A 115,343-nucleotide genomic window follows, 5' to 3' on the forward strand; every position below is an offset into this window, starting at 1 on the left:
TCATCAAACGTACTGCCTGGACCTGTGTCATGTAGCGGTGCAATGCGCCGCGCAGCGATGAGTTCGAAACGGCCGCAATCCATCCGTTCCTGAAGATTTCACAGGCTCGAAAGAATCGTTCCTGGTCGCCTGCGGCCATTGCCGCCCCCGCATTGCCCAGGGATTGCTCAAGAGTTTCGAGGTCCTCATCTGACAGGTTTTGCGCCGCCAGGGCTGCGGCCCGCGGTTCAAGCAGTTGTCGAAGTTCGAAGATTTCGAGAATTTCGACATGATCAAGCCGTGGCAGCACAAAACCGCGTGTTGTCGGCTCCAGATAACCCTCATGGGCCAACCGCATGAGGGCATCTCGCGCAGGCATGCGCGATACTCCAAATTCCATAGCAATGGCGGTGTCGACCAGACGGTCCTGAGGGCTTATCTCGCCTCTTTGAATGCGTCCGACCAGGACGTCGTGAATATGAACACTGGTGCTTTGCCCGGCAGAATGAACTGAAGAGGATTTTACAACAGTCATTTCACCTGTCCCCTGACACTGTGGCAATCCGGCGCAAAACTGTATACGAAACTTTGGCAGCAGTTCTCTTAAACAATATGCCAAAGCGCAAATACCGGCGGAAACGCATTCCTTTAAGCTTGAACTATTTCAAAAGCTGTATACGAATTGGGGCCAATGGGTCAATACCGGTGACCATCCTGAAGGCAGTTGACTGTGATCAGGCCCCGGGTTGCCGTGCCAGGGAGAAGAGCATGACTGAAAGAAGGGAAGGCTATTTTCTCTATCATTCCATTGGCCAGTATCCCGACAAAGAAAGGCAACTCGGCGTGGCCATGGAGGAGCTTGCCAGCGTCTGGAGTGCGTCCGATGATCAGCAATGGTCCTATCTGCTCGGCAAGCGCGGCGAGTTCATCGACCTTTGGCGTGAGTTGATTGGCGCACCTGCAGGTTCGACCACGACCTGCGAGAATGTGACGCAAGGTGTGCACATGCTCATGGCAGCGCTTCCGGCCGATACCTTGCGGGGCCGGAAGGTTTTGGTCGCGGCGGACTGTTTTCCGTCCAATCATTTCCTTTTGACAAGGTTGCAGGAGCGTCTTGGGTTCAAACTGCAGACAGTGCGAGCGAGGCAGGGTGCGCATTGGGTTTCAGATGAGGACATGATTGCCGAGTGGGACCGGGATGTCGCTCTTACCCTTATCACATGGGTGAGCTCAACGTCTTCGCACCGCGTTGACCTTGCGAACCTTGTTGCCCATGGACGTGAAATGGGGAGCCTCATTGGTGTAGATATCACTCAGGCTTCCGGCCTCCTGCCATTTTCGGTCGATTCGCCGCAGATTGATTTTGCCGTTTCAACAAGCCTGAAATGGATGTGCGGGACGCCCGGCGCGGGGATGCTCTATGTGAACCCGCAGCTGATTTCGGATTGCCGGCCCGAACTTTGTGGATGGTTCAGTCAGGATAATCCGTTCAACTGGGATATCGACACATTCGAATATGCGCCGGATATTCGCCGTTTCGACAACGGGACGCCTGCCATCCTGCCCGCCGCTGCAACGGTTCCGGCCTTGAGATGGCATGCGGGCATCGATCGGGATGCTCTCGTCAGACACAACCGTTTGCTAGGTGGCATACTCATAGAGGCTGCAGACAATCTGGGCCTCACCTTGCTGACACCGCGTAAGGAGAAGGCAAGGGGCGGTAGCCTCATGTTCGAAACGGGTTCGACGGAAAGGGCGAAAGCTATTCTTGCGAGTCTGAACCATGCAGGGTTTTCAGCTGATAGCCGAGGTTCGACACTGCGGTTATCGCCGGGGGTTCAAACCTCGGAAGATGCGACGCGTGAACTTGTCGAGGTCCTTGAAAAGTCATTTCATGCAGTCAACAAAGGCTCAGGCAGGCATTAATTGTGCCTTGGCCGCCGCGCCGGACTATCCGTACCCCATTGTAACACGGCACGCGGAATTCGGGATCGGATTGTCGTTCAATTGTTTTTTGGAAGCCCCATGCTTCAATTTGGCCTCATCTCGCTCTAGATTTGAGAAAGCGAGAGCACGTGGCATCGCCGCGGCTATCAATTCCAGGGAGTAGACGATGTCGGGGCGCGACATAACGAGCGGCAAGGGGTCGAAATCGGTTGTGCCCGATAAGCAGGCGCAATCGTCCCAGGGCGATATTGCGCATTTTCTGGATGCGGCGCGTTCGATTGCACGGCCCGCCGGCGGCGAAAGCGGCAGGCTGATCTTTGCGCTGGACGCGACGATGAGCCGCCAGCCAACCTGGGATGCGGCGTGTATGCTGCAAAGCGAGATGTTCAATGCCGTTGGCCGCGCGGGGGGGCTGAATGTGCAACTTGTCTATTTTCGCGGCTTCGGAGAATGCCGGGCATCGAAATGGGTCGCAGATACAACGCAATTGCGCGACCTCATGGTGCGTATCGATTGTCGGGGCGGACATACGCAGATTGCCAAGATCCTCAAGCATGCCCGTGATGAAACTGTGCGAAAACCGGTGAGCGCGCTGGTCTTCATCGGCGACGCGATGGAAGAGAACATCGACCGGCTTTGCCAACTCGCCGGTGAACTGGGGATGCGGAAAGTGCCATGCTTTATGTTTCAAGAGGGCGGTGATGTCGCCGCCAACACGGCGTTTCGGGAAATCGCCAGGCTTTCGGGCGGCGCGTATTTGAGGTTTGACGGGGGTGCGGCCAACGCTCTTCTCAATCTTCTCAAAGCTGTTGCTGTTTATGCGTCGGGCGGGGTCACCGCATTGGAAAAGGACAAGAGCCGGGAATCCCGGTTGCTGCTCGAACAGCTTTCCGGAGGGAAGGGCGGCAGTTAGGTGACATTCTTCTTCTATATCGCACTGGCCACCCTGTTTCTGGGGGGATTGGCCGCATTGTTCCTGCGCATGGATCCGCATCGCCTCGCAACGGTGTTGCGCTATTTCGTGCCCGTGCTGCTCACCGTATTCGGTGTCGTGTTTACGCTGCTTGGCCGTACCGGCATTTCGCTGGGTCTGTTCGGCCTTGCCGCTGCTCTCTTTGGCCGGGCGCGGGCAAAGTCACGCAGCACGCCGAGCGCCAAACAGACATCGCGGGTGCGCACGGCCGCCCTGGAGATGGAACTTGATCTCGATAGCGGCAATATGAACGGATTGGTGCTGGCGGGACAGTTTGAAGGCCGCGAGCTCGACGCACTCAGCGAAGAGGAACTGTTTTCGCTGCATCTGGAGCTTCGCGGCGACCCTGAAAGCGTTCAGGTTCTAGAAGCTTATCTTGACCGACGGGCTCCCGCCTGGAGAGACAGCTTTGATGCGGACCCGAACGACGGGCTGGGTGCTGCGCCAGCTTCTGGCTCCATGACTGAGGAGGAAGCGTACGAGATCCTTGGTCTTGCCGCTGGTGCGACCGAGGCGGAGATCCGCGAGGCGCATCGCCGCCTGATGAAACGCATGCATCCCGATGCTGGCGGATCTGTTTTTCTGGCGGCCCGGATCAATGAGGCCAAGGAAGTGCTCCTGCGTCGACATTAGATTTCCCCAATACACAATACAAACTCGAGGATGCGGCAGTGTCAGAGCCGCGACTGATTAACGACTGGCTACTGTTCGGTTGCCCAGCAGCCATAACCTTTTCTTTTTAGTGCCTTACACGCTTTCCATGCGTGTGACTTGCCATCAAAGCCGGCAAAACGGGCCCTATGCAGCTGTTCGCCATCACGGTGAGTGATCACCGTGAAGGGTTGGGCCTTGGCGACCATTCCGCCGGTCTTCGACTGGGCTTCGGCCAGAAGCTGCTCTGCGTCCTGACGGGTCGCGGCCGCGCCAATTTGAACCACCCAGCCAGACGGCTGGCCGGTGCTTGCCGTGGTGACGCCGTCAACCGAACCGCTTTGCTTGCTGCCCTGCTCAACGACCGCTACCGTGTTCGCAGGACGCGGCATCGGTGCGACGACTGCCTTTTGCTTTTTCAGCGTGTCGATAAGCGCCTCGCGTCCCACGACAGGTCGGTCAAGCGGAATCGGAAAGGTCTTTGCCTTTTCCGGCTTCGCATAGGCCATCGCGACCCGGACTTCGGTGACGTCGCGGAATTTCGGCACAGGACCGGTCTTTGGAAGCGCGATCTGAGTGTCGGGGCTAACCCGAGCGACAAGATTGCCGCCGCCCCGCTTGGAGGCTTTCGGCAGGGTGCGCGCGATCAGCTTTTTCATGTGGGCATTTCGGCTGGCGCCGCTTTTGCCGCCCATGACAACCGCAACGATGCTGCGTCCGTCCTTGCGAACGGAGCTGACCAGGTTGAAACCGGAAGCGCGTGTGTATCCGGTCTTGATGCCGTCAACACCGGTGACGGTTCCCAGAAGACGGTTATGATTGCCAAACCGGGTCTTGCCGTATTTGAAAGAGCGCGTTGAGAAGTAGTGGTAGTGGTGCGGAAAGTGTTCTCTCAAAGCGAGGCCGAGACGGGCCATATCGCGCGCCGTTGTTTTCTGACGTGAATTCGGCAGGCCATGGGCATTTCTGAAGGTGGTCTTCTTCATGCCGAGCGCGCGTGCTTTGGCGGTCATTCTTCTGGCGAATTCACTTTCAGAGCCGCTAAGATGTTCCGCAACGGCGGTGGATGCGTCATTTGCCGATTTGGTGACAAGCGCGTAGATCGCCTGCTCGACCGAAATGGTCTGTCCGGCGCGCAAGCCAAGCTTTGATGGCGGCTCGGAGGCCGCATGTTTCGAAACACGGATGCGCGTCTTCTTGCTGATACGCCCGCTGTCAATGGCTTCGAACACCATGTAGAGCGTCATCATCTTGGTCAGAGACGCCGGGTAGCGCAGCGAATTCCCACTGGAGGAATAAAGCGTCTTTCCGGTTTTCGCGTCGATGACAAAGCCGGCATATTTCGAATTCGCTGCCGCAAACCCGGTCGCCAGGGTAAGGCACATAACCGTTGCCGCAACCAGCTTCAGAAGCTTCAAAACCGTATTCTTGAAATGAGCGGAACCTATGCCGCCGGGGAGAGCCATGTACACTTTACAAGTCCAATCACAACCACGCGCAACTACTGTGCAGGGATCACTGACCCCCAATTTTGCAAAAGTGTAGGCAAACTGCGTTACCAATCCGTTTATGGTTTCCAGGTTCTTTCAGGAATCTTTCCGCATGGTTGATATCAATGATGGTGCGGCGCACAAGATTGATTGACTTTCTGCTGCGCTGCACATAAAATTTGTAGGCAGAGCGGGATATAGCCCGGTCAAGCGAATGCGTTTAGTCCTCCATACCCAACGACAGGATATCCAGATGTTTTCTTTTGAAGACGCCAACAAATATGGCAAGGATGCCATGGAAAACATGCTCAAGAGCTATTCCGCCATGGCGCAGGGCATGCAGACCCTCACAACCGAAGCAACCGACTACTCGAAAAAGTCCTATGAGGACAATGCGGCAGTCGTCGAGCAACTCTTCGGTGCCAAGACCTTGGAAAAGGCTTTCGAAATTCAGAGCGACCATGCAAAGTCGAGCTATGAAGGCTTTGTCGCTCAAGCAACCAAGATGAGTGAAATCTACGCCGACCTGGCACGCAAGGCCTATGAGCCTTACGAAGCCGCAGTTGCCACTCCGGCACCGGCAGCCAAGAAGGCTTCCAACGCCGACTGAGCGGATTTAAAGCCTTGATTTGAAACCCGGCAGCCAGCGGCGGCCGGGTTTTTTGTTGTTTGAGGCCGGTTCCAATCCCTGTTTGTTTTGATTACCCCCTGTGCTGTGGCGAAAGAATGCCTATTTAAGGATAAAGACGCCTTCCGCAGCATGGCCCCGTCCGGGGCCGGACTTAGCAAAAAAGGAATAGAGCAAGCCTGGGTCGAATGCTTCAATCTGTGCCGTACTTGTTCTAGATTAGAGTAGACTGGAAAACAGACCGGGACTGTATCAAAATCGGTATGAAATACGGTGAATCAGGAAAAGGGTGAAATGGCATTGAAGCCTTTGTGGGCAACGATGAGCGGCGAGGACGACGACGATGATGATGGCAAGGGATCCGGCAACGGCATCTCGGTCATCACGCGTACGCAAAAGAAGCTGAAGAAGCCGAGCCTTTACCGGGTGCTGCTTCTGAACGACGATTACACTCCGATGGAGTTTGTCGTGCATGTTCTGGAGCGGTTCTTTCAAAAGGATCGGGAGGCGGCAACGCGCATAATGCTGCATGTTCACAATCACGGTGTGGGCGAGTGTGGGGTCTTTACTTATGAGGTTGCGGAAACCAAAGTCACACAAGTGATGGATTTTTCGCGCCAAAACCAGCACCCGCTTCAATGCGTGATGGAAAAGAAATGAGGATATAGTCGTGCCGACATTCTCCAATAGTCTTGAAAAGGCGCTGCATCAGGCTCTGACCTTTGCCAATGATCGCCATCATGAATATGCAACGCTTGAGCATTTGCTTCTGGCGCTGATGGACGATTCCGATGCCGCTGCCGTGATGCGGGCCTGCGGTGTCGATCTCGACGCTTTGCGCTCCACCGTCACGGAATATATCGACAACGAGCTGCACAATCTGGTGACCGGATACGACGAGGATTCAAAACCCACCTCCGGTTTCCAGCGGGTCATTCAGCGGGCCGTGATTCATGTCCAGTCTTCGGGCCGCGACGAGGTTACGGGCGCCAATGTGCTGGTCGCGATCTTTGCAGAGCGCGAAAGCCATGCAGCCTATTTCCTGCAGGAGCAGGAGATGACCCGTTACGATGCGGTCAACTTCATCTCGCACGGTATCGCCAAGCGGCCGGGCGTTTCGGAAAGCCGTCCGGTTCGTGGTGCGGAGGAGTCCGACACGGACGGACCACCGTCGTCAACCGAAAACGATGAGGGCGGAAAGGCAAAGAATCAGGACGCGCTCAGTTCCTATTGCGTGAATCTCAATCAGAAAGCGGCGGACGGAAAGGTCGACCCGCTGATTGGGCGCGAACAGGAAGTCAACCGCACAATTCAGGTGCTTTGCCGCCGCTCCAAGAACAACCCGCTCTATGTCGGCGACCCGGGTGTCGGCAAGACGGCGATTGCGGAAGGGCTTGCCCGGCGTATCATCAACGGAGAAGTGCCGGAGGTTCTTCTCGATTCAACGATCTTTGCCCTGGATATGGGCGCGCTGCTTGCCGGAACGCGTTATCGCGGTGACTTCGAGGAACGGCTCAAACAGGTCGTCAAGGAACTGGAGGAAACGGAAGGCGCAGTCCTCTTTATCGACGAGATCCATACGGTCATCGGCGCTGGCGCAACCTCCGGCGGCGCCATGGATGCGTCCAACCTTTTGAAGCCGGCTCTTTCGTCAGGAAGCATCCGCTGCATCGGCTCGACCACCTACAAGGAGTTCAGGCAGTTCTTCGAAAAGGATCGCGCCCTGGTGCGCCGCTTCCAGAAGATCGATGTCAATGAGCCGAGCATTGACGATGCGGTCGAGATCCTCAAAGGCCTGAAGCCGTATTACGAGGATTATCACAAGGTCAAATACAGCAATGAGGCGATTACCTCAGCGGTCGAGCTGTCGGCCCGTTACATCAATGACCGCAAGCTGCCGGACAAGGCGATCGACGTGATTGACGAAACCGGTGCCTCGCAGATGCTGGTAGAGGAAAGCAAGCGGCGCAAGACGATCACCGAAAAGGAGATCGAGGAAACCGTTGCGACGATGGCGCGTATCCCTCCGAAGTCCGTTTCCAAGGACGACAAGATGGTGCTCGCCAATCTGGACAAGGAACTGCGCCGCGTTGTTTATGGTCAAGACGAGGCTATCGAAGCGCTCGCATCCGCCATCAAGCTGGCGCGGGCCGGTCTTCGCGAGCCGGACAAGCCGATCGGCAGCTATCTGTTTTCAGGCCCGACGGGCGTCGGCAAGACGGAGGTTGCCCGGCAACTGGCAAGCTCTCTCGGTGTTGAACTCCTGCGTTTCGACATGTCGGAATATATGGAACGTCATACGGTCTCGCGGCTTTTGGGCGCGCCTCCCGGTTATGTCGGGTTCGATCAGGGCGGCCTGTTGACCGATGGTGTGGACCAACATCCGCATTGCGTGCTTCTGCTCGATGAGATCGAGAAAGCCCATCCGGATCTCTTCAACATCCTGCTGCAGGTGATGGACCACGGCAAGCTGACGGATCACAACGGCAAGCAGATCGATTTCCGCAACGTCATCCTGATCATGACGACCAATGCGGGCGCAGCCGATCTTGCCAAGCCGGCCATCGGTTTTGGTTCTTCCAAACGCGACGGCGATGACATGGAGGCTATCAACCGCATGTTCTCGCCGGAGTTCAGAAACCGGCTGGACGCGATTATTCCGTTTGGTTCGCTGCCGACGCCTGTCATTCACCAGGTGGTTCAGAAGTTCGTCATGCAGCTTGAGGCACAGCTTGCCGAAAGAGGCGTAACGTTCGATCTGAGCAAGGACGCCATCGCCTGGCTGGCGGACAAGGGCTATGATGAACGCATGGGCGCGCGTCCATTGGCGCGGGTGATTCAGGAACATGTGAAAAAGCAACTCGCGGATGAGGTTTTATTCGGCAAGCTGAAGAAGGGCGGCACGGTCAAGGTGACCGTCGCGCCCGACAAGGACGGCAAACCCGGCCTTAAGCTTGAAGCCATTCCCGACAAGGCACCTGCTAAACCGCGCAAGGAACCTGCGGCAAAACGCAAGGCGCCGGCGGCAAAGGCTAAGAGCGGAACCGCGGCGGCTTCAAAACGGGCACAGCCCGATGCAGGGACAACCGCTGTTGAGGAAAAGCCGGGTACAAGGAAACCGCGCGGCGGCGCGGTGCCGAAGGTTCCGCGGAAAAAGTAGCGGTGTCCGAGACAATACGCGATCGCCTTAAAGAGGGCGATCGCCGATCGGTCGGCGCGGCTGCGTCGGTAGCTGAGACCGTGCGTGGTGACACGCAGCTTCTCCCCAAACTTCTGGACTTGATGGATGATCCCGACACTGGCGTCGTTGCGCGCGCCGCGCATGCGGCCATGCAAATCAGTCTCAGTGCGCCGGAGCTTTTCGATACGCATATAGACCGGCTTTTGAACGGCCTTGAACGTCTCAGCCAGTGGGAAATAGGTGAGCAATTTCCGAAGATACTGACACGAACCAATTTGAGCGCCGATCAGACCGAACGGCTGTTTTTGATCCTTGCCGATAATCTGCGGGATAAATCCAACATCGTCGCGGCCTGTTCGCTCCAGGGTATGGTGGATCTGGCGCACGACAATAGAATCCCTGTCGGCCGGGTACGGGAACAAATTGAGTTTGCGCTCCGGTCGGACCGTAAAGCTTTGTCTGCACGCGCGCGCCGGCTCGCTGCTCTGCTTTGATCTTCAAGGCGCAGAGCCTGTCCGGTTTGATATGATTGCCTGATCGGATCTCGGAAAAATTCAATCAGGTCTTTGCAAGCCCATGGATGCGGTCTAACAAGGCTGCGTGGATAACCAAACGACCGTTCGACAAATGCCGTGGTTCCTTGCCGGGATGCGCGGCCTTTTTTCGGGGCCTGCACTCGTCCTGATGTCCGCCTTTGTGGGCTTCTGCGGGTTTGCCTTTGAAGCCGGAATCCCACTTTGGCAAACGGTCTTCATGACCGGGATCGTCTGGGCGTTGCCGGCACAGTTCGTGCTCATCGGAGCCATCATCGCCGGTGCATCTCTTCCGGCCGCTGCCCTTGCGGTCACGCTGTCTTCCATGCGGCTTATGCCAATGGTCGCGGCACTGGTTCCATTGATCCGGACGCGGTCGACGCCGACATGGGTTCTGCTTGCTGTATCGCACTTCGTTGCTGTAACCTTGTGGGTCTTCACAATGGAACGCATCCACAAGGTCCCCCCGGAAGGGCGCGTTGCTTTTGTCGCCGGATTCGGCCTTACAATTTCGTCAGTCAATATTCTGATCGTCGGCATCCTGTATGGGGTTATCAGTCATCTGCCGGCGATGGTGGGCGGCGCATTGTTCTTCCTGACACCGGTCTATTTCATCACCTCAATCTGGGCCTCAGCCCGCAGCATCGAGGTTTATTTCGCAATGATTATCGGCCTTGTGATGGGGCCACTGTTCCACATGCTCGATCCGGAACTAGGACTGCTCTATGCCGGCTTCTTCGGCGGAACCCTGGCGTTCATTCTCGAGCGCCTGGTCAATCGCAGAAAGGCACGGCGCAATGAGTAAGGAAGAGACCGGTCTTTATTTGTGGCCATATATCTATATCGCAATTGCCGGTTGGCTTGCCACGGATATCTGGCGTTGGCTTGGAGTGCTTGCCGGCAACAAGATTGTCGACGGTTCGCCGACGCTGGTGTGGGTGAGGGCGGTCGCGACTGCTCTCGTCGCGGCGGTTGTGGCGCGGCTCATCCTGTTTCCGACCGGATATCTTGAGACGACGCCCATCTGGCTTCGTCTGAGCGCCGTTGCCGCAGGTTTCGCGGTCTTTGCGATGACACGCCAGAAAGTCATTGCCGGGATTGTCACGGCTGAAGTGGTGTTGCTGGGCGGGCTTTTTCTTCTTGGTCCGCAGATCAACTAGACCAGAACTTCGCTTGCCCTTTTTATGTCATCGAGTTTCGCGCGTGTTTCTTCATAACCGCGGTCAATGGCCTCGGCGGCACGGTGAAATTCGGAAAGGCCGATATCGGACAGACGCGGCATCAGCAGGATGTCCGGCGGATCGCCGGCAAGCCGGGCACGCGAAATCCGATCCTGAATGATATTGTAGGCTTCAACCATGACATTGGTCATGCCGATCCGCCGGGACTTCTTCCTTTCCTCCGGTGTTGCATCCGGCATCAGGTCAAGCGGGTTTTGTGAGGCGGCGTGTTTGACAACGGCTGATCTGCCATAGAGATCGTAGTGGAGGTTTACTGCAACGACGAGGGGAGCCTCGTGGGCGCGGCAGACCGAGACCGGCACTGGATTGACGAGCGCACCGTCAACCAGTGTGCGCCCATTGCACTGCACCGGTTCAAAAATGCCTGGCAAAGCGTAGGACGCATGGATGGCGGTCGTCAGCGAGCCGCTATGAATCCAGATTTCATGCCCGGTGGCGATTTCTGTCGCGACCGAGGTAAAGGGACGGTCGAGATCTTCAATGTCGATATCGGCAAGATGTTCGCGCATGCGTTTGCTCAGGCGCATGCCGCCGAACAGGCCGCTGCCGCCGATGGCAAAATCCAGCAGCGCAACAATCCTGCGCATGGTCAGGCTACGGGCGAACTCTTCAAGCTCATCCAGTTTTCCCGCAAGGTAACATCCACCGACTAACGCACCGATAGACGTTCCTGCAACCATGCTGACACGGACGCCGGCTTCATCCAGTGCGCGTAAAACGCCGATATGTGCCCATCCGCGTGCGGCTCCACCGCCAAGCGCAAGTGCTATATCCGATCGTTGTGTCTGGTCGAGCAAGGTCCTTACTCCGGGCACTGTTCCGGCTCAAAGATGGCGACCTGCATCCGGTGTGGTTTACCCGGCCGGCCGGTCATGCCGCCTGTTCGTGCCGATACTAACACCTACTTTATTTAAGAACGATGAAGTTGGCACGCCACAATACTCACCGACAAGATACATTTCTTTACTGCAAGTTGATATGCGGTGAAGGTCATGGGACCGGACAGGCGGCAGTCAGCTGTAGACTTCACCCGGATCAAAACGCGGCAGATCGCCGTCCGCTCGTAAATGTGTTTTGCCGTCCGATCGCTCGACTGTACGATAGAAACAGCTATTGCGGCCCGTGTGGCAGCTGGCGCCGTGGCCGGATACATTCACCTTCAACCAGATGGCGTCCTGGTCGCAGTCCGTTCGCATTTCCTGCACCTTTTGCACATTGCCCGAGCTCTCTCCCTTCTTCCAAAGGGATTGCCTTGAACGGCTGTAATAGTGGGCGATGCCGGTCGAGATCGTCAAAGACAGTGCTTCGGCGTTCATATGCGCGAGCATCAGAACCGTGCCGTCAGCTGCGTCTGTGACAACGGCGGTTACCAGGCCATCAGCGTCAAATCTTGGCGTCAGCGCAGTGCCTTCTTCAAGCTCGGCTTTATCTGCCGGTGCCGGCGGGAACAACGGCGCCGCGGCGCGCTCATCCGTCATACGATCTCAGTCCTTGCCGCGAAGCATCGACATGAAACGTGCCTGTTCCTGCGGCTCCGTCTTGAACACGCCTGTGAAGGTGGATGTCAGCGTTGTCGAGCCGATTTTCTGTACACCGCGCATGACCATGCACATGTGTTCTGCTTCGATCATGACGGCCACGCCGCGTGGCTTTAGCGTCTTGTCAATGGAATCGGCTATCTGGGCTGTCAGCGATTCCTGTGTCTGGAGACGGCGTCCGAACGCGTCGACGACACGCGCGATCTTTGAAAGTCCAAGAACACGGCCGTCCGGCAGATAGCCGACATGGGCCTTGCCGATGATTGGCACCATATGATGCTCGCAGTGCGAAAAGAAAGGGATATCCTTCACAAGCACAAGTTCGTCATAACCGGAGACTTCCTCGAAGGTCCGGCCGAGAATTTCCTCCAGGGAATCGCCGTATCCGGAGAAAAGCTCCTGATAGGCGCGGGCAACGCGTTTCGGCGTATCAAGCAGGCCTTCGCGTGCCGGATCTTCGCCGATCCAGCGCAGCAACAACTCTACCGCTGCCTTGGCCTCTTCTTCACTCGGCCGAGCAACGCTCCGGCTTTCGCCGTCCTGGTCTTCACCGACATCATTGGGAAAGTTCTTGATTACGGCGTCCATCGCTACATTCTTCTCCGTGGCCGGTGTTTCGGCCAAACACTTCGATCCTATCCGCCGGCGGTCAATTTTCGGTCGTATGCGGATGCGGTTTCCTTATCGCAAGCGACCCCCATCTTGCAATGGTGACGCCACGCCCCAAAATAGGGTATAGATGTGTGAAAAGCCAACAAATAGGCGACGTTATCGCGTCGGTATTGATTGTTTCGGTAAATGAAGACGATAAGCAGTCGGGATCGCCCAGAATGATCGATGATGTCTACAATACGAAGATCCTGGAGTTCGCGGGCAATATCCCGCGCATCGGCACTTTGGAAGATGCGGATGCGACGGCTCGGGCGCACTCGAAGCTCTGTGGTTCAACTGTCAAGGTATGGCTGAAACTCGATGGCGATATTGTCAGCGATTTTGCCCATGAAGTGAAAGCCTGCGCCCTCGGGCAGGCGTCATCCTCCATCATGGCCCGCAATATTGTCGGCGCTTCAACCGCTGAGCTACGGGCCGTGCGCGACCAGATGATCGCGATGTTGAAGGAAAACGGCCCACCGCCGACCGGCCGCTTTACAGACCTGCAGTTTCTCGAGCCGGTTCGCGATTACAAGGCAAGACACGCGTCCACATTGCTGACATTCGATGCCGTCGTCGATGCTATTGAGCAGATCGAGGAAAGCCGTGGCGCAGGGGCGGCCGCCTGAGATCGTCCAGGCCATGTGTCCGCAAAACTCATCTCCGAACCGGCCAAGAGGCCGCAATTATGACGGTCCTTTCAGAAAAACGCCCGGACGTTTGTTCGGCATGGGGCTGATCCGCCTTTACCAACTGACCCTTTCAGGGTTCATCGGCAACAGTTGCCGGCACCTTCCGACCTGCTCGGAATTTGCCTATGAAGCTGTGGCCCTGCACGGGCTTTGGGGCGGTGGTTGGATGGCGTTCTACCGCGTCATTCGTTGCGGACCAGGCGGCAGTCACGGGTTCGACCCGGTTCCGGACATTTTGCCTGACAACTGCCGCTGGTTTTTGCCATGGCGCTACTTTCGTTACGCAAAAAATAGGCCCGGCGTGGAGTAACTGCGTTCGGTTGCAAACGCTGAAGACTCGAGCTAAAAGGCGCGCGCCCGGCAAAGACCGGATGATTTCAAACCACCCGCATTCGTTGGCGGGACTGGACAGGAGAAAACATGATGGCTGAATCCGCCTCTCAATCCGATTCCGTTTCCCTCAAATTTCCCGATGGCTCCACACGCGAATATGCGAGCGGGTCCACCGGCCGTGATGTTGCGGAAAGCATTTCCAAATCGCTTGCCAAGAAGGCCGTTGCGCTCGAACTTGATGGTGAACTGCGCGACCTGAGCGATCCGGTGACCGATGGCGCGCTGCAGATCGTGACGCGCGATGACCCGCGCGCACTGGAACTCATTCGTCACGATGCGGCGCATGTCATGGCCGAGGCTGTGCAGGAACTCTATCCCGGTACTCAGGTGACAATCGGTCCCGTCATTGAAAACGGGTTCTACTATGATTTTGCCCGCAACGAGCCCTTCACCCCGGAAGATCTTCCCAAAATCGAGAAGAAGATGCGGGAAATCATCGCCCGCAACAAGCCGTTCACCAAGGAGGTCTGGACGCGCGACGAGGCCAAGGAAACCTTCTCCCGGATGGGTGAGGCCTATAAGGTCGAACTTGTCGACGCAATACCCGAAGGCGAGGACCTCAAGATCTACAAACAGGGTGACTGGTTCGATCTGTGTCGTGGTCCGCATATGGCCTCAACCGGGCAGATCGGCAACGCATTCAAACTGATGAAGGTTGCGGGCGCCTATTGGCGCGGCGATGCCAACAATCCGATGCTGACCCGAATCTACGGCACCGCCTGGGCCGATCAGAAGCAGCTCGATGCCTATCTGCATATGCTTGAGGAGGCCGAGAAGCGCGATCACAGGCGTTTGGGCCGGGAAATGGACCTGTTTCATTTCCAGGAGGAAGGGCCGGGCGTTGTCTTCTGGCATGCCAAGGGCTGGAAGATGTTCCAGAACCTGGTGAACTATATGCGCCGGCGTATTGGCGAGCACGGATATGACGAGGTCAATGCGCCGCAGGTTCTCGACAAAGCGCTTTGGGAAACCTCGGGCCACTGGGACTGGTACCGTGAGAACATGTTTGTCACCCAGACGGAGGACGAGCGTGTTTTTGCGCTCAAGCCGATGAACTGCCCGGGCCACGTGCAGATATTCAAACACGGCCTTAAGAGCTACCGGGAACTGCCTATAAAGCTTGCGGAATTTGGTGCTGTTCATCGTTATGAGCCGTCCGGCGCGCTGCATGGGCTGATGCGCGTGCGGGCCTTCACTCAGGATGATGCGCATGTCTTCTGCACCGAGGAGCAGCTTCGGGCGGAGTGCCTGCGGATCAACGATCTTATTTTGACGACTTATGCGGATTTCGGATTTGAAGAGATTACCGTCAAACTGGCGACCCGGCCGGAAAAACGCGTCGGCACCGATGAGATGTGGGATCACGCTGAAGAGGTGCTCCGCGACATTCTCAAACAGATCGAGAAGGAATCCGGCGGACGTATCAAGACCGGCGTCAATGAAGGCGAGGGCACGTTCTACGGGCCCAAATTCGAATATGTGCTGCGCGATGCGATCGGCCGGGAATGGCAATGCGGCACGACGCAGGTCGACTTCAACCTGCCGGAACGGTTTGGCGCCTTCTATATCGACAAGGATTCGGAAAAGAAGCAGCCGGCGATGGTGCATCGCGCCATATGCGGCTCCATGGAGCGCTTCCTTGGCATCCTGATCGAGAACTATGCCGGCAATCTGCCCTTGTGGTTTGCGCCGGTTCAGGTGGTGGTCGCGACCATCACGTCGGACGCCGATGAGTACGGTCTTGAAGTCGCGGCCGCATTGAAAAAAGCCGGACTGAGTGTCGAAACCGATCTGCGCAACGAGAAGATCAACTACAAGGTCCGCGAGCATTCGGTTGCGAAGGTTCCGGTCATTCTTGTCTGCGGCATGCGCGAGGCCGAGGAGCGCAGCGTGAATATGCGCCGCCTTGGAAGCCGCGATCAGACGTCGATGTCGCTTGACGATGCAATCGTCATGCTGACCGATGAGGCGGTGCCGCCTGATCAACGGCGGGATTGAGTTTCATAAGACATATCTACCAACAGGGCGGCCGTCGGCCCGCCCTGTTGGCCGAGCCGTTTGATGCTCACTGCTTCACGAGTCTGCGATTGAACTCGTCATTGAAGTAGGACACGATCTGACTGTAGACGCCATTTGTGATGATCCTGTCGAGTCCGACGTTGAAGTCGTCGAGATACCGGTTGGAATCCGAGTTGGTCGCATAGGCAAGCAAATGGAGCCGTCCCGGGATTGAGAAATCGGACATTTCAACATTGTCGGTGATCCCCATGTCGTGGGCGACGGCCAGACCGACGAAACGGTTGAGAGCAACGTAGTCGGCGCTGCCTTCCAGAAGGCGTTGGAAACAGTCCTGGGGCGAGTCGCCGACGACCAGATGTTCGATTGAGAAGCCGGCCTCAACCATGTCGAATGTGGAAAATCCTTTCGGCCTGCAGATTCGCCGCGTCTTGACGGTCTCCAGGGATGTGTCGCCGAGATCGGCGCGGCCAGCCTCCTGGAAGAAGACCTGCGTTGTATTGACGATTGGCTTGGATTTGCTGTACTCGCAGCGGATCTGCATGGGCTCCGGAAGCCTGTCGCAGGTTTGCCAGAAGTCCATATCCGGCATCGCCCACGGAAACGTCATCTGATAGCGGTCTTTCTTGACCAGACTTGTGACCTGCGCGTTCCAGTCGTCGATAATGTCTATCTCGACATTTGCATTGATGTCAGAAGCTTCGAAGGCGGCTCGAATGATCTCGGTTGCCATACCGTCATTCGGCCAGTCCGTATCGGTAAATGGCGGCCAGTTGTCACCGGTGACGACATAGACTGTCACGGTCTCGGCGCCAGCGGCCGCGGGTTTGTCTTCAATCGTTGCCGCCGCGGTTTCCGGGAGGCTTTCGACTGAGCCGGGGCAGGGCGGAATGCTCAGCCGCATGCCGATAATCAGTAAATCCGGGTTGTTGCCGATCACATCCGCATTTCCGGGATATTCATAGATTCGCGGCCACATAAGCCAATCGCCGAGAGACGCCTTGGCGATCCTCGACAGTGTGTCGCCGGAGGCAACATAATACTCCTGAACGTTCTGCGTGCAGGCGGCAGGCGCCGCCGATGCGGGTGTACCGGTGCTGGCGACAAAGTGGACCGTGGCAAATAATGCGGCCGTGAGGGTGGACAAATGAGGGAGGCGGATTTTCACGGAATACTCCTGATCATGAGGTTGACGGGTTTGTGTTGGAACTCGGGTTTTTGTGTTTGTGAACCTTGTCGAGCCGCTGTGTCGGGTTGCCGTTGAGGGACCGCGGGCAGCTTCAGCCGCAATCCCGTAGTGCGAGGGACGCACTTGACCACCACGCCGTCACCATGACGGCGTGCCAGGTATTTCAATACTCAGGCAGGCATCACTTCACGGGCGATGATGCCTGCCTTTTCCCGATCGGGGGTGGCGCTGAGTTGGTTCGGTTGACCCTGTTACTGCTTTGCGAGGCGCCGGCTGAACTCGTCATTGAAGTACGAGATGATCTGACCGTAGACGCCATTGTTGATGATCGTCTGCAGGCCCTTGTTGAACTCATCGAGATACTGGACCGTGTCCATCGGATTGTTCCGATAGGCAAGGATATGGATCGGGCTTGCAATGGTGATGTCAGCCATTTCCACGTTGTTGCTGATCCCCATATCCGCGGCGACCGCCAGGCCGGTGAAGCGGTTCAGCAGGACATAGTCCACTTTTCCTTCAAGAAGGCGCAGGAAACAATCCGTTGGCGAGAGCTCGATGTGGAGGTTGTCGACCGACAAACCGTTTTCGACGAGTTCGAAGGTTGAATATCCCTTTGGCCGGCACAGTCGCTTGGCCTTGATCCCCTCCAAGGTATCCTGCGCAAGGTCGGCGCGGCCGGCCTCCTTGAAGAAAGCCAGCGTAACGTTGGCAATTGGATTGGAGTGATCATATTCGCAGCGAATCTGCATCGATTCGGGAAGTTTGTCGCAGGACTGCCAAAACTCCATTTTTGGATAAAACCATGGGAATGTCAGCTGATAACGGTTTGTCTTGGTCAGCGTTTCAAGCTGCGCGCTCCAATCGTTGACGTAGTGAATTTCGACATTGTCGCTCATCCCGGCCGCTTCGAATGCGGCCTCCACGATGACCACGGCCATGCCGCCCTGTGGCCAGTCCGTCGAGACGTAAGGTGGCCAGTCATCACCGGTCACAACATATAGCTTTATCGGAAGACTGGTCGTCGTGCTGCCGGTGTTCCTTGCTGCCCTTTGTGTTTGTGCTTGCGTTTGTGTCTCGGTGGCGACGACCTCCTGGGGAATGCTCTGAATCGCACCAGGGCAGGGAGGGATCTGAAGCCGCACGCCGATAGTCAGAAGATTGGGATTACGCCCGATAGATTCGGCATTTCCGGGATATTCAAAAATTCTCGGCCATTGCCGGGGATCGCCAAAGGCGGCGCCCGCGATTTTTGAAAGTGTGTCGCCGGAGCTGACGGCGTATTCCTGCACGGTATTGCCGCAAGCAGCCGGTGCGGCTTGTGCAGACGCCGACATGCCCATCGCAAGTGGAACAGACATGGCAAGCGCAGTGGCGGGGCCGAGCAATCGGCTGGAAAAACAGTTCACGGAGGACTCCTGAATCTTGGTTATTGAGCGAGGCGAAAACTGATGTTCTCGTATGGAATGTTCTTTGCCCGGCTGGTGCGATGGGTCAGCTTGGCACTGTCTCCATCGATGCGGCCCGATGTTGCGCCGCGAACGATTCCGAGATTGCGGAAGCATGTTCCGTTGGGCATTTTCATGATCCAGCAACCGGATACGCGTTCGGCTGCGTTGTCGGACATTCCATAAAGGCCGTTGACGGGGCTGTTTTGTTCAACCGGAATCAGGGTCCCGGATGTGCGAACCTTCTCGGGATCAAAATTCGGTCCCCAAGGATAGTCGCTGTGTGTCGCAAGGCCCCCGCGCGCAGCGACGATCCATTCCGCTTCGTCCGGTATTCTGTAGGGCGGCTCCCCGGCTTCGCGTTTCCCGTTGATCCATTCGACAAAACCCATCATCTGATCTGTTGTGACCGATGTGATGGGAAGAAAGAGCTTGTCACTGTCGAAATAACCGGACGGAAAACCGTCCATTGAACACGAACCTTCGTCTGCGCAGGCTTTCCATTGCCTCCTGGTCACTTCCGTCGTTGCAATCCGGAAGTCATCAAGGGTAATCATTTGCGTTCGTGAAGCCGTGTCGCCAGCTGCGTGATTGGGTATGGTGAATGTTCCACCGGTAATCGACACCATGACAGGTGTCAGCGGATTGTCCGGGATTGCCCCGACGGAACTCTGTTCCGGTATGGGAACGACACCGGCGGCTGAGGCGACTTCCAGACTGTGTTCAACGGGAGGCGTGGTGACCGGCGGTTGAGGGGTGGTGTCTTGTACCGTCTGTGTCGTGTTCGAGGGCAGATAGCGCGATAAAAAGAGCGCACCGCCAAACGAAGCCATGAACGCGACGACAAACAGTGCCAGGAGACCAGTCTGCCGGTTGATCGCGATATTGCGGGGTCTAGCCGGCGGCTTCTTGAGCAGGAAGTCGGGGATGCCGATATCTTCGTCGTCTTCCTGATCCCATTTCAGTTTGGGTGCATTTGGTTGATTGAGCCTGCGTTCATTTCGAACAACGGCTGCTGCAAACCCGCCCGGTCGTGCTCTTCTTGATGATTTTCTGTTGATATTACGCGTGAAATTAATGTCTTGACCAGATACTCTATTCATTAACTTTCTTACCCCGGAAAGTTAAGGTTAAAAACTGGCGAAAAAGACGATCGGACAGGTATACGCCTTGCATGGATTCTGTCCCAACAGAGCGGCTTCATCCGAGAACTGGACTCTCGCGCGCTCGGCAATTCAGTTGGGCATGGCCTCCAAATCAAAACATCGTTCTGCAAAATCCTCCCGACCGTTGCCGGCGTAAAAATAGTGGAGAACGAATGTCGGCCCAAACTATGGCGAACACACCGCGATGCTGCCGCATTCTTGACAATTTGCCATCAAGAATTGTGTCGCCGTGAAGCAAAATTATAGGATGTGTTGCCGTAATTCGGACTTAATTCGGCTCAGTCAGCAGATTGTATGCGGTTCATATTCCACTCGATTGACTGAGCGAACGGCGTCCAATAGCCGACTTCGACACCGGCCTGACGCAGGGCCTGTCCTGTCCACGCATTGCATCCGTAAAACGGGTTGAAGCGACCGGTTGCCCGGTAAAACACATCGCCAAAGCCTTGCGTCACGCCATCAAGCAGTTCGACATCGCCATTCATGTCCGTGTCAAATGAGGCGGCGATGAAGCGGACAAGCCTCTCGTATTGATCATTGTCGAGGTCGACACGAAAGACGCCGAGACCATGGGGTGCGACCGGCAATGGCAACACATGTATAACCGAGCGGTCGAAGGCAAGCGATCGCACGATGATACTTGCAGTCAGATCCGACAAGGCAAGCAGGCTTGTATAGGCGGTTTGAGATCCCCATCCGAAAACCAGGTAACGGGCGCCTTCCAGGCCGTGTGGAAGATCATCCGACTGTACCGGCACATTGGCGGGCGCGCGACCGCCGATGACGGGCAGCGCAATGTCGCTGTGAAATCCATTTGAGAGCACATAGACGGTGTGTACAGGTGTTGACGCCGGCGACTTGCCTGGCACCGTCCAGACTGTTCCGGCAATGGCGGCTGCAAGATACAGTGTGATTATTGCAAGGACTGTTGCTGTCGTGATCGCAACCGCCTTGAAAAATCGCCGGGTGAATGATCGGCTGCTCATTTTCCAGTCTGACATTTATGCCCCTGGCGGGCCTTCGTACTGCGGCGATCTATTGAAGAAGCACCTCGACATCGTAGTTGAAGCCGGCAGCGACCTTGAAGTCCCGCCGGTAGAGCTGCTGCTGGTGCCGGGCGATGGCAGTGTAGTCGCCTTCGGCCAGGACGAGTGACGGAAAGGCTCCGACACTCTCACTGATCAGATCACCGGCGGCATTGGTTATCGACCAGGCGGTGTCGGCAATGGCTTCGCCACCCTCTTCCGAAACCAGCTTCAATGTAATCTGGGCGGCTCTGTGCTGAATCGTCGCCTCCGTCATCTTGCCGGCTGCGACGGCAATATCCGAACGGATGACAGCGTTGACATCACCATATTCCGAAACAACGTGATAGATCCCGTCGTTGAGGCGGATGATCTGATTTGGCTTGACGTCAGCAATAATCAATTGTCGTTGCCCGTTCGCGTCGCGCTCTTCAGAGTAGATGTCAAATCGCAGTTTGACCGGTGCGATACGCACGTCATTTCCGGAGACTGCGTTGAGAACCAGTCCCCCGGCGTTGAGGATAAAGTCCTGCGCGTTAACCGGGCCATTATCGGGTATAACAAGTTTGCGGGTCACCCCGGCAAGGCCGAATGAGACGTGAACGAAATATTCGCCGGGCTCCATGGAAATCAACGCGGAGCCGCCTTCCGAAGTGGCGAGAATTGGAAGTTTGCCTTCCTGATCCGGGATAGGGTGATAAACGCGCCATATCAGTCCGTGTTCCAGCGGGGCTGCGCCCTCAACAAGCCGGGCATCCAGATCGACATTGCGTAGTTGATCCGGTGGCAGTGCAATTTGCGGCAGGTCGCCTGTCGGGGCAAACTCGGTCACGCCCGGAAGATTGAGAGGAAATACAGTGTCCACCGGCTGCGCATCCTGCGCGGCGGCTTGCCCTATCATTGCCCCCAGCAATACCAGAATCGGCAAAACGCCGATTTTCAGTCTGGAATGAATCATCTAGTTCCCAATATAGCTCTTATGTCGTTTCAAGCCCAGGCAAATGGCAAATTCAAGGCGACCAGCAACGTAGCAAAGGACCGGCGATGAACGAAGCTCTGAAATCCTACCTCGAGACGCGGCGAACCATACCCGCCAACATGATGACGGAACCGGGGCCGGACCACGACACAATACAAAAGATGCTGGCGCTTGCCACGCGTGTTCCCGATCATGGTAAACTGGCGCCTTGGCGCTTTATCGTGATTTCAGGGGAAGCCAGACAGCGGATCGGATCGCTTTTGAGCGAGCTGGCGCTTCGTAACAATCCGGATATGCCGGCTGAGCGCAGGGAGCAGGAGGAGACACGGCTTGCGCGCGCTCCAGTGGTCATAGTGGTCGTCAGCAAGGCGGCGGAGCATCCGAAAATCCCGCAATGGGAACAGGTCCTGTCCGCCGGTGCGATCTGCCTCAACCTTTACATGGCCGCCAATGCCTTCGGTTTTGCAGCTAACTGGCTCAGCGAGTGGATCAGTACCGACAGGGATGCGCTTGATATTCTTGGCGTTACACCCGAAGAACAGGTGGCCGGCATGATCCATATCGGAACGCCGACCGTCCCACCGAACGAACGCCCCCGTCCGGATGTCGAAACCCTGACGACGTGGCTGGAAGACTGAGGCCGGACATGTTCTACGAAACCGGCACAAATGATCACGGCTTGCCGCACGATCCGTTCAAGGCGCTCGTCTCGCCACGGCCGATTGGCTGGATAGGGACGCTGGCTGGCGATGGCACACCCAACCTTGCACCCTACAGCTATTTCAATGCGATCGGCGACAGGCCGAAAATGGTGATGTTCGCGTCGGATGGCCGTAAGGACAGTGTCGCCAATATCGAGGAGACGGGTGAGTTCTCGGCCAGTCTTGCCAGCCGGGTGCTTGCGGAAAAGGTTATCGCCACTTCAGTGGATGCGCCGGCCCATATTGATGAGTTCCAATATTCCGGTTTGACTGCGACCGCCGGCAAACTGATTTCCGCGCCACATGTGGCCGAGGCCTTTGCGGCGCTCGAATGCAAGGCGGTGAGCATATTCCAGCCGGATACGCTTGAGGGCGGAAAGTCAAAATCCATCGTCGTGATCGGTCAGGTTGTCGGCATTCACATCGACGAGGGCATCATTGCCGATGGCAGGATCGACATGGCTAAGGCTGCACCACTGGCCCGTCTCGGCTACCGCGACCACAGTCACGGGGCCGATACGTTCGAGTTGATACGGCCGGTCTGGACTGAGAAGGATTAGGGCAATCCGGCCGCGCGGGCGCGCTCAAGTATCTTCTGTGCCTGCCGCAGATGTGGGCGATCGATCATCTGGCCGTCGAGGCTGAGAACACCGACATCGTCACCGGCTTCGTCGAAGAGTGAAACGATCTTGCGGGCGCGGGCCAGTGATTCCTGCGAAGGCGTGAAGACCCGGTTTATGATTTTCACCTGGGCCGGGTGAATGGCCATCTTGCCTGAGAAGCCGTCGCGCACCGCCGCGCGGCACTCCTGTTCGAGCCCCTCGGTGTCCCTGAAATCAGTAAAGACGGTGTCGATCGCATCAACACCAGCCGAAGCGGCGCCAAGGAGAGTAACCGTTCGGGCATAACGGAAGAGGTCCGTATACTGTCCGTTCTTGTCGCGGTTTGTTTGAACGCCGACATCCGCGGATAAATCCTCGCCGCCCCAGGAGAGCGAACGCAATCGCCGTGAAACCGATGTGTAGGTCCCGGCGTTCAGCGTTCCCCGGGCGGTTTCCGTAACAAGCGCGTGGATGCCCGTAACCCCCTCGTCGATTCCGGCTTCGGCCTCGTGAACGGCGATCATTGACGACAGTTTCTGTACGTCCGAGCCGTGTTCCGCCTTTGGCAGGAGAACCGCGTCCGGGCCAACGCTGACGATTTCCGCCAGGTCGTCCTCGGTCAGCCCGCTGCCAAGAGGATTGATGCGCACGACGAGCGATGGCTGAGGCGCTGCTCCGGATTCGCGTGCCTCGCTGATAAAAGCGCGTGTCATCTTGCGTGCCGTGGATTTTTGCGAAAGGGAGACAGAGTCCTCCAGATCGATCAAAAGGCAATCGGCACCGCTGGAAAGAGACTTGTGGAGCTTGCGCTCCGAATCACCCGGTACAAAGAGATAGGACCGCACGTTCAAGCCGCCTTTTTTCGCATCATTGCCTGCCGCTTGCAGCGCGCAACAAGGTCGCCATTTTGATTGTAGCCGCGATGCTCGAATTCAACGATGCCGCGATCTGCCTTGGATTTCGATTCGCGAACGGAAAGCACTTCCGTTTCCACTCTCAAAGTGTCGCCGTGGAACATGGGATGGGGAAAGGTGACGTCCGTCATGCCCAGATTAGCTATGGTTGTCCCGACGGTGGTGTCGTTGACAGAAATTCCTATCAATAAACCAAGTGTAAACAACGAGTTGACCAGGGGTTTGCCCCATTCGGTCCGGGATGCAAAATCAAAATCAATATGTAAAGGCTGAGGGTTGAGCGTCATGTTGGAGAACAACATATTATCGCTTTCCGTAATGGTCCGGCGCAGCTCATGCTGAAACACCTGACCTTGCGAAAATTCCTCGAGATAAAGTCCTGTCATTCGGTCCTCCGTTTGCGCGGCAAAATAGGCGAGGGCAGGTGCAGCCGCAAGCGGTTAACAGTTATGGTGAACCGATCGTAAACCTTTTGTTCCTAGTGTCGGATCGACGAGAAGCGAATCCGGATAATTTTTATGATCGTTCAGAAGTTTTTGCAGTGGTCCGAATCGGCAGGCGCCCGTGAAAGGGCACGCGCGGCAAATGCCTTGTCGCGTGCCTTTGTCCTGAGCGAGTTGTCGCTTGAGGAAACACGCGCGGCCGAGGCAGCGATGGCGCTTCTCCTTGACGACCCGTCGCCCATGGTCCGCCAGGCGATGGCAGAGGTTCTTGCCGCATCGGAAAAAGCGCCGCGCTCGGTCATTCACAGTTTGGCAAAGGACCAGATCGATATTGCCGGCATTGTAGTTTGTTGCTCACCCTTGCTTGGCGACCAGGAACTTGTTGATCTGGCGGCGGATGGAAGACCGGGTATCCAGAGCGCCATAGCCATTCGCCATGATCTGAGACAGGCGGTCTGTGCTGCGCTTGCCGAGGTTGCCGAACGTCCCGCCGTCGCCGATATGCTGGACAATCCGACGGCACGCATTGCAAAGGTTACGTTGCGTCGCATTACGGAACGATTTGGCGGTCATCCGGAAATACGCGCAAGGCTGCTTGATCGCTCCGATCTGCCGGGCGATGTGCGGCACTCGCTTATCCTCAAGGTTGGCAATGCGCTGGCCGAGTCCAGTTTCGTGGCGGGCATTGTCGGGCGAGGCCGGGTGGGGCGCATAACCGACGAAGCCTGTCAGGCGGCAACACTGCAATTGGCGGGAGCGGTTGACGGCAGGGAAATTCCGGCTCTGGTCGAACATCTGCGGCTTGACGGCAAGCTGACACCGGCATTCTTGATGCATGCACTGTGCATCGGCAATATCGAGTTCTTCGCATCGGCCGTCGGTTCAATCGCCGGTGTTGATGACCAAAGGGTCAGGGCTATTCTCGTCGACGGTCGGCGCAATGCCATTCAGGCGCTTTATGCGTCGAGCGGATTGGACGCCATGACCTGTGAGGTCTTTGCAACCGCGACACTGCTTTGGCGTGATGCGACAAAGCAGGATGTCGCTCCGAACGCCTTGCGCATAACCGAGCAGTTGATCGACCACTATATGGAAAATGGTGAAAGCGGTCCGGTTGAAGAATTGCTTTTGCTTGTTGAACGGATGAACCTGGAGTTCCGCCGCAAAGCTGCAAAAGACTATGCAATGGCCATAGCGTGCGAGGCGGCCTGAGCGGCCAGCCGTCAGATATCGAGATCGTCGACGAATTCCGCGCGTTCCTGAATGAACTGGAAACGCGCTTCGGCCTTTGTACCCATCAGGTCATCGACGGCTTTGCGGGTATCATCGGCGCTGATTTCGTCGATCTCCACCCTTAGGAGTGTGCGCTTGTCGGGGTGCATGGTCGTTTCCTTGAGCTGAGCCGGGAGCATTTCTCCAAGCCCTTTGAAACGGCCGATGTCTATTTTCCCCTTACCCTTGAATTCGCTTTCGAGGAGCTCTGCACGGTGCGCGTCGTCGCGGGCATAGAGTGTCTTGCCGCCTTGTGTAATCCTGTAAAGCGGCGGCACAGCGAGGTAGAGATGTCCCTCGCGAATGAGGTCGGGCATTTCCTGGTAGAAGAATGTGATCAGCAGTGACGCAATGTGCGCGCCGTCTACATCGGCATCCGTCATGATGATAATACGGTCGTAGCGCAGATCCTGTTCGCGGTATTTCGCCCGCGTTCCGCAGCCCAGTGCCTGGACGATATCGGCAATCTGCTGGTTGGCGCCCAATTTGTCGCGGCCGGCGCTTGCGACATTCAGGATCTTGCCGCGCAGGGGCAGAATGGCCTGGTTTGCGCGGTTCCTTGCCTGTTTCGCCGAACCGCCGGCGGAATCGCCCTCAACAATGAACAGTTCGGCCCCTGCGGCGGTCCCTTGCGAACAGTCAGCCAGCTTGCCGGGCAGGCGAAGCTTTCTCACAGCGCTCTTGCGGTTGACTTCCTTTTCCTTGCGTCGGCGAACACGCTCGTCGGCCCGTTCCATGACCCAATCCAGCAGCTTTGCCGCTTCCTGGGGCGAGTCGGCCAGGAAATGGTCGAACGGGTCGCGCACTGCGTTTTCGACAATGCGCTGGGCCTCGACGGTGGCGAGTTTGTCCTTGGTCTGACCAACGAATTCGGGCTCGCGTACAAAGACGGAGAGCATGCCGGCCATTGAAATCATCACATCGTCCGTGGTGATGATGGAGGCGCGTTTGTTGCCGGTGAGTTCGGCATAGGCCTTGAGACCGCGCGTAAGCGCGAGCCTGAAGCCGGCTTCATGGGTTCCACCTTCAGGTGTCGGAACCGTATTGCAGTAGGAATTGACGAAAGCGTCGCCCGTATACCATGTCACCGCCCATTCGACGGTGCCGTGGCCGCCGGCTTTTTCCGAGCGGCCGAAAAAGATATCGCGGGTAACCTTGTGTTCCGGGCCGATGGATTCGTCTAGATAGTCCTTCAGGCCGCCGGGAAAATGAAAGACCGCCTTTGCCGGCGTTTCATCCTTTTCTCCGAGCAATGAGGGATCGCAGGACCAGCGGATTTCGACGCCGCCGAACAGATAGGCCTTTGACCTTGCCATCTTGAAGAGACGGGCCGGCTCAAACGCTGCGGACTTGCCGAAGATGTCCGCGTCGGGATGGAAGCGGACCTTGGTGCCGCGCCGGTTATGAACCTCTCCCAGATCCTCAAGCTTGCCCTTTGGGACACCGCGCGAGAAGGTCTGCCTGTACAGCCGGCGATTGCGCGCCACCTCAACCTCGAGATGGTCTGACAGTGCATTGACCACCGAAACACCGACGCCGTGCAGGCCGCCGGACGTTTCATAGACCTTCGAGTCGAATTTGCCGCCGGCGTGAAGCGTGGTCATGATGACTTCCAGTGCCGACTTGTTCTTGAACTTCGGATGCGGGTCGATCGGTATGCCGCGGCCATTGTCGGATACGCTCAAGAACCCGTCGGCATCGAGTTCGACCTCAATGACTTTCGCATGGCCTGCAACAGCCTCGTCCATCGAATTGTCGATGACTTCGGCAAACAGGTGATGGAGCGCGCCGATATCCGTTCCGCCGATATACATACCCGGTCTGCGGCGAACGGGCTCCAGCCCTTCCAGGACTTCGATATCGGAGGCGGAATAACCTGCCTCAGCGTCATCTCTCACGGCTGCTTTGCGTTTTCCGGCAGGCGGCGTCTTTGGCGGGGCTGACGTGCTGCTGTCATCCTGCTCCGGTGACGGTGTGGCGCGGTCGGCCTTCAGGTCGGAAAATAGGTCTGTCTTGTCTTCCATCAAACGGGTATTTCCCAGTTGATTCGCATCGTGCCGAGTCTGCCAGAGTGCGGCGCGCTTTGCGAGGCTTTGAAGGCCCGTGACGCCTATTAAACATCCTGAAAGCGGCTATTTACGGCCATTTGTTAAAAGAAAAGCGCCCCGCGCGGTGTTTCCGGCCGGGGCGCTTGTCGTTTATGCACTTGTCCTGTTTCCGCGAGGCTTACGACCGGCTCGAGATCGGCACATAATCCCTGCTGGTTTCTCCGGTATAGAGCTGGCGGGGGCGGCCGATTTTCTGGTGCGGATCCTCGATCATTTCCTTCCACTGGGCGATCCAGCCAACCGTGCGGGCGAGGGCAAAAAGCACGGTGAACATGGTGGTTGGGAAGCCCAGCGCCTTAAGGGTGATTCCCGAGTAGAAATCGATATTCGGATAAAGCTTCTTTTCGATGAAGTAGTCGTCGGTGAGCGCAATGCGCTCCAGCTCGATGGCGACATCGAGAAGCGGATCGTCCTTGATGCCGAGTTCGGCCAGCACTTCATGCGTGGTCTTCTGCATGATCTTGGCGCGCGGATCGTAGTTTTTATAGACGCGGTGTCCAAAGCCCATCAGGCGGAACGGATCGTCGCGGTCCTTGGCGCGAGCGATATATTCCGGAATGTGGTCCACTGATCCGATTTCGGCGAGCATGTTGAGCGCAGCCTCATTGGCGCCGCCATGGGCCGGTCCCCACAGGCAGGCGATGCCCGCGGCTATGCAGGCGAACGGGTTGGCGCCGGACGAGCCGGCGAGGCGAACGGTCGACGTCGAGGCGTTCTGCTCGTGATCGGCGTGCAGGATGAAGATGCGATCCATCGCGCGGGCAAGGACAGGATTGACCTTGTACTCCTCACAGGGCACCGCAAAGCACATGTGCAGGAAGTTGGACGCGTAATCGAGATCGTTCTTGGGATAAATAAAGGGCTGTCCGATGTGGTATTTATAGGCCATTGCCGCGATGGTCGGCATCTTAGCGATCATGCGCAGGCTGGCGACCATGCGCTGATGCGGGTCCGTGATATCGGTCGAATCGTGATAAAATGCGGACAAGGCGCCAACAACACCGCACATGATGGCCATGGGATGCGCGTCACGGCGGAAGCCGGTGAAAAACCGCGACATCTGTTCATGGATCATTGTGTGGCGCGTAACCCTGTAGTCGAAGTCCGCCTTTTGCGCCTTGTTGGGAAGCTCGCCGTACAAAAGCAGGTAACAGACCTCAAGGAAGTCGCCGTGCTCGGCCAGCTGGTCGATAGGGTAGCCGCGATGAAGAAGGATGCCTTCGTCACCATCGATATAAGTGATCTTGGATTCGCATGAGGCAGTCGAGGTAAAGCCCGGGTCATAGGTGAAAGCGCCGGTTTCCTTGTAAAGGCTGGCGATATCGACAACGTGTGGACCAACCGATCCGCCGCGTACCTGCAGTTCGATGTCATTGCCATCGACAGAGAGCTTTGCCTTCGATTCTGTCATGTTGGTCCCCTTTTTCTTCATTCAGACTGCGACCCGGGAGGTCCCCATACGCCAAACCGGAGTGGGCGTGCGCAGTTGCTAGCCGATTTCACGCGCGCTGCCAAGCTCTGGCCCGGTGTTATTGTGCGATGCAACGTTGCCGAAAAAGCAAACGATACCAACGGGCAGGCAGTATTGGCTGCTGCACCACAATAGATGAACCCGGCTTATGCGCCGGGCATTGTAGGATAAGTTCCGTTGTTTCTTCCGCATGAGCTGATGGGCCGAAAGAACCAATCCAAACCGCCTGTGGATGGGTAGATACCGCACTGCACAGTCAATTTCCAGAGGCTTGCCGGCGGTCAGGCCAGTTGATCCTTTATTCGCCCCAATGCCTCATCCCGCCCAAGTACGGCTATGACATCGAATACGCCAGGAGACGTTGTGCGCCCGGTCAGAGCTGCGCGAAGCGGCTGGGCGACCTTTCCGAGCTTCAGTTCCTCGGCATCGGCAAAGTCACGAATGACCGTTTCCAGTGTCTCCAACCGCCAATCGCCGGCCGTCTCCAGCAGCGGCAAAAGCTTGCTTAACGTATCGCGGCCGCCCTCGGACAGTATCTTTTCCGCCTTGTCTTCATTGTTCAAGGGCCTTTCGGCGAAGAGAAAGCGAGCACCGTCGGCAAGATCCGACAGGGTGCGGGCGCGTTCCTTCAAGCCCGGCATCGCTTCCCTTAGCTGCCTGACCTTTTCATCGGATTTACGAGCTTCGAAATAGTCTCCGCCTTCCATGTGGGGGAAGAACGCACACAATGCTTCCGTCAAGGTGTCGTCGTCGCCATTTCGTATGTAGTGGCCGTTTATCGCTTCGAGTTTCTTGACGTCGAACCGGGCGGCGCCCTTGTTGACATCGGCGATGTCGAACCATTCGATCATCTGTTCCATTGAAATGATCTCGTCGTCGCCATGGCTCCATCCAAGGCGTACCAGATAGTTGCACAGTGCTTCTGGCAGATAGCCCATGGCGCGGTAGGCCTCGGCGCCCAAGGCTCCGTGGCGCTTAGAGAGTTTGCCTCCGTCCGGGCCGTGGATCAGCGGAATATGTGCCATTGTCGGAACCGGCCATTTCATCGCATGATAGATAACCGTCTGGCGGGCGGCGTTGGTCAGGTGGTCGTCGCCGCGAATGATATCAGTCACACCCATGTCATGATCGTCGACAACGACAGCAAGCATGTATGTGGGGTTGCCGTCAGAGCGCAGGATGATGAAATCGTCCAGATCGCCATTCGGGAACGACACATCGCCTTGCACGCGATCAGCAACGACCGTCACGCCGTCGCGCGACGCCTTGATGCGGATTGCCGGTTTCACGCCGGATGGTGCCTCGGAGGGGTCGCGGTCGCGCCAGCGACCATCATAGCGCGGAGGGCGGCCTTCGGCACGAGCCTTTTCACGCATCGCCTCGAGCTCTTTCGGCGTCGCATAGCAATAATAGGCATTGCCCGATTTCACGAGTTCCTCGGCGATCGCACGGTGTCTGTCGACGCGTGCATATTGTGAGATAGGTTCTCCATCCCAGGAAAGTCCCAGCCATTGGAGACCGTCCAGTATTGCTTCGACGGCCTCATCGGAGTGGCGGCTACGGTCAGTATCTTCAATGCGCAGCAGCATCTTGCCGCCACGGTTCTTAGCATAAAGCCAATTGAACAATGCGGTCCGCGCGCCGCCGATGTGGAGAAAGCCGGTCGGGGAGGGGGCAAAACGGGTTATGACGTCTCCGGACATGGAGTTTCCTTGGGTTTTCGATTTGTCTGGAACTTGGCGGGTCATGTAACACACAACCTGAAGAGTGCAAGGTGCGCAGGGTGCTTTGCGGTCAGGCAAGCAAAATGTAGGATCAAAGGCCGGTACGGGACTGACGAAAGCTCCATGAACAGCTCAGATCGGGTCAAAGACGGGCGGTCCGCCGAAAGGCTCGCTGCTCCTGATGCGCATGACAGGGCGCCGACTTCACGGGAGGGAGCCAGGCCCGGATCTTTCACGTCCATATGGCGCACCTTGATTGACGCTTTGCGTAAGGAAGCCGGTCCGGGCCAGGCGATGCTTTGGCTTCCGGTTTCCATGGCCCTTGGTGCCGCGACCTGGTTTGTCTTGCCGGAAAGACCAGCCATTCTTCCTGTTGCGGTTGCCCTCGGGTGCTGCATGATCGTTCTCGCAGTCTCGGATCGTGAGTGGCTTCGCAAGTCTGGTTTGCTGGTCGCGGGTTTTGTTTTAGCGATGCTTGCCGCCGATTTTGAGACAAGGCAGCTGAACACGACCCTCTTGGATGGAGAGGTGACGACAAATATCGTCGGGACGGTCGTCGCCCGTGACGTCGACCATGCAGGTCGTTTACGCTATACGATCAAGGTCGATCGCAGTTTTGATCCACAACTGCGACGGCCGCCCGAGACCGTCCGTCTTGTCGCCAGGGCCAACCATGAACCGGTGGAAATCGGCGGCGGCGTTTCGGGGTTGGTGCGCCTGCGACCGCCTTCGGGACCAGCCCTGCCGGGCAGTTTCGACTTTACCTACAACTCCTTTTTCAACGGTATCGGCGCCAACGGGTTTTTCCTTGGCAAACCCGATACGACGTATGTGCCGGATGCAAGCGGTCGCGGTTGGTTCGAAGAAGGTGGGCTGACACTTCAACGCCTGCGTCAAAAGATCAGCGAACGGGTCAAAGAGGTGCTGCCCGGAGAGGCGGGCGGCTTTGCGGCCGCGTTGACGGTTGCGGACCGTCGTTCGATGAGCCCGGATACGGTGGATGCCCTGCGGCAGAGCGGGCTTGCCCATGTGCTGGCGATTTCCGGCCTGCACATGGCGCTTGTGGCAGGCACATTCTTCTTGCTTGTGCGCGCCTGTTTCAGCGTTTTTCCCACGATCGTGCAGGCAGTTCCAACGAAGAAGTATGCGGCGGTCGGAGCCTTGGCCATCGCCACGCTCTATCTTTCCATCTCCGGAGCAAGCGTTTCGACGCAACGGGCCTGGATCATGCTGGTCATCATGCTGATCGCCGTGCTCGCGGACAGACAGGCGCTGACGATGCGCAATGTCGCCATTGCCGCAATGATTATCATCGTCATAACGCCCTCCGCCGTTCTCGGGCCGGGCTTTCAAATGTCGTTTGCCGCAACTGCGGCACTAATTGCGACTTATGCGCTGTGGAATAAACCCCGGCCCGGAACAGGGCGTGCTGAGGCCGGGTGGCTGGGCACCCCGGCACGCGTTCTGTTTGTCTTTTTCCTTGGGCTGGCGGTTACGTCACTCGTTGCAGGTCTCGCCACGGCGCCGTTTGCCATCCATCACTTCCATCGGATTGCGGCATACGGGCTTCTGGCCAATCTGGCCGCCATGCCGATTGTCACCTTTATTGTGATGCCGGCGGGGATGTTTGCCGTCCTGCTCATGCCATTGGGTCTCGAAAAATGGCCGTTGATCGTGATGGGAGGGGGGCTTGATGCAGTGATAGCCATCGCCCGTTATGTTCGTGACATCGGCGGTGCGGTTGTCGTTGGTCAGATAAGCCCGTGGATAACACTTGTTGCGGTCGCCGGCCTGCTGATCTTTGTGTTGAGCAGGACCCGGTTGAGGATCGTAGGGCTGGCGCTGCTCCTGCTCGCTGGAGCCGCCATGACGATACCACGCACGTGGCCTGACATTCTGATTGCCGAGGACGGCAGGTTGGTTGCACTTGTCAATAAAGGCGGCTTGGCCACAAACCGCAAAAGACCACCCCGATTCATCTTTGAGCAATGGCAGACGGGGCTCAAACGAACCCGACATGATACGCCCCTCGATATCGCTGGCGGGATAAATGACCTTGGATCCGCATTGGAAGCCTCAGCTGCGAGGACTGATCACATGCAGTGTGCGGCAAAAACTTTCTGTGTCGGCGTGTCGGGCAGTGGGACGAAACTGGCTCTGGTTGAGGATTTATCCTATCTCGGCGCTGCCTGTGACGAGGCAGATATCGTCGTGACCGCGGCATCGATTGCGATGGAGCGGTGTTATTCCGGAGCCCTGCTGATTACAGGCCGCATGCTGCGCCAAAGCGGCGCTTTGGCCATCTGGACGAAAACGAACGGCAATCAGCCGAAAATACGTTCGGCAGTTGCCAGTGTTGACCGAGCCTGGACGCGCCATCGCGCCTATAACTGGCGCAATGACAGCTTCTACAAGATCACACCGTCATGGCGTCAGTGATAGCGCCTGATCAGCCCCACCAGCTTGCCTTGGATCTTCACCTGATCCGGGCCGAAAATCCGAGTCTCATAGGATGGGTTTGCTGCTTCCAGGGCAATTGAGGCGCCCTTTCTGCGGAACCGCTTCAAGGTTGCTTCCTCGTCATCGACAAGCGCGACAACGATTTCACCCGGATTGGCTGTGGAGGCGTTTTTGATGACCACAGTATCGCCGTCAAAAATGCCGGCTTCGATCATTGAATCGCCCTTTACCTCAAGCGCGTAATGTTCACCGCCGGACAGCATCTCCGGGGGGACGCTGATATTGTGCGTATTGTTCTGGATGGCCGATATGGGCACACCGGCGGCGATCCGGCCCATAACGGGTACGCTCACCGCAGCCTGCGTATCATCATTGTCCTGAACCGGAAGCGGTGTGGGTTCAGGCGCGGGTTTACCCAGGCTGCCTTCGATAACGCTTGGCGAGAACCCCTTGCGTTGCTGGCCGGCCGGAATCATCGTCTCGGGAAGGCGCAAGACTTCAAGAGCGCGGGCCCGGTTTGGCAGCCTTCGGATGAACCCACGTTCCTCCAAGGCGGTAATCAGGCGATGAATGCCTGATTTTGAGGCAAGATCAAGCGCTTCCTTCATCTCGTCGAAGGACGGCGGGATGCCCGTCTCCTTCATACGCTCATGAATATAAAGCAGCAGCTCATGTTGTTTTCGCGTCAGCATCGCCGGCTCCCGAATCGGAGAAACAAATACAGAACATACACTATATGTTCCATTTGTGTTCTTCAAGTGTTTATATTTGGTTAACAGACTGCCCGGCGTCGCTAACAGGGTAGTCAATCGGGTTTTGCCGACAGGGCATTGCGGCCGGCGCCCGTCAATCGCTGTCCGGTAATAGGGAGCGCCGGTTAAAACAAGCACCGCTGTGTTCGCTTTCGCCCGTCCCGTTAAAATTGTATAAACCTGCGCGTTGTACCTTCAGCCTCAAACACGGCAGGGGGTTTAGCCAATGAAAAAGATGCGATCGTCATATCCAGGCTGCGGGCCCATCACAGCGTGCATCACCGGAGAATTTCTGCCGGATGATCGTGCGGGTCTGTCCGGGCTGGAAGACATTGCGGTCACGATCCCGCGTACGATCTATCTCGGGCGCGGACCGCACTGTGGCCAATTTCGGTCCGCCGCTGCCGGTAAATGAGATGCAGCTTGTACGCCACTTTTGGGCGATGTTCCTCTACAGAGTTCATTACTGGATGTGGGACCGGTGGTTCGAAACGCGGGAGGCAGTTGCCACGCGCGGGACGTTGCATCAGGACGATCTTTCCCCGGTGAATTCGGCTCATGCCAAATTGTCTTATGAATATGGCGCGTCTCCACGCCTTGTGCTGGGCTGGATCCTCAAAGGTTTGAATGAGGATCTGAGCCGTTTCTCTTTTGTCGATTACGGATCGGGCAGGGGGCGCATGTTGCTGACTGCCGCCCAGTGGCCGTTTCGTCTCGTGCACGGGATCGAGTTCAGCAGCATTTTACATGAGCAGGCCGAGCGCAATATTTCCGGTTATCCGAAAAATCATCTCAAATGCAGGGACATAAAATCGGTCTGCTGCGACGTCATGGATTACGATACGCCGAAAACCGACTGCATCCTTTATTTCTATAATCCGTTCGAAGGCGAACTGCTGGATAAGGTCATCCGCAAATATTCGCACTGCGACGATAGCGGCGCGAAGCGCAAGGTGATTATCGTCTATTACAACTCCATGCACCGCCATGCGCTCAATGCAAATGAACGGATCAGGCCGAGGCCGATGTCACGCTTTGTCAAACTGATCATCAAACTCTTCAGCCCGCATCCGGTCCATATTTACGAGCTGGCTCCCGCCTGACGCGGCCCGGGAAGCCTTGACGGCTGATGTGGATTGATCTCTCGCGCACTAGAGCGGAAAATCGAACTTCATGATCGTTGACCAGGTGCGCCGGTTGATCGTCTCGATCGTCCTGATCGATTCCCGGATTTTTCCGATCTCGGAAGCGTCGAGGGCTTGTGTCTTGCCTATCTTGATGGCGTTCTTGGTCTCCGCGATGCGCATGAGGATCGTTTTTGCATTCCTGCCTTCATCGTCGAAGGAGTAGAGGCAGTGGTTGTAGCGGTTCTTGTGTTTCAGGACCTTGACCATGTCGCCGGTCAGTCCAAGAATATCCTTTCTGGCCTGTGGCTCGGTCCGCTCCATTTTGGCCAGCCGGTCGACAAGATCGAGCCTGGCGCGAGTGGTGTTCAAGGTCAGGAATATGACGATCGCCGTTTCTTTATCGATCCCGGCCAGCCCCGCAATCAGATGAATGAGAAGGGTCTCAGTGTTGGTCCAGGAGTAATTCATCTGCCCGACCAGCAGAAGTATCTTCTGAAACTGCTCGGGCAGATGCGGCTGTGGTCTGGTCTCTGATGTGACCATGCTGAGTTAACCTCCGCGTTCTGGAAGCAAAGGCTTCGGCTAACCGGGTCCGTTCGCCCGGCCTGCCTTGATCTCACCGAAATAGACCGCGGCAGCTTCCGTCCTGTTGCCGACACCGAGTTTCTCGATGATGTGATGCATGTGCAGCTTGATGGTGTTTTCCGAAAGTTCCAATTCGGCTGCGACGACCTTGTTTTGATAACCTCGGGCAACCAGTTTCAGCACGTCAATTTCCCTTGAAGTCAACCTGCCGCTTCGGGCGTTTTTTGCCCCGGTAACCTGTGTCCGCGTTGTGCCGTCTTTTGTTGCGCGCGCAATCTCTATTTGGCTGTCGCCGCTCGTATGAAGTGGTGCCGGGGCTTGCCTGGGTATGTAGTCACCGCCGTTCATCATCAGCCGGACAGCTGAAAGCCAGATATCGAGCCGCAGGTTCATCGGCAGAAAACTTTCGACCAATCCGGTTAAAGCGGGATCATTCATGAGGTCAGGAAGGGGCCGTGTCTCGTTGCAGGCGAGACACAAGATCTGGGTCGGGAAGAGCTCGCGCAGCCGGTCGTAGTTTGAGCGAACTTCGTCCGACAAGGTCTCATCTATGACGATGAGGCACACACGCACCTCAAGGTCTTCGGTTTTGTGGAAGAGTTGTTTGAAATCGAGACGCCGTTCGAGGACCAGATCCTCAATTTCATTTATCAGCGCTGTCTCGATGCATTCGGCAAAGTTGTGGTTTGGGCCCACAAACACAATGGCTCGTTCTGTGGAGCCGGGACCCTTGGTCGCCCTACTCATCACTACCTCCGTTAAGAGGCCCCAGAACTAAACTGAACTGCTAATTATTTTTATGGAGGCTGCCCACCCCTCTGATATTCATCCATACTACCAATTCTTGCATAAGAGGTAAATACATCGATAGGTTTATATATCCCGATTTACCTAGCCAATAGTGGCGAAACATCAACAAAGATAGACTTTTCAGACTAGTAAACCGGTCATTCCATTCTTGTTAATGATGGAAACAAGCCGTGATCAGCTCGCCATCTTGTTGAGCCGTCAGGAGACATGCTTATCCGGCCAAACACTGACATCATTTAGTTTCCTGGTGCTTTTGCTCAATTCAAGACGCTGATAAAAAAGCGAAATTGCCACACCAAAAATTTATACTCCGTTTTATCTAGTATTAATTTCCGGGTTTTCAGACCTCTCAAAACTTAACAAACTATTACCGACCGCCGTAAGAGCGGATTTCAAGGCATGGGGTATCTGACACAACCAAATGGCGAGGCGTTCGCCGTTTGATTGCGCGTGATCCTTTGCCTTTTCGCTTGGATAGCGGTCGGGAACACAGGAAGGGAGGTCAAGCTGGCCACGGGCTCGATGTACGGCGTTTGAAGCCGGCGTGGTTGTTCCAAATCCGTTCGGACATTCGTCCACAATTCAAACCAAGACAGCTGAGTACCGCTTTGAAGAAGAGTGGCGGTGAGGCTGTCCCGCACAAGTGAGGACACTCCAATGAGTTCCAGAAAGTATTGGTGGTGGGATAACCAGCATCAGGGTCAACACCAGGATCAGGATCAAGACCAGCATCAGGGTCAGCATCAGGGTCAGAAAAGCTATCAGGGTCAGTACCAGGGCCAGCACAGTGATAACGAAAACGACAATCACAATGGCAATGGCAACCTGAACGGCAACGGCAACCTGAATGCCAACCTGAACAAGAACTACAACAAGAGTTCTTCGGACAGTGACGCATATGCCGGCAGCCACTCCAAGAGCGGTTCGCACAGCTATTCCAAATCGGCCACTTACAACAAGTCCGATGTGGATGTTGATGTCGACGTCAAGCTGGACATGAAGGGCTATATGCCGACCGACAATGACCACAACGACATCGATATCCAGAATTCGACCGTCGAAGGTCTTCTGGTCAACCGCGATGGCGACATCGACTACAACCCCGGTGACGATGTGTCGTTCGACGACATCCTCAACGGTGCGTTGGGCGGTGCCGGCAATGACAGCGCAAACGTCTTCTCGCAGACCAACACGCTCGTCGACAATGACAAACTGATCGATCCGGATGTCACCAACAACAGCAACTTCAGTCAGAATGGCAGTGCTTACGGTGGTAATGCAACGGCTGACGAAGGCATTGATGCCGGCGGCGGTGGCGGCGACGGCGGCTCCAAGGCCATGGCCAATGCGAATGGCGCTGATGGCGGCCATGCGATTGGCGGTCTGGCCCTGGCCGGTGGCGGCCACGGCGGTAACGCCAAGGGCGGCAATGCCAAGGGTGGCGACGGCTATGGTGCCGGTCTCGGTCTCGGCGCCGTAGGCGTCGGTGTCGGTGTCGGCGGTGATGCTGACAAAGCCGGTGACGGCGGCAATGCCAAAGGCGCCAAGGCGAAGGCTGAAGGCGGTGATGGCGGCGATGTCGATGCCAGTGGTGGAGACGCCGGCGCAATTGCCCTGTCCAAGGCCTATGCCGACTCCGATGGCGGCGGACATTGGCACTGGCACAAGAAGCCGGGTGGCGATGACGCCGAAGCCAAGTCGCTTGCCGCAGCAGGTGCCAAGGGCGGCAATGGCGGCAAGGGCAAGAGCGATGCCGATGGCGGTGACGCAAAAGCCTATGCGACCGGAGGTAAAGGCGGTGACGGAGGCGACTCCATAGGTGGCGGCGGCTACGGCGCCGGACTGGCCAAGGGTGACGGCTTCGGTGCCGGCAAAGGCGTTGGCGGCGACGCAACCGGCGGTGCTGCTACCGGTGGTAAAGGCATTGGCGGAGAAGCCATTGCCAAAGGCATCGGCGGTGACGGCGGAGCCGGCGGAGTTGCCAAAGCCATCAACGGTGACGGCGGAGCCGGTGGAGCCGGCGGCATGTGGGGTTCCTATAATGGTGACGACAGCACCATAAACGGAATCTCAGAAGCTATTGCCGGTGCTGCGATTGACACCACCGCGTTCAATCAGAGCATCGTTATGGGTGCCAATATCCTCGGCAACACGGTCGACATGACCGTGGTCGGCGGAAACTACACCGAAACGTTGACCGGTGACGACAGCGTCTGACCTGATTTGAACCGGAAGCCGGGCAGCAATTGCCCGGCTTCATTTTTGCACCAAGGCCGGCGTCGAATGACCAGCCTGGATGCGAGCAGAAAATGATGGGGCACTACGGATCAACCGGGAGGCGTTAAAGTGCCCATGGATCCCGTCACAGAAATCATCGCTCATTTTATTGGTGTCTTTAATATCGTTGTCGAAGAGCAACGTGCGCGCATGGACTACGACGAGTTCAAAGCACTTGAAAAGATAACCGACGAGGACAATGAGCTTCCGAACATCAATGTTACTGTCAAAGCGCCTCACGAGTTCGTCGACTATATCCCCCACGTCAACTACACGCCGCCGCCCGTCGACCTTGTGCCTGAGATCATTCCCGGGTTGTTTGACGAGCCCGGAACGCTGCCTGACATTCTCATTGAGAGCGTGAAAGATTACGCCTTTGCGCCGGAAGTTTACTCTTTCGGCTTTGCCTCGAAGTTCTCCTTAAGTTTCACAATCACGCCTCCAGGCTCCATCGTCGTTATCGCCAAACAGACGAACCGGCTGACCGATAATGACTATGTGATCTGGGACGATTGGGACGTAGACGTCCTAGACAGCGCGTATTTCGACGCCGGTCTTGACGCTCTCCTATCCTCGGCGGCGGGCCTTGATCCGATCGGAAGTCTGAACTTGCCGGCCTCAGAGGAGGCAATTGGTGCGATTGTCGTCGGGATCATCAGCGAACTCGAAGATTTGTCTGATGCTGCTTCTGCCTTCCAAATCGCCTCCGGTCAGCAGGTCTTTGGCATCCACGTCAACGGTGAGAAGACGGACGCCGCCCCGAAGATCGACGCATACCTGCCTGCGAAAGAGGATGAAGCGGACGAAAACGCTGGTGTGTCGTTTGTGGAAGGTGAGGGCAGTTTTGAGCCGGTGCCGTTGATGGAGGTGGCAACCGGTGGGAACTTCGTCGTCAACGAAGCCTATATCGCGTCCTACTGGCTCGATGCGGCTGTCTTTGCCACGATGGGCGATTATGTCTCCATTGATCTCATCAGCCAGATCAATGTCTGGAGCGATGTAGACAGTTTCCTGGGTTCTTTCATCAGCCCGGCGGCAGCGAGCGAGACGCTGGCCTTCAATATTGCATCCTTCTCATTGGAAAGCAGCAGCTCCGACGATGAGGAAAAGGATGTTTCGGGGTCGTTCCCGGCGACCTGGGCCGTGACGCGCATCGAAGGAAATCTCGTTTTTCTCAACTGGCTTGAACAGGTCAATCTGATATCGGATCACGACGTCACCATCCTGTCGTCGTCGGGGACGTCCACCACGTTGACGACGGGCGACAATGCGGCAATCAACTCACTTTCGCTCTTTGAACTCGGGACCTATTACGATCTTATTGTCGTTGGCGGCGATCTCTACCACGCCAATGTCATCAACCAGATCAACGTGCTGCTTGATGGCGACTATCTTTCCTCCATCAATGAGTTCGGAACGTCCTGGGACGGCGCCGTGTCGACCGGGAACAATCTCCTGTGGAACCAGGCAAGCATCCACAAGATCGGCGAGACCAGTATCGGCTCCATGCCAGACGCCTACATGCAGACCGCTGAAAATCTCAAAAACGGCGTCGATACGATTGCCGCCGGTGTGCTGGGCGACGAAGCCTTTGCAGGCCTGACGGGGCTGCGCGTCCTCTATGTCGAAGGAAGTATCTACGATCTGCAAACGATCCTGCAGACAAATGTGGTGGGAGATGCGGACCAGGTTTCCGTCATCGCATCGGAACTGGCCGGTGGAGCCCAAAGCAAGTGGGATGTGGAAACGGGCGATAATGATGTCATCAATCTCGCATCGATTGTCGATGCCGGCACGGATTCGGCGGTCTATGTCGCCGGGGAAGCCTATTCCGACGCGTTTCTCCATCAGGCCGAGCTCGTCTCGGATGACCCGACGGCAGGCACTGAGGCGGCCACCAGCCTGGCGAACGAGGCCGTCCTGTTCCTTGCGGACGGTATGCTCGAGCCGGAAGGCGAGAACTCTGAATCAGTAAAACCCGTTGATCCGGTCGATCCGGTTCAGCCGGACGTCATGCAGACAATGCTGGCTTAACCGGGGGAAAAAACGTGAATTACTCCGACCGCACCGCGCAATCGCGGACCGACGAGACGTCTTTGCATGATGAAGACACAAGTTTTGATGATGACGGACAACGGGACCCGCTGGAAAAAATCGATGAGGCCGTTGAAGAGCTCAAGGCTCTGCCGGATGAAGATGACGGTTCTTCGCTATCTGACAGCGGACTGTCTCAATCCGATGTACCACCGAGTAGCCCGGGCGCGCAGACCATTACCGCAAAGTCAGATGAACCAACGTTTCGGGTTGATCGGCCAAATTCCGTGCCCGGCACTAAAACCATAGAGGGCGATAGCGGGCCCGTGCGGGCGCGTGGCGCGCAGACGGATGACAATGGCGGTTCCGGAAGCGGCGGCAATAAAGGCCACGGCGGCGGTGGCGGTGGTGGAGGCGGTATGTTCCACAAGCGCCTTGGCCCGGTGGATTTTTCCAAAAGCCTGAAGGCGGGACTTGCCGCGGTACGCAACAATATGGCGATCGTCATGGTCTTCAGTTGCGCTGCAAATATTCTTGTTCTGGCGATCCCGATCTATCTTTTTCAGATATCGGACCGGGTTCTGACAAGCCGCTCAACGGACACGCTGATCATGCTGACGGCCGTAATCGTGGCGGCAGTGATCCTGCAGGTCGTCTTCGATGCAATCCGCCGGTTTATCCTGATGCGGACCGCCGTCGAGTTGGCCGCTCAACTGGGGACACCGATCCTCAGCGCCGCGGCGCGCGCTTCCTTGCACGGAAACGGGCGTGAGTATCAGATATTGGGTGACCTGCAGCAGCTTCGCTCATTTCTCGTCTCGGGAACGTTGCTATCATTTCTCGACGCGCCGTTCACGCCCCTGTTTGTCCTTGCAATCTTCCTCATTCATCCCGACCTTGGCATGATCGTGGTCGCCACGGCCCTTGCCTTGCTGGTCGTTGCGCTGATCAATCAGAAGCTCACATCGGCGCCGTTCGGCGAAGCAAACAGCCATATGAGCAAAGCGAATCTGCATCTGGATTCCATGGCGCGGAATTCGCAGATTATCAATGCGCTGGCGATGATCCCGGAAGCGGTTAACATTTGGGGAAAGGACACGGCATCGTCGCTTCGTGCGCAGGTCACCGCGCAGGATCGTAACATCATGTCGGCGACCTTTTCCCGCGGCATAAGACTGCTCACACAGGTCGGCATGCTCGGTTGGGGCGCCTTTCTGGCAATCGACGGCCAGATCACCGGCGGCATGGTGATTGCCGCATCCATTATTGCAGGCCGCGCGCTGGCGCCGATCGAGGGTGCAATTGAAGGCTGGAACCAGTTCTTGCTGTCGCGATCGTCCTATGGGCGTATTGCGGCGCTTCTGAAGAGTTCTCCGCTGAATTTCGAGCGATTGAAACTGCCGAAGCCGCAGGGACGCCTCGATGTCGAACGCCTGCTTTACGTGCCGCAAGGCACCAAGCGTGTTGTACTCAATGCGGTCCATTTTTCGCTCGCACCGGGGGACTCACTGGCGGTCATCGGCGACTCGGGCGCAGGGAAGACGACACTCGGCAAGATGCTTGTCGGTTCGATCCTGCCCACATCTGGATGCGTGCGTCTTGATCTTATGGACCTTCGAAACTGGGATCAGAGGCAGTTCGGAGAGAGCATCGGCTATCTGCCGCAGGACGTTCAGCTCTTTCCGGGCACGATCAAGGACAATATCGGCCGGATGCGCGGGGATGCAACGGACGAGCAGATATTCGAAGCTGCCTCGCTGGCTGACGTCCATGAGATGATTGCCTCACTGCCGCAGGGATATGAGACGACTGTTGCGGCCGATGGGTCTCCGCTTTCTGGCGGTCAGAAGCAACGCATCGCCCTGGCGCGTGCATTCTTCGGCGATCCGCGCCTTGTTGTCCTGGACGAACCCAACTCGAATCTCGATGCGCTGGGCGACAGGGCTTTGGCCAATGCTCTGGCGCATGCCAAGAAAAACGACATCACGGTGGTGGTGATTACACAGAAGCCGGCGCTTCTTCAGCACGTCGACAAGATACTTCTTCTCGCCGGAGGTGCGGTTTCCATGTTCGGCCATCGCAATCAGGTTCTGCAGGCGCTGGCCGAAAGCCAGAACAAGGGCCGCCTCGGCGGCGCCGAACAGCAATAAGGGGAGCACGGTATCATGACCCAGTTGCAGCAGGTAGCGGACCATATCGAGTGGTATTCCGAAGTGCCGAGAGGCATCAGGAAACATACTTATTACGGTCTGCTGTTGATATTGGCGGCGTTTGGCGGGTTCGGCGCCTGGGCTTTCACCGCACCGCTTGCCGCGGCGGTCATTTCGCAGGGCAGTTTCGTGGCCACCGGGCAGAACAAGATCATCCAGCACCTGGAAGGTGGCGTCATTCAGGAGATCCTGGTGACCGAGGGCGATATGGTCGAAGAGGGCCAGCCGATTGTGCGCCTTGATGATACGTCAGCGTTGGCCGATGAAAGGCAGCTGTTTTTAAGGCGGGCGCGGTTGGAAGCGATTAATGCGCGGCTTGTTTCACACTTTCAGGGCCTGACACAGGTTGCGTTCCCGGACTTTTTGACCCGGCAGGCCGACAAAGCGGAAATCGCCTCAATGCTTGAGAGCCAGAAAATCAACTTTCAGGCGTCCCGCGGCAAGCTGGAGAATGATCTCAAGGTCTATGAAAGCAATGTCGCGTCGCTTGAGTTTCGTGCCGACGGATTTGAACTGCAGCGCAAATCGATGGAGCGGCAGCTTGAGTTGCTTGAAGGTGAACTGGTGGGCAAGCAGGCGCTGCTTGAAAAGGGTTTCATACGCAAGGTGGAGGTCAATGCGATCCAACGGGCCATCGCGGACGCCGAAGGCCAGATCGGCCGTCTCGATTCACAGGTATCCGAGACCCTGGCGCAGATAGCGAAACTGAGACGGCAGATGGCGCAGACGCAGACCAATCATCAGCAGGCCGTGGTCGATGAGCTGCAGTCGATCGAAGCGGAGCTCGACACCGTCCGGGAACAGTTCCGCAATGCAGAAAACGTGTTGCGACGGGCTCTTATCCGTGCGCCGGTTTCCGGAACAGTCGTGAAGATGAATTACCACACATCCGGCGGCGTGATTGAAAGCGGAAAAAGCATTGCCGAGATCCTGCCGTCAAATGTGCCTCTCATCATCGAGGCGCATGTATCACGCACGGACATTGACAGTGTACGTGTCGGGCAGCCGGCTGTTGTCAGGTTGAGCGCGCTCAACCAGAGGATCACGCCGGTGCTGAACGGTAGGGTTCACTATGTGTCCGCTGACTCGCTTCCGGACAAAAGCCAGCCGGCCATGCAGCGAGAGGTTTACGTTGCGCGTGTGACGTTGGACGCTCGTGAAATGCAGCGGGCGCGCGGCTTCTCCCCGACACCCGGCATGCCGGTAGAGGTCATGATCCAGACGAAAGAGCGAACCTTCTTCGACTATCTGAGCCAGCCGGTCATCGACAGCATGGCGCGCGCGTTTCGTGAACAGTGAAGCGCAGGGCAGGCCTTACGCTTCCTCGATCATCCTGTCTTCAAGCAAAAAAAAGGTGAGCTGGCTTGCACAGCTCACCTCGCATTCGACATGTCCAGCGGTCTGGGGCTTTCCGCTGCTTTGCGAACACTTAGTTTGGTTTGCGCTAACGCGCTCACCGGAAAGGCAAAAATCATGCGATTCCAAATAAACCCTAATCTCTTCCGCTCGTTTCGTTTGTGATCAATGCCACAAAGAAGAAGATTAATATTATTTCCAGTAAGATATACGAAATATTGTAAAATACCTATTTTCTGTAAAAATGAACATTTATTTGCATTCAAAGTTTGAGAAATAAGCTTATAATACTTATCTTGTTAAATATTAACATGTTCATCTTTGAGGGCAGGCCCGTGATCAGTTCGGCAGGACGCTCATGTTGTGGCTCGTCATAGGCACCGGCCGGTATCCGATGGCCGGCAATTTCGGCTCCATTTCACACGGCCTTTGTTTCATATGTTTCTGCAGCAGGATAGGTGATGTTGAATAATCCGGTAACGCTCTAAAACAATTGCGCTTTTTCCAATTGTGCCTCTGAAGGCGCGCTACAATTGAAACATTCTATGGCCCAACGTGAAAACGGACTGAAACGGGGTGCTCCTAAATTGGCATCATCGACAAATGAGCCGGAGGCAGTTCTCCGCAGTCGACCTGATGTTTTAAGGAGCGAAAGATGACGATTGTAATCGACCACGCCATCGCAAAGCCGGCTTCCCGTTCCCATGTGGTCGCGCAAGCCGTTTTGAAATGGATGAACCCGTTTTCGGAAGAGGCGTGCAAGCGCCGCCGCATCCGTCGTGAACACGAAGATTTGATATCAATGTCCAACCATGATCTGCGTGATCTTGGACTGGTTCGCAGCGATGTTGCATTCGGGATTTCCAGCGGACGCGGTGTCTTCCGCGAGAAAGACCGGTAAGTCTTCACAAGACTGCCTGACCTCCCATGGCCGGCGCCCGTTTCGGGCGCCGGCTTTTTTTAAGGCGCGAACCTCCATGAAGAGTGTGAAACTTGTTACGCAGCCATGTGCCGCCGGGTTGCTGCAATCCTGAAACGGTTGGCGACAAAGGCTGCATCCGTCAAAGACGCATTGCCTGCTGGATTGGCGCCGGTGACATGATAGTCGCTGAAGGCAGCGCTCTGATTGACAAAAATGCCTCCCGTCAGATTGCAGGACAGGCTGACACCGGCAGACGCGAATGCGTCGGCAGCCGCATCCAGGGTCTCATCATCGGTTGCGTAAACGGAAGCGGTAATTGCTCCCTTTGTGGAAGCCAGATCGGCGGCCCGTTCGATCGCTTCCTTTGCGTCGGACACGGCAATGACAAAACTGATGGGCCCGAATTGCTCCTCGTGATGCGCCTCGGTTTCACCCTCGCGTACTTTGAGTATGAGCGGGGTTGCGGTGCGGGCGCTTTCCATCCCCTCGATTTGAGCAGAAGGCCTCAAGACCGCGCCAAGCGAGGCGCTCGACTGCACACGATCTGCCGTTACGTCGCCGGCAATCGCCCCACAGACGCCACCGGCGCGGGCAGGGTCGGAGAGCAGCTTGTCGACGGCTTTGCCAATGCCGTCGGCAACCTCATCGAAACTCTTGTGACCTTCATCCGTCTCGATGCCACCGTCCGGAACATAGATGTTTTGCGGCGCGGTGCACATCTGCCCGCTGTAGAGCGAGAGTGAGAAGGCAATGTTGGAGCACATTCCCCGAAAATTATCTGTCGAGGCGACGACGATTGAGTTCACGCCGGCTTCTTCCGTGTAGACTTGGGTGTCCGGTCCGGCATTGTCCCGCACCCAGCGGCCAAAGCTGTTGGATCCGGTGAAGTCGATGATATGAACCTGCGGTGCTTCTACCAGTTCCTTGGTGATCTCGGATCCGGGTTCGTCGGCTGCCAGCAACAGAACATTCGGATCGAAGCCGGCTTCTTTCAGCACATCGCGGCCGATCTGCACGGTTATTGCGAGGGGCAGGATCGCGCCCGGGTGAGGCTTGACGATGACCGTGTTGCCCGTTGCAAGGCTGGCAAAGAGGCCTGGATAAGAATTCCAGGTCGGAAAGGTGGCGCAGCCAATAACCAAAGCGGTGCCGCGCGGCACGACGCGGTAGCGTTTCTCGAGAACCAGCGGGTCATGTTTTCCCTGCGGCTTTGTCCACACGGCGGTTTGCGGTGTGCGTGTCATTTCCGCGTAGGCATAGGTGACAGCTTCAAGGCCGCGATCCTGCGCGTGCGGTCCGCCGGCCTGAAAAGCCATCATAAAGGCCTGGCCGGTTGTCTGCGATACGGCATTTGCCATCTCAAAACTGCGTTTGTTCAGGCGGTCGAGGATTTCAAGACAAACGCCTGTTCTTTCCTCAATCGAGGCTTTCGCCCAGCCTGTTGCCGCGTCTGAGGACGCCTTAAGCAGGCCGGCAGGTGAGGCCTTGGGGTAGGCAATGTCCAGATCAATGCCGTAAGGCGATTGTTCAGCGCCGACGGTGCTTTCGCCGGGATGTCCTTCGAGCTTGAACGGACCTCCCAACACGCTCTTGAACGCAGCGGCACCATCGTCCTTGGCGGTTTCGCCGTAGATCTTGCCACTGGCAACTTCGGGATAGGGTGACCAGTAATCCCGTGTTTTGGAGACCTCCAGTGCCTTTTCAAGCGTTGACTTGTGTGCCTCAAAAAAAGCGCTCATTCTTTCCTCCTGACGGACAAATAGATAATTGACCCAATCATTGACCAACCGGTCGGTTTATGCAAGATGAAAAGAGGAGGCAGATCATGATGCCGGATTTCAGTGGAGGAAGGGTATGAGTGACGGCAAGGTACTCGTAGATCAACGCGACGGCTATGTCGTGATCACACTCAACCGTCCCGACAAGCTGAATGCGTTCACGCCGTCTCAAAGCACGTCCTTGATGGAAGCGCTGGATGAGGCAGATGATGATCCCGACTGCAGGGCGGTGGTTCTGACCGGAGCAGGGCGCGGGTTTTGCGCCGGTCAGGATCTGGGCGAGCGCGAGCCAGGCGGAGAAGCGATCGACCTCGGGAACACGATAGAAACGTTTTACAATCCGTTGATTAGAAGGATCCGCAGTCTGCAACTTCCGGTGATCTGCGCGGTCAATGGCGTTGCCGCAGGCGCAGGGGCCAATGTGGCGCTTGCGTGCGACATCGTTTTAGCAGCACGGTCCGCACGTTTCATTCAGGCCTTTGCGAAAATCGGACTTGTACCTGACAGCGGTGGCACCTGGACCGTGACGCATCTGATCGGCGAGGCGAGGGCGAAGGCGATCATGCTGACCGGTGCACCCGTCGATGCTGAGACCGCCGAGCAATGGGGCATGATCTGGAAAGCGGTAGACGATGACGGACTGATGAGTGAGGCGCACGAGATGGCGTCAAAATTCGCCAAAGCGGCGACTGTCGGTCTGGGGCTCACCAAGACGCTCATTCAAGCAGCCGGTGCGAATGATCTCGACAAGCAGCTGGATATGGAGCGCGACGCCCAACGCGATGCCGGCTACACGCCGGACTATGCTGAGGGCGTGTCGGCATTCCTTGAAAAACGGCCACCGGCATTCACCGGGCGGAGGTAGTGTCGTGACGGAACGCAGCCTTGATCCCCAATCGATGGGTGCTGATGAACTGGCGCGCGCCTGTGCCGAGGCCATGTGGGAAAATGACAAGGCCTCCAAGCATATGGGCATGCAAATCGAGGACATATCGGCGGGCTCGGCGACGCTTTCCATGACGGTGCTCGATCATATGACGAACGGCCATGATATCTGTCATGGCGGCTTCATCTTCACGCTTGCGGACAGCGCCTTTGCCTTCGCCTGCAACGGTTACAATCAGAATGCCGTCGCACAGCAATGCGCGATAACGTTTCTAGCGCCTGTCAAATCGGGCGAGAAGCTGACCGCAACGGCATCCGAGGTTCAAAGGGCCGGCCGTGGCGGAATTTACGATATTCGTGTGACGCGCAATGACGGCGAGGTGATCGCCGAGTTTCGTGGTCATTCACGTACGGTCAAGGGAACACATCTGCCGGTCGAAAGCTGAAACCGGTAGTCCCCACACGGGAGGATGGATCTATGCAGGCACAATCAACAAACGAACCAGGCGCCCCGGTGACGATTGCTGGGGACAAACAGGGTGGTCTCGATGCGATCGAAACGGCCTCCAGGGATGAGATCGCGGCTCTTCAACTCACGCGCCTGAAGGAAACCCTGAACCGCGCCTATGACAATTCAACCTTTTACAAGGCGCATTTCGACGACAGTGGCGTGCATCCGGATGACCTTGGCAGTCTGGAGGATCTCGCCCGTTTCCCGTTTACGGTCAAGCAGGATCTGAGGGACAATTACCCGTTCTCCATGTTCTCGGTTCCTCGTGAACAGCTTGCCCGCGTTCACGCCTCGTCCGGTACGACCGGCAAGCCTACGGTTGTGGGGTACACGGCACGCGATGTTGAGACCTGGTCTCATCTGGTTGCCCGTTCGATCTATGCAAGCGGAGGCCGGCCGGGTGACATGGTTCATGTTGCCTATGGATACGGACTTTTCACCGGTGGTCTTGGCGCGCATTACGGCGCTGAAAAACTCGGCTGCACGGTGGTGCCCGTCTCCGGCGGCATGACCGAGCGGCAAGTGACGCTCATTCATGATTTCAAGCCGCAAATCATCATGATCACGCCGTCCTACATGCTGTCGGTGCTGGACGAATTCCGCCGTGCGGGCATCGATCCGAGGGAGGCATCTCTCAAGGTCGGGATATTCGGCGCCGAACCCTGGACAAACTCCATGCGTAGCGAAATCGAGGACGCTTTCGATATGGACGCGGTGGATATCTACGGTTTGTCGGAAGTCATGGGGCCGGGCGTTGCCAATGAATGCGTGGAAACAAAAGACGGGCTTCACATCTGGGAAGATCATTTCTATCCCGAGATCATCGATCCGGATACGGGTGAGGTGCTGCCGGACGGCGAGAAGGGCGAGTTGGTGTTCACGTCGCTGACCAAAGAAGCCTTTCCGATCATCCGCTACCGCACGCGTGATCTGACCCGGTTGCTGCCGGGCACAGCCCGGACGATGCGGCGTATGGAAAAGGTCACCGGCCGTTCCGACGACATGATGATTGTGCGCGGGGTCAATATCTTTCCGACGCAGATCGAAGAGCAACTCCTCAAATGCACCGGCCTGACACCGCACTACCAGATCGAACTTACCCGCGAAGGCCGCATGGACACCATGACCATCAATGTCGAGGCGACTGAGGGCGCAGCCGGCGATGATGCACGGCAGGCAAGCGGCAAGGAGCTTTCCGGACATATCAAAAGTACCCTTGGCGTCACAGCCCGCGTAACGGTCCGGCCGCCAGGTGGCGTTGAGCGGTCCGCCGGTAAAGCGCGTCGTGTTGTCGACCTGCGCAAAACCGACTAAACCTGCTTTGACGGGGGAAAGCCATTGGCCAGAACAAAAGCCCTGGATTACGATGAGAAACGCGGCGCGATCCTGCAATCGGCGGCCAAGCTGTTTGCCGATGTCGGCTATGACCGCTCCTCAATGTCGCAGCTTGCCGAGGCTTGTGGTGTCTCCAAGGCACTGCTTTACCATTACTATTCCGGCAAGGACGCGCTTTTATACGATGTCATCGGCTCGCACCTGAAGGAACTTTGCCTGACAGTGGAAGCTGCCGACAGGCCGGATGCCGAGCCGGAAGAACGCATCTATCTTCTGATTACCGCATTGCTCAACGCCTATCGTGAAGCCGATCATGAGCACAAGGTTCAGATCAACGAGATGAAGCACCTGCCGCATGATCAGCAGGAGGCGCTAAAAGATCTCGAACGCCGTCTTGTTACCTTTTTTGCGCAGGCAGTGCGCGGCATCAATCCGGATCTTGAAGCAAGGCTCGTTAAACCCGTAACGATGTCTCTCTTCGGCATGTTGAACTGGCACTATATGTGGTTCCGCCCTCAAGGCGGTGTTGGCCGCGAGGAATATGCTGAAATGGCAAGCCGTCTCATTGTCAGCGGTACACGCGGCCTGACCTGAGCTGAATACCGCGGACAGCTGCGAGGCTGCAGGCTGAGTTGCCCTGTCAGCCGCGACGGTTCATATAAGCATCATGTCTGATTCCGCCGCCGGAGAAATTGAAGCGCTTGTTGACGGCTTCCATGCACAGGAGCGCATTCGTGTCTGGTCTCTGGTTATCACTGTCTTTGGAGATGCCGTCATTCCCCGGGGTGGCGAGCTTTGGCTCGGATCCCTGCAGGACCTGATGGGTCGGCTTCGGATTGAACCGACGGCCTTACGCACCGCGATGTCGCGGCTGACTGCTGACGGATGGCTGACGCGAAGCAAAATCGGGCGAAAGAGTTTCTACCGGCTTGCTCCTGCCGGAGAAGAAGAGTTTGCTCAGGCGGCTCTCAGGATCTACGGTCCTTCTGCTGGGCTCTGGTCTGGCCAGTGGCTGGTGCTGGTGTTGTCCAGCGAAGCAGGTGAGGGAAGGGATGCGCGGCGCAGGCAATTGCGGGCCGGCGGTTTCGGTGCCTTGACGCCGAATGTCTTTATCCGTCCCGACGTTGATAACGGCGCTCCGGCACCTGTGATCCAAAACGGAGAGTTTCTTTTCAAGTCCTCGCTGGACCGCGAGACGGACGCACGTTCCATGGTTGCGCAGGCATGGCGGCTTGACGAGATTGAACAATCCTATGTGGATTTTATCAACCGGTTTGCACGGCTGAAACGCGCTCTTGATTCCAACGGTCAGCTCGATCCGCTCTCGGCGATGGCGGCGCGAAGTCTTTTGATCCATCATTTCCGGCGTCTGGCACTGCGTGATCCTGCGTTTCCATCGCAATTGTCGCCGCAGAACTGGCCAGGCGACAAGGCAAGGGCATTGGCTGCCTCCATTTACGGGCACCTTGCGGACCCCAGCGAGGCGTGGCTCGACACCTGTGTGAATGCCCGGGATCAAGCCATTGCACAGCCGCAGATCGATATCGCCCGGCGTTTCGCCGTGTGATCCGGCATGCACAAAATATGTTACGAAGATATCGTTGACGATGCAAATTTCGTAACGTATAATCCTTCTAAATTCAAAGAAGGATCAGGGATATGTACTCACAGGGGCTTATTGGCGCCGACGGCAAGACTGATGAGGACGAGGCGTTTCTGGCCGCATTTCAAGAGCGTATCGACGCCGAGCAGAAGATCGAACCGAACGATCCGATGCCTGAAGGATACCGCAAGACACTAATCCGCCAGATATCTCAGCACGCCCATTCCGAAATTATTGGTATGCAGCCGGAGGGCAACTGGATTACCCGCGCGCCATCTCTGCGCAGGAAGGCCGCGCTGCTGGCAAAGATCCAGGACGAGGGCGGTCACGGCCTTTATCTTTATTCGGCTGCCGAAACACTTGGCGTAAGCCGGGAAGAGATGACCGAACAGCTTCTTTCCGGTGCCGCCAAATATTCGTCGATCTTCAACTATCCGGCACTGACCTGGGCCGATATCGGCGCGATCGGATGGCTGGTTGACGGTGCTGCGATCATGAACCAGATCGCGCTTTGCCGTTGTTCATACGGCCCTTATGCGCGGGCGATGATCCGCATCTGCAAGGAAGAGAGTTTCCACCAGCGTCAGGGATATGAAATCCTTATCACCCTGTGCAACGGCTCCGATGAGCAAAAGGAAATGGCGCAGGATGCGCTCAACCGTTTCTGGTGGCCTTCGCTGATGATGTTCGGACCGTCTGAAGGCGAGTCGGTCCATTCGCAGCAATCCATGCTCTGGAAGATCAAGCGCTTCTCGAATGATGATCTGCGCGACAAATTTATCAATGCGACCGTTCCACAGGCGGAGTTTCTCGGTCTGAAGGTTCCGGATCCGGAACTGAAGTGGGACGAGAAAAAACAGGGCTACGACCACGGCGATATCGACTGGGACGAGTTTTGGCGCGTGGTCAAAGGTGACGGCCCCTGCAACCGTGAACGCATGCGCACCCGCCGCAAGGTGGAAAGGGAAGGCGCATGGGTCCGGGAGGCGGCGCTGGCCTATGCAGAAAAGCGCGCGGCGCGTGAAGCTGCCGCCCGGGTTGCTGCCGAATAGCACCTGTCTGCTTTCAATATCCATATTTTGTGAGAAGGGTTTTTCATGACCGAAGCTGCAACCCCTTTGTGGGAAGTCTTTATCAGAGCCCGTAACGGCCTGAGCCACAAACACGCCGGATCGATCCATGCGGCCGATGCCGAACTGGCCTTACAGGCTGCCCGTGACGTCTATACGCGGCGGGGCGAGGGCCAGAGCGTATGGGTCGTGCGGTCCAGCGACATTGTCGCTTCAGACCCGGTTGACAAGGACATGATGTTCGAGCCGGCAGAATCGAAAATCTACCGTCATCCGACGTTTTACGAAATTCCCGAAGATGTCGGAAATATGTGAGGCTGCCATGGCGGAAGATCAAACACTGTTTACCTATCTGTTGCGCCTGGCGGATGATCACCTGATCCTCAGCCAGCGGCTCGGCGAGCTCTGCGGTTATGGTCCGACCCTGGAAGAGGACCTGGCGCTGACCAACATATCGCTCGACCTGATGGGACAGGCAAGGGCGCTTTATGCCTATGCCGGCGAGGTCGAGGGGAAAGGTCGTAACGAAGATCAGCTCGCGTTTCTGCGCTATGAGCGCGACTATCTGAACGCCCTGATCACCGAGCTGCCCAATGGTGATTTTGCTCAGACAATCGTTCGGCAGTTCTTTGTTGCCGCCTTCATGGTGCCGTTCTGGCGGGAAATGGAGCGCTCTTCGGATGAAACACTGCGCGCCATTGCCGCCAAGGCCAGCAAGGAGGTGGCTTACCACCTTCGCCACACATCCGAATGGGTGATACGGCTCGGCGACGGCACCGATGAAAGCCATGCCCGGATGGAAGAGGCGCTTGATGCCTTGGTCATGTATACGGGCGAGCTGTTCGAGACCGACGAAGTGACCGAGGCTGCGCTCCGCGCCGGTTATGCCGTCGACCCGAAATCACTTGCCCATGAATGGCAGCAGACGGTCGACAGTGTCTTGAGAGAAGCCACACTGACGCTTCCCGAGTCCGGTCACATGCAGACAGGCGGGCGAAACGGTCTTCATACGGAGCATCTCGGCCATGTTCTCAGCGAGTTGCAATACATGCAGCGCACCTATCCTGGACTGAACTGGTAGCTGCGATGGGCGATGTTGCTGATATAAAACAGCAATCGGGCGAGGGCATCCGCAAGGCTGCCTGGCAGGCGGCGGCTGCCGTGCCGGATCCGGAAATACCTGTCGTCACGGTCGAAGACCTTGGAATCCTGCGGTTGGTTGACCTTGATGCCGAAGGCAGGGTTGTCGCGCATGTCACCCCAACCTACTCAGGTTGCCCGGCGACGCAGCTTATCCAGGAGATGGTGCTTGAAGCACTTCAGACTGCGGGTTTTGAGGACGCACGCGTCGAGACGGTTCTCAGTCCGGCCTGGACGACCGACTGGATCAGCGAAGCAGGGCGGCAGAAGCTCAAGGAATACGGGATCGCACCGCCGGAAAAGACGTCGAATTCAAAGCGTGCCCTTTTCGGCGAAACATTGGTTCAATGCCCCCATTGCGGCGCCGCGGAAACCGAGCGCGTCAGCGAGTTTGGATCGACACCCTGCAAGGCGCTTTATCGCTGCCTGACCTGCAGGGAACCTTTTGACTATTTCAAGTGCCTTTGAGGAACGAGAATGCCCCAATTCCATTCGCTTAAGATTGCCGATGTCAGACAGGAAACGGACGATGCGGTCTCTATCGCTTTCAACGTTCCGGATGAGAACAGGGCGGCTTTCGACTTTGTTCCGGGACAATACCTGACCCTGCGTGCGGATGTTGACGGGGAAGCCGTGCAACGCACCTATTCCATTTGCAGCGGCCTTGACGAGGATGAACTGCGCGTTGCGATCAAGCGTGTCGATGGCGGTGTCTTCTCGAACTTCGCCAATGATAATCTTCAGCCAGGCATGGAACTTGATGTCATGGCGCCGCAGGGCCGCTTTACCGCCAAGCCTGGCGAGGAGACCGGCAATCACTATGTCGCCTTCACCGCCGGGTCCGGTATCACGCCGGTCTTTTCCATCGTCAAGACCATCCTCATGCGGGAGCCGGACAGCACCTTTACGATGTTCTACGGCAATCGGGACCGCGCGTCGGTGATTTTCCGGGAGCAGTTGGAAGATTTGAAGGACCGTTTTCTTGAGCGGTTCACACTTATTCATGTGCTCAGCCGCGAAGGTCAGGATGTCGACCTGTTGCACGGACGGCTGGATGCCGAGCGTATCGGGCGCTTTACAAAGTCCGGCCTGTTTGATCCCGCCTCCGTCGCCAATGTGTTCCTGTGCGGACCCGGCGATATGATTGAAGCCGGACGCGCCAAGCTTGAAGAGTTGGGCGTGCCTGCCGAGCGCATCCGCTTTGAACTGTTTACGCCGGCAGAAGGCAGCGCACCGCGCGCCGAACGCTCGCAGCAGGCAAAGGATGTCGCCGAACAGGGCGTTGCGGTCGAGGCCGTTCTGGACGGGGCGTCGCGTTCGTTCGTCATGGCGGCACAGGACGATAATGTCGTCGACGCGGCCCATCGCAACGGGGTCGAGCTGCCTTTCTCGTGCAAGGGTGGTATGTGTTGCACTTGCCGCTGCAAGGTGCGGGACGGCGAGGTGGAGATGGCCGTCAACTACTCCCTTGAGCCATGGGAGCTTGAGGCGGGGTTTGTCCTTGCCTGCCAATCACGGCCGTTGACCGAAAAGGTCGTCCTGGACTTTGACGAAGTCTGACAACGACGATAGTGCCACCATCGGGGCCTGAATCCAGAAGTATCGTGTGAACGGTTTTGTTTGTGTCCGCTTCGCGCTAAAGGCTGGCGGATGAAAACACCAACAAGCACACGATTCGGGTTGGTGCTGTTGCTCTGGGCCGCCGGGCTTGGAGCTGCGGCACAGTTTGCCAAGGTCAGCGTGATCTTTCCCGATCTGCGGGAGCTTTATCCCGATGCCGGCACTGAAATCGGTTTTCTGGTTTCGGTCATCAGTTTCATGGGGATCATCTTCGGCACATCGGCCGGGATGATCGTTGCGCGTGTCGGATTTCGGCGCTTGATCCTGTGGGCCTTGTTGCTCGGCGCCGTCGTTTCCGCCTATCAGGCAACGCTGCCAACTGTTGTTCCAATGTTTGCAAGCCGGGTGATTGAGGGACTGTCGCACCTGGTGATCGTGGTCGCCGCGCCGACGCTCATTGCCCAGATCAGTTCGGACCGTCACCGTCCGATGACACTGACGCTGTGGGGCACATTCTTCGGTGTGGCGTTTTCACTGGTTGCCTGGTTTGGACTGCCGCTGGTCGAAGCGTACGGGTTGCATTCGATTTTCGTTGCCCATGCGGCTTTTATGTTCGTTGTCGCTGTGGTCCTGTATTTTCTGCTGCCGTCAATACTGGAAGGTGACGCAGACCGGACCCTTCCGGGTTTCATGGATGTTATTCGCCGTCATGCAGTGATTTATCGCTCGCCGCACATGTCGGCGGCGGCACTTGGCTGGCTGTTCTACACATTTTCATTCGTGTCGCTCCTGACACTGTTGCCCGAGACTGTGCCGCCGGAAAGCCGCGCCTTTGTCGCCGGTGCCATGCCGCTCGCCAGCATTATCAGTTCAATGACACTCGGTATTGCGCTCCTTCGCGTCACGAGTGCCGTTGCGGTCATCCAGACCGGTTTCCTGGCTGCAATCGCAATTGGATCGGCACTTTGGCTGTCGCCCGGAAGCCCGTGGCTTTGTGTCCTGTTGTTTGCCGCACTCGGTTTGGTTCAGGGGGCAAGTTTTGCCGCTGTACCGCAACTCAATGACACGCCCGACACGCAGGCCATGGCCAATGGCGCGATCGCGCAGATGGGTAATCTGGGCAATACATGCGGGACACCATTTGCCCTGGCGGTTCTGGTCTCTTTTGGATATGGCAGCATGATGATGCTGATCATCCTATGCTATCTGCTTGGAATAGCGGCGCATTTCGTCATGCAAAGACGCAGGCTGGCGCACTAGGCCGGCGCGCGCAGCAGAACGATCCGGCAGGCATCACCGCTGCTTGCGGCCTTTGCGTGAGGCGGCCGGATGATGAGGCAATCGGATTCTGCAAAAATCCGTGTCATGGATGAATCCTGCCGCTCGAATGGGGTTGCAACAAGCGTGCCGTCGGCGTTGCGCGCGAGCTTCGCTCTGAGATAATCCTGCCTTTGATCATTCGCGGCAACATCGCTTCCCAGAACTGCATTGCTGTGCGGATCATGTTCAGCGACGCCGGACAGACGCGCAATCAGAGGGCGCAGGAAGAGATGACTGCAAACAAGGCTCGAGACCGGATTGCCAGGCAAACCGAGGACGTGCAAAGCGCCAAGCTCACCATACATCAGCGGTTTTCCCGGCCGCATGGCAATGCGCCAGAAATCGAGTTTCATTCCCCGCGCCACGAGTGCTTTCTGGACGAGATCATGTTTTCCAACCGAAGCACCGCCCAAGGTAATCAGAATATCGGCCTTGATTTCAAGTGCTCGATCAATCGCCGCTTCAATAATGTCCTGCCGATCGGCGGCAATACCGAGATCGGTCACCGCAGCTCCATCGGCTTCGGCAATGGCCCGCACACCAAAACCGTTGGAGGCAATAATCTGGTCCATCCCGGGCGTGCTGCCCGGAGGAACAAGTTCGTCTCCCGTCGCCAGGATTGCAACGCGTGGCTGGCGTTTGACGACAAGCTCAGGACAGTTCATCGCCGCTGCGACCGTTATCCGTCCTGCGTCGAGTATCTGACCGGCATGCAAGACCGTGTCGCCGGTTGCGAAATCCAGACCTTCCGGACGCACATAGGTGCCCTGTGACACCGTCTGGTCGATCCGAACTGTCCGGTCATCCAGTCGCTCGGTATTTTCCTGGATAACAATTGTATCGGCGCCGGACGGCACAGGCGCACCGGTAAATATGCGTACAGCTTCGCCCTTTTCCACCGTTCCCGAAAATCCATGCCCGGCTGGCGCTTCTCCGATCACGGTTAACTTGGTCGGGACTGTCGTGACATCTGCCGCGCGTACGGCGTAGCCGTCCATGGCGGAGGCAGGGAAGGGAGGCTGCGACCGGCCCGCCTTCAGGTCGGCGGCGAGCTGACGGCCAATAGCCTGTGCAAGCGTTACGGTTTCCGTGGAGGTAATCGGTTCGATACCGTCAAGGATGCGGGAGCGTGCCTCTTCAACCGGGACAAGTGACATCAGCTATCCTCTGGCTGGCGCTGCCACTCTCCGGATTTGCCGCCGGATTTTGACAGTAACCTGATGCCGGAGATTTCCATCGCCTTGTCGGCAGCTTTTGCCATATCGTAGATCGTCAAACAGGCGACCGAAACGGCGGTGAGGGCTTCCATTTCGACACCCGTTTTGCCCGTGAGGCGCACCATCGCCTCAATCCGCAGTCCGGGCAGATCGGGAGCCTCGTCGATCTCAACGGCAACCTTGTTCAACATGAGCGGGTGGCAAAGTGGAATGAGGTCCGATGTTTTCTTTGCAGCCATAATGCCGGCGAGCCGCGCGACACCGATGACATCGCCTTTCTTGGCATCGCCGTCACGGATCAGCGCCAGGGTTTCCGGCGCCATACGGATATAGCCTTCGGCAACGGCCTGGCGGCCTGTGTCTTCCTTGCCGCCGACATCGACCATATTGGCGGCGCCGTCTTCTGCGATATGGGTTAGCTTGTCATCCTTGGGCATCATGTCTCTCAATCGGCGCCGGTCAGCAGTTTTTGCGTTGCGCTTTCAACATCCGCCTGACGCATCAAGCTTTCACCGACCAGGAAGGATGTGATGCCTGATCTGGAAAGGCGCAGGCAGTCCTCATGCGTGAATATACCGCTCTCGCCGACAAGAAGGCGGTCATCCGGCACCGTTTTTGCAAGGCGCTCGCTTGTCTCCAGGCTGACTTCAAAGGTCCGCAAATTGCGATTGTTCACGCCGATAAGGCGTGAGCGAAGGTGTAACGCACGCTCCATTTCTTCTTCGCTGTGCACTTCAATAAGTGCGTCCATGCCGAGCTCAAAAGCTGTGTCTTCAAGGGCCCTGGCGTCATCATCGCTCAGCGAGGCCATGATGATCAGGATTGCATCGGCTCCCCAGGATCGCGCTTCATAGACCTGGTAAGGCTCGAACATGAAATCCTTGCGCAGCGCGGGAAGGCCTGTGGCGCCGCGAGCGGCTGTCAGAAATTCCGGTGCACCCTGAAAAGACGGTGCGTCGGTCAAAACCGAAAGGCACGCCGCACCGCCGGCCTCATAGGCCCTGGCAAGCTCAGGCGGGTCAAAGTCGGCCCGTATCAACCCCTTTGAAGGGCTGGCCTTCTTGATTTCTGCGATAAGCCCGAACGCACCGCTCCTGGCCCTGCGCTCCAGTGCCGCCAAAAATCCACGCGGAGGTTCCACCCGGTCGATCGTATCCCGCAATTGCGACAATGGCACAGCCGTCTTCGCCGCCGTAATTTCGAGCCGCTTGTAATGCTCGATCTTTTTCAGAATATCGGTCATGGTCCGGCTATTCTTCTTCTTTTTCCTTGGCATGTGCCCTTGATGTTTCGACCAATCTGTCGAGGGCTGCCTTTGCCGCGCCGCTGTCAATTGTGTCGGCTGCAATCGCAAGACCCTCGGACATGTCTTCGGCTTTTCCACCAATGACCAGAGATGCCGCGGTGTTGAGCATGACGATGTCCCGATAGGGACCTTTTTTGCCCTCAAGCACCTCAATGAGTGCGCGGGCGTTGTGCTGTGCGTCTCCGCCTTTCAACTTGTCCATCGTCACACGTTCGAGGCCGAGCTCTTCGGGAGTGATTTCGAATTCACGGATCTGGCCGTTTTCGAGTGCAACGATCTGAGTGACACCGGTTGTCGTCATCTCATCAAGGCCGTCGCCATGCACCACCCAGATGGTTTCGGACCCCAGATCACGCATCACCTCGGCAAGGGGCCGCAGCCAGCGCGGATCGAAGACGCCGAGCAGTTGTTTCTTTACGCCGGCCGGGTTGGACAGCGGCCCAAGCAGGTTGAAAATCGTCCGTGTTCCAAGTTCGACCCTTGCCGGGCCGACATGGCGCATCGCCGAATGGTGAGCGGGCGCGAACATGAAACCGATACCGGCATCGTTGATGCAGGCTTCAATTCCACCCGGTTTGAGGTCGAGTTCAACACCCAGTGCCACAAGGGAATCGGCGGCGCCGGATTTCGAGGTCAGCGCCCGGTTGCCGTGTTTGGCGACCGTCAGGCCGGCACCGGCGGCAACAAGGGCGGTGCATGTTGACACATTATAAGAGCCGGAGGCATCTCCCCCCGTTCCGACGATGTCGATGGCATGGTCCGGCGCATCCACACACAACATCTTGTCGCGCATGATCGAAACGGCGCCGGTGATCTCGGCGACGCTTTCGCCGCGCATGCGCAGCGCCATCAAAAAGCCGCCGATTTGCGCAGCTGTCGCTTCCCCCGACATCATGATGCCGAAGGCTTCTTCGGCCTCCTGCCGGGTGAGATGGCGGCCGCTGGCCGCAATTGCAATGTAGTCCTTGAGTTCGCTCATATACCTGTCTCCGCGCCGGCCTACCTAGTGGCCGGGCGACAAAGCCAACTCAGCGGCGGCCGGATTGTAGGAGACGCCGAATTCCGACTGCATCTGAGCGATGGCCTGGGTGAGCATGTCGTCGCCCATGCGCGCGGAAACCGCCTCGGTGAGCTGATCGGCAAGCTGCGCGGAACCAGCGGTCGGTTTTGTGACGGATGAGACCTTCAACAGGATTTTGGATGCTCCGCCGGCGTCGTCCGCCACAGCCACCAACCCATCCGGCCCGCCAAAGGCGGCGGCGACGGCTACCGGTCCGAGCACAGCGTCTTCGTCACTGCGTTTGAATTCGTATTTCGTGTTCGTTACCAGTCCGCGATCGGCTGCGACCGCCGTAATCTCTTCACCATCCTCAACGCGTTTTTGCAGTTGCGTTGCCAGTTCTCCCAGCGCCAGCCCGGTTTGCTCGCGCTTCCAGTCCTCGATCACGCGATCACGCACCTCATCAAGCGAACGGTCGCGTGCCGGCATCACATCCTGGACTTCGAACCAGAGGTATCCATCCGTTCCAAGGTTCAACGGTGCGACTTCAACACCGATTTCCGTGTCGAAAGCCTGCGCCAACAGGTCGCGCGATTCGGGCAGGTCGCGAAGAACCGTACCGTCGGGTGTGCGCGCCGAGCGGTCGACCGCATCGACGACGACCGGCGTCAGCCTTTGTTTCCTGGCGGCTTCCTGCATCGTGTCGCCACCGGCGCGCAAGTCCTCGTAGGCGTTATGGACATCAAACAGGATGGCTTCGGCTTCTCCAAGCGCCAGGTCGTTGCGAATATCTTCCTTGACGTCATCAAAGCTGCGTGTTGCTTCCGGTGTGATCTTAGTCACCCTGATGATGACCGGGCCGAAAGCGCCTTCCACAACACCGCTGGTGCCGCCTTCTTCGCTGATGGAAAAGGCGGCTTCGGCGATTGACTGGTCCGGAACCGTGTCACGTTCAAACGTGCCGAGCGTAATGTCGCCTGACGTGGTGCCCTGTTCCTGGACGATTTCCTCGAATGATCCGCCAGCAGCAATGGCGTCTGCTGCAGCTTTTGCGGCATCGCCATCCGGAAAGGACAGTTGCTGGATGGTGCGCGTCTCTGGCGTGCGGAAGCGATCGATATATGTCTGGTAGTCGGACCGCACGGTGTCATCGCTGATCGTTGTAGGATCGGCAATATCGGTTGCCCGAAGGGTCACATAGGCAATTTTGCGATATTCCGGCGCGCGGTAAGCCGCCTTGTTTTCCTCAAAGTAGTTTTGGATCTGCTCCTGTGTCGGCTCCGCGATGGCGTCAACCGCATCCGAGTTCAGGAGAATGTAGTCGATGGTCCGGGTCTCGTTGTCGTACTGGCTGATCGCTCGCAGCAGCGTTGACGGAGCCTCGTACCCATCTGAAATCGCCTCGACAATCTGCGAGCGAATGGCAGCGTTCTCCTGGCTAACGATATAGTCTTCTTCCGTCATGCCGACATTGCGCAGCAGCGCAGCGAAGGTTGTCCGGTCGAACCGGCCGTCAATGCCCTGAAACGCCGGATCTTCGGCAATGAGGTTGGCCAGGCGGTCCTTGGAAAGGCCGAGATTCATGCGGCGCGACTGTTCGTCGAGCGCCGCGTTCATGGCAACCTGAACCAGAATCTGGTTTTCAAGACCCATTGAGCGGGCCTGCTCGGTTGTCAGGCGTGTACCGAATTGGCGCGACAGCGCGGCAAGCTGGCGGTCATAGGCCAGGCGGAAATCGAGCGGTGTGACGCGCGTCTCGCCAACGGTCACAACCGACCCTCCCGTGCCCTGGAAAACCGTTCCACTGATACCCCAGACACCGAAGGACAAAACGAGTATCATCAGAAAAGCTTTGACCACCCAGGATTTGGCGCTGTTGCGAAGTGAGTCGAGCATGAAAACTCCGTGTTTTCGAAGCGCACGGTGGCAGCGTTCGATATCATTTGATAGTGCGGGGTGTTTTACGCATCCATTGCGTCAGCCGCAAGGCGCAAAAGAAGCCGGAAATGCGCAATTTGGCGTGATCTTACGGCAGGTGCGCAATTGATTTATTTTCAAGATTTGATAGGTCCAGCGCAAACATAACGGTCCATGGTCGCCGCAGCGCCTGACGCGCTCATGGCAGGCCGTTTGATCTGCGGGAGATACCAATGACGCCTGACATCAAACCCCTGGTCGCCGGGAACTGGAAAATGAACGGCACGCGCGACTGGCTCTCCGAGATCACAACGGTTGCAGGTTCACTGGATGCGGACCTGCGTGAAACAATGGACACCTTGATCTGCCCGCCCGCTACTTTGATCTATCTTGCGGCCGCTGCTGTTCAGGATACCGGGCTGACCATCGGTGCCCAGGACTGTCACATGGCGCAATCGGGTGCGCATACCGGCGATATTTCAGCGGCGATGCTGGCAGATGCAGCGGCAACGCATGTCATCGTCGGACATTCGGAAAGGCGGACCGATCACGGCGAGACCAGTGATACGGTCAAACAGAAGGCAGAGGCGGTGCATGAGCAAGGCCTCATTGCCATCGTGTGTGTCGGGGAGACCAAACAGGAAAGGGACGAGGGGCGGACGCTTGACGTCATCAAGGATCAGCTTGCCCATTCCGTTCCGGACAACTCCACATCGGCCAACACGGTTATTGCCTACGAGCCGGTATGGGCGATCGGCACCGGAGTGACGCCGACAGTCTCTGATGTGGAGGAGGCGCATGCTTTCATGCGGCGTCTGCTGGAAGATCGTTTCGCCGGCGAGGGAGCGCTCATGAAGCTGCTTTATGGCGGGTCCGTGAAACCATCAAATGCCTCAGAATTGATGGCTGTTCGCAATGTGGATGGTGCGCTTGTCGGCGGCGCAAGCTTGAAAGCTGCGGACTTTCTCGCCATCTGTGAGTCATACAGGTCGTAAAATGACTGTTACGGCGTAACAAATGCCGCATTCAAAACGGCGTTATGGGGTTGGAAAGACCGCCTGCGTCGTGTAAACAGCCGCGAATTTTGCTAATTGCCCAAGTGGCAGGAAATGTGATCCATGCAAACGGTCTTAATCGTTATTCACCTCATGATCGTGGTTGCGCTAGTCGGTGTCGTGCTGCTGCAACGCTCGGAGGGCGGCGCCCTCGGTATCGGCGGCGGCTCCGGCGGCGGCGGGTTGATGTCAGCAAGGGGTGCGGCTGATGCCCTGACGCGGACAACCGGTATCCTTGCCGCAGCCTTTTTCGCGACGTCGATCGCATTGGGCATCTATGCCCGCTACGAAGCGCAACCGACAGACATTCTCGACAGGATTGAACAGACAGCGCCGAGTGGCGGCCAGTCCGTGCTCGATCAGATCGGTGGTGCGCCAAGCTCGTCCGGCGATGACAGCGGGTCTGCCGACATACCGGGCCCGACTTCATCCGGAAGCGGTGACAGCCAGATCCCGACGGGACAGTAGAGCGGATTATACGAGTTGAACCGGCGGCATGAGGATGCCGCCGGTTTTTAACGTGCGGTCCTGCAAGCCACGAACGTAACGTTGCATGGACGCACATTTATGTCGAAAAGTGCATCGGCCGGCTTTTTGGGGCTGGTGGAATCAGTTTCAAAGCGGTAACGGAATAAGCCCATGGCGCGATATGTATTCATCACTGGCGGCGTGGTTTCCTCACTGGGTAAAGGCATTGCCGCTGCAGCGCTTGGAGCGCTCCTGCAGGCGCGCGGTTACCGCGTAAGGCTGCGTAAACTCGATCCCTATCTGAATGTCGACCCCGGTACGATGAGCCCGTATCAGCATGGCGAGGTTTTCGTAACCGACGACGGTGCGGAAACGGATCTCGACCTTGGCCATTATGAACGCTTCACGGGGCGTTCCGCGGTTCAAGCCGACAACATCACCACGGGCCGGATCTACAAGGACATCATCGATAAGGAAAGGCGAGGGGACTATCTGGGCGCAACGGTCCAGGTCATTCCGCACGTTACGAACGAAATCAAGGAATTCGTCCTCGACGGCAATGATGATTACGATTTTGTGCTTTGCGAGATCGGCGGAACGGTCGGCGACATCGAGGCGATGCCGTTCCTTGAAGCAATTCGCCAGTTGGGCAACGACCTGCCGCGCGGAAACGCCATCTATATTCACCTGACCTTGATGCCGTGGATTCCGGCTGCTGGTGAATTGAAGACCAAACCGACCCAGCATTCAGTCAAGGAACTTCAGTCGATCGGCATTGCGCCGGATATTCTTCTGGTGCGTGCGGATCGTTCTATCCCGGAAGAAGAGAGGCGCAAGCTTTCCCTGTTTTGCAACGTGCGTGCATCTGCGGTGATCCAGGCGCTTGATGTCGACAATATCTATGACGTTCCGATTTCCTATCATCGCGAAGGTCTTGACGATGAGGTGCTGGCGGCATTCGGCATCGAGCCGGCTCCGGCGCCGCGCATGGAGCGCTGGGAAGAGGTTGCCGACCGGATCCGAACGCCGGAAGGCGAAGTCACGATCGCCATTGTCGGCAAATATACGGGCCTGAAAGATGCCTATAAGTCGCTGATCGAGGCACTGCATCACGGTGGCATTGCAAATCGCGTCAGGGTGAAGCTCGAGTGGATCGAATCGGAAATCTTCGAAAAGGAAGAGCCGGCGCCATGGCTGGAAAAGGTTCACGGGATCCTTGTGCCCGGTGGCTTTGGGGAGCGTGGCGCTGAAGGAAAGATCCTGGCAGCCCGCTTTGCCCGTGAACGTCAGGTTCCCTATTTCGGGATTTGTTTCGGGATGCAGATGGCGGTGCTTGAGGCAGCGCGTTCACTTGCCGGAGTTGAATCCGCATCATCAACGGAGTTTGGTGAGACGTCCGAACCGGTGGTCGGCCTTATGACCGAGTGGCTGCGCGGCAACATGCTGGAGAAGCGTTCAAAGTCCGGGGACCTCGGCGGAACAATGCGTCTGGGGGCGTATGCCGCTCACCTGAAGGAAGGCACACGCATTGCCAGCATCTACGGCTCAACAGAGATATCGGAACGGCACCGGCACCGCTATGAGGTCAATCATGACTATGTCGATGTGCTGGAGAAACACGGTCTTGTGTTCTCGGGTATGTCACCGGATGGCGTATTGCCGGAAACGATCGAATATGCGGACCACCCCTGGTTTATCGGCGTTCAGTATCATCCGGAGTTGAAATCGCGGCCGCTCGAGCCGCATCCGCTTTTCGCTTCCTTCATTGAGGCGGCGCTTGAGCAGTCGCGGCTGGTTTGAGCGGCTACCCTGTGCTGGGGTTGTCTGCTGCCGGTCCGCTCCAAAGCGTATGCGGATGACGTGACAACCCCAACAGAAAACCATCGAATGTAGTCAGAAAGCCTTTGCCCCCGGCCTATTGATCTCCAAACGAGCGGACGGTCCTGTCATTTCGAATGTGCCGGGCGGATATCCAGGAACATCCTAGTGCTGTGAAGCGGAAGCACAATTGCGATGGCACAACCCGCAGAACAACGCATATGCTGCTTACTATCTGCTCCTCTGCGGCAAACAATCGTGTAAGACATTATCAGCATAGCGCATTTGCTACAATGAATATGAATATTTCTCAGATTTGATTTTTGTTAATTTGGAGTGGCCTGTAATCAAATGAATGATGACGTACGGCGCAAACCCAGGCAGAAGCGCTCCCGGGAAAAAGTTGATAAGATTCTTGATGCCGTTGAAACTTTGGTGACGCAGCAAAGCCTGGAAGCTTTGACGACCACACAAGTCGCGGAGCACACAGGATATGCGGTCGGGACGATCTACCAGTATTTCGGCAACCGGACTGAATTGCTGATTGCCGCAGAAGAGCGGCTGTTTGAGCGGCTGGCTCAGCATCTTGCAAAGGAAGTGTTCGCAGTCCTGTCGGATCCCGTAGACAACGCCATTGAAAAGCTGATCGGCATTTATATTGACAGTGCGAAAGCGCAACCCGGCTATCTGCAACTGCTTAAGTTTTCGTCGGTCAACAAGCCGCCAGGTATCAATGAAGCGACGGTTGACGAGTTCACCGGCGATCTGATTGCCGCGATTATTCGCTCGGAGGCACCCGATATCGGTGACGGGGACCTGGAGGTGGCGCGCAAAACGGCCGTCGGCATCATGGCGCCGCTCACCGACCGTATCCTGCTTGAAAAGAACCCCGTCATACAGACGAAGCTGCAAGCCGAAATGGTGGCCCTTTGCGAATCCATCATTATGCGGGCGATAGAAGCAGGAAAGCAGTGACCAATTCTTGCTGGCGGCCGCTACTCGTTCTTGCCGACCTGCCAGCTGAAGCCGCCGCGTAACACGTCTTCCAGCGAGCGTTTTCCGGTACTGACCGGATGGCCCGTATAGACCGGAGCCGGATTGTCGTAAAGCACGCCGGTTGCTACCGGGTTGTCCGGGTTTGCGAAGCGGGCCAGCGCTGAAGCGAGATTGTAATTGGCCGGGTCGTGCATAAGAATATCTGCCTCGCCGGACGACGCATCAACCGTTTTCAACCCAAGAGACGACGGATCGAAAGCGATGCCGCGTGACTTGTCCTTCCCGAAGAGGAGCGGAGCGCCACTTTCAAGTTGAATTTGATGGTCCGCGATATTGCTCTTGGCCGTGAAGTCTTCGAACACATCTTCATTGAACACGATGCAGTTCTGATAAATTTCGACAAAAGATGCGCCTTTGTGATGGTAGGCGGCTTTGAGCACTTCGGTAAGCTGTTTGATCTGTGTGTCGACACCACGGGCAACAAACCGCGCACCGCAGCCGAGCGCAAAACCGGCCGGATCGACCGGGCTGTCGACGCTGCCGCCGGGAGACGATGGTGAGCGTGTCGCCTGATGCGATGTCGGGGAATATTGGCCCTTGGTCAGGCCGTAGGTCTCGTTGTTGAAGAGCAGGATCTGGCAATTCAGATTACGGCGCAGGATGTGAAGCAGGTGATTGCCGCCGATCGACAGACCATCGCCGTCTCCGGTGATGATCCACACATCAAGGTCCGGATTGGCCAGGAGCATTCCGGTGGCGACCGCCGGCGCCCGTCCATGAATTGTGTGAAAGCCGTAGGTGTCAATGTAATAGGGAAACCGCGACGAGCAGCCTATGCCGGAAACAAAAACCGTGTTTTCCCGCCGCGCGCCTACCTCTGCCAATACTGTTCGCACAGCCTTGAGGATCGCATAATCGCCGCAGCCAGGGCACCAGCGTACCTCCTGATCGGTGGTAAAATCCGCGGGGGTCAGCTGCGCAGTGTTTACTTGCTCATTCATCGGTCGCCTCCAGCCTGGACATTACCGCTTCCTCGATTTCCTTTACCTGAAAGGGCCTGCCAGTCATCTTGCTGAGTTTTTCCGCATGGGGACAGCCTTCCGCCTTCAGCAAATTGACAAGCTGCCCCGAGTTCATTTCCGGCACGAGGATCTGCCTGAACCCCTTGAGCAATTCATTCTGATTGGGGGCGAAGGGCCTGATATGTGTCAGGTGGATGTGTGAGACACTGAGACCGCGTGCGCGCAGATTGGAGATGGCCCGCGATATCGGGCCATATGTCGAACCCCAGCCGACAACCGCCATCTCACCTTCTGCCTCACCCTGATCAGGTTTGAGGGGCGGGATCGACTTTGCGATGCCGTCTATCCGGGCCGCGCGAACATCCGTCATTTTCTGGTGATTATCCGGCTCATAGGAAATGTGGCCCGTCGCATAGTCCTTTTCGATGCCGCCAATACGGTGCTCACAGCCGGGCGTGCCGGGCACGGCCCAGCTGCGGGCCAATGTGTCCGGGTCGCGATGATAGGGATTGAAGTTCTCGGTATCCGTGTGGTTTTTGACTTCAATCTTTTTGAGACTGTCCATATTGGGCAGTGTCCAGGGGCTCGAGGAATTCGCCACAAAACCATCGGACAGCAGGATGACCGGCGTCATATAGGTCAACGCAATCCTTGTGGCCTCAATCGCCAGATCAAAACACTCGGCAGGCGTGCCGGCGGCCAGCACCACCAGAGGGCTCTCGCCGTGTCTGCCATAAAGGGCCTGGTTGAGATCGGATTGCTCTGTTTTAGTGGGCATGCCCGTCGAGGGGCCGGCCCGCTGCGTATTGACGATGACAAGCGGCAGTTCGGCGGAGACCGCAAGGCTCATCGCCTCCTGCTTGAGCGCAATACCCGGGCCTGAGCTTGACGTCACACCGATGCCGCCGGCAAAGGACACACCGATCGCGGCGCAGATCGCGGCAATTTCGTCTTCCGCCTGGAAAGTCCTGACGCCAATATCGGAAAGCTTCGCCAGCGTGTGCAACAGCGGTGAGGCCGGTGTGATCGGATAAGATGCGAAGACAAGCTGCCGGTCGGACAGCTCAGCGGCCGCGGCCAGTCCCCAGGCCAATGCCTCGTACCCGGTCACAAAACTGTAGGTGCCTGGCGGTTGATCCATTCTTGCAACGTTTGTAGCGGTTGCTTCCATGGTTTCGCCATAGGCGTGGCCGGCATTAAGAGCCGCAACGTTCGCACCGGCAACGTCGGGGTTTGCTGCGAATTTCCGGTTGAGCCACTCGACTGTTGGCGACCGGTCCCTTCCGTAAAGCCAGTAGACAAGCCCGAGCGCCCAGAAATTCTTGCAACGCATGGAGGCCTTCCGGTTCAGACCGGTATCGGCAACCGCTTCGAGGGTCATTTTGGAGATATCGGGATCCAGGAGATGATAATTGTTCAGGCTGCCGTCTTCAAGCGGAGAGGATTCGTATCCGGCTTTTTCGATGTTGCGTTGGGTGAATGATCCGACATCAATCAGAATGACGCCGCCCTTTTTCAAGGTGTCGAGATTTGTTTTCAGCGCGGCCGGATTAAGCGCCACCAGCATATCGGCTTCGTCACCGATGGTTTTGATCGGCCTGCCTCCGAAATGGACCTGATAGGCCGATACGCCATAGGTTGTTCCCACGGGAGCCCGCACTTCCGATGGATATTCGGGAAACGTGCCGAGATCATTTTCCGCCATGGCGCTTGCAAGACCAAGCTGCGATCCGATGACCTGGATGCCGTCGCCGGAATCACCTGCAAGGCGTACGACAACCGTCTCTGCGGTCGCTTGTTCCTGAAGTTCTTTGTTGCTTGCAATATTCATCGTCGGATCCGATTGCCCGGTAGGAGTGACCGGAATGAAAGCCATTCCGTTTCGACGCGGGTTATAACGCAGCGACCCGCATATTTACATTGCCAAATCATCGCAGCATATCCTCGTAATATGCCAGAAAATATCTAGGGCATGCGGGTGCAAATCCAATTCCATGCTTTGTTTTCGTCCGATAAGGTAGATATCCGATCGGATTTGCAACCTGTATTCTTGCCGACATTGCTCAATTGCTGGCGCTAAACGGTTTTTGGAAGGAATCTCTCAATGGCTGATTTGAATGGCGACGGGCCACGCCCGGTGGACCATATTGTGCTGCCAACGGCGGATCTTGGCACCGCCCGACAGCGTCTGGATGCCTTGGGTTTTACCGTGGCCCCAGAAGCGCGCCATCCCTTCGGAACCGCCAATGCCTGCGTTTTTTTGGGCGATGGTACATTCCTCGAGCCGATTGCCGTTGCTCAGCGGGAGCTTTGCGAACGTTCGGCAATTGACGGAAATGTTTTTGTCGCCCGTGATCAGGCCTATCGGTTTCGACGCGGGGAAGAGGGTTGTTCCGCTCTTGTCATGGGCACCCAAAATGCCGAGGAAGACCGGCGGCAGTTTGTAAATGCAGGCATCAGCGCCGGCCTGAACCTGGAATTTGCCAGGCCCTTCGAAACGCTGGATGGGACGCGTGACGTGGCCGGCTTCGAGCTGGCATTTGCGGCGGACCTTAGAGCACCGGATGTTTTCTTCTTCACTTGCGAACGCAAGAACCCGTCGGACGTCGACAAATCGGCCCTTGAGACGCACGACAATGGTGTGGTTTCGATCCGGCAAGTGGTGCTGTCGGAGCAGAACCCAAGCGATTTTCAATATCTGCTGCAGGAGATCGCCGACCAAAGGGAAGTGAACGCTCATTCTTTCGGTATTGAGTTAGACGCTGGAAATGCAACCGTTCTTGCCCTTAATGGAACCGGCTTGAAGGCATATTTCGGTGTTGAGGGTGGAACACACGCCAGGGGGTTGCGCATGCGCGGCATTGTTTTCGCGACGGACCGGTTTGATGCTCTGGAAGATCGGCTGAAACAAAACGGTATTGCGTTTTCATTTGTCGGCGGCAGGCTGGTGGTTCCCGAGCACAGCGGGCAGGGTGCGTTCTTCGCCTTTGAGGCTGTCTGAGCGTTTTTCGATTGTGAGCGCATGGCGCTTGATCATTGCCTTTTTCGCGCGTTTGCCTAAAACGGCAGCCGAATTCCCAACTCCGCTCCACAAGGACCAGTGACATGACTGCAATCGTCGACATTATCGGCCGCGAAATTCTCGATAGCCGCGGCAACCCCACCGTCGAGGTGGACGTACTTCTTGAAGACGGTTCTTTCGGCAGGGCCGCTGTCCCCTCCGGCGCATCCACAGGCGCTCACGAAGCCGTGGAGCTTCGCGACGGCGGGCCGCGTTATCTCGGCAAGGGTGTTCAGAATGCCGTCGATGCCGTGAACGGTCCAATTCTGGAGGCGTTGGCCGGCCTGGATGCGGAAAACCAGATCCACCTCGACCGCACCATGATTGACCTGGATGGGACATCCAACAAGGGAAAGCTCGGAGCCAATGCCATTCTGGGCGTGTCGCTTGCAATCGCCAAAGCCGCAGCCGAGGCGTCAGGTCTGCCGCTGTACCGCTATGTCGGCGGGCCCAACGCCCACGTGCTGCCGGTTCCCATGATGAACATCATCAATGGCGGAGAACACGCGGACAATCCGATCGATTTTCAGGAGTTCATGATCATGCCGGTCGGTGCCGGCTCGATCCGTGACGCTGTGCGCATGGGTTCTGAAGTGTTCCATACGTTGAAAAAGGAGTTGTCGGCGCAAGGTCACAATACCAATGTCGGCGATGAGGGCGGATTTGCTCCCGGGCTGGAAAGTGCACCGGCAGCGCTCGATTTCATCATGAAATCCATCGAAAAAGCCGGTTATGCGCCCGGCGAAGACATGTTTGTAGCGCTTGATTGTGCTTCCACAGAGTTCTTCAAGGACGGTAAATACGTGCTTGAGGGCGAGGGGCGCACATTGGAACCGGGCGCCTTGGCTGAGTATCTTGCCGAACTCGTCGGTCAGTACCCGATTATTTCGATCGAAGACGGGATGGCTGAAGATGATTGGGACGGATGGAAAACCCTGACGGATCTCATTGGCAACAAATGCCAGCTGGTCGGTGACGACCTGTTTGTCACCAATTCGGCGCGTCTTCGCGACGGGATCAAGATGGGCGTCGCCAATTCGATCCTGGTGAAGGTGAACCAGATCGGATCTCTGACGGAGACACTGGATGCCGTTGAGACGGCGCATAAGGCAAATTACTCCGCCGTTATGTCGCACCGTTCGGGTGAAACGGAAGATTCGACAATTGCCGACCTGGCGGTGGCCACCAATTGCGGTCAGATAAAAACAGGCTCACTTGCCCGGTCGGACCGGCTGGCAAAATATAATCAGCTCATCCGGATCGAAGAGGAATTGGATACGCAGGCAAATTATGCCGGACGGAGCATGCTGCGGAGCTGATGTCACCAAGACACTGACTGATTATCAAGGGCCTCCTTCGGGAGGCTTTTTTTGAAATCACCTTTTCAAAACCTGTGTTGATCGGTGCGGGGCGGGCGGGTCATAAAGTCGCATTGTTATATTAGTATTTCACAATATACTAATATAAAGGCAACAATCATGCCTTAGGCCAACGCTGCGTTGATCGCGGCGGCCAACCGGAAACGCACACACAGGGGTTTGCAATGAAAAACACGACGCGCTTCAGCAGTCCTTATAATCCGCTCTATTTCCTGGCTTCCTTGGGCAATGGTGGCCTTGCGGTTTCTTTTTTTATGTATCTGATGTTCATGTTGCCGCATCCGGTGTCGCCCATTCCGACATTTACGACGCTCGCGGGTGTCTTTGCAGCAGGCAACCCGGTGACCATGGCGCTGGTCTCGGTTGCGGTTGTCGGCATTCTGTACTTCGCCTTCCAGCATTACCGGCTGCTCCTGAGAAACCTGGCGGCCTACAAGGCGTTTCAGCAAACGCCCGCCTATGAAAAACTCATGTCCGGGAATGCCGAGGTGACCCGCATGGCCATCCCGCTGACCTTGGCCATGAGTATTAATGTCGCCTTTATCCTCGGCGCACTGTTCGTTCCCGGTCTGTGGGGCGTTGTGGAATATCTGTTCCCGGCAGCAATCGTGGCATTTGGCGCGGTGGCGGTTCTGGCACTGCGGATGTTTGCGTCCTATGCAGGCCGGATCCTAACGAATGGACAATTTGAATGGTCTGCGAATAACAGCCTCAGCCAACTCGTCGCCGTCTTTGCCATGTCCATGATCGGTGTCGGGTTCGCGGCGCCTGCCGCCATGAGCCACGTCCCGACGACGGTGGTAGTCGGCATGGTGCTGTCGATCTTCTTCCTGACCTCTGCGGCCATTTGGGGACTAATCATGGTCGTTCTGGGCTTCAAGGATATGCTGGAGCACGGCGTCAGCGAGGAAGGCTCGCCTTCACTCTGGATCATTATCCCGATCGTTACCGTCAGTGGCATTGCGACTGTACGGCTGTCACACGGCCTGCATCATGTCTTTAACGGTGGACCGGTTCCTTCAGACATGCTCGTCAATATGGCAATCATGCTGTCGGTTCAGTTGTTGTTCGGCCTGATTGGTTTTGTCACCATGCGCAAGCTCCACTACTTTGCTGACTATATTCATGGTGAAAAGGCGAGCGCCGCATCTTATGCCCTGATTTGCCCAGGCGTCGCGCTGATGGTGTTCGGAATGTTCTTCCTGCATCCCGGACTGGTCGCCAACGGCATCGTGGACAAGTTCTCTATCGCCTATTTCATCTTGGTCGCACCGCTGGTCTATCTTCAGTTTGTGACCATCAAGACCATGGTTCTTCTCAACCGGAAACATCTGGGCGGCAGCGGCGCAGCTCAGGCGAACCCTAGCCGCGGTATGCCAAGCATGGATGCGGCTGAATAGGGACTTCTTTGTTCTCGCCGGGGCCGGGCCGCAAACAGGCTTGGCCCTCGGCTGGCTGCGATAACCCGTTATTAAACTTGTTGCTGCATAACACTGGCAGTTCGGCCTCCGGAGCTTTCAACCCGGATGCCATGTGTTTTGAGTGTAAAGCAGCGTAAACATGTCGACACGGCAAAAAAAGATACGAAAAACCGGCCGTTTGATTATTCCGACCATTGCAATCGCCTTTATCAGCTATTTCGGCTTCCATTCGATCAATGGCGACAGAGGGCTTAACGCAACGCAGCAGTTTGACGTGCGTAAAGCCCAACTTGAAGCCGAGCTTTCCTCCCTCAAATCAGAGCGCAAGCTGTTGCAACAGCAAGTTAAATTGCTGCCGACAAGCGGTCCGGTCGTGCGCGATATGCTCGATGAAAAAGCGCGTCAGGCGCTGAACCTGTCGCGCCCGGACGAGATTGTTATCTTCGACTATAACTGATTTAACTGTAATCAAGTTAATATTAAAAAAACTGCTTAAAAACAGATATATAGACCGCAACAAAGCTATGCATTTATAAGCTTGCTGGTCGCTCGGCATTTCCGTAAGGTGGGCACAGAAGAACCATTGGGAGGACCAAATGGCCCCGCGCAAGAATGCAGCGTCTGCCGGCCGTCGTGCAGCCGCATCCAAATCTACAAAAACAAGATCGAGCAAATCATCGAAACCGGTGATCGGCCAGGAGATCGCCGAGTTCAGCAAAGAACAGGAACTCGAGGTCTATCGTGAAATGCTGCTGATCCGCCGGTTCGAGGAAAAGGCCGGCCAGCTCTACGGGATGGGTTTTATCGGCGGCTTTTGTCACCTCTATATCGGACAGGAAGCGGTCATAACCGGCATCGAGCACGCTATGCAGGAAGGCGATCAACTGATCACCGGCTATCGTGATCATGGCCATATGCTTGCGGCGGGCATGTCGGCGCGCGGTGTCATGGCGGAACTGACGGGACGGCAGAGCGGCTATTCACGCGGCAAGGGCGGCTCGATGCACATGTTCTCTCGTGAAAAGAATTTCTTCGGTGGCCACGGGATCGTGGGTGCGCAGGTGCCGCTCGGCACGGGCATCGCGCTGGCCAACAAGTACAAGGACAACGGCAAGGTCAGCATCGCGTTTTACGGCGACGGGGCATCCAATCAGGGCCAGGTCTACGAGAGCTTCAATATGGCGGAACTCTGGCAGCTGCCGGTCGTTTATGTGGTGGAGAACAACCGCTATGCCATGGGAACGGCGGTCTCGCGCGCATCCGCCCAGACGGATTTCTCGCAGCGCGGCGTGTCTTTCAATATTCCAGGCTACCAGGTCGACGGGATGGATGTGCGGGCAGTCAAGGCAGCGGCCGATGCGGCTCTGGAGTTCGCGCGCTCCGGTAAGGGGCCGATCATCCTGGAGATGCTGACCTACCGCTATCGCGGCCACTCCATGTCGGATCCGGCCAAATACCGCAGCAAGGATGAAGTGCAGAAAATGCGCTCCGAGCACGACCCGATCGAGCAGGTCAAGGCGCGGCTGCTTGAAAAGGGCTGGGCCACAGAGGACGAACTCAAGGCCATCGACAAGAGCGTCCGCGACATCGTCGCAGACAGTGCGGAGTTTGCGCAGACGGACCCGGAACCGGATCCTTCGGAACTCTACACGGACATATTGGCCTAGGTCGGGGGAGAAAACATGCCAATTGATATTTTGATGCCAGCCCTCTCGCCGACGATGGAGGAGGGCAACCTTGCCAAATGGCTGAAGAAAGAAGGTGACAACGTCTCTTCCGGCGACGTGATTGCCGAGATCGAAACGGACAAGGCAACGATGGAAGTCGAAGCTGTTGATGAGGGCACGATCGGCAAGATTGTTGTTCCGGAAGGCAGCGAGGGCGTGAAGGTCAATGCCGTCATCGCCGTTCTGCTTCAAGACGGTGAATCGGCCTCCGATATCGGAAGTGAAACGCCGGCGGCCGTTCCAGCCGCAGAGCCGGTCGCCGAGTCGGCATCGGCTGCACCTGAACCTGTCGCTGCTGCCCCGGCTGCGGCCGCTGTTCCGTCCGATCCGGATATCCCGGCAGGTACGGAGATGGTCCCCACGACGGTGCGCGAAGCATTGCGTGACGCGATGGCCGAGGAAATGCGCGCCGATGACGATATCTTCGTGATGGGTGAGGAAGTTGCCGAATATCAGGGCGCTTACAAGGTTACTCAGGGATTGCTCGACGAGTTCGGCGCCCGTCGGGTGATCGATACGCCCATCACCGAACATGGCTTTGCGGGTGTTGGCGTCGGAGCAGCCATGGCTGGCCTGAAGCCTATCGTTGAATTCATGACCTTCAACTTCGCCATGCAGGCCATGGACCAGATCATCAACTCGGCGGCAAAGACACGCTATATGTCCGGTGGGCAGATGTCCGCGCCCGTTGTCTTCCGCGGACCGAATGGCGCCGCAGCACGCGTCGGTGCCCAGCATTCGCAGTGCTATGCATCCTGGTACAGTCATATTCCCGGCCTGAAGGTGGTGATGCCCTATAACGCAGCCGATGCGAAGGGCCTTTTGAAAGCCGCGATCCGGGATCCGAACCCGGTCATCTTCCTGGAAAATGAAATCATGTACGGGCACACATTCGACGTGCCCAAGCTGGATGATTTCGTGCTGCCGATCGGCAAGGCCCGCATTCACCGCAGCGGCAGTGATGTCACCATCGTGTCCTTCGGTATCGGCATGACCTATGCTGAACAGGCAGCCGACGAGCTTGCGGGAATGGGTATCGAGGCGGAGATCATCGATCTGCGCACAATACGCCCGATGGACATGCCGACCATTCTTGAATCGGTGAAGAAAACCGGACGTCTGGTCACGGTAGAAGAGGGCTTCCCGCAAAGTTCGGTCGGAACCGAGATCGCAACACGGGTGATGCAAGAGGCGTTCGATTACCTCGACGCGCCGGTGCTGACCATTGCGGGCAAGGATGTTCCGATGCCCTACGCCGCCAATCTTGAAAAACTGGCCTTGCCGAATGTCGCCGAAGTCGTCGACGCGGTCAAAGCCGTGACCTACACGAGCTAAGGGGGAAGGGACATGCCGATCAGTATCACCATGCCAGCGCTTTCCCCGACGATGGAAGAGGGCAATCTCGCCAAGTGGCTCGTCAAGGAAGGCGATAACGTCTCCTCCGGCGACGTGATCGCCGAGATTGAAACCGACAAGGCGACCATGGAAGTCGAAGCGGTGGATGAAGGCGTCGTCGCAAAGATCCTCGTTCCCGAGGGCACCGAGGGCGTCAAGGTCAATGCGCCGATCGCCATTCTCGCCGAGGAGGGCGAAGATGCGTCTGCCGCTGCAAGCGCGTCTCCAGCTCCAGCAGAGCCTGCGCCCGCGGCGCCGGCCCCGACACCTGCTGCATCAGAGCCTGCAGCGGTCGCACCCGCTGCTGCTCCGGCCGTTGTAACGCCGGCTCAAAATACTGCAGGCGGCCGGATCTTCTCATCTCCTCTGGCACGGCGTATCGCCGCAGAGGCAGGTCTCGATCTCTCGGCGATCAAGGGGACCGGGCCGCATGGCAGGATTGTCAGGCGCGATGTGGACGCGGCCATTGCGGGCGGTGCCAAGGCTGCGCCTGCCGCTGCTGCACCGGCGCCCGCCGCCGCGCCATCGGACGATCAGACACTCAAACTGTTCGAGGACGGGTCATACGAGCTCGTTCCGCACGACAATATGCGCAAGACGATTGCGAAACGTCTGGTCGAATCCAAACAGACCGTTCCGCATTTCTACCTGACGGTCGAATGTGAGCTGGATGGGCTTTTGTCTCTGCGCAAACAGCTTAACGAGTCTGCGCCCGTTCGCGATGACAAGCCGGCCTTCAAATTGTCGGTGAACGATTTTGTCATCAAGGCAATGGCTCTGGCCTTGCGTGATGTCCCGGATGCCAATGCGTCCTGGACCGAAAGCAACATGGTCATGCACAAGCATTCCGATGTCGGGGTTGCCGTGTCGATACCGGGCGGCTTGATCACTCCGATTGTCCGACAGGCCGAACTCAAATCGCTGTCGACCATTTCCAACGAGATGAAGGACCTTGCCGGGCGGGCACGGGACCGCAAGCTCATGCCGCAGGAATATCAGGGTGGAACAACGGCCGTCTCCAATCTCGGAATGTTCGGGGTCAAGGAGTTCTCCGCCGTCATAAACCCACCGCACGCGACCATACTTGCCGTGGGGGCCGGGGAGCAGAGGGCGGTTGTAAAGGACGGAACACTGGCCGTTGCGACGGTCATGTCGGTCACGTTGTCGACCGATCACCGCGCCGTGGACGGGGCCCTTGGCGCGCAGCTTCTTGCAGCATTCAAAGGTTATATCGAGAATCCGTTCGCGATGCTCGTATAGCGCTTGCCTTAAGTCAAACGAGGAGAGGAGGTCTACATGTCGGACCAATTTGACAAAAAGGATATCGAGGAAGCCATCGAAAAGCTGAAAGCGGCCTGGGGCTGGTTGGTCGCTATTGGCATCATATCGCTGATTGGCGGCTTTCTGTCATTTGCCAATCCCATGCAGGCGACCCTGGCGGTCGACTATATTGCCGGTTTCATGTTCATTCTGGTCGGTGTTGCGCAGGTCATTCAGGCCTTTTCGACACGCGGGGCCGGCGATTTCATGTGGACACTCGGCGTCGGCATTCTGACACTGCTGGTCGGTGCGGTTCTTGTCGGTAATCCGGTTGCCGGCGCTGCGTCACTGACGATTATCGTTGCCGTTCTTCTGATCGTGCTTGGGGGAGCGAAGATCGCCTATTCCATCTCCATGCGGCCGGCGGCTGGCTGGGGATGGGTGACGGTTTCGGGAATTGTATCCGTGTTTCTTGGCGTCCTCATCTTTGCCGAGTTTCCCTGGGCGGCGACTTCGGTTCTCGGGCTTTTCCTCGGCGTGGAACTGACCTTCAACGGCGTTGCGCTGTTGATGACCGGTCTTGCGCTCAGGAAAAGCTGACAAACAAACAAAGGGCGGCGAATGCCGCCCTTCCAGACTGCCAGTGGCATGAACATGCCCAGATATCAGGAGACCAGGCGTGTCCAACACATATGACGTCATCATTATCGGATCCGGACCTGGCGGCTATGTAACCGCCGTTCGCGCAGCACAGCTTGGCTTGAAGACCGCCATTGTTGAGCGTGAACACCTGGGCGGCATCTGCCTGAACTGGGGTTGTATTCCGACAAAAGCATTGCTGCGTTCGGCGGAAATTCTTCACTTTGCCGAACATGCGGACAATTACGGGCTCAAGTTGGAAGGCAAGGTCTCGGCGGATATCAAGGCCGTCGTCGAGCGCTCGCGCGGCGTATCCGGACGGTTGAACGCCGGTATCGGCTTCCTGATGAAGAAAAACAAGGTCGATGTGATCTGGGGTGAAGCAAAGATAACAAAGGCGGCCAAGGGCAGCACGCCGGCGGAGGTCGTCGTCGGCAAGCCGACGAAGAAAGCGATGGAGCCGCAACACCCGGCTCCGAAGAATACGCTGGGTGAGGGAACCTACAAGGCCACGAATGTGATTGTCGCCACCGGCGCGAGGCCGCGTGTCCTTCCCGGAATAGAACCGGACGGAAAGCTGATCTGGACCTATTTCGAAGCGATGGTGCCGCAGACCCAGCCCAAGTCGATGGTGGTCATGGGCTCCGGTGCGATCGGTATCGAATTTGCAAGTTTCTACAATGCCATGGGTGTCGACGTTACGGTGGTCGAGCTGATGCCGACCATCATGCCGGTTGAGGATGCAGAGATTTCCGGTCTGGCCCGAAAGGCGCTTGAACGCGCTGGCCTGAAGTTCATTACCGAAGCCAAGGTTACCAAGGTCGAGAAGGGCGCAAACAACGTCACCGCCCATGTTGAGACCAAGGATGGCAAGACACAAGCCATTACCGCAGACCGGCTTATTTCAGCCGTAGGTGTTCAAGGCAATATCGAGAATCTTGGACTTGAGGCGCTCGGTGTGACAACCGATCGCGGCTGTGTTGTCATCGACGGTTATGGCAAAACCAATGTCGAGGGCATATATGCCATTGGTGACGTTGCCGGCCCGCCCATGCTTGCGCACAAGGCAGAGCATGAGGGCGTTATCTGCATCGAGAAGATCGCCGGTGTTCCTGGCGTGCACCCGATGGACAAGAACAAGATCCCGGGCTGCACCTATTGCGATCCGCAGGTTGCAAGTGTCGGCCTGACCGAGGCGAAGGCCAAGGAGGCAGGTCATGACATCCGGGTCGGGCGCTTCCAGTTTAGTGCGAACGGCAAGGCCATCGCACTTGGCGAGGACAAGGGCCTCATCAAGACGATTTTCGACAAGAAGACCGGTGAACTTCTCGGGGCACACATGGTCGGTGCGGAGGTAACGGAACTGATTCAGGGGTTTGTGGTCGCTATGAACCTGGAAACCACTGAGGAAGAGCTGATGCATACCGTTTTCCCGCATCCGACCCTATCTGAGATGATGAAGGAAAGTGTGCTTGACGCATACGGCCGCGCGCTGAATGCTTAGGCGGCGTTAAAAACAGGAGAGCGGATATGGGTTGGTTAATGTTTCTTCTTATCGGTCTGATAGCCGGCTTCATTGCCGAGAAGGTGATGAAGCGGAACCATGGGCTGATCAAAAACCTGGTTGTCGGGGTTGTTGGAGCCTTTGTTGGCGGATTTCTGGCGCAACAGGTCGGGATCGCTTATGCAGGCTTTGTCGGCACACTCATTGTCGCAACGGTCGGAGCCATTATCGTCCTGTGGCTGTTTGCACTGTTGGCAGGCCGCTAGAGGTTACTGGGATACAAACCATGGTCACCGTCGTCGATACGATTTCAGGAGAAAAGCGGGTCAGGCATCCGGAAAAGGCGCATCGACCCGACAATGAGGTCGCGCGCAAGCCGGCCTGGATTCGCGTCAAGGCCCCGACGTCGAAAGGGTATCAGGAAACCCGCGACATCGTGAAATCGAACAATCTGGTAACGGTTTGCGAGGAGGCGGGCTGCCCGAATATCGGAAGCTGCTGGCAGCAGAAGCATGCCAGCTTCATGATCATGGGCGAAATCTGTACGCGTGCCTGTGCCTTCTGCAATGTGGCAACCGGCAAGCCGGCATCGCTGGATCCGAATGAACCCGAAAATGTGGCGAAAGCCGTCCAGCAGATGGGGCTCAAGCACGTTGTTGTCACATCCGTTGACCGGGACGATCTGGCCGACGGCGGTGCGCAGCATTTTGTGGAAACCATCAGAGCGATACGGCAGGCGTCACCCAGCACGACGATTGAAATCCTGACGCCGGACTTTTTGCGCAAGGATGGCGCTCTGGAGACCGTCGTGGCTGCCCGGCCGGACGTTTTCAATCACAATCTTGAGACCGTTCCGTCGAACTACCTGACGGTGAGGCCCGGTGCCCGGTATTTCCATTCCATTCGCCTGCTGCAGCGTGTGAAGGAAATCGATCCGGACATGTTCACCAAATCGGGGATCATGGTCGGCCTCGGCGAAGAGCGCAACGAAGTGCTGCAGCTGATGGACGATCTGCGGGTTGCCGATGTCGACTTCCTGACAATCGGCCAGTATCTGCAGCCGACACCCAAACACCACAGGGTGGAAGCGTTTATCAGCCCGGATGAATTCAAGTCCTATGAGGCGGTTGCCTATTCAAAGGGATTTCTGATGGTATCAGCAAGCCCGCTGACGCGGTCGTCACACCATGCAGGCGACGACTTTGCAAAACTGCAGGCTGCGCGCGCCGCGCGGCGCGGCGTAACCATGTGATGATCAGGACCGCCGGACAGACCGCAGCCTATGCCTAAATATGACACAAAGCGCTTCGTGGCACACGAGCCGCAGCATATGTTCGCGCTGGTCGCAGACATCGAGAAATACCCGCAGTTTCTGCCTCTTTGTGATTCGCTCAAAATACGCAATCGCAAGGAGCGGGGCGACAAAACCCTGCTGGTTGCTGATATGACCGTGGGGTACAAAGCCATTCGGGAGACTTTTACCAGCCAGGTGCTGCTGAGCCCTGAGGATTCGGTCATCGACGTCAAATATCTCGACGGGCCGTTCCGTTATCTCAACAACCGCTGGGGTTTCGAACCGGCCGGCAATGGCGGGTGCGATGTGTCGTTCTTTATCGACTACGAGTTCAAGAGCAGGACGCTCGGCCTGTTGATGGGTGGTATGTTCGACCGGGCGTTTCGCATGTTTGCCGAAGCGTTCGAGAAGCGCGCGGACGAGATTTACGGCAAAAGCCACTGAAATTCCTGATGTGCGCAGTTAAGCCGGATCATTAAAGAACAAAATTCAGCGTTTTGACGCAATCTTTGCAAAGCCGATCCACAGGCAGCGCCATATACAATCCAATTTCAAAGACGCTATTGTGAGTGAGACGAAACCGGAACAGATTATAGGTCAGTATTGTTGTCGTAATTAACGGTTGAAGCTGCCGAAGCGGCTCGCCAGAAAGCGAGACATTGATGAACGACTACGGACCGCTTTCCTTCAAGGTGCCGGAGCCACCTGTTCGGCCGGGTGATGAGCCGGATTTCTCCGACTTCGAAGTTCCGAGGGCCGGGACTGTCCGCAAACCGGACATCGATACCGATGCCCGCGATATCAAGGATCTGGCAACAACCATGATCCGCGTCCTGAACCGGGACGCCGAGGCGGTTGGCCCATGGGCCGAAGATATCGACAAGGACCTGCTCTTGCACGCACTGCGCTCGATGCTAAAGACGCGGGCCTTTGACGAACGCATGATGACGCTTCAGCGCCAGGGCAAAACGTCCTTCTACATGAAATGCACAGGCGAGGAGGCGATCGCCATCGGACAACAGCTTGCGCTGTCGCCAGGTGACATGAATTTTCCGACCTACCGGCAACAGGGCCTGCTGCTTTGTCAAGATTATCCGGTCGTCGACATGATTTGCCAGATTCTCTCGAACGCCCGCGATCCGTTGCATGGCCGGCAACTGCCGGTTCTCTATTCCTCCAAGAAGCATGGTTTTTTCACGATTTCCGGTAATCTCGGAACCCAGTATATTCATGCGGTCGGTTGGGCCATGGCGTCGGCGATCAAGGGCGATACAAAGATTGCCGCGGCCTGGATCGGTGACGGCTCCACCGCCGAGAGCGACTTTCATGCCGCTCTCGTCAATGCATCGGTCTACAAGCCGCCGGTGGTCCTCAATATCGTCAACAATCAGTGGGCGATCTCCTCGTTTCAAGGCATTGCGGGCGGGGATTCGGCGACCTTTGCCGAAAGGGCCCTCGGCTTTGGCATCCCATCCTTGCGGGTGGACGGCAATGATTTCATGGCGGTCCATGCGGCGTCGAAATGGGCGGTTGAAAGAGCGCGCCGCAATCTCGGTCCGACCCTGATCGAATGGGTGACCTACCGGGTGGCACCGCATTCGACATCGGATGATCCGAGCAGGTATCGCCCGCGCGAGGAATCATCGGCGTGGCCTTTGGGCGACCCGATCCTGAGGCTGAAAAATCACCTTATTAAAAAGGGGAACTGGAGCGAGGAACGCCACACCCAGGCGGAAGCCGAATTTGACGAGGAAATGCGGGTGGCGGCCAAGGAAGCCGAATCCTATGGCGTCATGGGAGGCGGCTCCAGCGCGCGCGACATCTTCGAGGACGTCTTTAAGGACATGCCGCCGCATCTTGTTGCACAACGCCAGAAGCTGGGGGTTTAGTCATGGTCCAGATGACGATGATCGAGGCTATCCGCAGCGCCATGGATGTGATGATGGAGCGCGACGATGGCGTCGTCGTCTTTGGCGAGGATGTGGGATATTTCGGTGGTGTATTCCGTTGCACGGCCGGTCTTCAGAAGAAATACGGCGCGTCGCGGGTGTTCGACAGTCCGATCAACGAGAGCGGTATTGTCGGAGCCGGGATCGGTATGGCGGTCTACGGCCTTAGACCCTGCATTGAGGTGCAGTTTGCCGACTACATCTATCCGGCCTATGACCAGATCGTGTCGGAGGCCGCACGTATCCGCTATCGGTCCGCTAATGATTTTACAGCACCGATCACGATCAGAAGCCCTGTCGGAGGCGGCATTTTCGGCGGCCAGACGCACAGTCAGAGCCCGGAGGCTCTCTTTACGCACGTGTCAGGTCTCAAGACCATCATGCCGTCAACGCCCTACGACGCGAAGGGTCTGCTCATTTCGGCGATCGAAGATGACGACCCGGTGATCTTCTTTGAGCCCAAGCGGCTTTACAACGGACCGTTTGACGGCCACCACGACCGTCCGGCCCAAAACTGGAACAGCCATCCGCTCGGCAATGTTCCCGAAGACTATTATACACTGCCCATCGGCAAGGCTGCGGTGCGCAGAGAGGGCAGTGCCGTTACAATCGTTACCTACGGGACCATGTGTTTTGTTGCCGAGGCCGCGGTCCAGGAAACCGGGATCGACGCGGAGATCATTGATCTGAGAACGCTGTTGCCGCTCGATATCGATACCATCGCCCAGTCGGTAAAAAAGACCGGCCGCTGCATGGTTCTTCACGAAGCGACGCTGACATCGGGGTTCGGCGCCGAGCTGTCCGCCCAGTTACAGGAGCAGTGTTTCTATCATCTGGAAGCGCCGATCATACGGGTTACGGGCTGGGATACGCCCTATCCGCATGCGCAGGAATGGGATTATTTTCCCGGTCCCGCACGGGTCGGGCGTGAACTGAAAGAACTGACGGAGGCTGCGTGATGGGAATACACACGATCAAGATGCCAGATGTCGGTGAAGGCATTACCGAAGCGGAAATTGTCGAGTGGAATGTGTCGGTTGGCGATCTGGTCCGCGAAGATCAGCTGCTCGCCGCTGTCATGACGGACAAGGCGACGGTTGAGATTCCATCTCCCGTAGAAGGCAAGATCCTGACCATTGACGGCGAGGTCGGGGCGATGACAGCTGTCGGCGCGACCATCATTACCATCAATGTCGAAAACGGTGATGGCTCTGTCGAAGAGGCGCCATCACTGCAACCCGCAAAGGCATCGGAGACCGATCAGGAAAAGATGCCGCCTGAAACGCGGCAGGACGTGGCGGAGAACGTCAAGCCTTCCGTACCGATGTCTCCACCCGTAGAGGCCAGAACACCAATGGCTGCGCCAAGCGGTGCTCCGCGCCCGGAGGGGGAGCGTCCTATCGCAGCGCCCAGCGTGCGCAAGCGGGCAAGGGATGCCGGTATCGAACTGGTCTATGTGCGCGGTAGCGGCCCGGCCGGGCGCATTCTCCATGAGGATCTGGACGCCTACATTGCCGGCAAGTCCGAGCCCGTCAGTTCAGCCTTTCAGCCAAACAACACGATCACCGAGACAAAGGTGATCGGTCTGCGGCGTAAGATTGCCGAACGCATGCAGGACGCAAAGGCCCGCATTCCCCACATCACCTATGTAGATGAGGTGGATATGACGGAGCTGGAAGATCTGCGTCAGCACCTGAACATCCAAAGGCAGGAAGGTCAGCCCAAGTTGACGCTTTTGCCTTTCATCATGCGGGCCATGGTCAAGGCGCTGAAGGCGTATCCGAAGCTGAGCGCACATTTTGAGGATGACGCCGGTATACTTCGGCAGTTCGGTGCGGCGCATATCGGCATGGCAGTTCAGACAGCCAACGGTCTTGTTGTCGCTGTTGTGCGAAATGCCGAAGCGCGTGACATCTGGAACATTGCCTCTGAGGCGCAAAGGCTGGCCGACGCAGCGCGTGACGGCACGATCACGCGTGAGGAACTGACCGGTTCGACCATCACTCTGTCCAGCCTCGGTTCGATGGGCGGCATTGTTTCGACCCCCGTTATCAATAGTCCCGAGGTTGCCGTGGTGGGCGTAAACAAAATCGCCATGCGGCCCGTCTACCAGGACGGTGCATTCGTTCCGCGAAAGATGATGAACCTGTCGTCGTCCTTCGACCACCGCATTGTCGACGGCTGGGATGCGGCGGAGTTCATTCAGCATATTCGCGGTTCGCTGGAGACACCGGCGACACTCTTTATGGAGCCGTAAATGAACTATCTTTCCTGTGAGGTCCTGGTCATCGGCGGCGGTCCTGGCGGATATGTGACAGCGATCCGCGCGGGGCAGCTCGGCCTCGATACAATCCTTGTCGAAAAGAAAGAGCTCGGCGGCACCTGCCTCAATGTCGGCTGCATTCCCTCAAAGGCCATGATCCATGTCGCCGATGAGTTCGAGGCCGCCGTCAAGGCTTCACAAGGCAAGGTGCCCGGCATATCAGTCAAGACCCCGAAACTCGACCTGGTTCAAGCGATCGAATGGAAAGACGGTATTGTAAAGCGTCTCAATGGCGGCGTCGCCGGATTGCTTAAGAAGGCGGGCGTGACAGTGATAAACGGTCAAGCCCGTATGCGTGACGGCAAGACATGTAGCGTTGCGGGGGAGAAAGAATCATCCCAGATCAAGGCGAAATTTGTCGTTCTTGCGCCGGGGTCCGAACCGGTGGAGCTCGAAGCCCTGCCGTTTGGCGGCCATGTGATCTCGTCGACGCAAGCCTTGCGACTTGAAAGCCTGCCCAGGAAACTTGCCGTCGTCGGCGGCGGCTATATCGGTCTTGAGCTGGGAACGGCATTTGCAAAAATGGGCTCCAAGGTGACGGTGCTTGAAGCATCTGACCGATTGCTGCCGCAATACGACAAGGAGCTCTCCGATGTCGTTGCAAAGCAGCTGAAGAAACTCGGGATCATCGTGCATCTCAATGCCCGCGCCGGCGCGTTGGAGAAGGATGGCAAATCGCTTTCGGCGACCGATGGCGATGGAAAGCCGTTTTCGGTGGAAGTTGATAAGGTTCTTGTGACGGTGGGGCGCAAGCCGCGCCTCGACGGGTGGGGCCTGCGCGAGCTGCAACTGACGATGGATGGCGGCTTCATCGCCATTGACAGCGAGTGTCGTACATCCATGACGGATGTGTTTGCAATCGGCGATGTGACCGGCGAGCCGATGCTGGCGCACCGGGCAATGGCCCAGGGAGAAGTGGTGGCCGAACTGATTGCCGGAAAGCCTCGAGCTTTCGAGCCGGCTGCGATCCCTGCCGTCTGTTTTACCGACCCGGAGATCGTGTCGGTCGGCCTGTCACCCGATGAGGCGCGGAATGCCGGTTATGATGTCATAACAGGCAAGTTTCCCCTTGCTGCCAATGGAAGGGCGATGACACTCAATGCCGAGGCCGGTTTTGTGCGAGTTGTGGCGCGCAAGGACAATGAGCTGGTGCTCGGTATTCAGGCGGTGGGTACAAATATTTCTGAATTTGCTTCCGGCTTTTCAGCAGCGCTTGAGCTTGGTGCCTGCCTTGAGGATATCGCGTCGACAATCCATGCGCATCCGACACAAGGCGAGGGGATACAGGAAGCGGCAATGGTTGCGCTTGGTCAGGGCCTGCATATCTAATTCACGTCTAATTTACGCCGGGGCAATCCAAGGCGGGCGCAAAGCGGCAGATGGTGAAATTCACTAACCCGGTAGAAATGGGCAATGAAGCCGAAAAGGACGGGACATCCGGAAAGGCAATTGCCCCGCTGATCGAGACCGTCGATGCGCAGCCATCCTATTTCGCTTTGGAAAATGGCAGGCGAATGGCCGCCATCATCTTCGAGGAGAATGATCAGGCACGCATGCCAGTGATTAGTGAACCTCTTTATTGCAGCTCTGAATGCATCTGTTGAGATTCAACCGGTCTTGACCCTACAGCGCGGGCTTTAAGGCTACGTCGCCGTCTCGGCTGTTTCGATCAAGGCTTCCAGCGCTCGTTTGACAGTCGCCTGGCGAATAGGGGCGCGGCCGATATCGCCGAAGAGAAGTTTCTCATACCGGGTTTGCGTGCCTCTGCAGGCGAGGCCCATATAAACAAGCCCAACCGGCTTGTCCGGCGAGCCGCCGCCCGGCCCGGCAATGCCGGTCACCGAAATCGCGATTTCGGCTCTCGAGCGGGCGAGGGCGCCGTCGGCCATCTCGACAGCTGTTTGCCACGAAACGGCGCCGTGTTCTGCTAGTGTGCTATACGACACCCCGACCAGATCCCGCTTGGCTTCGTTTGAGTAGGTGACGAACCCGCGATCGAAAACAGCCGAGGAGCCTGCGATATCCGTGATTGCTGCTGCGATCATTCCCCCTGTACAGGATTCCACCGTGGCGACCATCCTTGCCTGACTGGTCATCAGTTCCACCAGCTTACCGGCAAGGTCTGTGTTATCAGTCATCCGTGTCATATCCATAAACTACGGTCGCCGTGGCGATTGCGGCAATACCTTCGCGGCGGCCGATAAAGCCGATCCGCTCGTTCGTGGTTGCTTTGACCGAGCAGCGTTCTACTGGAATAGAAAGGATTTCACCCAGTTTGCTGCGCATGGCGGCTTTATGCGGGCCGATTTTGGGGGCTTCGCAGATCAGCGTAATGTCCACGTTTGAAATGACGCCGCCGGCCTTGCGGACCAGCTCTGCAGCGTGTTCGAGGAAGATGTGTGATGCCGCGCCTTCCCATTGCGGGTCGGTGGGAGGGAAGTGATCACCAATATCCCCCTGGCCGCAGGTGGCCAGAAGCGCATCGGTCAGCGCATGCAGAGCGACATCTGCATCGGAGTGGCCGGACAGCGCCTGGTCATTGGCGATTTCCAGGCCGCAGAGCGTCACACTGTTTCCGGCGATATGCGCGTGCACGTCGTATCCGTTTCCGGTACGGACGTCCGGAATGGCGTTTGTCAGGTTTTTCCGCCCCAGCTTTTCGTCCGCCAATGCAATGTCTCCCGCGGTCGTCAGTTTCACGTTTTCCGGATCACCGCCAACGAGATCGACGGGTATCTTTGCCCATTCGGCAATGCTGCAATCATCGGTAAATTCGCCGTCACTGTTCAGGGATGCCCGCTGATGGGCATCGAAGATTGCCGCGAATTCGAACCCTTGCGGTGTTTGAGCGGCAAACAGGCCGCGGCGCGGGACGGTTCCGTCCACACGGTCACCGTGGAACGCGTTCTTTAACGTGTCGGCCACGGCAATGGCGGGCAGGGCGGCCATGGATCCATTGCGCAGTCTCGCAATGACGCGGTCAATCAGAGGCCCGTTAGCGAAAGGCCGCACGCCGTCATGAATGAGAACGTGGCTCAGGCCCGCATCGGACAGGGCCTCTAGACCTTTCAAGACCGATTCCTGCCGGTTTGCACCGCCTTCGACAATTGTCAGCACGGCGGGCTGGCTGCAGTTTTGCAGCGCCCGATCGAAGAGAGAATGGTCGTCTGCATGGATGACAACGGCGATTGCGTCGATGTCCGGATGGTTCTTGAAACTGTCGATCGTCCAGGCAAGAACTTGTCTGCCGCCGATGGGGCGGTATTGCTTCGGCGCGCTGCCGGGCTCTCCGGCGCGTTCACCGCGTCCGGCTGCTACGATAACCGCTCCGACTGTGTCCTTGTCCGCCATGCCTGCCTGTTATATGCGAATTCGTCATGATGCTGTAACGGGCCTTCGTCTGTTTGACCAGCATCCTTGTTTCCGGTTTTCCTTGTTTTTTTCACGGCGTTGCATAAAAAGCGTGCAGTCTGGTAGCGTGCCTGATAATAGTGCAAATACGATGATCAATGAATCTTTCAACATAGGCCCGGTTCAGGTGCGAAATCGCGCAATCCTTGCGCCGATGTCCGGTATCAGTGATTTGCCGTTTCGCCGGTTGGCATGGCGATATGGAGCCGGGCTTGTCGTAACCGAAATGATTGCCAGTCGTGAACTCATTTGTGACCGGGACGAATCCTGGGTTCGCATGCAGGGTGCCGGGATTACGCCACATGTTGTGCAAATTGCCGGACGAGAGGCAGGCTGGATGGGTGAAGCTGCAATCATTGCTGAGGCCAATGGAGCCGATGTTATCGACATCAACATGGGTTGCCCGGCCAAGAAGGTCACAGGCGGTTATTCCGGCTCGGCGCTTATGCGTGATCTCGACCATGCTGTTGGCCTGATCGGAGCAACCGTTGCGGCGGTGAAGGTGCCGGTGACGGTCAAGATGCGCCTTGGCTGGGACGAAAACTCGCTCAACGCTCCGGAACTTGCGCGCCGGGCAGAACTGGCAGGCGCGCAGATGATTACCGTTCATGGCCGCACCCGCGCGCAGTTTTACACCGGCACCGCGGACTGGCAGGCCATTGCCCGTGTAAGGGAGGCCGTTTCAGTGCCGCTTGTGGCGAATGGCGACATCGAGACACTGAATGATGTGGAGATGGCCCGTTCGCAAAGCGGAGCGGATGCGGTCATGATTGGCCGAGCCGCCCAGGGACGGCCCTGGCTTGTCGGCGAGATTGCCGGCCATGATGCCGGCCCGACCACCTCTAAAGCAATCCTGACGCTCATTGAGGAGCACTACCGGATGAGCCTTGACCACTATGGCGAAGGTGTTGGCGTTCGGCATTTTCGCAAACATCTTGGTTGGTATCTTGGCTTGCATGCGCCTGCATGTCCGGCGGAACTCAAAGCATCCATCATGACGTCGCGCGATCCGCAACAGGTGCTCGCCGGGCTGGGCGAAGCATTTGATGCGATCCCCATGGAAGACGAAGGCAACCTGGCCGCAGCATGAGCAAGACCGATACGCCCATTGCGGACTTCAGCGCCGAAAGCGCGCATGTGGTCCTCGACGCAATCAGACACCCGGTGATCATGGTCGATGTGGAGAACCATATCTCCTTTGCCAACTGGGAAGCTGAGTCCTTCTTCGGCGCCAGCCGTGCGCAGCTGTCACGTCGCAAGCTGAGTAGCTATATCCCATTTGGAAGTCCGCTCCTTGCGCTGATCGAGCAGGTGAGGGAGCGCCGCGCGCCGGTCAATGAATACCGGGTCGACGTCAGTTCCCCCAAACTCGGAAACGACCGACTTGTCGATATTTATGTCGCGCCCGTTGCCGATCAGAGCGGTTCCGTCGTGGTTCTCTTTCAAGAGCGCTCGATGGCCGACAAGATTGACCGGCAACTTACGCACAGGTCCGCTGCCCGTTCCGTGACCGGTTTGGCGTCCATGCTTGCCCATGAGATCAAGAACCCGCTTTCAGGCATAAGGGGCGCGGCGCAACTCCTTGAGATGTCTGTTGGTGATGAAGACCGTGCATTGACACGACTGATCAGGGACGAAACAGACCGGATTGTATCGCTGGTCGATCGTATGGAGATCTTTTCCGACGAGCGGCCTGTCGATCGGGAGCCGGTGAATATCCATGCCGTGCTCGATCATGTGAAGGCGCTCGCTTCGGCGGGTTTTGCGAAAAATATCAAGATCATAGAAAACTACGATCCGTCACTGCCGCCGGTTTTTGCCAATCGCGACCAGCTGATCCAGGTGTTTCTCAACCTGATAAAGAATGCCAGCGAGGCGCTGGGAGAGCAGTCCAATGGTGAAATCACGCTGACCACGGCCTACAGGCCGGGAATCCGGCTCTCGATACCGGGCGCAAGTGAACGCGTATCATTGCCATTGGAATTTTGTGTTCAGGACAACGGACCAGGCGTTCCGGCGGATATTCTGCCGCATCTTTTTGATCCGTTCATTACGACAAAGATCAACGGGTCCGGGCTTGGCCTTGCGCTTGTCGCAAAAATCGTCGGCGACCATGGCGGCATTGTCGAATGTGACAGCCATGGCAACAGAACCGTTTTCAGGATTTTGATGCCGGCATCGAAGGATACAAACCCGGTTTCCGGGGAGACAGGTATATGAGTAAAGCCACAATTCTGGTTGCCGATGATGACGCGGCGATCCGTACCGTCCTCAATCAGGCGCTGTCGCGCGCCGGTTACGATGTGCGTATTACATCGAATGCGGCGACGCTTTGGCGCTGGGTGGCTGCCGGTGATGGCGATCTCGTCGTCACAGATGTCGTCATGCCCGACGAAAATGCTTTCGACCTCCTGCCGCGGATAAAGAAGGCGCGTCCGGATCTTCCTGTGCTTGTCATGAGTGCGCAAAACACCTTCATGACGGCCATCAAGGCGTCCGAACGCGGGGCCTATGAATATTTACCGAAACCGTTCGACCTGACAGAAATGATCTCCATTGTCGGACGGGCTCTGTCTGAGCCTAAACCGGCGGCACGGCACAAGGATGAGGATCTGGGCGAGGGCATGCCGCTTGTCGGGCGCTCAGCCGCCATGCAGGAAATCTATCGTGTGCTGGCGCGTCTCATGCAGACCGATCTGACGCTGATGATCACCGGGGAATCGGGAACAGGCAAGGAGCTCGTGGCGCGTGCGCTGCATGATTACGGAAAGCGCAGGAACGGTCCGTTCGTCGCGATTAACATGGCAGCCATCCCACGCGATCTTATCGAGTCGGAACTGTTCGGCCATGAGAAGGGTGCCTTTACCGGCGCGCAGACGCGCTCCAGCGGCCGCTTTGAACAGGCGGAAGGCGGAACGCTTTTCCTTGATGAGATCGGCGACATGCCGATGGATGCGCAGACACGCCTCCTACGGGTTCTGCAGCAAGGGGAATATACGACCGTTGGCGGGCGAACGCCGATCCGCACCGATGTTCGGATCGTAGCGGCAACAAACAAGGACCTGAAGACATCCATTAACCAGGGCCTCTTCCGGGAGGACCTGTTTTATCGGCTTAACGTTGTTCCCTTGCGCTTGCCGCCGCTTCGTGACCGTGCCGAGGACATCCCCGATCTCGTGCGTCATTTCAGCAACGAGGCGGAGAAAGAAGGGCTGCAGGCAAAACGCTTCGAACGCACTGCTCTTGAAAGGCTGAAACGGTATCCTTGGCCCGGAAATGTCCGTGAACTTGAAAACTTCGTGCGCCGTATAACCGCGCTTTATCCACAGGATGCAATCACCGAAGAGATCGTCGATACGGAATTGCGGAGCGAAAGCGCGGAAGACACGGCAAGCCCGGCCGGCGGTGTTCCAGGAAATGCGACGATTTCCCAGTCTGTCGAAGAGAATATGCGCCGCTATTTCTCCCAGTTCGGCGATGAGCTTCCGCCTCCTGGCCTTTATCACCGTGTATTGGAGGAAGTGGAGTATCCGCTTGTTCTTGCGGCTCTGACCGCGACAAACGGAAATCAAATAAAGGCGGCGGAATTACTAGGTTTGAACCGGAACACCTTGCGCAAAAAAATTAGAGAACTTGGCGTTTCTGTTTACCGCTCCCCCAGAAACGCTTGACCGGTTCCAAATTGCGTTGCATTTTCGCCACAATGCGTTGCACTATGGCAACGCAAGACATGGCACATCTGAACGCCTTCACCTGTAAAAGAGCTTTGAGGACCGCATGACTGCCGGCGGCACACTATCGTCTTTGGGCGGAACGCCAGAGCAATCGGCGGTCAAGACGGATCGACGCAGAGTGCTGGCGCTGCCGGGCATCGTGATTGTCGTCTGTGCTCTTTTGAGTGCGATTGTTTCGTTTGTTATCCTGATGGGGCTCACGCCCATTGCGCCGCGAAACGAGGTCGTTCTTACGGCGGTTATCGTCAATCTCGCCTTTGTGCTTGGCCTCATCGGGCTGATCATAAGGGAGATTGCGAATATCCTGGCGGCGCGCCGCCGGGGACGCGCTGCCTCGCGGCTTCATGTGCGCATTATCGGCCTCTTCAGTGTCGTGGCGATCCTGCCGGCAATCCTCGTCGCGATTGTCGCCAGCATCACGCTTGATATCGGCCTGGACCGTTGGTTCTCGATCCGCACGAAGGAAATCGTGAATTCCTCGTTGAGCGTTGCTCAGGCTTATATGAACGAGAACGCGCGCTACCTGCAAGGCCAGACCGTGTCGATGGCCAATGACCTGGATGCGGCGCGGACGCTCTACAGTCTGGATCGAACCGGTTTCAACGTACTGGTCACGCGTCAGGCCATTGGCCGGGGGCTCCTGGCGGCAAGTGTGGTTCGTGCAGATGGAAGCGTGATCGTTGGCGCCGATATCGAGACAGACAATCCGCTCCCTGGCGTCCCGAGGGCAGCAATCGAAGTCGCAGCGGAAGGTGAACCGGCTCTTATTCCACCTGGGGTTACCAACCTCGTCGGCGCGGTGATCAAACTGCAGAATATACCGGACGCCTTCTTGTACACGATCCGCGCTGTTGATCCCTCGGTGATCCGGTCCATGCGTCTCGTTGAGGAAAATACCGAGGAATACCAGGCGCTGGAAAGAGACCGGCGACCGATCCAGTTGGCATTCGGCATTCTATATCTTGGCTTTGCACTGATTGTGCTTTTGTCGGCGATCTGGACTGCGATTGCGGTGGCGGACCGTATCGTGCGACCGATACGGCAGCTGATTGGTGCCGCGGACGATGTTGCGAGTGGGGATTTGGATGTCGCCGTTCCGGTCAAGGCATCTGATGGTGACGTCGGAAATTTATCCAAAACCTTCAATAATATGATCGAGGAACTTAAAGTTCAGCGCGATGAAATTATTTCTGCTCGTGACGAAATGGATGAACGCAGACGCTTTACCGAGGCGGTTCTTTCGGGCGTGACCGCGGGTGTGATAGGCGTGCATGATGACGGGCTGATTTCCATCGCGAACCGCTCTGCCGAGATCATGCTTGGAACGGAGCCCGGAAAACTCGTTGGTTGCCTGCTGGCGGATATTGCGCCGGAGATCTCTCCCGTCCTGGAGAGCGCGTCGATCTGGCAGCGTAGCGAGTATCGCAGCCAGGTGACGATCATGCGCGACGGGCAGGAGCGCACGCTGAATGTACAGGCAACACGTGAAGGGCCTCATCAGGGCCTTGAATCCTACGTGATCACGCTTGACGACATTACCGACCTGGTGATCGCGCAACGCTCCACGGCATGGGCAGAGGTCGCGAGGCGTATTGCACACGAAATCAAGAACCCGCTGACTCCCATTCAGCTGTCCGCCGAGAGAATCAGGCGGCGTTACGGACGGCAGATTGAAGATGGTGACCGGGCTGTTTTCGATCAATGTACCGATACGATCGTACGCCAGGTTGAAGACATCGGCCGCATGGTCGATGAGTTTTCTGCCTTTGCACGGATGCCGAAACCGGCGAAGGAAGAGCACGATCTGCGAGACATTCTCAAGGACGCCATATTCCTGCGCGAAGTCAGCCGTAACGACATCGAGTTCATTCGCGAATTTGGTGAGGAGCCGCTGACCGGTTTCTTTGACGAGCGCATGCTTGGTCAGGCCTTCGGCAATCTTATCAAGAATGCCAGTGAGGCGATCGATGCGGTCGGAACGGATCAGACGCGAGACGGCCGCCGGGTACTGGTAAAAGCCAGCCGGGCGACAGACGGGACGCTGCAGGTGGACGTCATCGACAATGGCAAGGGGCTACCAGTGGAAAACAGAAACCGCATTTTCGAGCCTTACATGACGATGCGGGACAAGGGGACCGGGTTAGGCTTGGCCATCGTGAAGAAAATCATCGATGAGCATGGCGGTGTCCTCGAACTCTACGATGCGCCACGCGATTTTGATCAAAATGGCGGTGCCATGATCCGCGTGAAACTGCCGGCAGGTCCGGAAAATTCAGACTCAAACCCGATGGGAGAGATACGAGCAGATGGCGTCTGACATTCTGGTTGTTGATGACGAGGAAGATATCCGAGAGCTTGTTTCAGGTATCTTGTCCGATGAGGGTCACGAGACGCGTACCGCGGGCGACAGTGAGAGCGCGCTGCTTTCCATTGCCGAACGTGTGCCGCGTCTCGTTTTTCTTGATATCTGGTTACAAGGCAGCAAGCTCGACGGGCTTGCGCTGCTTGACGAGATCAAGACACGCCACCCGCAATTGCCTGTCGTCATGATTTCTGGGCACGGCAATATCGAAACCGCCGTCTCGGCGATACGTCGCGGCGCCTATGACTTTATCGAGAAGCCGTTCAAGGCCGACCGTCTGGTTCTGGTTGCGGAAAGAGCGCTTGAGACATCCAATCTCAAACGGGAAGTGGATGAACTGAAACGTCGCTCCGGGGATCCGATGGATCTGACGGGAACATCCGTTGCCATTTCACAGCTACGCCAGCTCATCGAGAAAGTGGCGCCGACAAACAGCCGGGTCATGATCCTCGGGCCCTCGGGCGCGGGCAAGGAACTGGTTGCCCGGCTCATTCACGGTCAATCCACCCGCAAGGACGGTCCGTTTGTTGCCCTCAATGCGGCCGCGATCACGCCCGACAGGATGGAGGTCGCCCTTTTTGGCACCGAGGCAGCCAATGGACAGGAACGTAAGATCGGCGCGCTGGAAGAGGCCCATGGGGGTATCCTTTATCTTGATGAAATCGCCGACATGCCGAAGGGAACTCAAAACAAGATCCTTCGAGTGCTGGTTGACCAGCAATTCGAACGGGTTGGCGGCTCCAAACGGGTGCGCGTTGATATCCGTGTGATTTCGTCCACGTCGCGAAACCTTGAGCACCTTATTTCGGAGGGCAACTTCCGCGAGGACCTTTACCATCGGCTGGCGGTTGTGCCGGTTCGCGTTCCCTCGCTTGCGGAACGCCGGGAGGATATCCCGTTTCTTGTCGATCAATTCATGAAGCAGATCAGCGAACATGTGGGTATCAACGCGCGGCCGATCGGCGATGACGCCATGGCGGTGCTGCAGGCCCATGATTGGCCGGGCAATATCCGTCAGCTTCGGAACAATATCGAACGGCTGATGATCCTTACAAGGGGCGATTCATCAAGCGCTCCCATAAGTGCCGATATGCTTCCCAAGGAAATTGGCGAGATGTTGCCCAATGTGGGCAATGAGGACCAAAGCCACGTCATGACTTTGCCCTTGCGGGAAGCGAGGGAGTTGTTTGAAAGGGAATATCTGGTCGCGCAGATTAACCGTTTCGGCGGAAACATTTCCAAAACCGCAGAATTCGTCGGTATGGAACGGTCTGCTTTGCATAGAAAGCTGAAAACGCTTGGTCTATAAGACTAGCCGAGGGGACGCACTTCCGGATCCGGGGTTGCGTTCGCAAGAAGCGTTTAGGGGCCGTACCGGATGAAAGTCATCATATGCGGGGCAGGGCGCGTCGGCTACGGTATTGCCGAACGGCTTTCAACCGAGGAAAACGACGTATCGGTCATCGATACATCCCCGTCTCTGATCCATGCGATTCGCGAGTCACTGGATGTGCGGGGGTATGTGGGCCATGGCGCTCATCCTGAGGTTCTTGCCCAGGCCGGAGCCGATCAGGCGGATATGATTATCGCGGTGACGCTCTATGACGAGGTCAACATGGTGGCCTGTCAGGTTGCCCATTCCCTGTTCAACGTGCCGACCAAGATTGCCCGCATTCGTGCCCAGAGCTACCTCGCCTCCCACTATTCAGATCTGTTCTCGCGCGAACACATGCCCATTGACGTGATCATCTCACCGGAAATCGAGGTGGGACAAATGGTGCTGCGGCGGATTGCATTGCCGGGCGCAAATGATGCGGTGCGGTTTTCTGACGATCTGATCACCATGGTGGCGATCGAATGTCTTGAGGATTGTCCGGTCGTCAACACACCGCTTGAGCAGCTCAGCGATCTCTTTCCTGATCTGACCGCGACCGTTGTCGGTGTGTGGCGCGACGGGCACCTGATTGTGCCGCGCTCAAGTGACCAGCTTGTTACCGGCGACCTTGCCTATGTGATCTGCGACCGCAGTCATGTCCGGCGTACGCTGGGCCTTTTCGGTCATGAAGAGCCCGAGGCAACGCGGATCGTGATCTCCGGCGGGGGCAATATCGGCTTCTTTGTTGCCAAGACGATTGAAGAGCGGCAGGCCCGCACAAAGGTCAAGATCATCGAAAACGATCGCGACCGGGCCGTCAGGATTGCCGACGATCTCAATCGCACTGTCGTTCTCAACGGGTCGTCTCTCGATCAGCAGATATTGGTGGAGGCCGATATACAGGATGCTGACCTGATGGTCGCGCTCACCAATGATGACCAGGTCAATATCTTATCCAGCGTCATGGCAAAACGGCTCGGATGCAAATCGAACCTCGCGCTGATCAACAGCCCCGCATTTCTCGATTTCACGCGGACTTTGGGCATTGATGCGCATGTCAGCCCGCGCGCGGTTACGATATCGCGGATTCTGCAACATGTGCGCCGCGGCCGTATCCTTGCTGTTCACAGCGTCCAGCAGGGCGCGGCAGAGGTTGTCGAAGCTCAGGCTCTGGAAACCTCGCCGATCGTGGGCAAGGAGTTGCGCGAACTGGACCTGCCGCATGGCATACGTCTCGGCGCGCTTTATCGTGACGGGCAGGTCATGCGACCGGATGGAGACAGCAAGATCAAAACCGGCGATCGCGTTGTGCTGCTGGCAAGGGCTGAGGCGGTGCGCCACGTCGAACAACTGTTCCGGGTCAGCCTTGAATTCTTTTGAGAAACCGGGGTCGGGCTAACGCATGAGCGCGGTTCTATTCCTCATAACCCTGGCGGTTTCCGGTCTGCTCGTGCTCCTGTTGCCGGCGGTGCTGATCGCATTTGCCCATTCCGAGATCGAACTGGCAACGAATATGCTCCTGCTCTTTGCGGTTGGCAGTTTTGTTGCGGTTTCGGCTACCACGGCACTTTCCGGACGTATCAAGGAAACCGAAAGAGCATTTACCTATCTGGCCCTGGTGGGTGTCTGGGTCATTACGCCTTTTATCGCCGGCACGTTCTACACCGTGCTGAGCGACCTTTCCCTCATGCAGGGCTGGTTTGAAGCTGTCGGCGCGCTGACAACCTCCGGTGCTTCGGTCCTGCAGCGCAGCGAAACACCGGTCGGTCTCCTTTTCTGGCGCAGCGCTACTGAATGGTATGGGGGATTCCTGGCGCTGGCCTCGATTGTTCACGTCCTGGCGCCTGCGGGTTTTGGAGGTCTGCAGGGCGCTGGCAGCCGGTTGTTATCGGGCGGATCTGAAAACTCGCTGTTCAAGGTCCAGACCTACCGGACGCTGGCGCTGCAATACACATTGATTACAGGGCTCATCTATCTTGGTCTCATGCTCTTTGGCGTGGCGCCGCTTAACGCGATGATGCTGGGGATGATTTCTGCGGCGACCGGTGGCTTCGTCCCATTCAGCGGGCCACTCGAGGAGACGATAGGTCAGGGTGCAACGACCGTCATGGCGCTTGGTCTTTGTCTTGGGACCTTAAGTGTTTTCTGGCGACGCCAGATTCTGAGGCGGCCGAAACACGTATTTCAAAACAATCTGGAGGTGAAGATTGTTGTCGCTGTCATTGCTGCATTGACGATTGCCTACGCAGTGCGCATTGCGGATGTATCGGGCAGCGCGGCCGGCAATAAACTTCTTTCAGCGCTTCAGGAGGGTTTTTTCACCGCGTCATCACTTGTTGCAACCAGCGGAATCGAGACGCGCCCGGGAGTTATTGCGCTGCTGCCGAATATTGTGGTGCTTGCGGTCATCTTCGTCGGGGCGGGGGTCTATTCGACCTCCGGCGGGGTTAAGGTGTTCCGCATCGGGGCGATGTGGGTTTATACCGTTGCGGAACTTAACCGGCTGATTTTTCCGAACAGCGTCGACCGCCACAAGTTCGGCGACCTCGTGATTGGGCGCGGGTCGATCCAGGCAATCTGGACCTATTTTATCATCGCAATTCTTGTCATCGGTCTCGGCGCCTCACTGCTTGCCTTGTCGGGCACAGGCTTTGAGGCCGCCATTGTGATGTCGGTTTCGTTTTTCTCCAATGCCAGCCCGGTTTACGACGCCCTGCGTCCATTGGGAGATGAAAGCGTGACGGCCAGTTGGCCCGGATTCCGCGCCCTACCGCATCAGGCAACATACCTCCTTTCAATCATCATAATGACCATCGGGCGGCTCGAAGTACTTGTGATCTTTGCCGTTCTTAATATTCGATATTGGTACAACCGCTAATTTATCGAACGATCAAAAATCAACCAGAACGAATTGCCGCACGCATTTTACATTGCGGAATTTGCGGCGATTTGATAACCACCAATGGTGTGTTGTCGAAAGACGGGCTACTGCCTCGGAGAGTAAGGTTCCGCGATGGATTTGCGGTACAGCCGAAAAAAAGAAAAAACCGGTAAGGACAAGGAAGACTGGCGCAATGGCGGAGCGTTCCCAGAATTTGCAGGATCAATTTCTTAATACTGTTAGAAAACAAAAGGTACCGCTCACGATATTCCTGATCAATGGTGTGAAGTTGACGGGTGTGGTCACGTCATTCGACAATTTCTGCGTCCTTTTGCGTCGCGATGGTCACTCGCAGCTTGTTTACAAGCACGCGATTTCCACCATTATGCCGGGGCAACCGATACAGATGTTTGAGGGCGAAGAGCCAAGCCGTGAAGGCTGATCAAAACAAACACGCAATAGGAATCCAGCACAGCGATGAGCGCGACGGGCGAGGGGATACGACCCGCGCTTTGGTGATTGTACCCGTGCTGAAATCTTCTTCCGGCAAGGCCGCCGGTGACGAGATGTCGCGGCTGTCGCGGGGTGGTGACACGCGCCTTGCAGAAGCCGTTGGCCTTGCGGAAGCGATCGATCTCGAGGTCGCACATGCCGGCGTCATAGCCCTTAACAGCGTTCGTCCTGCAACGCTGATCGGTACAGGCAAGGTTGATGAGATTGCCGGTCTGCTCATCAGCCTGGATGCTGGTCTGGTGGTGGTTGATCATCCGCTGACGCCTGTCCAACAGCGCAATCTTGAGAAAGCCTGGAAAGCAAAGGTCATCGACCGGACCGGTCTTATTCTGGAAATCTTCGGCCGACGGGCCTCAACCCGGGAGGGGGTTCTTCAGGTTGAACTGGCGCACCTGAATTACCAGAAGGGTCGGCTCGTGCGCAGTTGGACGCACCTTGAGCGCCAGCGCGGCGGAGCCGGTTTCATGGGTGGTCCGGGCGAGACGCAGATCGAAGCCGATCGGCGTATTCTTCAGGAAAAGATTGTCCGCCTTGAGCGCGAACTTGAACAGGTGCGCAGAACAAGGCATCTGCACCGGTCCAAACGCAAGAAGGTTCCCCACCCGGTGGTTGCATTGGTCGGCTACACGAATGCCGGCAAGTCAACACTTTTCAACCGTATCACCGGTGCCGACGTGCTTGCGGAAGACATGCTGTTTGCGACGCTGGATCCGACGCTCAGACGTATGTCGCTGCCCCACGGCCGAATGGTGATCCTGTCGGATACCGTTGGCTTCATTTCAGACCTTCCGACCCATCTTGTGGCTGCCTTTCGGGCAACGCTTGAAGAGGTGCTGGAGGCCGATCTGATCCTGCATGTCCGCGATATGGCGGACCCGGATAATCAGGTCCACAGCGCGGATGTGATGCGAATCCTGGATGAGCTGGGCGTAAACAGGCCGGGAGAACGCTCAACCGACATTATTGAGGTTTGGAACAAGATCGATCTGCTCGCCGAAGCCGATATTGAAGCCATGGAGCGCAGTGCGGAAACGGGGGTCAAGGTAGCCGCTGTGTCTGCCGAGACGGGCAGGGGTATTGACGGTCTGTTGTCGCTTATAGAGGAAACCCTATCCGGCACGGTGACGTTGAAATCAATCGAGCTGGCGTCGGGCGAACTGTCCCACATGGCGTGGCTTTATGACCACGCGCAAGTGCGGGGCCGGACTGACAATGAAGACGGAAGTGTCAGCCTGGATATTGAAATAACCGAATATGACCTGGCGGAGTTTGAGCGGCGCAAAGCCGCCGGCAAATAATGTGCGGCGCTAGAGTCTCTTGGCTTCGTTCCAGAGTTCTTCCATTTCCTCGAGTGTTGCATCAGCCGGCTCTGTGCCCCGACGTGCCAACTCCGTTTCAATGTGGGAAAATCGTTTTCTGAACTTTGAATTCGTTCCGCGCAAGGCCATTTCCGGTTCAGCATCGACATGCCTGCCAAGATTGACGAAGGCGAAAAGCAGATCTCCGAACTCGTCGCGGACACGTTCCCTATCGCCTTCGGCGAGGGCGTCCTTCAACTCGGACAATTCTTCTTCGATTTTATCCAGCACGGGCGCTGCTTCTTTCCAGTCAAATCCGACACGCGCCGCCTTCTGTTGCAGCTTGAGAGCCTCGGACAATGCCGGTTGTGCATGTGGAACACCATCAAGCAGGCCTGGCCGCCCGGTTTCTTCAATGCCGCGCGCACGGCGCCGTTCCAAGCGCTCCGCCTTCTCCAGAGCCTTGATCTCTTCCCATTGCAGTTTCACGCCTTCCGGTGTGTCTTCCGTTGAGTTCGCAAATACGTGTGGATGACGTCGGATCATCTTCAGGGTGATGGCGTGAACCACATCGCCAAAGTCGAATTCGCCAAGCTCTTCGGCCATGCGCGCATGGAAAACGACCTGGAGAAGCAGGTCACCAAGCTCGTCGCAAAGGTCATCGAGATCGTTTCGTTCAATGGCGTCAGCGACCTCGTAGGCCTCTTCGATCGTGTAAGGCTTGATCGTTGCGAAACTCTGCTTGACGTCCCAGGGGCAGCCCGTCTGCGGGTCCCGCAAGGCGGCCATGATGTCAAGAAGACGGCGGATGTCTTTTGAAGCTTCCATAACGCTCACTGTAGACCTTTCGTTCGGACAGAGTGGCATACAATTCGGCGAGTGGAGCAGAATCCACAGCAGAATCCTTTCAATCGCGTTGGCCCTTCAGGAACTGGGCATATTGTCCACGAATTGCCGTCGAACGAGTACATGCCGCTGATTTTTCTGATGACAAATAGGCACGCTTGCGGATGATCAAAGGATTTGAACTGGAACCCGAGGTCGCGGTCACGATGTGACCTCGACCTGGCGGTCAGCGGCTCAGAAGCAGGCGCAGTCCGAGGGCGCTCAAAACAAGACTGGCTATCCGGTCGAGATAGACCTTAGCCCTCAGATAGGTGTTTCGTGCTGCCGGTGTGCTCATTGCAACAGCAACAGCACTGTAGAAACAGAGTTCCACCATCAGGTGATTGAAAACAACGGCAGCGTTTTCAATCAGTGTCATGTGCTTCGGGAAAATTACGACAAGCACGGCTGCCGCGAAAAGCACCGATTTGGGATTGAAGGCGTTGACCAGAAAGCCTTGCCTGAAGGCGTTTCTGGACGGTGCCGTCTGCGCTTCTATTTTGTCCCTTGCCCCTTTCCACATCACCAGGGCGATGTAGAGGAGATAAGCTGCGCCGAGGATTTTCATCGCCACATAAGCCCAGGGCATGATCTTGAAAATCGTTTCGAGCCCGAGCAAAGCCATCATGGTCCATAGGGAAGCCATCAAACCAAGGCCGATGCCGACGGCTATGCCGGCGCTGCGACCGGACCTGAGTGTGGTTTGAATCGATAGCAACAGGGCAGGGCCCGGGCTGACAATGGCGGCGAAAAGCGCAATGTTGAATGCCAGCAAATGTTCGATGGTCATGGAACGAAATCCTCCGGCGCCTGTTATGTTTTCTCATAAAGCCTGTGGCTGTCTGCAGCAGTCAAATCAAGGCCATAGGCATGCTGCATCTGCCGAATGAAATCCAGTGATTGTTCGTTAAAGGGCTGTTTTCCTTCAAAGCTGTGCAATACGATGCCTTCGAGCAGGTCACCCAAGCCGATGCCTTTGTGCGCTGCGACGGCTTTCAGGATCTGCAGGATACGCCTTTCTATTCGCACACCGGTCTGAACGCGTTCGACTGTCTTTTGGACTGGGGACATTTCATCTCTCCACCGGAAAGGTGTTTCGTGTTATTTGGTACCATGGTACCAACGACCTATTTGATCGCAAGGGAAAACCAGCATGGCCGGCGAGAATTATCTGGGGAGGGGGATCGGCGGCTTGTCCGGAAATACCGGAGGCATCGTATGGGGCCTGCTGGCGGCGGGGCTGTTTTCAGCAGTTGCCGCCATGGCCAAGATCGCGGTGCACGAATATCATGTGCTGCAAATCCTGTTTTTTCGCCAAGCGCTTATTTTCGTCTTTTCATTGCCGTCAATTGCACGGTCGTTTCCCTCCAGCCTGAAAACATCGCGGCCGGGAATTCATGCGATACGGCTGAGCGGCGCCTTCGTTGCCTTGTCATGCGGGATCTGGGCCGTGGCGGTGCTGCCACTGACAACGGCGACCACGATTACTTTTGCGCAGGTGTTCTTCGTCGTGTTGTTTGCGTTGATCTTCCTGAAGGAGCCGGTTGGCCCCCATCGGATCATCGCAGTCATTGTCGGCTTCCTTGGCGTCCTGATCGCCATGCGGCCGGGGGCGGGCGGCTTTACAAGCCTTGCCGGCCTTATACCTCTTGCCAGTGCCCTTGGTGCGGCGGTGGCCGTTGTATCGGTGCGTAAGCTCTCACAGACCGAATCCACGGCAACCCTTTTGCTCTATCAGGCGCTGTTTGTCGGCGTATTGGCCGGTGTGCCGCTTTTCTGGCTGTGGGTCACGCCGGATTTTTACGGCTGGGTTCTGCTCATCTCAATGGGTGTTCTTGCGACACTTGGGCAATGGGTGGGCGTGCAGGCACTTCGGTCGGGTGAAGCCAGCGTTGTCGGCAATATGGAATACACCAAGCTTGTCTATGCAGCCGTTTTCGGATTCATCCTGTTCAGCGAGATACCGGATCTGCACACCATAGCCGGAGCCTGCGTTATCCTGGCATCCTCGGCTTACATCTTTCACCGGGAACGTGCGCAATCGCGGCGCCACCGGTCATGAGAGCATGGCGGTTCAAAGACGGACACCGGTGAGTTTTATCGTCGACCAACAACGGTTTTCCCGATCGCATGCATTCCAGAGCTGTTTGCGGTCTGCGATGGCTTTTCGCCATGTTTTTCGGAATAGAGTTTTGAGAATCGACCCAAGTTGGAAAAACCCCACTTAAATGCGCATTCGGTTACCGAGCAGGCTCCGTCTTGAAGGTCGGAATAGGCATTGTCCAATCTGATGTCCCGTAAAACTGACATTGGCGTCGCGTTTCGATATCGACGGAAGCCCGCAAATAACGCACGCTCACCACAGTTCGTATGCTGGGCAAGCGTTTCAACGGTTATGGGTTGATCCGCGTGGGCACGCATATACTCTTCGGCGAGACTAACGCGTCTTAAGGCGACGTCGTTTCCTATCGGCAAATGCCGATCAGCATAGTTATGTTGCAGACTGGATAGTATTATCGATACCGCAGTCTCATTGAGATTTGTCGCAATAAGAGGATTGTTCAGAACTTCCGGGGTTTCCGTAATCAGCGATTTGAAGTGATCAATCAAGCTGAGTATCGGTTTGGCTCTGGCCGAGTTCAGATCCAGCAGGGGCGAGAAGGTCAATGCATCGTTCAGCTCATTGTCATACATTGTTTTGACCCGGTGCTGCAGAAGATCGCAAGGGACCGAAAAGTTGATGACGGTATTGCTGTCTGAGCAAACGGTTTGTGTTCCGGCCTGCCAACAAAAAACCCTCGCTTCATCAATGCGAGGGTCTATCGTGCCTAAATCCGGATCAAATGTTTTCGCGTGTCCTTCAAGTGAAATACTGAGACAGAATGTGTTGTGGTCGTCCAAGGCGGTGCCCACAACCGGGGAGCCCCAGTTTACGCAATTCAGCGTCACGTTCGCGCCTGTAAAACCAGCGAATTCGGAACGCGCATCCCGTCCTCTTACGGCCGTAGGTTTGGCGCTGTAGGCTCCTATTCTCTGAGAAATGCCGTCGCCGATCATTTCGACTGTGCCGGAGAGGATTGAGCTGTATCGTTTTCTGAATTTTTCGAATGATTGTAACGTAAAGCTCAAAACAGAGGCCTTTGCTCTTGGGGGCAAAACCGGCCGCGGGAAGTTCTATGGCTTCAGAAGTAGATGATTCGCCGCGTCACGGGCAGTATTGTCCATCCACATGTTGTTGTGAAGGTTACAGCTGGAGTCTTGCGGACAGCAGTCCGTAGAATGCTATTTTGTACTTGGAATTGTTGCTCAGCCCTTTGGCCTGAATGGCTCAATCACCTCGACATCAACCGTCTTGATGCGGGCGAAGCGCTCGCTCGGATCATCCACCACCAGCCAAGTGTGTCTTGTCTTCGCGGTCATCTCGGTCTGATCCGGCAAAATGCCATTCCAATCGAAAGTCATGGAAACCCTGTATTCATTGTCACCAACGCTCTCCTGGGAGAAGTCGCTGATCTTGTGTGTGCTGGCGACAACGGCTGATGCCGGACCGGTCAGCCAGGCTTTGAAGCCGTCAAAGTCGGTGATCGCGCCGCTGGAGAAATTCAGGCTGAAGTCGTCGGCAAGAATTTCTTTCACGGGTTCCGGATTGCGGGACGGATCCTCAATAAGCGCCAGCCAGTAGTGCACAAGGCTGCGCATCCGGTTGTTGCCGTATTCGGAAACGAACTCCGCGGCGGTGCCATCACTGTCCTGCACGATCTCTATGGATGTGAATTTCGGCAGAACCGTATCTGTTGGTGCGAGTGTGGTTGTATAGGAGAGTTCGGCCGAGCGCACGCCTCCGTCTTCCAGTACGCCCTTGTTCAGATAGGTAATGGTTGCCATCAAATTGACCGACCCGTCCTCGCCGATCGTCATATCGGTTGATTTGACGTCATGGGCGTTTTGCCAGCTGGCGGGAATCTGCCTTACACGTTCCGCATATTGCTCATGGCCGGTTGCTTCGCCGAGACCCGACTTTATCGTCACATTCGTGTCGAGAATATCAAGCTGGTTGTCGATGCCGTATTTCGGCTCCTCGTAAAGAAGGTACCAACGATGCAATTGCGTGAGAGCGGCGTGCTTGTGGAAGCCGTTCTTGATCTCTTCGGTTGTCATGGTCTCCGCTCCTATGGCAGGGACTGACAGGACCAACGCCGCCACGAGAGACGTCGTAAGGATTTTGGATGTAGCGGCCATGGGATTCTCCTGGTTCGTTGTTGCTTGTATAATGAACGTTCATTCATTATACAAGCAACAGAACGCGAAATCCGGTAAAGATATGTGTCGGGCATGAGAAACAGTCATAGGATGTGACCGGGGGTTCCGATAGCTCAAACAAAAGACGAGAACAAACGCATAGCGATCCGAAATGCAGTGATCGCAGATGTCGTTGAGAACGGTCTCGATAAGGCGCCGGTCTCGCGTATTGCGAAGCGGGCAGGGGTCTCTGCCGGCACAATTTACGTGTACTACCCAAACAAGGATGAAATGCTGCAGTCCATCTATCTGGAAATCAAATCACTGTTGCACGATGCGATGATGACGGCCTCCGGCCCGGGAGCAGATAGTGCAAAACGTATACGCTCAATGTGGTTCGCGATGTTTGGGTTTATGCTCGAGAATCCTGACATGTTTGCCTTTCACGAGATCGTGGCCGCCGAGAAGCTCCTGGGCCCTGATCAATTGGAAGAGGTGGCGGGCATGGCCGGGGACATCCACGGCGTGCTGGGTGATGCGATTAACGACCGTACTTTGAAAGACATGCCAATGGATTGCGTCATTTCATTGCTCTTTGGACCTGCGGTCAACCTGGCACGCAGGATGCTGTCGGGCGGCTCGCATGACCTGCAGAAAGCTGATCTTGTATTTCGCTCTATCTGGACCGGTATCGCGCGATAGAACAGATGGCGTGGGCCAAGCTCATGACTGTTGGGAACCATGTGGAACAGGATAATCGGCCACCCATGAAGCGGCTTCCATCATCCTGATGGATAGAGGCAGGTGTTCAGAACGACATGAGGCGATTCAGTTTCGATCTGTGATCATCAGCCCGACATGTGTGCGTATGCCTGTACAACAAGATCGCATAAGATAGATTATGGAACTAATTTGTATGTGAGCTTTGGGCGGACAGCCATGCGCCAAGCCGCGCCATGGTGCTGTCGTCCAGGACAATGGCGAAGTGATCGAGATTATCCAGCACCTCAGCGTTCTTGCCCAACCGTTTGAATAGACCGGGAAATGCTTCGGCCTTGACGGCTTCGTCCTTACTGCCCACCATGATGATCGATCTTTCCGGCAGACCGGCAATGTCGGCTTCAAAATTCGGTCTGAGCGCAAAGTTTGTCATCAGCCTGTATGAATACCCAAGTGTTTCGCTTCCGTCGCGATATCGCTCAGGCAGATTGAAACGGATTGTCTCAAGGCCGTTCAGCACACGGATGCCGACTGTATTGAGCATCGAGAGCCCGATGATGCGCGGCAGCGAGATGTGTGCCCATCCGGAATCCGTGTCAGGCATTGTGGGTGCGTCCGGGCCGAGAAATGGAGCAAGACCGAAATAGCCGTGTACCAGGCCGGCGCCGACGCCGGATGCGTAGCGCATGGCGAACGCGCCGCCTGAAGAATGTCCGCCGACGACAATTTGTGCCTCAGGGTCGTTTTGACGGATGAGAGCGATGAGATCGTCCATATCGGCCTCAAGCTGTCCGATACGCTCAATGTCGCCACGTCTTTGTCCTGATCCGAGATGGCCACGGATGTTCGGAACCCAGACATCAGCTATGCCGGCGGCCGAAAGATGGCTGGCAAGCGGTGCGAGATAGCGGCCGTGGTAGGCGGAGCCGTGGACCAGAATAACTTTCAAGCGCGTGTCTGCCGGGTAATGGGCGTAGGACATCGCCTGCCCGTCCCGTGCCTTGAATATCTGCAGCTCCGGTGCTTGAGCCGTTTCACGTCCGGTCAGACGTTCGAAGTTCAAAGAGCGCGCTTCGCGCACCGATGGCGGGATTGCCGAAAGCGTCAACGCAATCAGGACATAGATGACCGGAATCAAAAGAAGCGGGATTAGCATGCGCTTAAGCATCGGCGTTATGGATTTGCGACGCTGATTGTTTCAGCGCTTATGGCTGCGCAAAGCGCGTTGGGTTCGACGCTGAAGACACTATCAGGACGTCCCGCGGCCGCCCAGACAGCCGGGTGCGCCAGCAGTCCTTCATCCATCAGAACTCGTATTGGATTGATATGGCCGATCGGCGCAACACCGCCGATGGCGAACCCGGTTTCATTGCGGACTTTTCTCGTATCGCACCGCTGAAGTGTCAGGCCGTGGGTTTCTCGGATCAAATCCAGATCGGCATTATTATTACCTGCAACAAGTAATAATATAAGTGCCCCGGTGTCGGCGTTCTCGAACACCAGCGACTTCACGATCTGCGCCACGGAACATCCGCAGGCATCGGCAGCCTCCTGGGCTGTGCGTGTGGACTGGTCCATGCGGACAATATCGATCTGAAGACCGAGCGTCCGTGCGGCGTTGCGCACCCGATCGATACTCGACAGTTTGCCCGTGCTTCCATCCGGCGTATTCACGCTTCAAGCTCCATTGCCTGTTCGATGACCATCATATCGTATCCGGGTTCCACATGGTCAGGTGTCTCCCGCATGACTGTATCGTAGTCGAGCGGGACATGCATGTGGGTGAGAATGGCCCTCCTGGGCCTCAGTCGCTCAATCCATTCAAGTGCTTCCGAGAGGGAGAAATGGCTTGGATGCGGACGATATTGCAGGGCATCTATGATGAGCACATCAAGTCCTGTCAGCCGATCCACCGTTTCTTCCGGAAAGCCGTTGACATCGCTGCAATAGGCAAGATTTCCGATGCGGAAGCCAAGGGAGATAATGTCTCCGTGCAACTGTTCAAGCGGGAGCAGGGTAAGCGGGCCCCCTTCCCCGCTGACAACAATCGGGTCCTGCGTGTTTTCAATGTCATGACCCTTGACGATCGGCGGATAATTGCTCCCGGGCGGCGACTGGAAACAATAACTGAAACCGTCGCGAAGCCGTTCCATCGTCTGCTTGTCGGCATAAACGGGCATGCGTTTCTTGCGCTCGATGACAAGGCCGCGCAGGTCGTCGATGCCGTGGAGATGATCCGCATGCGGATGGCTGTAGACGACTGCATCGAGCCTGGTGGCGCCGGCCATGGTCATCTGCGTGCGGAAATCCGGCCCTGTATCGATAACGACGGCTGTGCTGTTGCCATCCGGATCGAACTGCTCGATCAGCAAGGATGCTCTGAGGCGCCGGTTCCTGGGATTGTCCGGATCGCACGCGCCCCAGTCCCCTGTTATACGCGGGCAGCCCGGAGACGAACCACAGCCGAGAATGGTGAAACGTTGGGTGACTTTCATGACGCTGAGGCAGGCTTCGGAACTTTGGAAAACAGGCGAAAGAAGTTTTCCGTCGTCTGCTGATGGAACGTCTCCTCAGGCACATCGAGAGCCTGTGCGAGAATATTTGCCGTGTGGACGACATAGGATGGTTCGTTGCGTTGGCCGCGATGGGGCGGCGGTGCAAGATAAGGCGCATCCGTCTCCACAAGGATCCGGTCCGTCGGAAGCGTTTTGGCAATGTCGCGGAGCGCATCGGATTTCTTGAAGGCCGCGATACCGGAAAACGACACGTAACCGCCAAGGTCTATTCCCGTGCGCGCGAGCTTCTCATCGGAAGAAAAGCAGTGGAGGACGAACGGGAAGCCCCCCCTGCCCGTCTCTTCGGTCAGGATCGCAATCATATCGTCATCGGCATCGCGTGCGTGAATGATCAGTGGAAGCTGCGCGGTGCGGGCTGCGGCGATGTGATTTCTGAGGCCTGTTGCCTGCGCATCTCTCGGTGCGTTGTCATAAAAATAATCCAGCCCGGCCTCGCCGATGGCGACCGTCTTCGGATGGTCCGCAAGTCGCACAAGCTCATCCGCGGTCACATCAAGCTCTTCATCCGCGTTGTGCGGGTGGGTTCCGACGGAGCAGTAGACATTGTCATACTGTTCTGCGATCGCACGCACGCGATCGAACTTGGCGATCCTTGTGCAGATCGTCACCATCAGCTCCACACCGGCCGATTTTGCGCGCGCGATGATATCGTTGCGCTCGGCATCAAAATCCGGAAAGTCCAGATGGCAGTGACTGTCGACAAGCATGATGTTTACTCGCCCTGTTCGGCTTCCACATAGCGAGGGAAAACCGGCTGAGGTTTCGGCAGGTCGGCACCGATCCGGAGCCGCCCGGCAGCGCCCAGCTTGTCGAAAGTCCGCTCCGCTTCGCTCACCGAGACAATGTCGAGCAGCTTTGAGGCTGCGTCCGGCATGAAGGGCTGACACAGGATCGCGACCTGACGGATCACCTCAATGGTCACGTAAAGGACTGTCTCCATGCGGGCCGGGTCGGTCTTTTTCAGTGCCCATGGTTCCTGGCCGGCAAAGTAGCGATTGGCCTCCGATACGGTTGCGAATATATCAGCAAGCGCCGTGTGGATTGCCTGGCGGTTCATTGCGTCGCGCGACTTTTCCAGCAATCCGTCGGCAGCCGTCATGATGGCTTTGTCGGCGTCCGTAAGATCGCCGCATTGCGGAACTTTGGCGTCGCAATTCTTGGCAATCATCGACAGGGATCGTTGCGCTAGATTACCCAGATCGTTGGCGAGATCAGAGTTGATCCGCCCGACGATGGCCTCATGGCTGTAGTTGCCGTCCTGCCCGAACGGCACCTCACGCAGGAAGAAGTAACGCACCTGATCGAGACCGTAGTGGTCTACCATCGTGAACGGGTCGACGACATTGCCAACGGATTTCGACATCTTTTCGCCCCGGTTAAAGAGAAACCCATGGGCAAAGATACGTTTTGGAAGCTCAACGCCTGCCGATAGCAAAAAGGCCGGCCAGTAAACCGAATGAAAGCGGATGATGTCCTTGCCGATGATGTGAAGGGCGGGCCAGTATTTCCAAAGCGCATTCGACGTATCGGGATAGCCGAGAGCCGTAATGTAGTTGGTCAGCGCGTCGACCCACACATACATTACATGACGCTCGTCGTCCGGCACCTTGATACCCCAGTCAAAGGTGGTTCTGGACATGGACAAATCCTTCAGTCCGGATTTGACGAAAGCCATGACCTCATTGCGCCGCGACGACGGCCCGATAAAGTCGGGTTGCTTCTCGTAAAGCTCAAGCAACCGGTCCTGATAGGCTGACAGGCGGAAGAAATAGCTTTCCTCCTCAACCCATTCGACGGGCGAACCTTGCGGGCCGTAACGCACGCCATCATCGCGCAGTTCGGTCTCGCTTTCCTGATAATAGGCCTCGTCCCGCACCGAATACCAGCCGGCATAGGTATCCTTGTAGATATCGCCGGTCGCGACCATCTTTTCCCAGATGGCCTGACTTGCCTTGTGGTGGCGTTCCTCGGACGTGCGGATGAAATCGTCGTTGGAGGCGTTGAGCACTTGCGCCATCCGTTGGAACTCGGCGGCATTCCGGTCCGCCAGTTCGCGCACAGGAATGCCCTCGTTGCGCGCAGTCTGCAACATTTTTTGACCGTGCTCGTCGGTTCCCGTCAGGAAATAGACGTCCTTGCCGTCACAGCGCTGGAAACGCGCCAGCGCGTCTGTCGCGATCAGCTCGTAGGCATGGCCGATATGCGGCTTTCCGTTCGGATAGGAGATGGCCGTCGTTATATAAAAGCGGTTGTTGTCGCTCATTTCGTTTGGTCACTTGTGCGGGTGATGGTTGAAGCCGTCTTACGGCAAAATGAAAGCGCTGGCTATGCCGCCGGCATTCGAAAGACAGAAGAAAAGACCGACAAGATCGTTTGCTTGCGGTCAAGATTGTAGCCATCGGCAATTGCCAGGTTTTCCTGCAGGCCGCTGGAGGCGGATGCCCAGTGCTGTGCGGTATGCAGATCTCCGTCTGCGGCGGCCTCGCGGGCAAGAGAGACCAGCCGGTTCGCTGCATAGGCCGTAAAGAATGCATATGCCGTTTCCCGGTCACGTGCGGTCATCGAATCGGCCAGGGTATGGATCTTTTTCTGTGAGCGTTCCGGCCCGTCCTTCAGGATTTGTTCGAAGGCCTCGGCAATCTCCAGCCCGCCATAACGCAAAAGAAGAATTGCATTCGACAGGCTGCCTTCCGAGTGCCTGATGACCGCGTCGACGATCTGCGGCTCCTGATGGTCCGACAATTCAAGGTGCGCGAGGCCTTCGCGCATCTGCTGGTCGTTCAGCGGGGTAAGGCGCAGCGGCATGCAACGTGACCTGATGGTCGGAAGCAACTTGCCCGGCGCGTGCGACAACACCAGAAACAACGACTTCTTTGGCGGCTCCTCAAGAATTTTTAGGATTGCATTGGCAGCAGACCGGTTCATATCGTCAGCCGGGTCCACGATGACAATACGCCAGTTTCCGCTTCCCGACGTTTGAGAAAGGAAGTGCCCTGCCCTGCGCACCTCATCGACCGTAATGGCGGATTTGACACGTCCGGTTTTCGTGTCGAGCGGTCGGGCCAGATGAAGGAGATTGTGAGAGGCACCGCCCGCCACCTGTCTTATGACCGGAGAAGCGAGATCAGGGTCGGCTAGAGCCGCTGGAGCCGTCTTCGGATCTTCATGCATCAGGAGATGATAGGCAAAGCGATATGCAAGGGTCGCCTTGCCGATCCCCTCCGGGCCCTCAAGAAGGATTGCGTGGTGCAAATGGTCGGACCTGTAGGCGTCGGCCAAAAATGCGCATGCCTGTTCATGACCGAAAAGGCGAGTGTTCTGGGATGGCGGGATCGCCCCGTCGAGTACTCCGGTGTCGGCATTCATGGTTCAGCTGTTCCATGTGCCTGCGTGCCGGCGAGGAGGTCCAAGGCGAGCCTTTCGATGTCCTGTGCTATGGCGTCCGCCGGCTGATTGCCGTCGACAACCTTACACCGTTGCGGTTCGCGGGCGGCAATATCCAGGAAGGCGTCGCGCCGCTTTTGATGTACGGCAAGCGATTCCTTTTCATAGCGGTCCGGGCCTGACCCTTGGCTGCCGTTGCGTTTGATCGCGCGCGCCAAGCCGACTTCGGCCGGCAGATCGAGGATAATGGTCAGGTCCGGAACCATTCCGTTGATTGCAACCCGTTCCAGCGCGTTGACGAATTCAGGTTCGAGATCGCCGCTGATGCCCTGATAGACGCGCGATGAATCCATGAAACGGTCGCACAGGACAATCTTGCCGTCTTCGATTGCCGGGCGGATCAGTTCTTCCACGTGATCGCTGCGCGCGGCGGCGAACAGGACCGCTTCCATTCGCACGCCGAATTCTTCGGCCGCACCCGACAGCAAAACATGTCGTACAGCCTCGGCGCCGGGTGAACCTCCCGGTTCGCGGGTCATCAAAACATCGAAACCGCGCGAGCGGAGCGTTTCGGCCAGATACTGGATCTGGGTCGACTTCCCTGCGCCTTCTCCGCCTTCAAATGTGATAAATCGACCTGTCAAAAGCCCGTCATCTCCGCGATTTTCGCGTCCGTTATTACGGGTGTTTTGACCGGTCGTCCAGACAATGTGCCACTTGCCTGCATACAGATCGTGGATCGACCATGGCGTAAGGTGCTAGAGCCAGAACAGCATGAGTTCCTGCAGTGCATCGAGCGCCCGGCTGTGCAGCGGTCCTTTCGACACCGATTCCGCCGCATAAAGCGGGGTTTGCTGACTGAGCGTATCTCCAACCCAGACATTCAGCGTCCCGATCGGGCTGCCCTCTTCTACCGGCGCGGTCAACGGCCAATCGTAGACGATCCTTGCTTTCAGGCGATCCGAGTTCGTAATCGGTACAAAGATGCTCACGGGCCCGTCAGCCATCAGGCCGATCCTTGAGCTTTCACCGCCATAGACCGAGGCTGCTCCGACGACTTCACCGGCGGCAAACAGATCCCGCCTTTCGAAACTGCGCAGACCCCATTCGAGCATCTTGCGGGCTTCCTGGGCTCGCTCCTTGACACTGCTCATGCCGCTCATCGCCAGAAACAGGCGTCTGCCCTCGCGCTCGATCGAGCTGACGATGCCGTAACCGGAGGCCTCGGTGAAGCCGGTCTTGAGGCCATCGACGCCGATATTTGCACGAAGCAACGGATTGCGGTTGCGCTGGATAATCTTGTTCCAGGTAAAATCCAGTTCGGAATAGATCGGATAGTATTCCGGATAGGATTGCTGGATGTGTCGTGCCAGCAAGGCCAGTTCGCGAACGGTCACTTTTGAGTCGGGATGCGGCAGTCCGGTCGAGTTTGCGAAAACCGATTTTTCCAGGCCAAGTTCCCTCGCCCTTTCCGTCATCATTTCAGCGAAGATTTCTTCGGAGCCTGCCATACCCTCGGCCAGGATGATGCAGGAATCATTGCCGGATTGGACGATGACTCCACGAATGAGATCTGCAACCCCAATAGAGGAATTGATCTCTGCGAACATGGTCGAGGTTCCCGACACCGCGCCGCCGGTGCGCCAGGCATTCTCCGAGACTTCGAACGTATCCTCGAGCGATAACTCGCCGTTTTTCAACGACTTGAAGACCAGTTCCATGGTCATCAATTTGGCGAGCGATGCCGGCGGTATGAGATCGTCCTCATTCTTCGCGAACAGGACGGTGCCGGTTTCTGCCTCGATCAGATAAGCTTGTTTTGCTTTCGTTTCAAAGACTTGTGCACTTGCGGCGGTTGAAATGAAGGTCACCGCGATCAGCGCAATGACAACAAATAACGGTCCACAACGATGGAACATGAACACCGAACCCCTGACTACGCAACACCCGTGGAACAAGGTTAGCAATCAAGCAGAGGCCGATCAACGACGATCGGTCGGAACGGTTAAGCGGTCACAGATTTCGGCGTTTCCAGGATGCCGTGATCATCTCGCCCGTCAGATTGTTCGAACCCGACAGGAGGACACGGAACGGTGTATCAGCCTGTTGTTCGATCCGCTGTTGGGCGTAGGAAGAGAGAGTCTTTGATCCACCCGTGCCGCTTGCGAGCGCCGGTACATATGGCGGACGTTCTCTCGGTACAGGTCCGACAGCGGGCAGCGCGACTTCGATCGTGCCGGGAAGCCGGCCACTCTTTGCGGATATGGAGTTGCTTGGCGCCGCCAGAGCAAAGCCGGCAGCAGGCGCTGCCGCTGCGACCTCGACTTCGTTTGACCCGAAGACCGATGCAATTGATTGTCTTGGCTTGTTCAAGGCGAGCATGACGCCCGAGCGACCGGTGTCTTCTGTGTCGATCGGTGTTCGCCGGCCATCCTTCATAAAGGATGCCGTCAGGTAGCGCATGTCTTGACCGTCCATGCGCGCCTTACCGATATATTGGACGCGCACCTTGGCAACGCCCTCCTGC

The 115,343-nt window shown here is 56.9% G+C and carries 106 protein-coding genes and 1 pseudogene (2 of these 107 cut by a window edge); 65 read left to right on the forward strand and 42 right to left on the reverse strand.

The features are described from left to right. Positions 1-514: the 5' portion of a GntR family transcriptional regulator gene (locus OQ273_RS07735; protein ID WP_267989878.1), read on the reverse strand. The gene continues 194 nt to the left of window position 1, outside the view; 514 of the gene's 708 nt are visible here — the first part of the coding sequence; its start codon is at positions 512-514; its stop codon lies off the left edge, out of view. A gap of 233 nt (positions 515-747) precedes the next feature. Between OQ273_RS07735 and OQ273_RS07740 the strand changes: the two genes are divergently transcribed. The 3 genes from OQ273_RS07740 to OQ273_RS07750 all read left to right on the forward strand — a co-directional run bounded on the left by OQ273_RS07740 (position 748) and on the right by OQ273_RS07750 (position 3,532). Continuing rightward, positions 748-1,905: an aminotransferase class V-fold PLP-dependent enzyme gene (locus tag OQ273_RS07740; RefSeq protein ID WP_267989879.1), complete on the forward strand. Its 1,158-nt coding sequence runs from the start codon at positions 748-750 to the stop codon at positions 1,903-1,905. Between the two features lie 187 nt (positions 1,906-2,092). Next, positions 2,093-2,839 carry a vWA domain-containing protein gene (locus OQ273_RS07745; protein WP_267989880.1) on the forward strand — a complete coding sequence of 249 codons (747 nt, stop codon included), beginning with the start codon at positions 2,093-2,095 and terminating at the stop codon, positions 2,837-2,839. Next, positions 2,840-3,532 carry a DnaJ domain-containing protein gene (locus tag OQ273_RS07750; RefSeq protein ID WP_267989881.1) on the forward strand — a complete coding sequence of 231 codons (693 nt, stop codon included), beginning with the start codon at positions 2,840-2,842 and terminating at the stop codon, positions 3,530-3,532. 68 nt (positions 3,533-3,600) lie between these two features. Here the strand turns inward: OQ273_RS07750 and OQ273_RS07755 are convergent, their stop codons facing one another. Further along, the gene (locus OQ273_RS07755) at positions 3,601-4,968 is read right to left on the reverse strand and encodes a D-alanyl-D-alanine carboxypeptidase (protein ID WP_425493360.1); all 1,368 of its coding nucleotides are present in this window, start codon (positions 4,966-4,968) and stop codon (positions 3,601-3,603) included. Positions 4,969-5,293: 325 nt separating this feature from the next. Between OQ273_RS07755 and OQ273_RS07760 the strand changes: the two genes are divergently transcribed. From OQ273_RS07760 to OQ273_RS07785, 6 genes are all read left to right on the forward strand, one after another. Then, positions 5,294-5,650, forward strand: coding sequence for a phasin family protein (locus tag OQ273_RS07760; RefSeq protein WP_267989882.1), 357 nt, complete (start codon positions 5,294-5,296; stop codon positions 5,648-5,650). Between the two features lie 339 nt (positions 5,651-5,989). Continuing rightward, a complete protein-coding gene (gene clpS / locus OQ273_RS07765; protein WP_267993054.1) occupies positions 5,990-6,328 on the forward strand; it encodes an ATP-dependent Clp protease adapter ClpS in 339 nt (112 codons plus the stop codon). Between the two features lie 10 nt (positions 6,329-6,338). Next, positions 6,339-8,828 (forward strand): ATP-dependent Clp protease ATP-binding subunit ClpA, encoded by a 2,490-nt coding sequence (gene clpA, locus OQ273_RS07770; protein ID WP_267989883.1) that lies wholly within the window; start codon positions 6,339-6,341, stop codon positions 8,826-8,828. A gap of 2 nt (positions 8,829-8,830) precedes the next feature. Then, a complete protein-coding gene (locus OQ273_RS07775) occupies positions 8,831-9,343 on the forward strand; it encodes a hypothetical protein (protein WP_267989884.1) in 513 nt (170 codons plus the stop codon). Positions 9,344-9,476: 133 nt separating this feature from the next. Continuing rightward, positions 9,477-10,187 carry an AzlC family ABC transporter permease gene (locus OQ273_RS07780; protein WP_267993055.1) on the forward strand — a complete coding sequence of 237 codons (711 nt, stop codon included), beginning with the start codon at positions 9,477-9,479 and terminating at the stop codon, positions 10,185-10,187. Beyond that, positions 10,180-10,542 carry an AzlD domain-containing protein gene (locus OQ273_RS07785; RefSeq protein ID WP_267989885.1) on the forward strand — a complete coding sequence of 121 codons (363 nt, stop codon included), beginning with the start codon at positions 10,180-10,182 and terminating at the stop codon, positions 10,540-10,542. The genes OQ273_RS07780 and OQ273_RS07785 overlap by 8 nt, the downstream gene beginning before the upstream one ends. Here OQ273_RS07785 and OQ273_RS07790 read toward each other — a convergent pair. The 3 genes from OQ273_RS07790 to folE all read right to left on the reverse strand — a co-directional run bounded on the left by OQ273_RS07790 (position 10,539) and on the right by folE (position 12,749). After that, positions 10,539-11,438, reverse strand: a complete 900-nt coding sequence (locus OQ273_RS07790) for a patatin-like phospholipase family protein (protein ID WP_425493361.1) — start codon at positions 11,436-11,438, stop codon at positions 10,539-10,541. The two genes, OQ273_RS07785 and OQ273_RS07790, sit on opposite strands and share 4 nt — an antisense overlap. A 198-nt stretch (positions 11,439-11,636) precedes the next feature. After that, positions 11,637-12,101 (reverse strand): phosphoribosyl-AMP cyclohydrolase, encoded by a 465-nt coding sequence (gene hisI, locus OQ273_RS07795; protein WP_333781683.1) that lies wholly within the window; start codon positions 12,099-12,101, stop codon positions 11,637-11,639. 6 nt (positions 12,102-12,107) lie between these two features. Continuing rightward, entirely contained in the window at positions 12,108-12,749 is a 642-nt protein-coding gene (gene folE, locus OQ273_RS07800) for a GTP cyclohydrolase I FolE (protein WP_267989887.1), read from the reverse strand. 242 nt (positions 12,750-12,991) lie between these two features. Between folE and OQ273_RS07805 the strand changes: the two genes are divergently transcribed. From OQ273_RS07805 to thrS, 3 genes are all read left to right on the forward strand, one after another. Next, entirely contained in the window at positions 12,992-13,441 is a 450-nt protein-coding gene (locus OQ273_RS07805; protein WP_267989888.1) for an iron-sulfur cluster assembly scaffold protein, read from the forward strand. A 13-nt stretch (positions 13,442-13,454) separates the two neighbouring features. Continuing rightward, entirely contained in the window at positions 13,455-13,814 is a 360-nt protein-coding gene (gene yidD, locus OQ273_RS07810; protein ID WP_267993056.1) for a membrane protein insertion efficiency factor YidD, read from the forward strand. A 113-nt stretch (positions 13,815-13,927) separates the two neighbouring features. Continuing rightward, positions 13,928-15,895: a threonine--tRNA ligase gene (gene thrS / locus OQ273_RS07815; protein ID WP_271292097.1), complete on the forward strand. Its 1,968-nt coding sequence runs from the start codon at positions 13,928-13,930 to the stop codon at positions 15,893-15,895. 67 nt (positions 15,896-15,962) lie between these two features. Here the strand turns inward: thrS and OQ273_RS07820 are convergent, their stop codons facing one another. The 5 genes from OQ273_RS07820 to OQ273_RS07840 all read right to left on the reverse strand — a co-directional run bounded on the left by OQ273_RS07820 (position 15,963) and on the right by OQ273_RS07840 (position 21,693). Continuing rightward, complete coding sequence (locus OQ273_RS07820; RefSeq protein WP_267989890.1) at positions 15,963-17,081, reverse strand: transporter substrate-binding domain-containing protein; 1,119 nt, start codon at positions 17,079-17,081, stop codon at positions 15,963-15,965. A 272-nt stretch (positions 17,082-17,353) separates the two neighbouring features. Continuing rightward, complete coding sequence (locus OQ273_RS07825) at positions 17,354-18,508, reverse strand: transporter substrate-binding domain-containing protein (protein ID WP_267989891.1); 1,155 nt, start codon at positions 18,506-18,508, stop codon at positions 17,354-17,356. 20 nt (positions 18,509-18,528) lie between these two features. Then, the gene (locus OQ273_RS07830) at positions 18,529-19,650 is read right to left on the reverse strand and encodes a formylglycine-generating enzyme family protein (RefSeq protein WP_267989892.1); all 1,122 of its coding nucleotides are present in this window, start codon (positions 19,648-19,650) and stop codon (positions 18,529-18,531) included. A gap of 341 nt (positions 19,651-19,991) precedes the next feature. Next, positions 19,992-20,714, reverse strand: coding sequence for a TIGR02117 family protein (locus OQ273_RS07835; RefSeq protein WP_267989893.1), 723 nt, complete (start codon positions 20,712-20,714; stop codon positions 19,992-19,994). A 34-nt stretch (positions 20,715-20,748) separates the two neighbouring features. Then, entirely contained in the window at positions 20,749-21,693 is a 945-nt protein-coding gene (locus OQ273_RS07840; RefSeq protein WP_267993057.1) for a hypothetical protein, read from the reverse strand. 89 nt (positions 21,694-21,782) lie between these two features. On the opposite strand from OQ273_RS07840, the gene OQ273_RS07845 reads away from it, so the two are divergent. Together OQ273_RS07845 and OQ273_RS07850 are read left to right on the forward strand one after the other, a co-directional pair. Next, positions 21,783-22,355, forward strand: a complete 573-nt coding sequence (locus OQ273_RS07845) for a nitroreductase family protein (RefSeq protein WP_267989894.1) — start codon at positions 21,783-21,785, stop codon at positions 22,353-22,355. Between the two features lie 8 nt (positions 22,356-22,363). Next, entirely contained in the window at positions 22,364-22,978 is a 615-nt protein-coding gene (locus OQ273_RS07850) for a flavin reductase family protein (RefSeq protein ID WP_267989895.1), read from the forward strand. On the opposite strand, the gene OQ273_RS07855 is transcribed toward OQ273_RS07850, so the two are convergent. Next, on the reverse strand, positions 22,975-23,865 hold the full coding sequence (locus OQ273_RS07855) for an HpcH/HpaI aldolase/citrate lyase family protein (protein WP_267989896.1): 891 nt from the start codon (positions 23,863-23,865) through the stop codon (positions 22,975-22,977). The genes OQ273_RS07850 and OQ273_RS07855 overlap by 4 nt on opposite strands. 2 nt (positions 23,866-23,867) lie before the next feature. Then, a pseudogene (locus tag OQ273_RS07860) lies at positions 23,868-24,323 on the reverse strand (MaoC family dehydratase); the annotation flags it as partial. 129 nt (positions 24,324-24,452) lie between these two features. On the opposite strand from OQ273_RS07860, the gene OQ273_RS07865 reads away from it, so the two are divergent. Continuing rightward, positions 24,453-25,589, forward strand: coding sequence for a DUF2336 domain-containing protein (locus tag OQ273_RS07865; RefSeq protein ID WP_267989898.1), 1,137 nt, complete (start codon positions 24,453-24,455; stop codon positions 25,587-25,589). An 11-nt stretch (positions 25,590-25,600) separates the two neighbouring features. On the opposite strand, the gene parE is transcribed toward OQ273_RS07865, so the two are convergent. From parE to gltX, 3 genes are all read right to left on the reverse strand, one after another. Next, on the reverse strand, positions 25,601-27,673 hold the full coding sequence (gene parE, locus OQ273_RS07870; protein WP_267989899.1) for a DNA topoisomerase IV subunit B: 2,073 nt from the start codon (positions 27,671-27,673) through the stop codon (positions 25,601-25,603). 202 nt (positions 27,674-27,875) lie between these two features. Continuing rightward, positions 27,876-29,168 carry a citrate synthase gene (gene gltA / locus OQ273_RS07875; protein WP_267989900.1) on the reverse strand — a complete coding sequence of 431 codons (1,293 nt, stop codon included), beginning with the start codon at positions 29,166-29,168 and terminating at the stop codon, positions 27,876-27,878. Positions 29,169-29,509: 341 nt separating this feature from the next. Continuing rightward, entirely contained in the window at positions 29,510-30,931 is a 1,422-nt protein-coding gene (gltX, locus tag OQ273_RS07880; protein ID WP_267989901.1) for a glutamate--tRNA ligase, read from the reverse strand. 144 nt (positions 30,932-31,075) lie between these two features. On the opposite strand from gltX, the gene OQ273_RS07885 reads away from it, so the two are divergent. Next, positions 31,076-33,391: a ComEC/Rec2 family competence protein gene (locus tag OQ273_RS07885; protein ID WP_267989902.1), complete on the forward strand. Its 2,316-nt coding sequence runs from the start codon at positions 31,076-31,078 to the stop codon at positions 33,389-33,391. On the opposite strand, the gene lexA is transcribed toward OQ273_RS07885, so the two are convergent. After that, positions 33,385-34,104 (reverse strand): transcriptional repressor LexA, encoded by a 720-nt coding sequence (lexA, locus tag OQ273_RS07890; RefSeq protein ID WP_267989903.1) that lies wholly within the window; start codon positions 34,102-34,104, stop codon positions 33,385-33,387. The two genes, OQ273_RS07885 and lexA, sit on opposite strands and share 7 nt — an antisense overlap. A 476-nt stretch (positions 34,105-34,580) precedes the next feature. On the opposite strand from lexA, the gene OQ273_RS07895 reads away from it, so the two are divergent. Next, positions 34,581-35,267 carry a class I SAM-dependent methyltransferase gene (locus OQ273_RS07895; RefSeq protein ID WP_267989904.1) on the forward strand — a complete coding sequence of 229 codons (687 nt, stop codon included), beginning with the start codon at positions 34,581-34,583 and terminating at the stop codon, positions 35,265-35,267. 48 nt (positions 35,268-35,315) lie between these two features. Here the strand turns inward: OQ273_RS07895 and OQ273_RS07900 are convergent, their stop codons facing one another. Both OQ273_RS07900 and OQ273_RS07905 read right to left on the reverse strand, forming a co-directional pair. Continuing rightward, positions 35,316-35,834 (reverse strand): hypothetical protein, encoded by a 519-nt coding sequence (locus OQ273_RS07900; RefSeq protein WP_267989905.1) that lies wholly within the window; start codon positions 35,832-35,834, stop codon positions 35,316-35,318. Positions 35,835-35,873: 39 nt separating this feature from the next. Further along, positions 35,874-36,623: a response regulator transcription factor gene (locus OQ273_RS07905; protein ID WP_267989906.1), complete on the reverse strand. Its 750-nt coding sequence runs from the start codon at positions 36,621-36,623 to the stop codon at positions 35,874-35,876. Positions 36,624-37,343: 720 nt separating this feature from the next. Between OQ273_RS07905 and OQ273_RS07910 the strand changes: the two genes are divergently transcribed. The 5 genes from OQ273_RS07910 to OQ273_RS07930 all read left to right on the forward strand — a co-directional run bounded on the left by OQ273_RS07910 (position 37,344) and on the right by OQ273_RS07930 (position 45,464). Further along, the gene (locus tag OQ273_RS07910) at positions 37,344-38,903 is read left to right on the forward strand and encodes a hypothetical protein (protein WP_267989907.1); all 1,560 of its coding nucleotides are present in this window, start codon (positions 37,344-37,346) and stop codon (positions 38,901-38,903) included. Positions 38,904-39,038: 135 nt separating this feature from the next. Beyond that, on the forward strand, positions 39,039-40,997 hold the full coding sequence (locus tag OQ273_RS07915) for a hypothetical protein (protein WP_267989908.1): 1,959 nt from the start codon (positions 39,039-39,041) through the stop codon (positions 40,995-40,997). A 14-nt stretch (positions 40,998-41,011) separates the two neighbouring features. Next, a complete protein-coding gene (locus OQ273_RS07920; RefSeq protein WP_267989909.1) occupies positions 41,012-43,147 on the forward strand; it encodes a type I secretion system permease/ATPase in 2,136 nt (711 codons plus the stop codon). A gap of 15 nt (positions 43,148-43,162) precedes the next feature. Continuing rightward, positions 43,163-44,506: an HlyD family type I secretion periplasmic adaptor subunit gene (locus OQ273_RS07925; RefSeq protein ID WP_267989910.1), complete on the forward strand. Its 1,344-nt coding sequence runs from the start codon at positions 43,163-43,165 to the stop codon at positions 44,504-44,506. A 712-nt stretch (positions 44,507-45,218) separates the two neighbouring features. After that, on the forward strand, positions 45,219-45,464 hold the full coding sequence (locus OQ273_RS07930) for a DUF1127 domain-containing protein (protein ID WP_267989911.1): 246 nt from the start codon (positions 45,219-45,221) through the stop codon (positions 45,462-45,464). Between the two features lie 95 nt (positions 45,465-45,559). Here the strand turns inward: OQ273_RS07930 and paaN are convergent, their stop codons facing one another. Continuing rightward, complete coding sequence (gene paaN, locus OQ273_RS07935; RefSeq protein ID WP_267989912.1) at positions 45,560-47,224, reverse strand: phenylacetic acid degradation protein PaaN; 1,665 nt, start codon at positions 47,222-47,224, stop codon at positions 45,560-45,562. 115 nt (positions 47,225-47,339) lie between these two features. Between paaN and paaG the strand changes: the two genes are divergently transcribed. The 11 genes from paaG to OQ273_RS07990 all read left to right on the forward strand — a co-directional run bounded on the left by paaG (position 47,340) and on the right by OQ273_RS07990 (position 56,627). After that, positions 47,340-48,128 carry a 2-(1,2-epoxy-1,2-dihydrophenyl)acetyl-CoA isomerase PaaG gene (paaG, locus tag OQ273_RS07940; RefSeq protein ID WP_267989913.1) on the forward strand — a complete coding sequence of 263 codons (789 nt, stop codon included), beginning with the start codon at positions 47,340-47,342 and terminating at the stop codon, positions 48,126-48,128. A gap of 34 nt (positions 48,129-48,162) precedes the next feature. Continuing rightward, positions 48,163-48,594, forward strand: coding sequence for a hydroxyphenylacetyl-CoA thioesterase PaaI (gene paaI, locus OQ273_RS07945; protein ID WP_267993058.1), 432 nt, complete (start codon positions 48,163-48,165; stop codon positions 48,592-48,594). A 32-nt stretch (positions 48,595-48,626) separates the two neighbouring features. Then, positions 48,627-49,973: a phenylacetate--CoA ligase PaaK gene (paaK, locus tag OQ273_RS07950; RefSeq protein WP_267989914.1), complete on the forward strand. Its 1,347-nt coding sequence runs from the start codon at positions 48,627-48,629 to the stop codon at positions 49,971-49,973. Between the two features lie 24 nt (positions 49,974-49,997). Beyond that, positions 49,998-50,588, forward strand: coding sequence for a TetR/AcrR family transcriptional regulator (locus OQ273_RS07955; RefSeq protein ID WP_267989915.1), 591 nt, complete (start codon positions 49,998-50,000; stop codon positions 50,586-50,588). 73 nt (positions 50,589-50,661) lie between these two features. After that, positions 50,662-51,561 (forward strand): PaaX family transcriptional regulator, encoded by a 900-nt coding sequence (locus OQ273_RS07960; RefSeq protein WP_267989916.1) that lies wholly within the window; start codon positions 50,662-50,664, stop codon positions 51,559-51,561. A 92-nt stretch (positions 51,562-51,653) separates the two neighbouring features. After that, on the forward strand, positions 51,654-52,649 hold the full coding sequence (gene paaA / locus OQ273_RS07965; protein WP_267989917.1) for a 1,2-phenylacetyl-CoA epoxidase subunit PaaA: 996 nt from the start codon (positions 51,654-51,656) through the stop codon (positions 52,647-52,649). A 45-nt stretch (positions 52,650-52,694) separates the two neighbouring features. Continuing rightward, on the forward strand, positions 52,695-52,982 hold the full coding sequence (paaB, locus tag OQ273_RS07970; RefSeq protein ID WP_267989918.1) for a 1,2-phenylacetyl-CoA epoxidase subunit PaaB: 288 nt from the start codon (positions 52,695-52,697) through the stop codon (positions 52,980-52,982). Positions 52,983-52,989: 7 nt separating this feature from the next. Next, positions 52,990-53,748, forward strand: a complete 759-nt coding sequence (paaC, locus tag OQ273_RS07975) for a 1,2-phenylacetyl-CoA epoxidase subunit PaaC (RefSeq protein WP_267989919.1) — start codon at positions 52,990-52,992, stop codon at positions 53,746-53,748. Between the two features lie 5 nt (positions 53,749-53,753). Continuing rightward, positions 53,754-54,275, forward strand: a complete 522-nt coding sequence (paaD, locus tag OQ273_RS07980; RefSeq protein ID WP_267989920.1) for a 1,2-phenylacetyl-CoA epoxidase subunit PaaD — start codon at positions 53,754-53,756, stop codon at positions 54,273-54,275. Between the two features lie 9 nt (positions 54,276-54,284). Next, positions 54,285-55,367: a 1,2-phenylacetyl-CoA epoxidase subunit PaaE gene (gene paaE / locus OQ273_RS07985; protein WP_267989921.1), complete on the forward strand. Its 1,083-nt coding sequence runs from the start codon at positions 54,285-54,287 to the stop codon at positions 55,365-55,367. Between the two features lie 90 nt (positions 55,368-55,457). Continuing rightward, complete coding sequence (locus OQ273_RS07990) at positions 55,458-56,627, forward strand: MFS transporter (RefSeq protein WP_267989922.1); 1,170 nt, start codon at positions 55,458-55,460, stop codon at positions 56,625-56,627. On the opposite strand, the gene OQ273_RS07995 is transcribed toward OQ273_RS07990, so the two are convergent. Genes OQ273_RS07995 through OQ273_RS08015 form a run of 5 tightly spaced genes read right to left on the reverse strand, consistent with a single transcriptional unit; the run spans position 56,624 to position 62,106 of the window. Then, a complete protein-coding gene (locus OQ273_RS07995) occupies positions 56,624-57,844 on the reverse strand; it encodes a molybdopterin molybdotransferase MoeA (RefSeq protein WP_267989923.1) in 1,221 nt (406 codons plus the stop codon). The genes OQ273_RS07990 and OQ273_RS07995 overlap by 4 nt on opposite strands. Then, on the reverse strand, positions 57,844-58,341 hold the full coding sequence (moaC, locus tag OQ273_RS08000; protein ID WP_267993059.1) for a cyclic pyranopterin monophosphate synthase MoaC: 498 nt from the start codon (positions 58,339-58,341) through the stop codon (positions 57,844-57,846). The genes OQ273_RS07995 and moaC overlap by 1 nt, the downstream gene beginning before the upstream one ends. A gap of 8 nt (positions 58,342-58,349) precedes the next feature. Further along, entirely contained in the window at positions 58,350-59,147 is a 798-nt protein-coding gene (trpC, locus tag OQ273_RS08005) for an indole-3-glycerol phosphate synthase TrpC (RefSeq protein WP_267989924.1), read from the reverse strand. Between the two features lie 7 nt (positions 59,148-59,154). Then, on the reverse strand, positions 59,155-60,189 hold the full coding sequence (gene trpD / locus OQ273_RS08010; protein WP_267989925.1) for an anthranilate phosphoribosyltransferase: 1,035 nt from the start codon (positions 60,187-60,189) through the stop codon (positions 59,155-59,157). Positions 60,190-60,213: 24 nt separating this feature from the next. Then, complete coding sequence (locus OQ273_RS08015; protein WP_267989926.1) at positions 60,214-62,106, reverse strand: peptidylprolyl isomerase; 1,893 nt, start codon at positions 62,104-62,106, stop codon at positions 60,214-60,216. Between the two features lie 254 nt (positions 62,107-62,360). On the opposite strand from OQ273_RS08015, the gene tpiA reads away from it, so the two are divergent. From tpiA to OQ273_RS08035, 4 genes are all read left to right on the forward strand, one after another. Then, a complete protein-coding gene (gene tpiA, locus OQ273_RS08020; protein WP_267989927.1) occupies positions 62,361-63,122 on the forward strand; it encodes a triose-phosphate isomerase in 762 nt (253 codons plus the stop codon). Positions 63,123-63,245: 123 nt separating this feature from the next. Continuing rightward, complete coding sequence (gene secG / locus OQ273_RS08025) at positions 63,246-63,650, forward strand: preprotein translocase subunit SecG (RefSeq protein ID WP_267989928.1); 405 nt, start codon at positions 63,246-63,248, stop codon at positions 63,648-63,650. A gap of 171 nt (positions 63,651-63,821) precedes the next feature. After that, a complete protein-coding gene (gene pyrG / locus OQ273_RS08030; protein WP_267989929.1) occupies positions 63,822-65,450 on the forward strand; it encodes a CTP synthase in 1,629 nt (542 codons plus the stop codon). 369 nt (positions 65,451-65,819) lie between these two features. Next, complete coding sequence (locus tag OQ273_RS08035) at positions 65,820-66,443, forward strand: TetR/AcrR family transcriptional regulator (protein ID WP_267989930.1); 624 nt, start codon at positions 65,820-65,822, stop codon at positions 66,441-66,443. Positions 66,444-66,463: 20 nt separating this feature from the next. Here the strand turns inward: OQ273_RS08035 and OQ273_RS08040 are convergent, their stop codons facing one another. Together OQ273_RS08040 and OQ273_RS08045 are read right to left on the reverse strand one after the other, a co-directional pair. Further along, positions 66,464-67,465, reverse strand: coding sequence for a 2-oxoacid:ferredoxin oxidoreductase subunit beta (locus OQ273_RS08040; protein WP_267989931.1), 1,002 nt, complete (start codon positions 67,463-67,465; stop codon positions 66,464-66,466). Continuing rightward, on the reverse strand, positions 67,458-69,317 hold the full coding sequence (locus OQ273_RS08045; RefSeq protein WP_267989932.1) for a 2-oxoacid:acceptor oxidoreductase subunit alpha: 1,860 nt from the start codon (positions 69,315-69,317) through the stop codon (positions 67,458-67,460). Before OQ273_RS08045 ends, OQ273_RS08040 begins: the two co-directional genes overlap by 8 nt. Before the next feature lie 273 nt (positions 69,318-69,590). Here OQ273_RS08045 and OQ273_RS08050 point away from each other — a divergent pair, with 273 nt between their 5' ends. The 17 genes from OQ273_RS08050 to OQ273_RS08130 all read left to right on the forward strand — a co-directional run bounded on the left by OQ273_RS08050 (position 69,591) and on the right by OQ273_RS08130 (position 87,042). Further along, on the forward strand, positions 69,591-70,487 hold the full coding sequence (locus OQ273_RS08050; RefSeq protein WP_267989933.1) for a VOC family protein: 897 nt from the start codon (positions 69,591-69,593) through the stop codon (positions 70,485-70,487). Between the two features lie 104 nt (positions 70,488-70,591). Beyond that, entirely contained in the window at positions 70,592-71,866 is a 1,275-nt protein-coding gene (eno, locus tag OQ273_RS08055; RefSeq protein ID WP_267989934.1) for a phosphopyruvate hydratase, read from the forward strand. 224 nt (positions 71,867-72,090) lie between these two features. Continuing rightward, positions 72,091-73,326 (forward strand): TsoY family (seleno)protein, encoded by a 1,236-nt coding sequence (locus OQ273_RS08060; protein WP_267989935.1) that lies wholly within the window; start codon positions 72,091-72,093, stop codon positions 73,324-73,326. Positions 73,327-73,486: 160 nt separating this feature from the next. Further along, complete coding sequence (locus OQ273_RS08065; RefSeq protein ID WP_267989936.1) at positions 73,487-73,804, forward strand: FtsB family cell division protein; 318 nt, start codon at positions 73,487-73,489, stop codon at positions 73,802-73,804. A 139-nt stretch (positions 73,805-73,943) separates the two neighbouring features. Next, positions 73,944-75,014 carry a pyruvate dehydrogenase (acetyl-transferring) E1 component subunit alpha gene (gene pdhA / locus OQ273_RS08070; RefSeq protein WP_267989937.1) on the forward strand — a complete coding sequence of 357 codons (1,071 nt, stop codon included), beginning with the start codon at positions 73,944-73,946 and terminating at the stop codon, positions 75,012-75,014. 15 nt (positions 75,015-75,029) lie between these two features. Then, positions 75,030-76,409 carry a pyruvate dehydrogenase complex E1 component subunit beta gene (locus OQ273_RS08075; protein ID WP_267989938.1) on the forward strand — a complete coding sequence of 460 codons (1,380 nt, stop codon included), beginning with the start codon at positions 75,030-75,032 and terminating at the stop codon, positions 76,407-76,409. A gap of 12 nt (positions 76,410-76,421) precedes the next feature. After that, the gene (locus OQ273_RS08080) at positions 76,422-77,729 is read left to right on the forward strand and encodes a pyruvate dehydrogenase complex dihydrolipoamide acetyltransferase (RefSeq protein WP_267989939.1); all 1,308 of its coding nucleotides are present in this window, start codon (positions 76,422-76,424) and stop codon (positions 77,727-77,729) included. Positions 77,730-77,765: 36 nt separating this feature from the next. Beyond that, positions 77,766-78,329, forward strand: a complete 564-nt coding sequence (locus tag OQ273_RS08085) for an HdeD family acid-resistance protein (protein WP_267989940.1) — start codon at positions 77,766-77,768, stop codon at positions 78,327-78,329. Between the two features lie 79 nt (positions 78,330-78,408). Then, positions 78,409-79,872 carry a dihydrolipoyl dehydrogenase gene (gene lpdA / locus OQ273_RS08090; protein ID WP_267989941.1) on the forward strand — a complete coding sequence of 488 codons (1,464 nt, stop codon included), beginning with the start codon at positions 78,409-78,411 and terminating at the stop codon, positions 79,870-79,872. Between the two features lie 26 nt (positions 79,873-79,898). Further along, the gene (locus tag OQ273_RS08095) at positions 79,899-80,138 is read left to right on the forward strand and encodes a GlsB/YeaQ/YmgE family stress response membrane protein (RefSeq protein WP_267989942.1); all 240 of its coding nucleotides are present in this window, start codon (positions 79,899-79,901) and stop codon (positions 80,136-80,138) included. A 20-nt stretch (positions 80,139-80,158) separates the two neighbouring features. Further along, positions 80,159-81,124 (forward strand): lipoyl synthase, encoded by a 966-nt coding sequence (lipA, locus tag OQ273_RS08100; protein WP_267989943.1) that lies wholly within the window; start codon positions 80,159-80,161, stop codon positions 81,122-81,124. A 30-nt stretch (positions 81,125-81,154) separates the two neighbouring features. Then, on the forward strand, positions 81,155-81,610 hold the full coding sequence (locus tag OQ273_RS08105; RefSeq protein ID WP_267989944.1) for a type II toxin-antitoxin system RatA family toxin: 456 nt from the start codon (positions 81,155-81,157) through the stop codon (positions 81,608-81,610). Positions 81,611-81,828: 218 nt separating this feature from the next. Beyond that, the gene (locus OQ273_RS08110) at positions 81,829-83,055 is read left to right on the forward strand and encodes a 3-methyl-2-oxobutanoate dehydrogenase (2-methylpropanoyl-transferring) subunit alpha (protein WP_267989945.1); all 1,227 of its coding nucleotides are present in this window, start codon (positions 81,829-81,831) and stop codon (positions 83,053-83,055) included. 2 nt (positions 83,056-83,057) lie between these two features. Further along, positions 83,058-84,074, forward strand: a complete 1,017-nt coding sequence (locus OQ273_RS08115; protein ID WP_267989946.1) for an alpha-ketoacid dehydrogenase subunit beta — start codon at positions 83,058-83,060, stop codon at positions 84,072-84,074. Next, on the forward strand, positions 84,074-85,372 hold the full coding sequence (locus OQ273_RS08120; protein ID WP_267989947.1) for a dihydrolipoamide acetyltransferase family protein: 1,299 nt from the start codon (positions 84,074-84,076) through the stop codon (positions 85,370-85,372). The genes OQ273_RS08115 and OQ273_RS08120 overlap by 1 nt, the downstream gene beginning before the upstream one ends. Further along, a complete protein-coding gene (gene lpdA / locus OQ273_RS08125) occupies positions 85,373-86,767 on the forward strand; it encodes a dihydrolipoyl dehydrogenase (RefSeq protein WP_267989948.1) in 1,395 nt (464 codons plus the stop codon). It begins immediately after the preceding gene. A gap of 50 nt (positions 86,768-86,817) precedes the next feature. Beyond that, entirely contained in the window at positions 86,818-87,042 is a 225-nt protein-coding gene (locus OQ273_RS08130; protein WP_267989949.1) for a hypothetical protein, read from the forward strand. Positions 87,043-87,081: 39 nt separating this feature from the next. On the opposite strand, the gene OQ273_RS08135 is transcribed toward OQ273_RS08130, so the two are convergent. Beyond that, positions 87,082-87,576, reverse strand: a complete 495-nt coding sequence (locus tag OQ273_RS08135; RefSeq protein WP_267989950.1) for a CinA family protein — start codon at positions 87,574-87,576, stop codon at positions 87,082-87,084. After that, positions 87,569-88,789 (reverse strand): bifunctional 2-C-methyl-D-erythritol 4-phosphate cytidylyltransferase/2-C-methyl-D-erythritol 2,4-cyclodiphosphate synthase, encoded by a 1,221-nt coding sequence (locus tag OQ273_RS08140; protein WP_267989951.1) that lies wholly within the window; start codon positions 88,787-88,789, stop codon positions 87,569-87,571. Before OQ273_RS08140 ends, OQ273_RS08135 begins: the two co-directional genes overlap by 8 nt. Before the next feature lie 151 nt (positions 88,790-88,940). On the opposite strand from OQ273_RS08140, the gene dusB reads away from it, so the two are divergent. The 9 genes from dusB to hflX all read left to right on the forward strand — a co-directional run bounded on the left by dusB (position 88,941) and on the right by hflX (position 101,012). After that, positions 88,941-89,939, forward strand: a complete 999-nt coding sequence (gene dusB / locus OQ273_RS08145) for a tRNA dihydrouridine synthase DusB (protein ID WP_267989952.1) — start codon at positions 88,941-88,943, stop codon at positions 89,937-89,939. After that, positions 89,936-91,069: a two-component system sensor histidine kinase NtrB gene (locus OQ273_RS08150; RefSeq protein ID WP_267989953.1), complete on the forward strand. Its 1,134-nt coding sequence runs from the start codon at positions 89,936-89,938 to the stop codon at positions 91,067-91,069. Before dusB ends, OQ273_RS08150 begins: the two co-directional genes overlap by 4 nt. Further along, positions 91,066-92,520 carry a nitrogen regulation protein NR(I) gene (gene ntrC / locus OQ273_RS08155; protein WP_267989954.1) on the forward strand — a complete coding sequence of 485 codons (1,455 nt, stop codon included), beginning with the start codon at positions 91,066-91,068 and terminating at the stop codon, positions 92,518-92,520. The genes OQ273_RS08150 and ntrC overlap by 4 nt, the downstream gene beginning before the upstream one ends. Before the next feature lie 106 nt (positions 92,521-92,626). Continuing rightward, the gene (locus OQ273_RS08160; RefSeq protein ID WP_267989955.1) at positions 92,627-94,900 is read left to right on the forward strand and encodes a sensor histidine kinase NtrY-like; all 2,274 of its coding nucleotides are present in this window, start codon (positions 92,627-92,629) and stop codon (positions 94,898-94,900) included. After that, positions 94,890-96,254, forward strand: coding sequence for a nitrogen assimilation response regulator NtrX (ntrX, locus tag OQ273_RS08165; protein WP_267989956.1), 1,365 nt, complete (start codon positions 94,890-94,892; stop codon positions 96,252-96,254). The genes OQ273_RS08160 and ntrX overlap by 11 nt, the downstream gene beginning before the upstream one ends. A gap of 69 nt (positions 96,255-96,323) precedes the next feature. After that, positions 96,324-97,700 carry a Trk system potassium transporter TrkA gene (gene trkA, locus OQ273_RS08170; RefSeq protein WP_267989957.1) on the forward strand — a complete coding sequence of 459 codons (1,377 nt, stop codon included), beginning with the start codon at positions 96,324-96,326 and terminating at the stop codon, positions 97,698-97,700. 22 nt (positions 97,701-97,722) lie between these two features. Further along, entirely contained in the window at positions 97,723-99,198 is a 1,476-nt protein-coding gene (locus OQ273_RS08175; protein ID WP_267989958.1) for a hypothetical protein, read from the forward strand. A gap of 196 nt (positions 99,199-99,394) precedes the next feature. Continuing rightward, a complete protein-coding gene (gene hfq / locus OQ273_RS08180; protein WP_267989959.1) occupies positions 99,395-99,643 on the forward strand; it encodes an RNA chaperone Hfq in 249 nt (82 codons plus the stop codon). Between the two features lie 22 nt (positions 99,644-99,665). After that, positions 99,666-101,012 (forward strand): GTPase HflX, encoded by a 1,347-nt coding sequence (gene hflX, locus OQ273_RS08185; protein WP_267993060.1) that lies wholly within the window; start codon positions 99,666-99,668, stop codon positions 101,010-101,012. Positions 101,013-101,021: 9 nt separating this feature from the next. Here the strand turns inward: hflX and mazG are convergent, their stop codons facing one another. The 3 genes from mazG to OQ273_RS08200 all read right to left on the reverse strand — a co-directional run bounded on the left by mazG (position 101,022) and on the right by OQ273_RS08200 (position 102,968). Then, positions 101,022-101,840 carry a nucleoside triphosphate pyrophosphohydrolase gene (gene mazG / locus OQ273_RS08190; RefSeq protein WP_267989960.1) on the reverse strand — a complete coding sequence of 273 codons (819 nt, stop codon included), beginning with the start codon at positions 101,838-101,840 and terminating at the stop codon, positions 101,022-101,024. A 244-nt stretch (positions 101,841-102,084) separates the two neighbouring features. After that, on the reverse strand, positions 102,085-102,687 hold the full coding sequence (locus OQ273_RS08195; RefSeq protein ID WP_267989961.1) for a LysE family translocator: 603 nt from the start codon (positions 102,685-102,687) through the stop codon (positions 102,085-102,087). Positions 102,688-102,710: 23 nt separating this feature from the next. Then, positions 102,711-102,968: a hypothetical protein gene (locus OQ273_RS08200; protein WP_267989962.1), complete on the reverse strand. Its 258-nt coding sequence runs from the start codon at positions 102,966-102,968 to the stop codon at positions 102,711-102,713. Between the two features lie 82 nt (positions 102,969-103,050). Between OQ273_RS08200 and OQ273_RS08205 the strand changes: the two genes are divergently transcribed. Beyond that, on the forward strand, positions 103,051-103,959 hold the full coding sequence (locus OQ273_RS08205) for a DMT family transporter (RefSeq protein ID WP_267989963.1): 909 nt from the start codon (positions 103,051-103,053) through the stop codon (positions 103,957-103,959). 35 nt (positions 103,960-103,994) lie between these two features. Here OQ273_RS08205 and OQ273_RS08210 read toward each other — a convergent pair whose 3' ends face one another. Both OQ273_RS08210 and OQ273_RS08215 read right to left on the reverse strand, forming a co-directional pair. Next, on the reverse strand, positions 103,995-105,026 hold the full coding sequence (locus OQ273_RS08210) for a helix-turn-helix transcriptional regulator (protein WP_267989964.1): 1,032 nt from the start codon (positions 105,024-105,026) through the stop codon (positions 103,995-103,997). A gap of 177 nt (positions 105,027-105,203) precedes the next feature. Then, complete coding sequence (locus OQ273_RS08215; protein WP_267989965.1) at positions 105,204-106,136, reverse strand: hypothetical protein; 933 nt, start codon at positions 106,134-106,136, stop codon at positions 105,204-105,206. Positions 106,137-106,313: 177 nt separating this feature from the next. On the opposite strand from OQ273_RS08215, the gene OQ273_RS08220 reads away from it, so the two are divergent. Beyond that, a complete protein-coding gene (locus OQ273_RS08220; protein ID WP_267989966.1) occupies positions 106,314-106,838 on the forward strand; it encodes a TetR/AcrR family transcriptional regulator in 525 nt (174 codons plus the stop codon). Positions 106,839-107,043: 205 nt separating this feature from the next. Here OQ273_RS08220 and OQ273_RS08225 read toward each other — a convergent pair whose 3' ends face one another. The 9 genes from OQ273_RS08225 to OQ273_RS08265 form a co-directional block, all read right to left on the reverse strand. Next, complete coding sequence (locus OQ273_RS08225) at positions 107,044-108,012, reverse strand: alpha/beta hydrolase (protein WP_267989967.1); 969 nt, start codon at positions 108,010-108,012, stop codon at positions 107,044-107,046. Between the two features lie 17 nt (positions 108,013-108,029). Continuing rightward, on the reverse strand, positions 108,030-108,530 hold the full coding sequence (locus tag OQ273_RS08230; protein ID WP_267989968.1) for a YbaK/EbsC family protein: 501 nt from the start codon (positions 108,528-108,530) through the stop codon (positions 108,030-108,032). After that, on the reverse strand, positions 108,527-109,351 hold the full coding sequence (locus OQ273_RS08235) for an MBL fold metallo-hydrolase (protein WP_267989969.1): 825 nt from the start codon (positions 109,349-109,351) through the stop codon (positions 108,527-108,529). Before OQ273_RS08235 ends, OQ273_RS08230 begins: the two co-directional genes overlap by 4 nt. Continuing rightward, the gene (locus tag OQ273_RS08240) at positions 109,348-110,139 is read right to left on the reverse strand and encodes a TatD family hydrolase (RefSeq protein WP_267989970.1); all 792 of its coding nucleotides are present in this window, start codon (positions 110,137-110,139) and stop codon (positions 109,348-109,350) included. The genes OQ273_RS08235 and OQ273_RS08240 overlap by 4 nt, the downstream gene beginning before the upstream one ends. A gap of 5 nt (positions 110,140-110,144) precedes the next feature. After that, on the reverse strand, positions 110,145-111,695 hold the full coding sequence (metG, locus tag OQ273_RS08245) for a methionine--tRNA ligase (RefSeq protein ID WP_267989971.1): 1,551 nt from the start codon (positions 111,693-111,695) through the stop codon (positions 110,145-110,147). 62 nt (positions 111,696-111,757) lie between these two features. Beyond that, a complete protein-coding gene (locus OQ273_RS08250) occupies positions 111,758-112,798 on the reverse strand; it encodes a DNA polymerase III subunit delta' (RefSeq protein ID WP_267989972.1) in 1,041 nt (346 codons plus the stop codon). Beyond that, positions 112,795-113,460, reverse strand: coding sequence for a dTMP kinase (tmk, locus tag OQ273_RS08255; RefSeq protein WP_267989973.1), 666 nt, complete (start codon positions 113,458-113,460; stop codon positions 112,795-112,797). The genes OQ273_RS08250 and tmk overlap by 4 nt, the downstream gene beginning before the upstream one ends. Before the next feature lie 114 nt (positions 113,461-113,574). Then, positions 113,575-114,735, reverse strand: a complete 1,161-nt coding sequence (locus OQ273_RS08260) for a D-alanyl-D-alanine carboxypeptidase family protein (protein WP_267989974.1) — start codon at positions 114,733-114,735, stop codon at positions 113,575-113,577. A 94-nt stretch (positions 114,736-114,829) separates the two neighbouring features. After that, positions 114,830-115,343, reverse strand: the end of a protein-coding gene (locus OQ273_RS08265) for a septal ring lytic transglycosylase RlpA family protein (protein WP_267989975.1). The gene runs 557 nt beyond the window's last position; the window shows 514 of its 1,071 coding nt (coding positions 558-1,071); its start codon lies off the right edge, out of view — the gene reads right to left on this strand; the stop codon is at positions 114,830-114,832.

It is taken from the genome of Hoeflea prorocentri, assembly GCF_027944115.1.
Classification (GTDB): Bacteria; Pseudomonadota; Alphaproteobacteria; order Rhizobiales; family Rhizobiaceae; genus Hoeflea_A; species Hoeflea_A prorocentri.

Coding starts and splice junctions, on each gene's coding strand:
- OQ273_RS07995 (WP_267989923.1), bottom strand. CDS start 57,844: ATGTCACTTGTCCCGGTTGAAGAGGCACGCTCCCGCATCCTTGACGGT.
- OQ273_RS07805 (WP_267989888.1), top strand. CDS start 12,992: ATGATCGATGATGTCTACAATACGAAGATCCTGGAGTTCGCGGGCAAT.
- OQ273_RS07785 (WP_267989885.1), top strand. CDS start 10,180: ATGAGTAAGGAAGAGACCGGTCTTTATTTGTGGCCATATATCTATATC.
- OQ273_RS08110 (WP_267989945.1), top strand. CDS start 81,829: ATGAACGACTACGGACCGCTTTCCTTCAAGGTGCCGGAGCCACCTGTT.
- pyrG (WP_267989929.1), top strand. CDS start 63,822: ATGGCGCGATATGTATTCATCACTGGCGGCGTGGTTTCCTCACTGGGT.
- lexA (WP_267989903.1), bottom strand. CDS start 34,104: ATGCTGACGCGAAAACAACATGAGCTGCTGCTTTATATTCATGAGCGT.
- OQ273_RS07900 (WP_267989905.1), bottom strand. CDS start 35,834: ATGGTCACATCAGAGACCAGACCACAGCCGCATCTGCCCGAGCAGTTT.
- parE (WP_267989899.1), bottom strand. CDS start 27,673: ATGGAAGACAAGACAGACCTATTTTCCGACCTGAAGGCCGACCGCGCC.
- paaI (WP_267993058.1), top strand. CDS start 48,163: ATGGGTGCTGATGAACTGGCGCGCGCCTGTGCCGAGGCCATGTGGGAA.
- OQ273_RS07930 (WP_267989911.1), top strand. CDS start 45,219: ATGACGATTGTAATCGACCACGCCATCGCAAAGCCGGCTTCCCGTTCC.
- OQ273_RS07780 (WP_267993055.1), top strand. CDS start 9,477: ATGCCGTGGTTCCTTGCCGGGATGCGCGGCCTTTTTTCGGGGCCTGCA.
- OQ273_RS08200 (WP_267989962.1), bottom strand. CDS start 102,968: ATGTCCCCAGTCCAAAAGACAGTCGAACGCGTTCAGACCGGTGTGCGA.
- OQ273_RS07885 (WP_267989902.1), top strand. CDS start 31,076: ATGAACAGCTCAGATCGGGTCAAAGACGGGCGGTCCGCCGAAAGGCTC.
- folE (WP_267989887.1), bottom strand. CDS start 12,749: ATGGACGCCGTAATCAAGAACTTTCCCAATGATGTCGGTGAAGACCAG.
- trpD (WP_267989925.1), bottom strand. CDS start 60,189: ATGAGCGAACTCAAGGACTACATTGCAATTGCGGCCAGCGGCCGCCAT.
- OQ273_RS08065 (WP_267989936.1), top strand. CDS start 73,487: ATGTCGACACGGCAAAAAAAGATACGAAAAACCGGCCGTTTGATTATT.
- OQ273_RS07845 (WP_267989894.1), top strand. CDS start 21,783: ATGAACGAAGCTCTGAAATCCTACCTCGAGACGCGGCGAACCATACCC.
- paaK (WP_267989914.1), top strand. CDS start 48,627: ATGCAGGCACAATCAACAAACGAACCAGGCGCCCCGGTGACGATTGCT.
- OQ273_RS08205 (WP_267989963.1), top strand. CDS start 103,051: ATGGCCGGCGAGAATTATCTGGGGAGGGGGATCGGCGGCTTGTCCGGA.
- ntrC (WP_267989954.1), top strand. CDS start 91,066: ATGAGTAAAGCCACAATTCTGGTTGCCGATGATGACGCGGCGATCCGT.
- OQ273_RS08045 (WP_267989932.1), bottom strand. CDS start 69,317: ATGAATATTGCAAGCAACAAAGAACTTCAGGAACAAGCGACCGCAGAG.
- OQ273_RS07740 (WP_267989879.1), top strand. CDS start 748: ATGACTGAAAGAAGGGAAGGCTATTTTCTCTATCATTCCATTGGCCAG.
- OQ273_RS08105 (WP_267989944.1), top strand. CDS start 81,155: ATGCCTAAATATGACACAAAGCGCTTCGTGGCACACGAGCCGCAGCAT.
- OQ273_RS07745 (WP_267989880.1), top strand. CDS start 2,093: ATGTCGGGGCGCGACATAACGAGCGGCAAGGGGTCGAAATCGGTTGTG.
- OQ273_RS07865 (WP_267989898.1), top strand. CDS start 24,453: ATGATCGTTCAGAAGTTTTTGCAGTGGTCCGAATCGGCAGGCGCCCGT.
- OQ273_RS08250 (WP_267989972.1), bottom strand. CDS start 112,798: ATGAATGCCGACACCGGAGTACTCGACGGGGCGATCCCGCCATCCCAG.
- gltA (WP_267989900.1), bottom strand. CDS start 29,168: ATGACAGAATCGAAGGCAAAGCTCTCTGTCGATGGCAATGACATCGAA.
- eno (WP_267989934.1), top strand. CDS start 70,592: ATGACTGCAATCGTCGACATTATCGGCCGCGAAATTCTCGATAGCCGC.
- pdhA (WP_267989937.1), top strand. CDS start 73,944: ATGGCCCCGCGCAAGAATGCAGCGTCTGCCGGCCGTCGTGCAGCCGCA.
- trpC (WP_267989924.1), bottom strand. CDS start 59,147: ATGACCGATATTCTGAAAAAGATCGAGCATTACAAGCGGCTCGAAATT.
- paaG (WP_267989913.1), top strand. CDS start 47,340: ATGAGTGACGGCAAGGTACTCGTAGATCAACGCGACGGCTATGTCGTG.
- OQ273_RS07915 (WP_267989908.1), top strand. CDS start 39,039: ATGGATCCCGTCACAGAAATCATCGCTCATTTTATTGGTGTCTTTAAT.
- OQ273_RS08095 (WP_267989942.1), top strand. CDS start 79,899: ATGGGTTGGTTAATGTTTCTTCTTATCGGTCTGATAGCCGGCTTCATT.
- metG (WP_267989971.1), bottom strand. CDS start 111,695: ATGAGCGACAACAACCGCTTTTATATAACGACGGCCATCTCCTATCCG.
- OQ273_RS07830 (WP_267989892.1), bottom strand. CDS start 19,650: ATGAATAGAGTATCTGGTCAAGACATTAATTTCACGCGTAATATCAAC.
- OQ273_RS08060 (WP_267989935.1), top strand. CDS start 72,091: ATGAAAAACACGACGCGCTTCAGCAGTCCTTATAATCCGCTCTATTTC.
- OQ273_RS08175 (WP_267989958.1), top strand. CDS start 97,723: ATGAGCGCGGTTCTATTCCTCATAACCCTGGCGGTTTCCGGTCTGCTC.
- OQ273_RS08035 (WP_267989930.1), top strand. CDS start 65,820: ATGAATGATGACGTACGGCGCAAACCCAGGCAGAAGCGCTCCCGGGAA.
- OQ273_RS07835 (WP_267989893.1), bottom strand. CDS start 20,714: ATGTCAGACTGGAAAATGAGCAGCCGATCATTCACCCGGCGATTTTTC.
- thrS (WP_271292097.1), top strand. CDS start 13,928: ATGGCTGAATCCGCCTCTCAATCCGATTCCGTTTCCCTCAAATTTCCC.
- paaE (WP_267989921.1), top strand. CDS start 54,285: ATGCCCCAATTCCATTCGCTTAAGATTGCCGATGTCAGACAGGAAACG.
- OQ273_RS08050 (WP_267989933.1), top strand. CDS start 69,591: ATGGCTGATTTGAATGGCGACGGGCCACGCCCGGTGGACCATATTGTG.
- OQ273_RS08195 (WP_267989961.1), bottom strand. CDS start 102,687: ATGACCATCGAACATTTGCTGGCATTCAACATTGCGCTTTTCGCCGCC.
- lipA (WP_267989943.1), top strand. CDS start 80,159: ATGGTCACCGTCGTCGATACGATTTCAGGAGAAAAGCGGGTCAGGCAT.
- OQ273_RS08240 (WP_267989970.1), bottom strand. CDS start 110,139: ATGCTTGTCGACAGTCACTGCCATCTGGACTTTCCGGATTTTGATGCC.
- tpiA (WP_267989927.1), top strand. CDS start 62,361: ATGACGCCTGACATCAAACCCCTGGTCGCCGGGAACTGGAAAATGAAC.
- paaA (WP_267989917.1), top strand. CDS start 51,654: ATGTACTCACAGGGGCTTATTGGCGCCGACGGCAAGACTGATGAGGAC.
- paaC (WP_267989919.1), top strand. CDS start 52,990: ATGGCGGAAGATCAAACACTGTTTACCTATCTGTTGCGCCTGGCGGAT.
- secG (WP_267989928.1), top strand. CDS start 63,246: ATGCAAACGGTCTTAATCGTTATTCACCTCATGATCGTGGTTGCGCTA.
- OQ273_RS07910 (WP_267989907.1), top strand. CDS start 37,344: ATGAGTTCCAGAAAGTATTGGTGGTGGGATAACCAGCATCAGGGTCAA.
- yidD (WP_267993056.1), top strand. CDS start 13,455: ATGTGTCCGCAAAACTCATCTCCGAACCGGCCAAGAGGCCGCAATTAT.
- OQ273_RS08040 (WP_267989931.1), bottom strand. CDS start 67,465: ATGAATGAGCAAGTAAACACTGCGCAGCTGACCCCCGCGGATTTTACC.
- lpdA (WP_267989948.1), top strand. CDS start 85,373: ATGAACTATCTTTCCTGTGAGGTCCTGGTCATCGGCGGCGGTCCTGGC.
- clpS (WP_267993054.1), top strand. CDS start 5,990: ATGAGCGGCGAGGACGACGACGATGATGATGGCAAGGGATCCGGCAAC.
- OQ273_RS08260 (WP_267989974.1), bottom strand. CDS start 114,735: ATGTTCCATCGTTGTGGACCGTTATTTGTTGTCATTGCGCTGATCGCG.
- OQ273_RS07905 (WP_267989906.1), bottom strand. CDS start 36,623: ATGAGTAGGGCGACCAAGGGTCCCGGCTCCACAGAACGAGCCATTGTG.
- OQ273_RS08160 (WP_267989955.1), top strand. CDS start 92,627: ATGACTGCCGGCGGCACACTATCGTCTTTGGGCGGAACGCCAGAGCAA.
- OQ273_RS07925 (WP_267989910.1), top strand. CDS start 43,163: ATGACCCAGTTGCAGCAGGTAGCGGACCATATCGAGTGGTATTCCGAA.
- OQ273_RS08120 (WP_267989947.1), top strand. CDS start 84,074: ATGGGAATACACACGATCAAGATGCCAGATGTCGGTGAAGGCATTACC.
- moaC (WP_267993059.1), bottom strand. CDS start 58,341: ATGCCCAAGGATGACAAGCTAACCCATATCGCAGAAGACGGCGCCGCC.
- trkA (WP_267989957.1), top strand. CDS start 96,324: ATGAAAGTCATCATATGCGGGGCAGGGCGCGTCGGCTACGGTATTGCC.
- OQ273_RS08235 (WP_267989969.1), bottom strand. CDS start 109,351: ATGAAAGTCACCCAACGTTTCACCATTCTCGGCTGTGGTTCGTCTCCG.
- OQ273_RS07990 (WP_267989922.1), top strand. CDS start 55,458: ATGAAAACACCAACAAGCACACGATTCGGGTTGGTGCTGTTGCTCTGG.
- OQ273_RS08135 (WP_267989950.1), bottom strand. CDS start 87,576: ATGACTGATAACACAGACCTTGCCGGTAAGCTGGTGGAACTGATGACC.
- OQ273_RS08130 (WP_267989949.1), top strand. CDS start 86,818: ATGGTGAAATTCACTAACCCGGTAGAAATGGGCAATGAAGCCGAAAAG.
- paaN (WP_267989912.1), bottom strand. CDS start 47,224: ATGAGCGCTTTTTTTGAGGCACACAAGTCAACGCTTGAAAAGGCACTG.
- OQ273_RS08080 (WP_267989939.1), top strand. CDS start 76,422: ATGCCGATCAGTATCACCATGCCAGCGCTTTCCCCGACGATGGAAGAG.
- hisI (WP_333781683.1), bottom strand. CDS start 12,101: ATGACGGATGAGCGCGCCGCGGCGCCGTTGTTCCCGCCGGCACCGGCA.
- gltX (WP_267989901.1), bottom strand. CDS start 30,931: ATGTCCGGAGACGTCATAACCCGTTTTGCCCCCTCCCCGACCGGCTTT.
- OQ273_RS08225 (WP_267989967.1), bottom strand. CDS start 108,012: ATGCTAATCCCGCTTCTTTTGATTCCGGTCATCTATGTCCTGATTGCG.
- mazG (WP_267989960.1), bottom strand. CDS start 101,840: ATGGAAGCTTCAAAAGACATCCGCCGTCTTCTTGACATCATGGCCGCC.
- OQ273_RS08075 (WP_267989938.1), top strand. CDS start 75,030: ATGCCAATTGATATTTTGATGCCAGCCCTCTCGCCGACGATGGAGGAG.
- OQ273_RS07960 (WP_267989916.1), top strand. CDS start 50,662: ATGTCTGATTCCGCCGCCGGAGAAATTGAAGCGCTTGTTGACGGCTTC.
- ntrX (WP_267989956.1), top strand. CDS start 94,890: ATGGCGTCTGACATTCTGGTTGTTGATGACGAGGAAGATATCCGAGAG.
- OQ273_RS08015 (WP_267989926.1), bottom strand. CDS start 62,106: ATGCTCGACTCACTTCGCAACAGCGCCAAATCCTGGGTGGTCAAAGCT.
- hfq (WP_267989959.1), top strand. CDS start 99,395: ATGGCGGAGCGTTCCCAGAATTTGCAGGATCAATTTCTTAATACTGTT.
- OQ273_RS08150 (WP_267989953.1), top strand. CDS start 89,936: ATGAGCAAGACCGATACGCCCATTGCGGACTTCAGCGCCGAAAGCGCG.
- dusB (WP_267989952.1), top strand. CDS start 88,941: ATGATCAATGAATCTTTCAACATAGGCCCGGTTCAGGTGCGAAATCGC.
- OQ273_RS08140 (WP_267989951.1), bottom strand. CDS start 88,789: ATGGCGGACAAGGACACAGTCGGAGCGGTTATCGTAGCAGCCGGACGC.
- OQ273_RS07760 (WP_267989882.1), top strand. CDS start 5,294: ATGTTTTCTTTTGAAGACGCCAACAAATATGGCAAGGATGCCATGGAA.
- OQ273_RS08115 (WP_267989946.1), top strand. CDS start 83,058: ATGGTCCAGATGACGATGATCGAGGCTATCCGCAGCGCCATGGATGTG.
- OQ273_RS08085 (WP_267989940.1), top strand. CDS start 77,766: ATGTCGGACCAATTTGACAAAAAGGATATCGAGGAAGCCATCGAAAAG.
- OQ273_RS08215 (WP_267989965.1), bottom strand. CDS start 106,136: ATGGCCGCTACATCCAAAATCCTTACGACGTCTCTCGTGGCGGCGTTG.
- OQ273_RS07895 (WP_267989904.1), top strand. CDS start 34,581: ATGCAGCTTGTACGCCACTTTTGGGCGATGTTCCTCTACAGAGTTCAT.
- paaD (WP_267989920.1), top strand. CDS start 53,754: ATGGGCGATGTTGCTGATATAAAACAGCAATCGGGCGAGGGCATCCGC.
- paaB (WP_267989918.1), top strand. CDS start 52,695: ATGACCGAAGCTGCAACCCCTTTGTGGGAAGTCTTTATCAGAGCCCGT.
- OQ273_RS07850 (WP_267989895.1), top strand. CDS start 22,364: ATGTTCTACGAAACCGGCACAAATGATCACGGCTTGCCGCACGATCCG.